General features: G+C 62.4%; 103 protein-coding genes and 1 pseudogene (2 of these 104 cut by a window edge). 68 read left to right on the top strand and 36 right to left on the bottom strand.

What is annotated here, in order from left to right:
• The 10 genes from IVA79_RS16615 to IVA79_RS16570 form a co-directional block, all read left to right on the top strand.
• Nucleotides 1-530, top strand: partial view of a class I SAM-dependent methyltransferase gene (locus IVA79_RS16615; RefSeq protein WP_247554483.1) — the end only. It extends 1,015 nt beyond the left edge of the window; the window shows 530 of its 1,545 coding nt (coding positions 1,016-1,545); its start codon lies off the left edge, out of view; its stop codon occupies nt 528-530.
• 68 nt (nt 531-598) lie between these two features.
• Nucleotides 599-1,780 (top strand): acyltransferase, encoded by a 1,182-nt coding sequence (locus IVA79_RS16610; RefSeq protein ID WP_247554481.1) that lies wholly within the window; start codon nt 599-601, stop codon nt 1,778-1,780.
• 83 nt (nt 1,781-1,863) lie between these two features.
• Entirely contained in the window at nt 1,864-2,868 is a 1,005-nt protein-coding gene (locus tag IVA79_RS16605) for a glycosyltransferase family 2 protein (RefSeq protein WP_247554479.1), read from the top strand.
• A complete protein-coding gene (locus IVA79_RS16600) occupies nt 2,865-3,860 on the top strand; it encodes a right-handed parallel beta-helix repeat-containing protein (protein ID WP_247554477.1) in 996 nt (331 codons plus the stop codon). Before IVA79_RS16605 ends, IVA79_RS16600 begins: the two co-directional genes overlap by 4 nt.
• A gap of 79 nt (nt 3,861-3,939) precedes the next feature.
• The gene (locus IVA79_RS16595; RefSeq protein WP_247554475.1) at nt 3,940-5,235 is read left to right on the top strand and encodes a hypothetical protein; all 1,296 of its coding nucleotides are present in this window, start codon (nt 3,940-3,942) and stop codon (nt 5,233-5,235) included.
• Entirely contained in the window at nt 5,222-5,989 is a 768-nt protein-coding gene (locus IVA79_RS16590; protein WP_247554473.1) for a methyltransferase domain-containing protein, read from the top strand. Before IVA79_RS16595 ends, IVA79_RS16590 begins: the two co-directional genes overlap by 14 nt.
• A gap of 620 nt (nt 5,990-6,609) precedes the next feature.
• Nucleotides 6,610-9,195 carry an Ig-like domain-containing protein gene (locus IVA79_RS16585; RefSeq protein WP_247554471.1) on the top strand — a complete coding sequence of 862 codons (2,586 nt, stop codon included), beginning with the start codon at nt 6,610-6,612 and terminating at the stop codon, nt 9,193-9,195.
• 242 nt (nt 9,196-9,437) lie between these two features.
• Nucleotides 9,438-11,225, top strand: a complete 1,788-nt coding sequence (locus IVA79_RS16580) for a type I secretion system permease/ATPase (RefSeq protein WP_247554470.1) — start codon at nt 9,438-9,440, stop codon at nt 11,223-11,225.
• Entirely contained in the window at nt 11,222-12,535 is a 1,314-nt protein-coding gene (locus tag IVA79_RS16575) for an HlyD family type I secretion periplasmic adaptor subunit (RefSeq protein WP_247554468.1), read from the top strand. The genes IVA79_RS16580 and IVA79_RS16575 overlap by 4 nt, the downstream gene beginning before the upstream one ends.
• Before the next feature lie 646 nt (nt 12,536-13,181).
• A complete protein-coding gene (locus tag IVA79_RS16570; RefSeq protein WP_247554755.1) occupies nt 13,182-13,796 on the top strand; it encodes a transglutaminase-like cysteine peptidase in 615 nt (204 codons plus the stop codon).
• Nucleotides 13,797-13,843: 47 nt separating this feature from the next.
• On the opposite strand, the gene IVA79_RS16565 is transcribed toward IVA79_RS16570, so the two are convergent.
• The 3 genes from IVA79_RS16565 to IVA79_RS16555 form a co-directional block, all read right to left on the bottom strand.
• Nucleotides 13,844-14,845 carry a methionyl-tRNA formyltransferase gene (locus IVA79_RS16565; RefSeq protein WP_247554466.1) on the bottom strand — a complete coding sequence of 334 codons (1,002 nt, stop codon included), beginning with the start codon at nt 14,843-14,845 and terminating at the stop codon, nt 13,844-13,846.
• Entirely contained in the window at nt 14,842-15,810 is a 969-nt protein-coding gene (locus IVA79_RS16560) for a hypothetical protein (protein ID WP_247554464.1), read from the bottom strand. Before IVA79_RS16560 ends, IVA79_RS16565 begins: the two co-directional genes overlap by 4 nt.
• A 140-nt stretch (nt 15,811-15,950) precedes the next feature.
• Nucleotides 15,951-16,790 (bottom strand): 2OG-Fe(II) oxygenase, encoded by an 840-nt coding sequence (locus tag IVA79_RS16555; RefSeq protein WP_247554461.1) that lies wholly within the window; start codon nt 16,788-16,790, stop codon nt 15,951-15,953.
• Nucleotides 16,791-17,072: 282 nt separating this feature from the next.
• Here IVA79_RS16555 and IVA79_RS16550 point away from each other — a divergent pair, with 282 nt between their 5' ends.
• The gene (locus IVA79_RS16550; protein WP_247554459.1) at nt 17,073-17,294 is read left to right on the top strand and encodes a hypothetical protein; all 222 of its coding nucleotides are present in this window, start codon (nt 17,073-17,075) and stop codon (nt 17,292-17,294) included.
• Nucleotides 17,295-17,333: 39 nt separating this feature from the next.
• Here IVA79_RS16550 and IVA79_RS16545 read toward each other — a convergent pair whose 3' ends face one another.
• Nucleotides 17,334-17,678, bottom strand: coding sequence for an H-NS histone family protein (locus tag IVA79_RS16545; protein ID WP_247554458.1), 345 nt, complete (start codon nt 17,676-17,678; stop codon nt 17,334-17,336).
• A gap of 955 nt (nt 17,679-18,633) precedes the next feature.
• Here IVA79_RS16545 and IVA79_RS16540 point away from each other — a divergent pair.
• Nucleotides 18,634-19,323, top strand: a complete 690-nt coding sequence (locus IVA79_RS16540; protein WP_247554455.1) for a response regulator transcription factor — start codon at nt 18,634-18,636, stop codon at nt 19,321-19,323.
• Between the two features lie 31 nt (nt 19,324-19,354).
• Here IVA79_RS16540 and IVA79_RS16535 read toward each other — a convergent pair whose 3' ends face one another.
• From IVA79_RS16535 to IVA79_RS16525, 3 genes are all read right to left on the bottom strand, one after another.
• Nucleotides 19,355-19,606 (bottom strand): hypothetical protein, encoded by a 252-nt coding sequence (locus IVA79_RS16535; protein ID WP_247554453.1) that lies wholly within the window; start codon nt 19,604-19,606, stop codon nt 19,355-19,357.
• A 1,277-nt stretch (nt 19,607-20,883) separates the two neighbouring features.
• Entirely contained in the window at nt 20,884-21,675 is a 792-nt protein-coding gene (locus IVA79_RS16530) for a Crp/Fnr family transcriptional regulator (protein WP_247554450.1), read from the bottom strand.
• Nucleotides 21,676-22,032: 357 nt separating this feature from the next.
• On the bottom strand, nt 22,033-22,371 hold the full coding sequence (locus IVA79_RS16525; RefSeq protein WP_247554448.1) for a nuclear transport factor 2 family protein: 339 nt from the start codon (nt 22,369-22,371) through the stop codon (nt 22,033-22,035).
• Nucleotides 22,372-22,486: 115 nt separating this feature from the next.
• Here IVA79_RS16525 and IVA79_RS16520 point away from each other — a divergent pair, with 115 nt between their 5' ends.
• Entirely contained in the window at nt 22,487-26,044 is a 3,558-nt protein-coding gene (locus IVA79_RS16520) for a LuxR C-terminal-related transcriptional regulator (protein WP_346658179.1), read from the top strand.
• 256 nt (nt 26,045-26,300) lie between these two features.
• Here the strand turns inward: IVA79_RS16520 and IVA79_RS16515 are convergent, their stop codons facing one another.
• Nucleotides 26,301-27,179, bottom strand: a complete 879-nt coding sequence (locus IVA79_RS16515) for a GNAT family N-acetyltransferase (RefSeq protein ID WP_247554444.1) — start codon at nt 27,177-27,179, stop codon at nt 26,301-26,303.
• A 246-nt stretch (nt 27,180-27,425) separates the two neighbouring features.
• Here IVA79_RS16515 and argE point away from each other — a divergent pair, with 246 nt between their 5' ends.
• From argE to IVA79_RS16485, 6 genes are all read left to right on the top strand, one after another.
• Nucleotides 27,426-28,550, top strand: coding sequence for an acetylornithine deacetylase (argE, locus tag IVA79_RS16510; protein ID WP_247554442.1), 1,125 nt, complete (start codon nt 27,426-27,428; stop codon nt 28,548-28,550).
• A gap of 18 nt (nt 28,551-28,568) precedes the next feature.
• Nucleotides 28,569-29,492, top strand: coding sequence for a glyoxylate/hydroxypyruvate reductase A (locus tag IVA79_RS16505; protein WP_247554440.1), 924 nt, complete (start codon nt 28,569-28,571; stop codon nt 29,490-29,492).
• 13 nt (nt 29,493-29,505) lie between these two features.
• On the top strand, nt 29,506-29,862 hold the full coding sequence (locus tag IVA79_RS16500) for a cupin domain-containing protein (protein ID WP_247554438.1): 357 nt from the start codon (nt 29,506-29,508) through the stop codon (nt 29,860-29,862).
• A 211-nt stretch (nt 29,863-30,073) separates the two neighbouring features.
• Nucleotides 30,074-31,531: an NAD-dependent succinate-semialdehyde dehydrogenase gene (locus tag IVA79_RS16495; protein WP_247554436.1), complete on the top strand. Its 1,458-nt coding sequence runs from the start codon at nt 30,074-30,076 to the stop codon at nt 31,529-31,531.
• Between the two features lie 242 nt (nt 31,532-31,773).
• Nucleotides 31,774-32,787 (top strand): phosphotransferase, encoded by a 1,014-nt coding sequence (locus tag IVA79_RS16490; protein ID WP_247554753.1) that lies wholly within the window; start codon nt 31,774-31,776, stop codon nt 32,785-32,787.
• Nucleotides 32,788-32,883: 96 nt separating this feature from the next.
• A complete protein-coding gene (locus tag IVA79_RS16485; protein ID WP_247554748.1) occupies nt 32,884-34,239 on the top strand; it encodes an aspartate aminotransferase family protein in 1,356 nt (451 codons plus the stop codon).
• Nucleotides 34,240-34,441: 202 nt separating this feature from the next.
• Here IVA79_RS16485 and IVA79_RS16480 read toward each other — a convergent pair whose 3' ends face one another.
• Nucleotides 34,442-35,131: a haloacid dehalogenase type II gene (locus IVA79_RS16480; RefSeq protein WP_247554434.1), complete on the bottom strand. Its 690-nt coding sequence runs from the start codon at nt 35,129-35,131 to the stop codon at nt 34,442-34,444.
• Nucleotides 35,132-35,486: 355 nt separating this feature from the next.
• Between IVA79_RS16480 and IVA79_RS16475 the strand changes: the two genes are divergently transcribed.
• Complete coding sequence (locus IVA79_RS16475) at nt 35,487-36,863, top strand: aspartate aminotransferase family protein (RefSeq protein WP_247554432.1); 1,377 nt, start codon at nt 35,487-35,489, stop codon at nt 36,861-36,863.
• 188 nt (nt 36,864-37,051) lie between these two features.
• Here the strand turns inward: IVA79_RS16475 and IVA79_RS16470 are convergent, their stop codons facing one another.
• Both IVA79_RS16470 and IVA79_RS16465 read right to left on the bottom strand, forming a co-directional pair.
• Nucleotides 37,052-37,528: an Lrp/AsnC family transcriptional regulator gene (locus IVA79_RS16470; protein ID WP_247554745.1), complete on the bottom strand. Its 477-nt coding sequence runs from the start codon at nt 37,526-37,528 to the stop codon at nt 37,052-37,054.
• Between the two features lie 115 nt (nt 37,529-37,643).
• Nucleotides 37,644-38,969, bottom strand: a complete 1,326-nt coding sequence (locus IVA79_RS16465; RefSeq protein ID WP_247554430.1) for an FAD-binding oxidoreductase — start codon at nt 38,967-38,969, stop codon at nt 37,644-37,646.
• A 647-nt stretch (nt 38,970-39,616) separates the two neighbouring features.
• On the opposite strand from IVA79_RS16465, the gene IVA79_RS16460 reads away from it, so the two are divergent.
• From IVA79_RS16460 to IVA79_RS16420, 9 genes are all read left to right on the top strand, one after another.
• A complete protein-coding gene (locus tag IVA79_RS16460) occupies nt 39,617-41,281 on the top strand; it encodes an ABC transporter ATP-binding protein (protein WP_247554742.1) in 1,665 nt (554 codons plus the stop codon).
• Between the two features lie 36 nt (nt 41,282-41,317).
• Nucleotides 41,318-42,976 carry a peptide ABC transporter substrate-binding protein gene (locus IVA79_RS16455; protein ID WP_247554427.1) on the top strand — a complete coding sequence of 553 codons (1,659 nt, stop codon included), beginning with the start codon at nt 41,318-41,320 and terminating at the stop codon, nt 42,974-42,976.
• A 66-nt stretch (nt 42,977-43,042) separates the two neighbouring features.
• Complete coding sequence (locus tag IVA79_RS16450; RefSeq protein ID WP_247554425.1) at nt 43,043-43,993, top strand: ABC transporter permease; 951 nt, start codon at nt 43,043-43,045, stop codon at nt 43,991-43,993.
• A gap of 38 nt (nt 43,994-44,031) precedes the next feature.
• Nucleotides 44,032-44,910: an ABC transporter permease gene (locus tag IVA79_RS16445; protein ID WP_247554423.1), complete on the top strand. Its 879-nt coding sequence runs from the start codon at nt 44,032-44,034 to the stop codon at nt 44,908-44,910.
• A gap of 67 nt (nt 44,911-44,977) precedes the next feature.
• Nucleotides 44,978-46,288, top strand: coding sequence for an FAD-binding oxidoreductase (locus IVA79_RS16440; RefSeq protein WP_247554421.1), 1,311 nt, complete (start codon nt 44,978-44,980; stop codon nt 46,286-46,288).
• Nucleotides 46,289-46,474: 186 nt separating this feature from the next.
• Nucleotides 46,475-47,347 (top strand): GNAT family N-acetyltransferase, encoded by an 873-nt coding sequence (locus IVA79_RS16435; protein ID WP_247554419.1) that lies wholly within the window; start codon nt 46,475-46,477, stop codon nt 47,345-47,347.
• Nucleotides 47,348-47,359: 12 nt separating this feature from the next.
• Nucleotides 47,360-48,544, top strand: coding sequence for an alanine racemase (locus IVA79_RS16430; protein WP_346658178.1), 1,185 nt, complete (start codon nt 47,360-47,362; stop codon nt 48,542-48,544).
• A gap of 83 nt (nt 48,545-48,627) precedes the next feature.
• Nucleotides 48,628-50,091 (top strand): aldehyde dehydrogenase family protein, encoded by a 1,464-nt coding sequence (locus IVA79_RS16425; protein WP_247554417.1) that lies wholly within the window; start codon nt 48,628-48,630, stop codon nt 50,089-50,091.
• Between the two features lie 166 nt (nt 50,092-50,257).
• Nucleotides 50,258-51,580 carry an FAD-binding oxidoreductase gene (locus IVA79_RS16420; protein WP_247554415.1) on the top strand — a complete coding sequence of 441 codons (1,323 nt, stop codon included), beginning with the start codon at nt 50,258-50,260 and terminating at the stop codon, nt 51,578-51,580.
• A gap of 171 nt (nt 51,581-51,751) precedes the next feature.
• Here the strand turns inward: IVA79_RS16420 and IVA79_RS16415 are convergent, their stop codons facing one another.
• Nucleotides 51,752-53,191 (bottom strand): FAD-binding oxidoreductase, encoded by a 1,440-nt coding sequence (locus IVA79_RS16415; protein ID WP_247554413.1) that lies wholly within the window; start codon nt 53,189-53,191, stop codon nt 51,752-51,754.
• Nucleotides 53,192-53,528: 337 nt separating this feature from the next.
• Here IVA79_RS16415 and dusA point away from each other — a divergent pair, with 337 nt between their 5' ends.
• On the top strand, nt 53,529-54,521 hold the full coding sequence (gene dusA, locus IVA79_RS16410) for a tRNA dihydrouridine(20/20a) synthase DusA (RefSeq protein ID WP_346658183.1): 993 nt from the start codon (nt 53,529-53,531) through the stop codon (nt 54,519-54,521).
• A 5-nt stretch (nt 54,522-54,526) separates the two neighbouring features.
• Here dusA and IVA79_RS16405 read toward each other — a convergent pair whose 3' ends face one another.
• From IVA79_RS16405 to IVA79_RS16385, 5 genes are all read right to left on the bottom strand, one after another.
• Complete coding sequence (locus IVA79_RS16405) at nt 54,527-55,081, bottom strand: TIGR02281 family clan AA aspartic protease (protein WP_247554410.1); 555 nt, start codon at nt 55,079-55,081, stop codon at nt 54,527-54,529.
• 28 nt (nt 55,082-55,109) lie between these two features.
• On the bottom strand, nt 55,110-55,313 hold the full coding sequence (locus tag IVA79_RS16400) for a DUF1289 domain-containing protein (protein WP_247554408.1): 204 nt from the start codon (nt 55,311-55,313) through the stop codon (nt 55,110-55,112).
• A 44-nt stretch (nt 55,314-55,357) separates the two neighbouring features.
• A complete protein-coding gene (locus IVA79_RS16395) occupies nt 55,358-56,953 on the bottom strand; it encodes a HAMP domain-containing sensor histidine kinase (RefSeq protein ID WP_247554407.1) in 1,596 nt (531 codons plus the stop codon).
• Between the two features lie 138 nt (nt 56,954-57,091).
• A complete protein-coding gene (gene nhaD, locus IVA79_RS16390; protein ID WP_247554404.1) occupies nt 57,092-58,372 on the bottom strand; it encodes a sodium:proton antiporter NhaD in 1,281 nt (426 codons plus the stop codon).
• Nucleotides 58,373-58,492: 120 nt separating this feature from the next.
• Entirely contained in the window at nt 58,493-59,365 is an 873-nt protein-coding gene (locus IVA79_RS16385; protein WP_247554402.1) for an NAD(P)-dependent oxidoreductase, read from the bottom strand.
• 199 nt (nt 59,366-59,564) lie between these two features.
• On the opposite strand from IVA79_RS16385, the gene IVA79_RS16380 reads away from it, so the two are divergent.
• The 7 genes from IVA79_RS16380 (at nt 59,565) to IVA79_RS16350 (ending at nt 66,582) form a co-directional block, all read left to right on the top strand.
• Nucleotides 59,565-60,002, top strand: coding sequence for a VOC family protein (locus IVA79_RS16380; protein ID WP_247554400.1), 438 nt, complete (start codon nt 59,565-59,567; stop codon nt 60,000-60,002).
• A 129-nt stretch (nt 60,003-60,131) separates the two neighbouring features.
• Nucleotides 60,132-61,274 (top strand): Mrp/NBP35 family ATP-binding protein, encoded by a 1,143-nt coding sequence (locus IVA79_RS16375; RefSeq protein WP_247554398.1) that lies wholly within the window; start codon nt 60,132-60,134, stop codon nt 61,272-61,274.
• Nucleotides 61,275-61,480: 206 nt separating this feature from the next.
• Complete coding sequence (locus tag IVA79_RS16370) at nt 61,481-62,569, top strand: TRAP transporter substrate-binding protein (RefSeq protein WP_247554396.1); 1,089 nt, start codon at nt 61,481-61,483, stop codon at nt 62,567-62,569.
• A gap of 167 nt (nt 62,570-62,736) precedes the next feature.
• Nucleotides 62,737-63,825, top strand: a complete 1,089-nt coding sequence (locus IVA79_RS16365) for a TRAP transporter substrate-binding protein (protein ID WP_247554394.1) — start codon at nt 62,737-62,739, stop codon at nt 63,823-63,825.
• A gap of 52 nt (nt 63,826-63,877) precedes the next feature.
• Nucleotides 63,878-64,153, top strand: coding sequence for a hypothetical protein (locus tag IVA79_RS16360; protein ID WP_247554392.1), 276 nt, complete (start codon nt 63,878-63,880; stop codon nt 64,151-64,153).
• A 319-nt stretch (nt 64,154-64,472) separates the two neighbouring features.
• Nucleotides 64,473-65,147, top strand: coding sequence for a response regulator transcription factor (locus IVA79_RS16355; protein WP_038946264.1), 675 nt, complete (start codon nt 64,473-64,475; stop codon nt 65,145-65,147).
• A gap of 1 nt (nt 65,148) precedes the next feature.
• Entirely contained in the window at nt 65,149-66,582 is a 1,434-nt protein-coding gene (locus IVA79_RS16350; RefSeq protein WP_247554390.1) for an ATP-binding protein, read from the top strand.
• Here IVA79_RS16350 and IVA79_RS16345 read toward each other — a convergent pair.
• The 5 genes from IVA79_RS16345 to IVA79_RS16325 form a co-directional block, all read right to left on the bottom strand.
• Complete coding sequence (locus IVA79_RS16345) at nt 66,551-67,840, bottom strand: M20/M25/M40 family metallo-hydrolase (RefSeq protein ID WP_247554388.1); 1,290 nt, start codon at nt 67,838-67,840, stop codon at nt 66,551-66,553. The genes IVA79_RS16350 and IVA79_RS16345 overlap by 32 nt on opposite strands.
• A 119-nt stretch (nt 67,841-67,959) precedes the next feature.
• Nucleotides 67,960-69,615 carry a TRAP transporter large permease subunit gene (locus IVA79_RS16340; protein WP_247554386.1) on the bottom strand — a complete coding sequence of 552 codons (1,656 nt, stop codon included), beginning with the start codon at nt 69,613-69,615 and terminating at the stop codon, nt 67,960-67,962.
• A 26-nt stretch (nt 69,616-69,641) separates the two neighbouring features.
• On the bottom strand, nt 69,642-70,223 hold the full coding sequence (locus tag IVA79_RS16335) for a TRAP transporter small permease subunit (protein WP_247554384.1): 582 nt from the start codon (nt 70,221-70,223) through the stop codon (nt 69,642-69,644).
• A 170-nt stretch (nt 70,224-70,393) separates the two neighbouring features.
• The gene (moaA, locus tag IVA79_RS16330; protein WP_247554382.1) at nt 70,394-71,413 is read right to left on the bottom strand and encodes a GTP 3',8-cyclase MoaA; all 1,020 of its coding nucleotides are present in this window, start codon (nt 71,411-71,413) and stop codon (nt 70,394-70,396) included.
• A 222-nt stretch (nt 71,414-71,635) separates the two neighbouring features.
• Nucleotides 71,636-72,310, bottom strand: coding sequence for an HAD family hydrolase (locus IVA79_RS16325; RefSeq protein ID WP_247554379.1), 675 nt, complete (start codon nt 72,308-72,310; stop codon nt 71,636-71,638).
• 169 nt (nt 72,311-72,479) lie between these two features.
• On the opposite strand from IVA79_RS16325, the gene rpiA reads away from it, so the two are divergent.
• From rpiA to gor, 3 genes are read left to right on the top strand one after another with little or no spacing between them, the layout of a single operon-like run.
• Nucleotides 72,480-73,199 carry a ribose-5-phosphate isomerase RpiA gene (rpiA, locus tag IVA79_RS16320; protein WP_247554378.1) on the top strand — a complete coding sequence of 240 codons (720 nt, stop codon included), beginning with the start codon at nt 72,480-72,482 and terminating at the stop codon, nt 73,197-73,199.
• Nucleotides 73,196-73,717: a DUF2059 domain-containing protein gene (locus tag IVA79_RS16315; RefSeq protein ID WP_247554376.1), complete on the top strand. Its 522-nt coding sequence runs from the start codon at nt 73,196-73,198 to the stop codon at nt 73,715-73,717. Before rpiA ends, IVA79_RS16315 begins: the two co-directional genes overlap by 4 nt.
• 42 nt (nt 73,718-73,759) lie before the next feature.
• The gene (gene gor, locus IVA79_RS16310) at nt 73,760-75,148 is read left to right on the top strand and encodes a glutathione-disulfide reductase (protein ID WP_247554374.1); all 1,389 of its coding nucleotides are present in this window, start codon (nt 73,760-73,762) and stop codon (nt 75,146-75,148) included.
• 8 nt (nt 75,149-75,156) lie between these two features.
• Here the strand turns inward: gor and IVA79_RS16305 are convergent.
• A pseudogene (locus tag IVA79_RS16305) lies at nt 75,157-76,282 on the bottom strand (hypothetical protein).
• Nucleotides 76,283-76,658: 376 nt separating this feature from the next.
• Between IVA79_RS16305 and IVA79_RS16295 the strand changes: the two are divergent.
• On the top strand, nt 76,659-76,961 hold the full coding sequence (locus IVA79_RS16295) for a hypothetical protein (protein ID WP_247554368.1): 303 nt from the start codon (nt 76,659-76,661) through the stop codon (nt 76,959-76,961).
• A gap of 13 nt (nt 76,962-76,974) precedes the next feature.
• Here the strand turns inward: IVA79_RS16295 and IVA79_RS16290 are convergent, their stop codons facing one another.
• From IVA79_RS16290 to IVA79_RS16280, 3 genes are all read right to left on the bottom strand, one after another.
• Nucleotides 76,975-77,160, bottom strand: coding sequence for a hypothetical protein (locus IVA79_RS16290; protein WP_247554366.1), 186 nt, complete (start codon nt 77,158-77,160; stop codon nt 76,975-76,977).
• Between the two features lie 64 nt (nt 77,161-77,224).
• A complete protein-coding gene (locus IVA79_RS16285; RefSeq protein ID WP_247554364.1) occupies nt 77,225-78,454 on the bottom strand; it encodes a carboxylate-amine ligase in 1,230 nt (409 codons plus the stop codon).
• An 18-nt stretch (nt 78,455-78,472) separates the two neighbouring features.
• Nucleotides 78,473-79,300 (bottom strand): class II glutamine amidotransferase, encoded by an 828-nt coding sequence (locus IVA79_RS16280; protein ID WP_247554362.1) that lies wholly within the window; start codon nt 79,298-79,300, stop codon nt 78,473-78,475.
• Nucleotides 79,301-79,508: 208 nt separating this feature from the next.
• On the opposite strand from IVA79_RS16280, the gene IVA79_RS16275 reads away from it, so the two are divergent.
• The 7 genes from IVA79_RS16275 to IVA79_RS16245 all read left to right on the top strand — a co-directional run bounded on the left by IVA79_RS16275 (nt 79,509) and on the right by IVA79_RS16245 (nt 83,519).
• Nucleotides 79,509-80,111, top strand: a complete 603-nt coding sequence (locus IVA79_RS16275; protein WP_247554360.1) for a hypothetical protein — start codon at nt 79,509-79,511, stop codon at nt 80,109-80,111.
• Entirely contained in the window at nt 80,108-80,590 is a 483-nt protein-coding gene (locus IVA79_RS16270) for a hypothetical protein (protein ID WP_247554358.1), read from the top strand. The genes IVA79_RS16275 and IVA79_RS16270 overlap by 4 nt, the downstream gene beginning before the upstream one ends.
• 377 nt (nt 80,591-80,967) lie before the next feature.
• Nucleotides 80,968-81,441: a TerB family tellurite resistance protein gene (locus tag IVA79_RS36960; RefSeq protein WP_346658182.1), complete on the top strand. Its 474-nt coding sequence runs from the start codon at nt 80,968-80,970 to the stop codon at nt 81,439-81,441.
• A 2-nt stretch (nt 81,442-81,443) separates the two neighbouring features.
• Entirely contained in the window at nt 81,444-81,797 is a 354-nt protein-coding gene (locus IVA79_RS16260; protein ID WP_247554354.1) for a hypothetical protein, read from the top strand.
• Nucleotides 81,798-81,803: 6 nt separating this feature from the next.
• Nucleotides 81,804-82,439, top strand: coding sequence for a TerC family protein (locus tag IVA79_RS16255; protein ID WP_247554352.1), 636 nt, complete (start codon nt 81,804-81,806; stop codon nt 82,437-82,439).
• A gap of 33 nt (nt 82,440-82,472) precedes the next feature.
• Entirely contained in the window at nt 82,473-83,051 is a 579-nt protein-coding gene (locus IVA79_RS16250; RefSeq protein WP_247554350.1) for a TIGR00645 family protein, read from the top strand.
• 204 nt (nt 83,052-83,255) lie between these two features.
• The gene (locus IVA79_RS16245) at nt 83,256-83,519 is read left to right on the top strand and encodes a hypothetical protein (protein WP_247554348.1); all 264 of its coding nucleotides are present in this window, start codon (nt 83,256-83,258) and stop codon (nt 83,517-83,519) included.
• A 638-nt stretch (nt 83,520-84,157) separates the two neighbouring features.
• Here IVA79_RS16245 and IVA79_RS16240 read toward each other — a convergent pair.
• Complete coding sequence (locus IVA79_RS16240) at nt 84,158-85,141, bottom strand: alpha/beta fold hydrolase (RefSeq protein ID WP_346658181.1); 984 nt, start codon at nt 85,139-85,141, stop codon at nt 84,158-84,160.
• Between the two features lie 92 nt (nt 85,142-85,233).
• On the opposite strand from IVA79_RS16240, the gene IVA79_RS16235 reads away from it, so the two are divergent.
• The 3 genes from IVA79_RS16235 to IVA79_RS16225 are packed head-to-tail and all read left to right on the top strand — an operon-like array spanning nt 85,234 to nt 88,773.
• Nucleotides 85,234-86,622: a 3-deoxy-7-phosphoheptulonate synthase class II gene (locus IVA79_RS16235; protein ID WP_247554344.1), complete on the top strand. Its 1,389-nt coding sequence runs from the start codon at nt 85,234-85,236 to the stop codon at nt 86,620-86,622.
• Nucleotides 86,623-86,626: 4 nt separating this feature from the next.
• Nucleotides 86,627-86,980: a diacylglycerol kinase gene (locus IVA79_RS16230; RefSeq protein ID WP_247554342.1), complete on the top strand. Its 354-nt coding sequence runs from the start codon at nt 86,627-86,629 to the stop codon at nt 86,978-86,980.
• A 35-nt stretch (nt 86,981-87,015) separates the two neighbouring features.
• Nucleotides 87,016-88,773 carry an NAD+ synthase gene (locus IVA79_RS16225; RefSeq protein ID WP_247554340.1) on the top strand — a complete coding sequence of 586 codons (1,758 nt, stop codon included), beginning with the start codon at nt 87,016-87,018 and terminating at the stop codon, nt 88,771-88,773.
• Nucleotides 88,774-88,822: 49 nt separating this feature from the next.
• On the opposite strand, the gene IVA79_RS16220 is transcribed toward IVA79_RS16225, so the two are convergent.
• The 5 genes from IVA79_RS16220 to IVA79_RS16200 all read right to left on the bottom strand — a co-directional run bounded on the left by IVA79_RS16220 (nt 88,823) and on the right by IVA79_RS16200 (nt 93,352).
• The gene (locus IVA79_RS16220; protein WP_247554339.1) at nt 88,823-89,215 is read right to left on the bottom strand and encodes a cytochrome C oxidase subunit IV family protein; all 393 of its coding nucleotides are present in this window, start codon (nt 89,213-89,215) and stop codon (nt 88,823-88,825) included.
• A 9-nt stretch (nt 89,216-89,224) separates the two neighbouring features.
• Entirely contained in the window at nt 89,225-89,947 is a 723-nt protein-coding gene (locus IVA79_RS16215; protein ID WP_247554336.1) for a heme-copper oxidase subunit III family protein, read from the bottom strand.
• Nucleotides 89,948-89,961: 14 nt separating this feature from the next.
• Nucleotides 89,962-90,666: a cytochrome c oxidase subunit 3 gene (locus IVA79_RS16210; RefSeq protein WP_247554334.1), complete on the bottom strand. Its 705-nt coding sequence runs from the start codon at nt 90,664-90,666 to the stop codon at nt 89,962-89,964.
• The gene (locus IVA79_RS16205; protein ID WP_247554332.1) at nt 90,663-92,441 is read right to left on the bottom strand and encodes a cbb3-type cytochrome c oxidase subunit I; all 1,779 of its coding nucleotides are present in this window, start codon (nt 92,439-92,441) and stop codon (nt 90,663-90,665) included. The genes IVA79_RS16210 and IVA79_RS16205 overlap by 4 nt, the downstream gene beginning before the upstream one ends.
• Nucleotides 92,442-92,518: 77 nt before the next feature.
• The gene (locus IVA79_RS16200) at nt 92,519-93,352 is read right to left on the bottom strand and encodes a cytochrome c oxidase subunit II (RefSeq protein WP_247554330.1); all 834 of its coding nucleotides are present in this window, start codon (nt 93,350-93,352) and stop codon (nt 92,519-92,521) included.
• A 540-nt stretch (nt 93,353-93,892) separates the two neighbouring features.
• On the opposite strand from IVA79_RS16200, the gene IVA79_RS16195 reads away from it, so the two are divergent.
• Complete coding sequence (locus IVA79_RS16195; protein WP_247554733.1) at nt 93,893-94,798, top strand: DUF2189 domain-containing protein; 906 nt, start codon at nt 93,893-93,895, stop codon at nt 94,796-94,798.
• A gap of 57 nt (nt 94,799-94,855) precedes the next feature.
• Here the strand turns inward: IVA79_RS16195 and IVA79_RS16190 are convergent, their stop codons facing one another.
• The gene (locus IVA79_RS16190) at nt 94,856-96,043 is read right to left on the bottom strand and encodes a DUF2865 domain-containing protein (RefSeq protein ID WP_247554327.1); all 1,188 of its coding nucleotides are present in this window, start codon (nt 96,041-96,043) and stop codon (nt 94,856-94,858) included.
• A gap of 131 nt (nt 96,044-96,174) precedes the next feature.
• Nucleotides 96,175-96,480 (bottom strand): hypothetical protein, encoded by a 306-nt coding sequence (locus IVA79_RS16185; RefSeq protein WP_247554324.1) that lies wholly within the window; start codon nt 96,478-96,480, stop codon nt 96,175-96,177.
• Between the two features lie 289 nt (nt 96,481-96,769).
• On the opposite strand from IVA79_RS16185, the gene cysS reads away from it, so the two are divergent.
• From cysS to IVA79_RS16165, 4 genes are all read left to right on the top strand, one after another.
• Nucleotides 96,770-98,152, top strand: a complete 1,383-nt coding sequence (gene cysS / locus IVA79_RS16180) for a cysteine--tRNA ligase (protein ID WP_247554322.1) — start codon at nt 96,770-96,772, stop codon at nt 98,150-98,152.
• A gap of 115 nt (nt 98,153-98,267) precedes the next feature.
• Complete coding sequence (locus IVA79_RS16175; RefSeq protein WP_247554320.1) at nt 98,268-98,759, top strand: GNAT family N-acetyltransferase; 492 nt, start codon at nt 98,268-98,270, stop codon at nt 98,757-98,759.
• A complete protein-coding gene (gene cimA, locus IVA79_RS16170; protein WP_247554318.1) occupies nt 98,756-100,354 on the top strand; it encodes a citramalate synthase in 1,599 nt (532 codons plus the stop codon). The genes IVA79_RS16175 and cimA overlap by 4 nt, the downstream gene beginning before the upstream one ends.
• 66 nt (nt 100,355-100,420) lie before the next feature.
• Nucleotides 100,421-100,798 carry a VOC family protein gene (locus tag IVA79_RS16165; protein ID WP_247554317.1) on the top strand — a complete coding sequence of 126 codons (378 nt, stop codon included), beginning with the start codon at nt 100,421-100,423 and terminating at the stop codon, nt 100,796-100,798.
• A 4-nt stretch (nt 100,799-100,802) separates the two neighbouring features.
• On the opposite strand, the gene IVA79_RS16160 is transcribed toward IVA79_RS16165, so the two are convergent.
• A complete protein-coding gene (locus tag IVA79_RS16160) occupies nt 100,803-101,408 on the bottom strand; it encodes a TIGR00730 family Rossman fold protein (protein ID WP_247554315.1) in 606 nt (201 codons plus the stop codon).
• A 201-nt stretch (nt 101,409-101,609) separates the two neighbouring features.
• Here IVA79_RS16160 and IVA79_RS16155 point away from each other — a divergent pair, with 201 nt between their 5' ends.
• The 4 genes from IVA79_RS16155 to IVA79_RS16140 all read left to right on the top strand — a co-directional run bounded on the left by IVA79_RS16155 (nt 101,610) and on the right by IVA79_RS16140 (nt 106,158).
• The gene (locus tag IVA79_RS16155; RefSeq protein ID WP_247554313.1) at nt 101,610-103,568 is read left to right on the top strand and encodes an ABC transporter ATP-binding protein/permease; all 1,959 of its coding nucleotides are present in this window, start codon (nt 101,610-101,612) and stop codon (nt 103,566-103,568) included.
• 54 nt (nt 103,569-103,622) lie between these two features.
• A complete protein-coding gene (locus IVA79_RS16150) occupies nt 103,623-104,345 on the top strand; it encodes a phosphatidylserine decarboxylase (RefSeq protein WP_346658180.1) in 723 nt (240 codons plus the stop codon).
• A gap of 87 nt (nt 104,346-104,432) precedes the next feature.
• A complete protein-coding gene (locus IVA79_RS16145) occupies nt 104,433-105,314 on the top strand; it encodes a phosphatidylcholine/phosphatidylserine synthase (protein WP_247554309.1) in 882 nt (293 codons plus the stop codon).
• 124 nt (nt 105,315-105,438) lie between these two features.
• Entirely contained in the window at nt 105,439-106,158 is a 720-nt protein-coding gene (locus tag IVA79_RS16140; protein ID WP_247554307.1) for an RraA family protein, read from the top strand.
• 14 nt (nt 106,159-106,172) lie between these two features.
• Here IVA79_RS16140 and IVA79_RS16135 read toward each other — a convergent pair whose 3' ends face one another.
• Nucleotides 106,173-106,466: a hypothetical protein gene (locus IVA79_RS16135; protein ID WP_247554304.1), complete on the bottom strand. Its 294-nt coding sequence runs from the start codon at nt 106,464-106,466 to the stop codon at nt 106,173-106,175.
• Nucleotides 106,467-106,566: 100 nt separating this feature from the next.
• Here IVA79_RS16135 and IVA79_RS16130 point away from each other — a divergent pair, with 100 nt between their 5' ends.
• The 8 genes from IVA79_RS16130 to IVA79_RS16095 all read left to right on the top strand — a co-directional run.
• On the top strand, nt 106,567-107,391 hold the full coding sequence (locus tag IVA79_RS16130) for an SDR family NAD(P)-dependent oxidoreductase (RefSeq protein ID WP_247554301.1): 825 nt from the start codon (nt 106,567-106,569) through the stop codon (nt 107,389-107,391).
• Nucleotides 107,392-107,602: 211 nt separating this feature from the next.
• Entirely contained in the window at nt 107,603-108,376 is a 774-nt protein-coding gene (locus IVA79_RS16125; RefSeq protein ID WP_247554298.1) for a MotA/TolQ/ExbB proton channel family protein, read from the top strand.
• A gap of 24 nt (nt 108,377-108,400) precedes the next feature.
• Entirely contained in the window at nt 108,401-109,228 is an 828-nt protein-coding gene (locus IVA79_RS16120; RefSeq protein WP_247554295.1) for a flagellar motor protein MotB, read from the top strand.
• A gap of 175 nt (nt 109,229-109,403) precedes the next feature.
• Nucleotides 109,404-111,305: a potassium transporter Kup gene (locus tag IVA79_RS16115; RefSeq protein WP_247554292.1), complete on the top strand. Its 1,902-nt coding sequence runs from the start codon at nt 109,404-109,406 to the stop codon at nt 111,303-111,305.
• Nucleotides 111,306-111,446: 141 nt separating this feature from the next.
• Complete coding sequence (locus tag IVA79_RS16110) at nt 111,447-113,375, top strand: potassium transporter Kup (protein WP_247554290.1); 1,929 nt, start codon at nt 111,447-111,449, stop codon at nt 113,373-113,375.
• A gap of 158 nt (nt 113,376-113,533) precedes the next feature.
• The gene (locus tag IVA79_RS16105; protein ID WP_247554287.1) at nt 113,534-113,860 is read left to right on the top strand and encodes a rhodanese-like domain-containing protein; all 327 of its coding nucleotides are present in this window, start codon (nt 113,534-113,536) and stop codon (nt 113,858-113,860) included.
• Between the two features lie 8 nt (nt 113,861-113,868).
• Nucleotides 113,869-115,047 carry an aminotransferase gene (locus tag IVA79_RS16100; protein WP_247554285.1) on the top strand — a complete coding sequence of 393 codons (1,179 nt, stop codon included), beginning with the start codon at nt 113,869-113,871 and terminating at the stop codon, nt 115,045-115,047.
• Nucleotides 115,048-115,343, top strand: partial view of a polyamine ABC transporter substrate-binding protein gene (locus IVA79_RS16095; protein ID WP_247554280.1) — the start only. 817 nt of this gene lie beyond the right edge of the window; the window shows 296 of its 1,113 coding nt (coding positions 1-296); its start codon is at nt 115,048-115,050; its stop codon lies off the right edge, out of view.

Raw genomic sequence — 115,343 nt, 5'->3', positions numbered from 1 at the left:
GGGATGGGATCGAGATGATCTACACCGATCTGGACGATATCGGCTCCAATCGCGCCGCCTACGACTGCGTTCTATGTCTCAACTTGTTGCACCTTGCTCCGGATCCGCGAAAGCTGCTTCTGAGGCTGCGATCGTTCATGCACGAGCGCTCGATAGCAGTGATCCAGATCCCCAACACGCTGTCCCCAAGGGGGGTCCGGTCCTATCTCAGGGCGAGTCTCCAGTCCGGGCGCTCCAGCGGCTACGAGGCTGCGGGCGTTCATTTCGCTTCGGCGCGCAAGCTGGCGAGCTGGTGCGTCGAGTCAGGCCTGCGAATCGAAACGATGCTCGGAATTCCGGCGGATCCTGGCGATGGACTGTTTGGCATGACCTCCTGGCTGAGCGAGTTCGCGCCGCGGTCTCTTTCGCTCGGGCTTTCGGCCTCGATCATCGCGACCGTCTCCGGAGGAAAGCCAAACGACGACAGGATAGCCGAATGGGCGGCCTCATCTGAACCAAATGGCTCGGCCGTCGAGGTGCGTTCCGATTAATATGCATGTCGTATTTAATTGCCTTGGCATTTTAATAATATATAATATTGAAACGGCGGAAAGATCATTTGCATGAGAAATCGATGATTTCAACCGGGACGACGATCGGCGATCGGCTCTCCGTCCTTTCAGCCAGAGGCCCCGGTTTTGATCAGATCCGGCTTGTGGCCGCACTCACGGTGGTCGGTCACCATGCATGGTGGGGAGTCAACGACATCCTCTACCGGTTCAGCGGCGGGTTCATCCAGCTCGGCCTGTTTGCAGTCATCATTTTCTTCTGTGTCAGCGGTTTCCTGCTGGCACCCGGCCTGGCCCGGTCCGGCGATCTCGTTCGGTTCGGCGTAAATAGAGCGTTGCGTATCCTGCCGGCGCTGTTCGTCGTGGTCATCGCGTCGATGTTCGTGTTGGGACCGGCCCTGACGACATATTCACTAGCAGACTATTTCGGCAGCGCCGAGCTTTACCTCTATCTGAAGAACGCCGTCACGCTGATGTCGCACTACCTCCCAGGCGTGGTGCGGCATGGATACGAAGTACAGGTCAATGGACCGCTATGGACGCTCAATATCGAAGTCTGGGCCTATGCGGTGCTGGCGGTGATGAGCGTGGCGGGCTTTCTCCGCCGACGTGTGCTGACGATAATCAGTTTCGCACTGGTCTACCTCGTCTATGTAGGGTTGGCGCTCTCGCCATCGCTGCATGCGGCCTGTCCGCAGCGGCTTTTGGATTTTATTGGTCTCTTCGTCTACTTCATCGCTGGCACGAGCCTCTACCTCTACCGTGAAAGTATACCGTTCTCCGGAATCGGGGCCGGCGTCGCCGTGGGGGTCGCGCTGATCGGTCTTGCGGGCGGGATTGGGGCGGTAGCGCTGCCGCTGTGTATACCCTACGTCGTGGTCTATCTCGGGCTCTCCGAGGCCGCCAGTCGAGTGCCTCTCAAGCACGATCTGTCCTATGGCGTATACCTGATCCATTCGCCGGTCATATTGGCATTTCTGACGCTGTTCGATCTCACGACCGGTTGGCCCTTGGCCTTGCTGGCGGGATCCGTAACTCTGGTTCTGGCGTACGCCTCCTGGCGATATGTCGAAGCGCCGGCGCTGAAGCAAAAGGCGTGGGTTTCGCGTTGGGTGTCGTCGCACTTTGCACGTCTAGGCAGCCGAGGGGGCGTTGAGAGTCAGGCCGTCGCGCGCTGTGATGAGTCGAGTAACAATCTGACAGGAACAATCGAGGCTGGTGCAGCGGAGTGAGACGACACCAGCATCTTAGCTAGGGTTCGAGGTTGATAGCGCGACGAGTGGGCCGCAGTGTCTTCGAATGGAGCAGAGTCGCTATGAGCAACGCGTACCATGATGACGAAGGTCCTGACTCGGATCGGCAGCTGGACCTCTCCATCATTGTTGTGAGCTACAATACCCGCGATATGACGCTCGACTGTTTGGCATCGATCGCCGCCGAGACGATGGGCACGAGATATGAGGTCATCGTCGTCGACAACAACTCCTCCGACCAGTCAGCTGCCGCAATTGCCCGCCAATTCCCTGACTTTAGGCTGATTGCCCTAAATGACAACATCGGCTTTGCACGCGCCAACAATTTGGCCGCAAAACAAGCGCGGGGCCGACGATTGCTTCTGCTCAATCCAGACACCATCATTCTCGACGGCGCGATTGATCGTCTGTCGGAGTTCGCCGACGCAAATTCGTCATTTCACGTCTGGGGCGGACGCACAGTGTTTCCGGACGGCAGCCTCAATCGCACCTCGTGCTTTCGAAGAATCAGTTTGTGGAACTTGTTGTGCTTCGCGCTGGGGCTCACCTATTTCGGTCGTCGGAATCCGATTTTCAATTCCGAGGCCTATGGCGGATGGGACCGAGATACCGCGCGGCATGTCGACATCGTTACCGGTTGCTTTCTGCTGATCGACCGACTGCTGTGGGAGAGGCTCGGCGGGTTCGACCCCACGTTCTTCATGTACGGAGAGGAAGCGGACCTTTGCCATCGCGCACGATCGCTTGGTGCGCGTCCCGCGGTCACGCCTGAGGCGACCATCGTCCACTATGGCGGGGCATCGGACGTCGTGCCTGTCGACAAGAGGGTGAAGGTATTTAAGGGAAGAATCACCTTGATCAACCGACATTTCGGCTGGCCGGCGCGAACGATCGGACAGGCGCTGCACCGGATCGTGCCGCTCACACGCTGGTGCGGGTACGGCACGGCAGCCGCCCTGGCTCGGAACGCCGAATGGCAAGAGAATGCGGCGTACTGGGAAGCTGTCTGGAAGCGCCGGCGAGAGTGGGTCGGCGGTTACGAGGCGCAGAGAGTCGGGCCGGCATGAGGCGTCGGGCTGTTTCCGGCGAGAAGAGAGCGATGAGATCAGACAACGTGGCGGGACGGGCGCGGAATTGGCGAAAAGCCGGCGGGCTTGCGCCGGGCTGCAAGCGCCGCTGGGGCGGAAGTCTGCTCGATGCTGTCCGTGTAGCGGCTGCGGTCGCAGCGCTCCAAATTCCGGCGGCTGTGGCGGCTGAACCGAACAGCCCGCCTAAGTCGGCGTTCGCCTCCCAATGGCCCGACGCAAGCAACACGGGGCCGCCTCGTGATCTCGTGTTGAAGCCGTCAGGACCGCTCACGATTGCCATTGCCGGCACGGCGATTTCGGGACTGGACATTCAGGGCGGAGTCGTCGTCAACGCCGACAACGTGACCATCGAGATGTCCCGCATCTCGGCCAGCGCTTGGGCCGTTATCAAGATCGATCCGCACCGGACAGGAGTTGTCGTCAGGGATTGCACGATCGACGGCCAGGGTGCTGGTCCCGACGGCAATGGCAACCAGGGGATCATGGGACAGGGCACGTTCCAGCGCAACAACATCTCGAACGTCGAAAACGGCATCGTGCTGACCGGGAAGGGCAATCTGATCGAAGATAATTTTATTCACGATCTCAACGCTGGGGGGGCGCCACACTACGATGGCATCCAGATCGATGGCGGCATCTCGGACACGGTCATCCGGCACAACACGATCATCAATTCTCACGGCGCGGCCGGCGCCATCATGATCGACAACGAGTTTGGCCCTGTCTCCAACATCGTCATCGAAGGCAATCTTCTCGCAGGCGGTAGCTATACGGTCTATTCGGACGCGAAGTTCAACGACAATCCGATCTCGGGAGTGTCGATCACCGACAACCACATCGGTTCCGGGCAGTATGGACCCACCCTGTTTCGGCGAAACCGGCCCACTTATCTCAGAAATGCGACCGACGGCTGGCGCCTGGTCCGCAATCTGAACTTTGGCGGCGTCGCGACGCAGGAGGCAATCAGATGAAGCCCCAGCGCGCTCCGCACCAACTGAAACGCTTGTCGGATCTAATGGCCCGGTCCGGCCTGTCCAGGGAGACCGCCTCATGAGCTATCCTGGCGGCGCTCTCCTCGCGGGGCAGCCGCGTATTCGCGGGACGGCGGCCGGATTCCAATCGACAATTCGCCAACGCGCCAGTCTGGCCGTCCCGCTCCTTCTGATGGGCATCGTGTTGCCGTCGAGCCTGCAGGTGCTGATCGCAGGGGCAAAGCTGACGCCGACCAGGATAAGCATCGTAGTCCTGCTGTTGCCGGCGGTTGCGCGGCTATTGCAGCCAAGCCGGCGGCTCTTGCTGTCGGACGGGCTCGCGGGGACGCTTGCGCTCGCCATGGTGGGAGCGGCCGGTTATGCCGCCGGACCGCAATCGGCGTTTTCCGCTGTTGCAGAGGCCCTCGATTTTGTCGGAGCATATTTTGTCGCGCGAGCCTTCGTTCTGCAGCCGTCAGCGGTCCAGCGGTTCATTCGTCTGATCAAGACATTCACGGCGATTGCGATATGCGTTGCGTTGGCGGACGTGTTGACGGGGCATTGGATCATCCGCGAGATCATGGCGGCACTCATGCCGCAGCCTGAGGCGTTCGTGGACGACGGCACGTCGAGCGCAGATGGAGTACGAGCAGGTTTGCGACGCGCAATATCGACATTCGATCATCCTATTCTCTATGGCGTGTTCTGTTCGCTGGCTGCTGCCATCGTGCTGTGCTCGGCGACAAGCGCCATCAAGCGGCTGTCGTGGGCCTGTCTGTGCTTCTTCGGCGGAATGCTGTCGCTATCTTCGGCAGCCGTCATGGGAATGGTCCTCGTCATGTCGAGCTGCGCCTACGACCGGTTGTTGTGTCGCTTCCCCTGGCGATGGCATCTCCTTTGGACCGGGGCGGGCACGTTCCTGGTGGCCATCACCATTATGACAAACAACCCTCTCAGCTGGCTGCTGTCACACGCAACCCTGGAGCCTCAAACGGGTTTCTATCGCCTCATGATCTGGGACGCCGTCTCGGCGCAGGTCTGGCAGTCGCCCCTCACGGGAGCCGGATTCGTGACGTTCGGCTATTATCTACTCGACCGGACCGTCGACAGCGTGTGGCTCGTCACGAGCCTTCATTACGGCGTACCGGTCACCATCCTGCTGATCGTTTTGAATCTCTCGGCGGTATTGCCAGTGCCCGGGTGCCGTCCAACTAAGATTCAGACGGGATTTACGATAGCCTGCATCGTCTTCCTGTTCACCGGTTTGACGGTGCATTTCTGGAACTACATGTGGACGTTTTGGGGCGTTTGCATCGGTGTGCGTGCTTCGCTCAGGGAATGGCAGATGTCGGGAGCGCAAGATGGGCAATTTTGACGTGGCATCATCGTCGATCGGCGGCATCAAGGGACGTTTGCGACCTTATGTCTGGTCACTACGCAGCGGGCTTCGGACGATCCGTTTCCTGTTCGGACGATTTGAGAGAACCTGCTCGGTATGTGGATATCGAGGCCGATTTTTCGCGTACGCAAATCCGCTAGCATTGGGAATCAACTTCGACTCGCTCTGTCCGAATTGTCTGTCGCACGAGCGGCACCGGTTGTTGGCGCTCTGCGACGCCGAGCAGAGCCTGTTTACGGGGAAGGACGTACTCCACTTCGCGCCTGAAAAGGGGCTCACGGGCTATATCAAGGCGAGAGCGCCGCGCAGTTACGTCACCTGCGAGTTCGGAGGAAAAGGCGCTGATCTCGACGTCAATATCGAAAAGATAGACCTCGAAAATGACAGGTTCGATCTGATCATCTGCTGTCATATCCTCGAGCACGTGAACGATCGCCTGGCCATGCCCGAGCTCTTTCGGATCTTGCGTAACGGCGGGACGCTGATCGCCATGATTCCGCTTATTGAGGGGTGGCAAGAAACGTTCGAGGATCGGTCGAGGCAAAAAACAGAAGAAGATCGCATACTGTATTTCAACCAGCATGATCACGTCCGCTTCTTCGGTCGTGATTTCCGGCGCCGGCTCGAACGTGCGGGCTTCGTCGTCGACGAGTATACGGCGGTCGAGCCGCAAGTTGCGCAATATGGCCTCATCCGCGGTGAAAAAGTATTTTTGTGCCGGAAGACTTAGATCAGGCGGTGCTTCGACGTTGCCTGGTGAAGTCAGGCCGCTCCGCTTTGTCACTCAAGCCCATTCACCAGTCATCCCGCATCGTGTCTGGCGCCGTCGGTAGGCGCGCATCTCAGCCAACGAAGCAGCACGGCAAATTCGAACCGACTGTCGCGCTGCAGTCTGCTGCAGAAGGCATTTGCGAGTCGAATTTAATAATGCGCAGTCTTCGATGATTATACATTCGTTGGTTTATTTAATGTGCATCAACGTTGAGCGGGAGTCGATCTCGGAGCCGCTCGACCGTTGCGATCGATGAACTTGAAAGAATTTTTCTGTGAAGTGTGGCGCACGCATATTTTTCCGTCGTTTGATCGCAGCTGAAACGAAATCGCGTTTAATTTCCGTAAGGTAGATTTCTTCGCTGTATTTCCGGAAACAGGAATCTGGCATCGCTTGCGGCGAAATGACCTTGGCGGAGCCGTGGTCTCGTCAAAAAAAGGCCGTCTGCAGACGACCACTAACGCCGCGCAAGCACGGCACCTGGCGCGACGCGATCGCGATTAAATCGAGAGCGCAAACTCGCAATATGCGCTGGTGTTAATTAACGGGGATAATACAGAGAAGACGGAGAAACTATTTTGGCAACGACAACGAACGCATGGCCTGACGCGACGAACACCGGGGTGCCGGCGGGGGTAACGCTCACTCCTTCTGGAGATGTGGTCATCACGCAGGCGGGAGCGGTGGTTTCCGGACTGAACATCACCGGCAGCGTCTACATCAAGGCGGACAATGTGACTCTTGAGAACTGCAAGATCACATCCGGCGGTTGGGCTGGGGTGACGATTGATTCCGGAGTCTCGGGAGCGGTGGTCCAGAATTGCACTATCGATGGCACCGGTCGCGCACCGGATGGCACTGGTAATCAGGGCATCATGGGAAGCGGCACGTTCATCGGCAACAACATCTTCAATGTCGAGAATGGTATCGTTCCGGGTAGCAACTCCGTCATCCAGGGCAACTACATTCACGATCTCCAGGCAGGCGGATCGCCTCACTATGACGGCATCCAGATCGACGGAGGCCTCTCCAACATTCAGATCAGCGGCAACTCGATCATCAACCAGTGGGGGTGGACCTCGGCGGTGATGATCGACAACGACTTCGGGCCGGTCTCGAATGTCACGGTCACCAATAACCTGCTGACCGGTGGCGCCTACACCGTATACGCCGACTCCAATCTGGGTACTGCCTCGATCACCGGTGTGTCGTTCACCAACAATCACATTGGCGGCGCGCAATACGGTGACGCGTTGATCCGCGGAAACAATTCGGTGTTCTCCGGGAATTACACGGACGGCGCGCAGTTGGCGTCGACGCTCAACACGTCGGCAAACAGCGGTACGACCACGACCTCACCGACGATGCCTCCCGCAACGCCCGAAGTCCCGGCAGCGCCGACGATCGCATCCTGGTCACCCGATACGGGCAAGACTGGCGACGGCATCACTGACGCCAGCCAGATCACCCTGCACGGCACCGCCGCGGCTGGCAGCACCGTGAAGGTCTATGACGGTTCGACGCAGATCGGTACCGCGACTGCGACGTCGACCGGAAGCTGGGACTACATCACCAAGGTCTTGACCGATGCGAAGCATACGCTGACGGCGACCGCGACCAACTCGTCGGGGCAGACCAGCGTGGCATCGGCTGCGGTGGCAGTCACCGTCGACACCAAGGCGCCAGCTGCACCGACGATTGCGAACGACACCGTCAACTCTGCCAATCAGGTCGTTCTGTCGGGGACCGCTGAAGCGAACAGCGCAATCAAGGTGTTTGACGGAACGACCCAGGTCGGGACGGCGACAACCAATTCGAGCGGCGCGTGGAGCGCTACGACATCCGCATTGTCGGTCGGTTCGCACGTCCTGACGGCAAAGGCGACTGACGTTGCCGGCAACGTCAGCGCTGCGTCGACGGCTGTCGATCCCGTCATTGGCTCTGGAACGACGACGGGCTCCACAGGTTCCGGCACGTCCGGTTCGGGTACATCGGGTACAGGTACCACCGGCACGGGCACATCGGGCACCGGCACCACTGCGCCTGCCGCGCCGAAGATCGCCTCGTTCTCCAACGATACCGGTATCGCCGGTGACCACATCACGAGCGACAAGACGGTGACCCTGGCGGGGACCGCAGCTGCCAACAGCATGGTCAAAGTACTCGACGGCACGACCCAGCTCGGCACCGTCACTGCGGATGCGAGCGGAGCGTGGCACTACACGACCGTCGCGCTGCCTGACGGCAAGCACAGCTTCACCGCAACCGACACGGTCTCTGGCGTCACCAGCAAGGCATCGACTGCGTTGGATGTCACGGTGGATGCCGCTGCCCCCGATGCTCCCGTCCTGTTGAGCGATCCCACCACACATAACCGCGCAACGGTATCCGGCACGGCGGAAGCGGGGAGCTCGATCAAGCTCTATGAGGGCACGACCCTGCTCGGCACGACGACCGTCGCAAGTGACGGCGACTGGAGCGTGACGACCCCGAATCTCAAGCACGGGTCCCACACCTTCACTGCCACGGCCACCGACGCGGCCGGCAACACCAGCGCCTTGTCGCAACCGATTGATCCGCCCATTGGCTCGCACAGCGGCAGCGGCACCTCAACGGTGGAAGTCACCAATGTGCGTCAGCATTGGGATCACACGGCAACGATCAAGGGCACTGCCGATCCGAACAGCGAGGTCAAGCTGCTTGACGGCACGACCTCGGTCGGTTCGGCCACGACGGGTGCCGACGGCAAGTGGAGCTTCCAGACCTCCGACCTGTCGGGCAAGAGCCACGCCTTTACCGCGGAGCAGGTCGACACCACAGGCCAAGTGGTCGGAACCAGCTCAGGCGAGGCGATCATCGGCACGGGCCGCAGCGACACGCTGACCGGCACCGCCGGCAACGATGTCATGGTTGGCAAAGCGGGGGCGGATACGTTCCAGTTTGCGTCGAACTTCGGGCAGGACGTCATCAAGGACTTCGCGGCCCGCGGACCGTCTCACGACACGATCGAGTTCAGCAAGAGCGTGTTCGACAGCTTTGCGAGCGTTCTCTCCCACGCGGCCCAGTCAGGCCACGACGTCGTTATCGCGACGGGGAGCGACACGCTCACGCTGAAGAATACGCAGCTCGACAAGCTGAACAGCCACGACTTCCACTTCGCGTAGGAGACGGGTCAGCTAGCACGAGCTGGTACTCAACAACTGCCTCGGGGGATCGCTTGGGGATCCCCCGACAAAGGCATCACTAAAGGGCAGGCGCCATGACTGATATTGGACGGCGGGGGGTGATCCCCCCGCCTGCGAATCTTTCTCGAATTCCCCTTGTGCATTTATCAGGACTATGGTCGTCCGGGCGCCAGCTGGCGAACGATGCCGAACGGCCGACGTCGCGGCTAGTCGGCTGGGCAATGCGCTGGGTTGACGCCCTGCGGCAGCGGATCTTCGTCGCTCGCTTCCGGCCGGCGGAGAACTATGAGGAGCCGCAGTCAGAGATGTCGGCTTTCCTGCGGTCTTGCCGCCGGATTTTCTGGGCGCTCGCGGCCTTCAGCGGGATGAGCAATCTCCTCATGCTCACCGGCTCCTTCTTCATGCTGCAAGTCTATGATCGGGTGCTGCCCGGGCGCAGCATACCGACGCTGATCGCCTTGATGGTCCTGGCCGCGGTCCTCTACCTGTTTCAGGGTGGGCTCGACTTCGTCAGAAGCAGGATCAGCGCGCGGGTCGGCCGCTATTTCGATGAAAGGCTCGGCATTCGCATATTCGACGCGCTCGTTCGTCTGCCTTTGAAGACCAGGGCCGATGGCGACGGCTTGCAGCCGGTGCGGGATCTTGATCAGGTCCGCAGCTTTCTATCGAGCGGGGGGCCGACGGCGCTCTTCGATCTACCGTGGATGCCGATCTATCTCGGCGTTTGCTTCCTCTTTCACTTCTGGATTGGCGTCACTGCGCTGGCTGGCGCGTTGGTGTTGATCGGCATTACCGTGCTTACAGAAACCCGGACGCGGGGGCCGGCCAAGGCGTCCTCCCGTCTTGCAGTGTCGCGAACGGCACTCGCGCTCGAGGGCCGACGAAATGCCGAGGTTCTGCAGGCCATGGGCATGCGGCAGCAGGCGGCGTTGCGGTGGCGCGATGTCAACGCGAAGTACCTCGCGGCTCATGAGAGGGCCAGCGATGTAGCAAACGGCCTCGGAGGCGCCTCCAAGATCTTCCGGGCAATCCTGCAGTCGCTGGTTCTTGCCGTTGGCGCAGTCCTTGTCATCAACCAGGAATCGACGGCCGGCATCATCATCGCCGGATCGATCCTCAGTGCGCGGGCCTTGGCGCCCGTCGAACTCGCCATTGCGAACTGGAAAGGGTTCGTCGCTGCGCGGCAGTCGGGACAACGACTCGATGCTTTGCTGAAGCTTCTCCCCAGCGAGGAAGAACGGCTGGCATTGCCTCCTCCTGTTGAAGCTCTCACCGTCGAGCATCTCTTTATCGGCGCCCCGAACTCGGAGCGGCCCACCGTCAACGACGTGTCGTTCCAATTGCGGCGCGGGCAGGCAGTTGGAATCATTGGGCCGAGCGGGTCCGGCAAATCGACGCTGGCACGTGCGCTGGTTGGGGTGTGGCCGGGCATTCGAGGCCGGATACGGCTGGACAACGCCGCACTCGATCAGTGGTCCTCTGACGCCCTCGGCAAGCACATCGGATACCTGCCTCAGGACGTGGAATTGTTCGACGGCAGCGTTGCGATGAACATTGCGCGGTTCGATCCGCAGGCGACGGCCGCCGCTGTTCTGGAGGCCGCACATGCCGCGGGCGCGCACGATCTTATCCTCTCGTTTCCGGATGGCTACGGCACGAAAATCGGCGAGGGAGGATTGGCGCTGTCGGCGGGGCAGCGGCAGCGCATCGGGCTCGCACGTGCCTTCTACGGAAAACCGTTCCTTGTCGTGCTCGATGAGCCGTCTTCCAATCTCGATGCTGAGGGGGAGGAGGCACTAACCGAGGCGATCCTGAACGTGCGCCGCCGCGGCGGGATTGTCGTCGTTGTTGCCCATCGTCCGAAGGCGCTTGAAGCCGTCGATCATGTCTTGTGCCTCGGGGAAGGCAGAGTTCAGTCCTTCGGCAAGAGAGAGGAAGTCCTGAAGAAAGTATTGCGAAGTCCCGTGCCACTCAAGGTGGTAGCGGAAGCTCAAGGAGGCAACCGATGAACGGCCAGGTGGCGCCGGCGATGCAGTCCATCCAGCGTTACATGATCGTGGGTATGATCATGTTCGGTCTGGTGACATTTGGGATCGGCGGTTGGGCGACAACGAGCCAGTTGTCGGGCGCGGTGATCGCCCAGGGCGTGGTCGTGGTGGACTCGAGCGTCAAGAAAGTTCAGCACGCCACGGGCGGGATCGTGGGCGAGTTGCGCGTGCGCCAGGGCGATCGGGTCAATGCAGGCGACGTTTTGATCCGCCTCGACGAGACTCAGACGCTCGCCAATGCGACCATCGTCACCAACAGCATCGATGAGCTGCTCGCGCGTCAGGCTCGTCTCGAGGCCGAGCGCGATGGTGCCGAGCAAGTGGTGTTTCCCAGGGTGCTGCTCGACCGAGCCAAGGAGAGCAACTCCGAGGCGAGCCGTGCAATCACTGCGGAGCGGAAGCTGTTCGACCTTCGTCGTCAGGCAAGGAGCGGCCAAAAAGCGCAGTTGCAAGAGAAAAGCGCGCAGCTGGAGAACGAAATCAAGGGCTATACGGGGCAGACCGAGGCCAAGCAGAAGGAAGTCGAATTCATCCGCCAGGAGCTGGAGGGCGTGCGCAGCCTCTGGCAGAAGAATCTGGTGCCGATCACCCGGCTTAATTCCCTCGAGCGCGACTCTGCGCGCATCGAAGGCGAGCGCAGCCAATTGGCCGGCATGATTGCGCAATCGAAAGGCAAGATCTCCGAAATCGGCCTCCAGATCATTCAGATCGACCAGGACCTGCGGACAGAAGTCGGCAAGGACCTGATCGAAACGCGCTCTAAACTCTCCGAACTGGGCGAGCGCAAGACTGCGGCGGTCGATCAATTGCATAGGATCGATATCAGGGCGCCACAGACCGGCCGCGTCCACGAGCTTAGCGTCCACACGGTCGGCGGGGTCATCTCACCCGGCGAGCAGATCATGCTGATCGTGCCTGACGCGGACTCGCTTGCCGTCGAGGTCAAGATTGCACCGCGCGACATCGACCAGGTCTATGTGGGGCAGACCGCGACAATGCGTTTCGCAGCGTTTAACCAGAAGACCACTCCGGAGATTGACGGAGAGGTCAGCATGGTCTCGGCAGATATCACGCAGGATCAGCGCGCGGGCACGAGTTACTACACGGGCCGCATCCTGCTGAAGCCGGAGGAGCTGGCGAAGCTCGGCTCGGCCAAGCTGCTGCCAGGAATGCCGGTCGAGGTCTTCATCAAGACGGCTGGCCGGACCGCGCTGTCTTACCTGCTCAAGCCGCTGCACGATCAGGCGGAGCGTGCATTCAAGGAGCGCTGAGTCTCGGTGCAAACTGTGAGCAGCGCTTGACGAAACGCGCGGGCTGGCGCCCTACACCTGGGCGTCAGCGTTGCTGCGCCCAACCCCGCAGTAGATCGCGCGCCCGTCGACCGATCGGCCGCAGTGAGTGTCTGTCGCGCCGTGCTGGGATTACGGGGCGTTCAAGCGACCGTCCGCTCAGCACGTCCATCCGCTTGGCGCGCAGGGTCATCGCGACGACGAAGCCGAGGATTGAAGCTTCAGCTCCCACAATGACGAGCAGCTCAATTGGCATATGAAGTCAGTCCTGCCTGCGAGGGCTTATTTGCGATTTGAGCATGATGGGTAATTAAATCAATAAAATAATCTGCGGCCGGACTATCTGTCCGTCTCGCTCTGGGTGGCCACGCCGGTTGCCTCAGATCGCGCTTCGCGGTGCCTGCAGGAAAAGGGCCAATCTCGCCCGGTTTTCTCGATCCATTCTCGCTTCCGGCTTGCGGGCGTCGCCGGCGCAGCCGTCCATCGCTTTTTTAATGCGATAATTAATATTGTTTTAATCGCGCAGATTAAATATAATTATATAAATTAAATAATGAGCGGTGATCTGGGCCGATCGGCGGCGTGGTGCCGAGGTCCGCGTCGATGGCATTCGCAGGAGGATCGGCAGATGCAACGAGCCTCAGGCTGGGTCATCGCGGCAGCCGTCGTGATCGTCTTCGGGGGCGTTCAATGGGCCGGTGCGGCATTGCTGGCTGCTCCAAGGGTCCCCCAAGCGGACCCTGCGCACATCGAGCTGGGGCGTCCGGCTCTTCCGCCCCTCACTTACACCGTGTTTTGCCTGCGCCATGAGGCCGAATGCCGCCCGCGGCGCTTCTTCCGCGGCGGGCCGATCCGGTTGACTGAGAAGCGATGGGCGGAATTGTGGGAGATCAATCGCGCAGTCAATCTGGCGATAGAGCCGGCCCGCAACGAGCTCGGTCTTGCGGGCGAGGCGTGGATCATCAACCCCGCTCGTGGCGATTGCAACGATTACGCTGTGAGCAAGCGCCACGAGCTGCTTCGGCGCGGCTGGCCGGCGCGCGTCCTGCTATTGAGCGAAGTCGTTGTCAGTTCCGGTGAACATCATCTGGTGCTGCTCGTACGTACCAGAAGCGGCGATCTCGTCCTCGACAATCTCACGCCACAGGTCAAGCCCTGGTCGCGCACGCCCTACCGCTGGGTTCGCGTGCAAAGCCCGGGCCGTGACGGGCTATGGCTCACGATTGGACGAGAAGGGGTGTGAGGCACTGGCGCGAAAGCCCTGAGCCTTCCTTGGCCAAGCGGTTGCGTCTACTCGTGAGAGCATTTGAGCTGCTCGAGCGAAGCGAGCCTGTCTTCAAGCGCGACGATCCGGCGAAGAAGATCAAGGCGCGACAGCCCGAGGGTAGCCCGTGTCGATCCGATGACAGAAGCGGCAGTACATGGTTGCTCGGAGTTGGGAGGAAGGACGTTGAAAATGCGCAGGACGCTGTCGCCGGTCAGCACGTCCACCCAGCCTTCGGAAGCTGACCGTCCTACGATCCGGCCTGGTACGCGGCCGATATAGCAGGGGGCATCAGGCCGCGGCGACGCGCTGGTGATGATGAGCCTCTGCCCGTCAAGGTGGGTGAAGGCACCGGGAAATGGCGGTGTTAAGCCACGGATCAGCCGATCGATGGTGTCGGTAGGCTGATGCCAGTCGATCTCTCCATCTTCCGGAACACGGGCGCAGCCATAGGAGGCATTGTCGGTCTCTTGAGAAGTGCCTTGGTAGCCGGTGATTGCTCGTACGACGACCTCGCCGAGCTCACGTTCCTGAACCGCGTTGAGGCGCTCGTAGAGCGAGGTGACCGTGTCATTCGCGCCGATCGGAATGGCCTGCTGAAACAGCAGATTGCCGCCATCAAGCTCTGGGATGACGAGATGGATGCTGATCCCGGCGGTCGTCTCGCCGTTGATGACTGCCCAATTGACGTTGGCGCGGCCGCGATAATGCGGCAGAAGCGAATAGTGCACGTTGACGAAGCGACACAATGCGAGAATCTGCGGCGGGATGATCCGATCGAACGAAGAGATCACAACGGCCGCCGGGCGCAGCTCTGCGATCACCTTCTGAAGCTGGTTCAAGTCCTGCATCGCCGCGACCGGGATGCCGCGGTTGTTGGCAAATGATCTCAACGCGCTCGCGTCGGGCTGGTCCGGTCTCCGGAAGATCTGGAGCACGCGGCAGCGCGCAGCCAACGAGCGAAGCGCCGCGAAGCCCGTCGGTCCGTCCGCAAGGAGTACGACATCGGGCTGCAGGCGCTCCGTCATGTCACCTCCGGCCATGGTACGAGCTGGGCGAAACCATCCTCTGTGACGGCACCACCTCGGCGGACCCACTCGGCCGCACGCAAGCCGCCGGTCTGCAATCGTATGATCGGCTCGGGGCCAATCTCCGACAGCAGAATGCCCATATGGCCCTGTCCGACCGATTGTGTGGGCCAGACCGCAAGACCATTGGCGGCCAGCACGGCTCGATCGATGTCGCCCCAGAACTGCACCACAACGGCGCCGTCGGGCGCGCATGCGGCCAGATGCGCAGCCTCCGCTTGGCCGACGCGCGGCGCCTCCGTTGGCTGCAAGGCGACAACGAAGGCGTCCCATGCGCCAGGATGGACTGCCGCAACGCTGTCGAAGGTCTTGACGTTCGCCCCCAGGCTTGCCAGCCCGGTGTGCAGCGGGGCAAGGAAGTCATTGTCGCAGAGCAGGCCGATGCTGTTGCCGAGGACCGCCAGCCCGCAATCGTGTAACTGCTTCACGGCGAGTGGGCCAAGGAATGAGAAGACGTCGATGGCGGGGTGTCGCTCGTTGACGCCGACCACCGGGATTTTGCGCCGTGCGCAGGCTTCGATATCCAGGTCCTCGCGACGAAACTCCCAGGCCTCGAACATCAAGGCAATCACGGTGTCGTCGCGCAGTTGGTCGATCAGCGCAGCTGTGAGGGGACGGAGGTGGCCACTGTTGGTCACGATGTCGGCGCTGTGAAGCACCTCGGGACTGACCTTTTCCAGAATCTCGATGCGGTCAACGACGCCTAAGGGGGCTGCGATCTCGAAAGTCGCCCGTTTGGCATCGGTCACAGTCCCATGACGGCCAGGTTTCGCGAACGCGTAGACGTGCTTGGCTCCGGCCATTGCAGCCAGGACGGGGGTGACTGCATACGCGCCAGTCGCAGCTTCGGTCAGCACGGTCAGTCCCGATAGGTCCAGTCCGGTCTCAGCGAGGGCGCGCTTCATCAGCATTCGTAGCCGAACAGGCGAGAAGCCTGGCCTGCAAAGAACTCTCGTATCCGCATCGCCAGATCGCAATTGCGCGACTGAGGTACCGGTCACGGTCATTGGTGGGTCCCGCTGTTGCCGCTGGAAGAACGCCGGCTTCATCGTGTTCTCGACCGGTGCGCTCTGGATACCCAATCGCGCGCCGCTCGGAGCACGTTGTAGAGCGGGTCGGGTATGAGCGCGCGCAAATGATCCTGCCAGCTCATTCGCTCGAGCCATTGATCCTCGCCGGGTCGCGCCGCCCAATACCGCACGCGGCGTTCACCCGATGCGGCGATGCGGCGCGTCGTCGTGTAGTAATAGGATGCGACGGAAAGGCGCATTCGACCAGGCGGGCAAGAGACCGGATCCGGAAGGCCGTGGAGAGTGGCACCGTGCGTCTCCCAGAGGACCATGGTGTTGAACCGCGGGAAGATGCGGCATCCGAGCGCTGACATGTCCGCAGGCCACAATTCGAGGTTGCCGCCGTAAGCTTCGGGCCAATCCCGATTGAGATAGATGAGTAGATTGACCCGGTGGAACAGCCCGGTCGTCGGGTGAACCTCGAAATCGCGGTGAATCTTCGTAAAGCCTCCTGGGGGCGTTCGATGAACTCCCGCAAATTTGTGCGTTGGATCGGAATGAAGATCGCGCACGCCAGTGACTTCCGAAATGAATTCTCGGAAGTGGGCGCTATCCACCAGGCTCAGCAGATGTTGGGTGGCCGGCCCCAATCCATCCGATACCTCCTGCTTCACCAGGCGATCGGTGGTCGTGGTAATCAGACGGGCTTCTTGGACGGCGGCGCATTCGGCCGCGACCATGTCCAATAGTTTCTCGGGAAAGGCGTCATTGACGACAATGTGCGGCCAAGGCTTTGCGGCTGCGTATTCGGCGCGCAGGGAGCTGGCTCGAGCAAAGAGGCCGCTCAACGAGTGAAGCTGGAAATCAACATACAATTCCGCAGACTCCGGCTGCAGTGTTTGGAGCTAGGCCCCCAAGTCCGTCAGCAAATTAAATAATATCATTATCGGGTGTGAATTAAATGTCAAAATAAAGCGACGAGCTTGCGCTTGAACGATGCACAGATATTTCAATCTGTCTCCAGAGGGCCTCCAGCCGATGCAAATCGTGATCGTCAGGCGCGAAATTAAAATTCACGCGATTAGCTTATTTAATTTGAAGGGACGGTAATTTTGGTCTACCGTCAGGATTGGGCTGGATTGTAGCAGGACGAGTCGATGACCCAACTTGATACGGAAGGCGATGATCGTCGTGAATTCTTGAAGGCCTGCGGAAAATTCGCCGCTGTTACCCCTCCGACAGTGACGCTGTTGCTCTCCACCTCTCTGACCTCGACCGCGATAGCCAGTTCAGGGGGCAATATTGTGCGTGGCAACAATGGCTTCGGCAATGGCGGCGGTGACGGCAGTCCTAACGGAAAACAGGACCGCGACCGGTAAATTCTGCGGTCCAATGCGCCGCCGCGGCCGCGCTGAGGCTCAGCCGGTCCGGCGGCGTCTTTGTGCGGATGAGCGGTTGATCAGGAGATCGTTCAGCTTCTTGCCGGCGCGCAGCTGCGCTTTCAGCCAGCGGGGCTGTTTGCCGCGACCGGACCAGGTTTCGGAGGGGTTCTTCGGATTCTGGTATTTCGGCAGCACCGGGGGGTAGGGGCGGCGCTGACGTTCCCCGTTCGGGGGCGAAACGGCGGTCCCCTCAATCTTGCGCAGCCGCGCTTCGAGCTTGGCCTTTTCCGCGGTCATCCTTCGACTGAGAATAGTCGTGACCCCATCGTAAAGCCGCCACAGCTCGGCTGTGGTCAAGTTGGCCCAGTCACCCTTCTCCATGGAAGCCGTCCCCAGCTACTTCCGAATCGAAACAGGCGGGGGGATTATCAGGTCATACAGGGTTGGGCAAGCGCGATCCGGGCGCGCGGCGGCGCTCGTGTGCAGCGCAGTATTCGGTGCTAGCGGTTGAGACTGTGTCCCCGACCGCGCGGTCGCTTCCCGAGCGCCCTCCGTCCGGCGGGCCGTCGCTTGGGCTCAACCAATCGCTGCTCTGCTTTCAACACGCGACTACGTAAGTTCTGCAATTCGGTGAATTGAACGATGAGGGCCTTATGGGTTTGACGCAAAACTGTCGAAGAATACATGTGACCACCTACTCATTGCCAACGACGCCCCGTGCCGATCAGTGAAATTGCTGAAGTAACGAAATTCAGCTTCAAGCGCGGTACTCGGACTTCATCGGTACTGTACGGGCTGCGAAGAACGCAGCCTTGTTCTGTCCTTGATTACCTGTCGTTGCTATTGATGAATAGTAATACTTTTCTCACCCTCCTCTTTCCGAGCGGGGCTTCACGAACGGCCTCGCTTCAGTGAAGCTTTGTCGAATGTTAGATTTGAATCGCGAATATCCATATATATCGTTCGTAATATCCGGCTCTAACCAAGTGAGTTGGATGTTGACCATAATAGTAAGGCCCTCGGACAGTCGGCTGACGACATTCTTGGAGTGAATGGTCAGATCGAGGCTATCAAAAATTGTAGATGAAATGGCCCTATTCCCGAGGAATTCGCCGTTTCGAGTTTTGCGTTGAGCACCGCATTCTTACGGTGCTGCACGCATTCTCTGGGCGAGTTACGGTAGCGGGGCCATCGAGCGTTGCCGCCAGGTGCTGTCTCAGACCTAGGATCCTGCGACGTTATGGACGGAGCTGATTGGGTTATACTCGCGCGTCTCAAAAGGAGGGTCGGATTAAACGGCTGCAAGCGGGGTTGTTTAGCAACAGGCAAGGGAAGCATGCGCCGTATCAGAATTGTCATCGCTGATCGACACCCGATCGTCTTGCAAGGGATTAGGAGCGTTCTTGCGGCGCAGCGTGATTTTGCGGTCGTTGCTTCTTGCAGCGATGCCGCAAGCTGTATCGAGGCAATTCGATTTCTTGCGCCGGACGTCGCGCTTGTCGATGCTGCACTGCCCGACTTCAGTCGACAGCAGATCCTCGCCCATGCAAACGATGTCGACCCACGTGCTCCGGTAATCTTCTTCACTGGGATTAGGGGCGATAGTGAGTTGCAAAGGCTGGCCTCGGACGGCGCCTGCATCGTCCTGTCGAAGGATTCGGATATGGAGGTGCTGGTCGCAACCCTGCGGAAAGCTGCCCAGAGCCAAACATCGGTCTCGCCGAGGAGCGGGCACGTCAGCGACGACCCCCGCGCCGGTGTGAAGCCGCTGACACAATTAACCGACCGGGAGCGGCAGATCATGCGGCTCGTATCGGAGGGGTTATCGAACAAGGAGATTGGGCGTCGGTTGAAGCTTGCCGACGGTACGATCAAGGTCCACCTTCATCATATCTTCCAGAAGCTGGATATCAGCAATCGTACGATTCTCGCGGCAATGGCAATTTCGCGAAGCGAGCTGCATGCAGCGCCGGGTGAGCTGGATTCCCTTGATCTGTCGCGTCAGGATCCGGCCAGCGCGAATTGACGGGCACGTCTGGCGCCTTCGGGGCGGCGGTTTATCGTGGTGCCAGGTGCTCGATCATGTCGCGGCAGGCCCCCTCGGCTTCGGTCAATGTTCGAAAGGGCGAGCCGCCGATCTTGATTGCGGCTTGGTTGTTGTGGAGCGGACGCCAGCTCGCCAGGTAGCCGGAGCGCCCGTGAAAGCCCGGACCTCCCGGGCTTCCGAAACTGATGACGAACGAGAAGCCGTGGCTGCTCGCACTCCAGATCTCCAGGTCCCGGACGGATCGATAGAATTGCAGTGGCATTGCAATGGTCCATTGTCGCCGAGCCCGCGCTCGGTTGGTTAATCTGAAATTAACTGAATTAAATACAGGAGCGCAACTCAAAAATTGCGCGTCGGCAAGGTCGGCCGAGAAAATCGGGGGAGATGGGGGGAATTGGCGGCGTTCTGACCGGGGCGCGCACGTTAAGCAACACGTTAAGCAGCCTCCCGCGACAAAGAAAAATTCTTGGTTGAAAATATATTTAATATATATAATGTAAATAGAGGGTTTGAAATGGAGGAGAGCGTCGTGACCCGAGACGGCAACGAAGACGACGATCGGCGGGCGTTTTTGAAAACCTGCGGAAGATTTGCAGCCGTGACGCCCCCCGTCATGACACTCCTTCTGTCCACCTCCCTGACCTCAAAAGCCATTGCAGCTTCGGGCGGCCTGCACGGGACAAGGCAAAGCGACAGCGGCCAGTCATTCTTCGACAATGATCGATCGTCCGTGGCAGGGCCAGGGGGCTCCAGCGGCGGATCATCCGGGGGTGGGGGAGCGCCTGGCGGTCGCCCTGCTGGATCTTCTCGTGCCCGAGCGACATCCGGAGGCGGATCCGGCGGTAGTGGTGGGTCCGGTGCTGGCGCCGGCAGCGGCAAGGGGCCCTTCGCGACCGGCGGCTCTGGAATTCCAAGCGCAGATGGTGGGCTCGATTGCGCAGAAGAGAACGAGGAAAAGCGCAAGGCCGATTGCCCCGGAGCTAATACTCGGATTACCACCGCAACCGATTCCAGCCGGTAGAAGCCTCTCAGCTGGGCGTGGGCCTGTGGGCCGCTATTCGGCTGGCCTTTGCTCCGGTGCGCTAAACGCTGGCCGAAAGCATATCTAAACAGCCGAGCGGCCTCCGTGCAGCGCCGCAGCTCGTTTGCGCACGCAACTTGCCAAATGTTGGTGCGCTTGTTTTGGAATTGCATAGTTTTCCCGACTCTCGAAAGTGGGCGAGGGCTCCCTAAGACCTCGATCAGGAGGCGCGTCATGAATAGCCACCTTCAAGCCGGTGATCCCGGAGCTCTGCTTCGAGAGCGTCTCGAAGCGCTCGTCTCCCAACTCGCGGAACTTGAGGAGCTCAGAGAGCGGGTAGGTCGAGAGGAGAATCGTCAGCGCGAGCCGCGCAAGGCGGCCAAGTCCCGTAGCCCGGCTCGGACCGAGAGCGGTCGTTGTGGCTTCGCAGAGGCAAAGCTTGCTCCTGCGCTGTTTGGTCCCAATAGGCCCGGTTGTTGTAACGAGCGCCGCGAGGCGATTGAATGAGCAAGCGGGCTTTATGAGCTTGTCCCGGCTCGTCGGCTGGCAGGCAAGTGGGAGGCGCCTCGCGGTGGCGCCCCGCTAACTAGCCCGATCGCGCCGTGAGAAACGATCCGATCGATTTCGCGGCTCATGACTTTGTAGCACTCGCATGCCAACGCTTCGAGCCGCGGCCGATCAATCTCGAGCTCGCCGCGCCGATTGGATTTCAGCGCCCTTGACGCGCGCATTGTGCTCACGACATGTGTGACTGTGGTGCGGCGGACGCCCAGCAATTCCGACAGCGTTTCCTGCGTCAGCGGAAGAAGATCGCCTCCATTCGCTCGATCGTGAATGTGAAGCAGCCAGCGCGCCAAGCGAGCTTCGACAGAATGCAGTGCATTGCAGGCCGCCACGTGCTGAAGGTGCGTTAACAACGATCTCGTGGAGACCTGCACCATGGATGTGATTGGAGGACTGCGATGTTGCGCCGCCAGAAAATGCACCGGCGAGATCTGTAGCGCGAACCCTGACAGGCGAACGATCGCCGTTGCAGGCGAGTGGCGTGCGCCAAGCGCTGACGTCAGACCCACAGCCCCCTCATGGCCGATTATCGCCGTGGCAACTGTCTGCCCGTTCGGCAGCTCCAAGATAGCGGCGATCGCGCCGCTCAAGGGAAAAAGAAGATGTTCGATCCGATCGCCCGATCGGACCAGGACGGAATCGCGTTCAATCTTGACTTTCCGCAGATGAGGCGCAAGCAAAGCAAAATCTGCTGGCGGCAACGCTGCTAACAACCGATTGCCTACTCTGGTTGTGTGGTCCATCATGGGATCGGCCCCGACGGATGCCCCGGCTCTAGAACACATGCCGGTTTGTCGAGCTGCTCTGCTGAGTGCCAGCTCAACAGCAAGCCAACCGGCCAACACACATATGGTTCCCCAAATGGTGAGCATGCGCAGGCCGACAACCGCACGCTGCGGCGGAGATCCAATGCCTCCGGCTCCAGCTGGCGCTCGGCAGTACCACCGCGGGCATCAAGCAGACGAGCAGCGCTGAATCGCGACGTCCGTCTTGCAGGTTAGATCGCACCTTCGTGTGGGCGGGATCTAAAGGCGGTTGTGACGCGTAGCAGACGTGACACTCTTGCACTGCAAGGCCAGCACGTGACCTACTGCGGGCTTGGATCACGCCGTGGGTTTGGTGTGAGGGATTGTAGCTGATTCCTTAATCCTCCCGGCCGCGTCAAACGCGATAAGCGCCCTCATGACACCATTGCTAGTGACATATGAGATAATGGTGCCGTCGTGCGACGGACCAAGATCGTCCAACTTGCCTGCCGGATATTCTCGGAGGTGATCGAGCCAATAGGCACGAAGTGCCTCGCGGCTGGTAATGGTTTTCACGCCTCCGCAGCCGCAGTGAACCACGGCATCTTCGGCATACATTTCCAAGATCGCTTCGATATCACCCGCGCGGTAGGCATCGAGCCAGTCAATCGCAGCAGCAAGCGGATCAAATGACATATTTATTCCCTATATGCCGTAAAAATTTGCTATTTTAGGTTGTATTTAAATATCGCAAAGCCTCTTCCCCCGCTCGATTAATTGTATTTTAATAATCCCGCCTGGCCTCGGCCATATGCCGAAGTACATAGATGGTCGGGCCGAGGCAGTGTCCATGTTAGACGTGTCTGTGAAGCAGGGGCGAATCCGACTTCTGATCGTAGATCGACAACCGATCGTTCTACACGGGCTGAAGTCGGTACTCGGGGCGCAGCAGGACTTCGACGTTGTCGCATCTTGCAGCGATGGGACAAGCTGCCTCGAAGCAATCCGGAATTTGACACCTGACGTCGCGCTTGTTGCTGACAATCTGCCGGATCTGACGGTACCCGAGATCCTCGCGATTGCGAAAGCTGAGAATCTCTCAACGCGCTTGGTGTTGTTTACCGAGTCCGAAGCAGGCCACGATCTAGCCGCAGCTATTGCTGCTGGCGCTTGCAGCGTAGTTTCGAAGCATGCCTCCTCCGACGCTATGCTGCGATTACTGCGACTGATGACAACGTGCAGTGTGTCTTCCGAGCAATCCGATCTCTTGCCAACCGGCGAGGGAGCTGACGGCGGCGGCAAAGTTGAAACGATGCTGGAGCTATTGACGCACCGGGAACGTCAAATTGTACGTCTAGTCTCAGAGGGAAAGTCGAACAAGGAGATCGCGCGCCAGCTAAACGTATCCCCGGGGACAGTCAAAGTACATTTGTACAACATATTTCAGAAGCTCGAGATCACCAACAGAACTGTGCTCGCTACCCTCGCGTTGTTGCAGCGCCCGTCCGGCTTCGGCACGCTTGCGCTGGCCTTTCTGGTGTCCGCAATTGCAGACGAACTCAAGGCGGCGGAAGCGAACGACGTCTATCTGGATGACGACAGCATCGGCCCCGCGGGCGAGCACGCTGAATATGAGCCCTGGAAAAAAGCGATCCTTCGGCAACTCATTGTCTGGGAATCCGCCGAGACGTCCCGGCTCATCCAGAGAGACTTCTTTGCCAAGGTGAGCCAGGTCACGAACCCGGCGGTGGCAACGGAAGCGCTTGGCACGGCTGAACAATCCGCGGGCTCGAAACCGGGGAAGGATTGCGGTTCTGTTGGATCGAGCTCACCTAATCTCGCCACGCCTTTCTTGCTTGGAATGAATGACAGACGGATTGGAGGCGACCTGCTCCCGGAGCATCTGCTCCCTCGGTTTACTTCCAATCCAACGTTGATTCACGCAGGGTATGGCACTTTCGCGACTCTGACCGGTGCGTTGATCTACACGCTGAATGACCCGCATCTGGCCGTGCAGTCGCATGACCCGGGCAAAGCGCCGATCGACAGCTTCGTGGTAGTCACCGCCGAGAATGCGGCCACAAAGCTGGCAGCGATCACCGATGCAGATACCAATCATAGAGACGGCTCGCTCCCGGCTTTCGCTCCGCACGATTTGCGCGTGCCCGACGCGCTTGTGATTACGGGAAGCGAACGCGTCGCTGGAGAAGGCGCTTCGAGCCAAATCAGTCATGGCGCCGCGGATGACAGCCGGCAAGAACTTCATGGCTGGGACTCTGGTCACGATGCCCGTGTCGGCGGAGAAGGCCGCGATCAGCTGATGCGCGGCAACGTTGGCGAAAATGTTGTTTATCGCTCCGCGACCGATTCCAATTCCAAGTCCTCCCACTCTGGCTTCGAGTTCGCATCGGGATCGAGCAGGATCAATCTTGCGGCTTTCGGAGCGCTTGCCTGGCTCCATATGACAGCAGCGAGCAAGTCTATACCGCCGCATACCCTCGCCTGGATCTATAATCCCGCAACCAACGAAACGATCGTCTACGTGAATCCGACCGATCGGATTCTTGATGTCGGGGACCGGGGTCTGCTGGAGATCCATCTGCAGGGGATTGTCTCTCTTGCGGAGTCGGACTTTGTCGGCCAGCCGGAAGGCGTGGCCATCGCGATCACCTTGGAGCAGCTCGAAGGAGCGCTGACATCGGCGACCGCAACCGAAGCTGTTCTGAATGCGGACATTACCCGTACAGTTATCGGGACGAGCGAGAGCGCACTCGCTGAAGTTTGGAACATTCTGGCCGACGACGGCTTGACGTTCGAATTCGGGCAGGCCCGGACCGGCTCAGTGGGGGCGACGAGGTTCAGAACCTTCATCAGCCATTCGGCAGGTACAGCGGATGAGAGCGATGATGGATCCGGTGGATCGGCTCATGTGTCACCGATAGTGCTTGCTCATAGCGCGACGGTCACCGCAGTTGAAAATCTCACATCGAAGAATGAGCCGATCAATGAGGGTTCTGGCTCTAGCCTCGCAGCAGGCGGTAACTCACAGAACGCTTCGGAGCCAGGGTCTGCAAAGGCGGCAGCGGAGTTGGCTGAAGCCGGCTTCATACCGGGAAATGGTGTCGGCAATGACAATGAGCATCATCCCCCCGCTTCGGATGCTTCGCGCGGATCAGCGAAGATGGCCGAGGCAGAGGGCGTAGAACACGGCAATTCGGGGCACTCAACCTCTGCAAACGCGCCGGAAGGAGCCAAGCCTGGTGAACCAGGCGTCGCAAAGGCCAGTGTCGCGGGCGGCGGTAACTCACAGAACGCTTCGGAGGCAGGGTCTGCGAAGGCGGCAGCGGAGTTGGCTGAAGCCGGCTTCATACCGGGAAATGGGGTCGGCAGTCACGACGAACACCATCCTCCCCCTTCGGATGCTTCACGCGGATCAGCGAAGACGGCCGAGGCAGAGGGCATACAACAGGGCAATTCGGGGCACTCAACCGCTGCAAACGCACCGGAAGCGGCCGAGCCTGCCGAGCCAGGCCTCCGTGGCGTGAGCGGCGGTAGCTCACCGCACGCTTCGGAGCCAAGGTCTGCAAAGGCGGCAGCGGAGCCGACTGGACCTAGCTTCATATCGGGAGATGGCGCCGGCAATGACAACGAGCATCATCCCCCGAGTTCGGGCGCTTCGCGAGGGACAGCGAAGACGGTAGAAGCAGATGGCGCGGAACAGGGCAATTCGGGGCACCCGACCTCCGCAAACGCGCCTGAAGCGGCTGAGATCGGCGACCCCAGCATCGCAACGGCCGGTAGCGTAGGCCGCGGTGACTCACGGGACGTTTCAGAGCCAGGGGGCCCAAAGGCGGCAGCAACAGAGTTGACTGGAGCTGGCTTCGAACCGCGCAATGGCGTCGAGCATCACGCTCGGATTTTGGATGGTGCGGCAGCGTTAACCGCGCAAGAATCGACCGTCGTGGAGCACGGCAATTCCGGGCACGATTCACACTGGTCTGAAGATGCGCCGGAGGCAGCTGAGCCGGTCGAACCTGGCGTCGCAAAGGGCAGTAACTTCGGAAACGGATCGCCGGCTGCGCAATCTGCTGCAACGGCGTCAGAAACCGCACAGCCGGCTAAAATTGCCTTCGAGACTGGCCGCGCGGAACTGGCGTTTCGCTTCGATGGCTATGCGACTCCTCCCACATTCGGCGCGGCAGTTGAGCCTAATGACCCGCTCGGTCTGCACGTTTCGCTCGGTCAGGAAGAGGCTCTCCACATCATCGGCAAATTGATCCCTAATGCACTGGACGAACACGCGATCGCCCCCGTTCATAACGTTCCGCATCACGCTATTGTACCCGCGCCCCATGACGTGCTGATTTGAAGCGTTTGCGAGGGCAGCCAGGGGTTCGGCCTGTAGATCAGCTATGGCATCCATCCAGTCCTTTGAACGGTCATTTGGCAACAACGAGGTTTTCGTCCTGCCGACGACGCCGATCCAAGCGCCGCTTCTCTCGTCGGTCGAGGAGGACGCGACATTCCACGAATCCAACGGGCTGGTTCTGCGCAATCCACGCGTCGCCAACTTGCTGGCCTGCCGGTGGATTTCGTTGCGCCAGTTGGGCTCCTGTTGTACGGCCTCAGCTCAGCGCGTGGCCGGCCAATCCGTACACCCACGGCTCGTTGTCCTTTCTGTTCAGGAATCGCTTCCCCTTGGACATGGTTGTGACGGTCTCGCTTAACCCGAGGCGACTCTGCTGAAGAAAGTCAGCAAATAGCCCCGTCTGCTCCCGCGTATCGACACGAGCGAACCGGCCGGTGAGATCCTTAAGATGCACGGCAGTGAGATGGATCGCGTCGCAATCATTGCTCGCGACGATGGGACCGATCACATGACCGCGCCCGAACTCGCGATTCATGGAGTAGCCGACGATTTTGCCGCCACGGCTTAGGGTGCAAATTGACGCGCCCTCCGAAAGCAGTGCAAGCAACTTCTGGCGGCTTGTTCCGAACGCGCGCTCATCAAGCGCTGCGATCTCCTCCAAATCTCCGGCTGACAGCGACCTCAATTCACCATCCAGAAGGGGTACCGCTGGAAGGGGCGATACGACCTCTCCCTGCCACAGATAAACGACCGCTTCCTTCCTGAAGCCCAGTGAGAGATAGAGATGGTAGGCCGCATCGGTCGAGTTCAGGGTCAAATTCCGGTCCCCACACCGCTCAAAAACCTGTTCCATGAGCCAGCGGCCAGTGCCCTGTGTCTGGGTGCGGGGCGATGTGATCACCAAGCCCACGGTGGCAAATTCGCGCCCGTGCGGAAACCACATCGCGCTGCCGAACACGCGCCCGATTCCGTCAACAGCGACGATGCCCTGACCGGCGCGGCGCAGGAAATCCCAGTCCTTGGGCCGATGCGGCCAGCCAACCGCGATCGAGAGAGCGTGGAGCAGCTTCACGTCAACTTCGCGAATGTCGCGCGCGATCAATTCGAAGGACTTCAGGCGTACCGACCGTCCCATTTCAGCTCATCCGTTTCTTTGCGGAATGCCAAGGTCTCTGGCATTACGTGCCTTTTGATCCTGCTGCCAATACGGCCGCAGACGTGCTTTGCCGCAGTATCGCACGGAAACCCAGCAGGTTTCGCCTGTTTGGGGGCGGGTATTTGCAATCTTCAACCTATAGCGCAACGCAATTCGGCAGGGAAAGCTCCTGCTTGCGGTTACCCTGTCGATATCCGGCGAATTGCGCAGGTAGGGTGGGCCGTCATGAATGTTGAAGAAATTCTTGCGAGGCTAATCGCATTCCCCAGCGTCGTCGGCACGCCAAACGAGGCAATTGTCAATTGGGTACGAGGGTATTGCCAGGCCGCAGGGGCCGAGGTGGCAATCATTCCTGGTCCTGAAGGCGATCGGTTCAACCTGTTTGTTACAATTGGGCCGCGCGAGGCCCGGGGGTACATTCTTTCCGGACATCTGGATGTTGTCCCGGCAAGCGAGCCGGAATGGAGCGGAGCCCCCTTTGTTCTGCGTCGAGATGGTGAAAGGCTTTTTGGTCGCGGCGCCAGTGATATGAAGGGCTTTCTTGCCAGCGCGTTGGCCGCCCTTCCGCAGCTTGCGGCGATGAATCTGCGGCAGCCGATACATCTTGCATTCTCCTACGACGAGGAAGCGGGTTGCCGCGGTGTCCATCATTTGATCGCCGCGTTGCCAAACCTATGTGAAAGGCCGCTCGGTGCGGTTATCGGCGAACCGAGCCGGATGCAGCCGGTGCAGGCACACAAGGGAAAGGCGGCTGTGCGGCTGGAGGTGATCGGGCGGTCCGGCCATTCGTCGCGCCCTGATTTGGGTCTCAATGCGGTTCATGCAATGGCCAGCGTGGTCACGCACGCTGTGGCTTACGCCCAAAGCCTGACGGACGGGCCGTTCGACGACAATTTCGTGCCTCCGTACTCCTCCTTGCAGGTTGGCCTCATCAACGGGGGGCAGGCCGTCAACATCATTCCCGACCGCTGCTCTGCTGATCTTGAGATCCGCGCCGTTCCAGGCGTTTCCCCATCGTCCCTGCTTGAGCCCCTCAAGGCCCAGCTTTTCGCGCTTCGCAGCAGCGGTTTCGAAGTGGCGTGGCATGAGTTGAGCGCCTATCCCGCCCTCGCTCCCGTCAAGGGGAGTGAACTGACAGCCGTTCTGGTCGAGTTGACAGGACAGAAGCCACTCGTTGCGGTGAGCTACGGCACGGAGGCCGGGCTTTATCAACAAGCCGGCATCGATGCGATCATTTGCGGCCCCGGAGATATCAGCCGTGCTCACCGCGCCGATGAATACATCGAGATCGGCGAACTCGCTGCGTGCCAAACAATGATTGAGGATCTCGGTGCGCGCCTCGCCGCGTGACACGAGAGGGGTGCATCGATGGCATTTCTTTTCAATTCCGATGCTGCCAGGGAGGCGGTTTTCCGCCAGGTCTTTGCGCGCGAGCTCCCCGATCTGGAATTCTACCATTGTAGCGAATCTATCGATCCGGAAACGGTACGGTACCTGTTGACCTGGAACGTGCCGGACGATGTCTTGCGCTTTCGTAATCTGGAACTGCTCTTTTCCCTCGGTGCTGGGGTTGATCAGTTCAAGCCGGGGATCATACCCGGCCACGTCAAGCTCGTGCGCATGGTCGAGGATGGCATCATACGCATGATGCAGGAATACGTCGTCCTTGGCGTGCTGACGCTCCATCGCGAGATGCTCGCATATCGGGAGCAGCAGAGAAGGGGCGTGTGGCAAGCTCTTGCCGCGTCGCAGGCAACAGATCGGCGTGTGGGCTTCCTGGGCCTTGGGATGCTGGCCCAAGCTGCAATCGATCGCTTGAAGCCGTTTCGATTTCCCCTTGCCGCATGGAGCCGCAGCAAAAAGGTGGTCGAGGGCGTCACCTGCTTTCATGGTGAGGATCAGCTCGGCAGTTTCCTGACGGGGACGGACATTCTCGTCTGTCTTCTCCCCCTGACGGAGCAAACAAGCGGCATCCTGAACGCAAGGCTTTTCTCGTCTTTGCCGATGGGAGCGAGGCTGCTGCATGTTGGCCGTGGCCCGCAGCTTGACCAAGGCGCACTCATCGAGGCGCTCGACAGCGGTCGCCTCGCAGCAGCTATGCTCGACGTCACGGATCCTGAGCCGCTGCCGGAAAGTCATGCGCTCTGGTCCCATCCGAAGGTGATCATAACGCCGCACATCGCCTCCGTGACGCAACCGCATACGGCAGCACAATCCGTCATTGATAACATCCGGCGCCACCGCGCTGGGCGAAATCCGATCGGCCTGGTCGATCGAACACTCGGCTACTAACGGGAAAGATGCCATGTCACTTCTGATCACCATCGACACCAATCCGGACTTCGCACCGAAGAATGCCCTGCCTGCTCCGGAACGGCTCATTGCGGGCAATCCATCCTTCAAGACCTGGGCGCAGGACGCCTCGAAAGGCGAGAAGGTGCTGACCGGCGTCTGGGAAGCAACGCCCGGCGAGACCCATTCCATCAAGGGCACCACCTTCGAGTTCTGCCACATCATTTCGGGTCTTATCGAAATTGAGGAAAAGGGCGGTGAGACGAAGAAATACCGCGCCGGCGACAGCTTCGTGATGAAACCGGGCTTTGTCGGCGTCTGGCGCACGATCGAGACCGTGCGAAAGATCTACGTCTGCCACTATGACTGAGCACCATGCTGAAGCGGCGCAAATACCCGGCCGGTCAGAACAATCGACTTTCCAGGTCGCGTCTGACCGGATTCAACGCGGTCAGGCACCTCATTCTCGATGAAAAATGCGGCGTGCGGTCCTGTATTGCTCGGATGAGATGGCTTTGTCTCGCCAATCGCAATTCCGGGCAATGATGGCGGGGTCGGACTCGAAGGCAAGGAACACGTAGATGATTGCATTGAAGGATAGGGATCTATTTCGCCAGCAGGCGCTGATCGGCGGCAACTGGCGCGATGCGAACGCGAAAGCGACCGTCGATGTCATCGATCCTGCCAGCCAAGACATTCTTGGCACGATCCCCGACATGGGGCGTGACGAGACCAGGGCAGCCATCAACGCTGCCGCCGATGCGTTCAAGCGTTGGAAGACAAAGGCTCATGCAGAGCGCGCCGCGCTATTGGAGCGTTGGTATGAGCTCATGCGGCGTCATGAGCAGGATTTGGCACTCCTGCTGACGCTGGAGCAGGGCAAGCCGCTTGCTGAATCGCTTGGAGAAATCCGCTATGGGGCCTCCTTCGTCAAATGGTTTGCGGAAGAGGCGCGGCGGATCAATGGATCGACCATCCCTTCACCGACTGTCGATCGCCGCATTCTGGTCCTGAAAGAGCCGGTCGGCGTCTGCGGGATTATCACGCCGTGGAATTTCCCCAACGCGATGATTACGCGCAAGGTGGCACCTGCGCTTGCCGCGGGCTGCACCGTGGTCATCAAGCCATCCGAATTTACGCCGTTCTCGGCACTCGCAATCGGCGTGCTGGCGGAGCGGGCAGGGATTCCGGCAGGCGTCATCAATATCGTGACGGGCATGCCGGCGGAAATCGGCGAGGAGCTGATGGCCAATGAAACCGTCCGCAAGATCTCCTTTACCGGATCGACTCGCGTCGGCGCTTTGCTGATGAAAGGCGCCGCCGACAACATCAAGAGGCTCAGCCTCGAGCTCGGCGGTAATGCACCCTTCATCGTCTTTGACGATGCCGATGTCGACCTGGCGGTTGAGGGGGCGATTGCGTCGAAGTTCCGCAACGGCGGGCAGACCTGTGTCTGCTGCAACCGCATTCTCGTACAATCAGGCATTTACGATGTCTTTGCCGAGAAACTCGCCAGCCGCGTCGTGAAAATGAAGGTCGGCGCCGGAACGGAAGAGGGGGTTGCAATCGGGCCGATGATCAACGGTGCAGCGATCGAGAAAATCAAGCGGCACATCGCAGACGCCCTGGAGAAGGGCGCAAAGATCATCTCGCAGAGTGAAACGAAGCCGGAAGGTCGGCAATATGCCCGCCCTGTCGTGCTGGGTGGCGCTACGACCGAGATGCTTTTGGCCTCGGAAGAGACCTTTGGGCCAGTCGCACCTCTATTCCGCTTCACGACCGAGGACGAAGCGATTGCGATCGCAAACGGCACACCATTCGGTCTTGCTGCCTATTTCTACACGGAAAACCTCAAGCGCTCATGGCGCGTCGCCGAGGCGTTGGAGTTCGGCATGGTGGGCCTGAACACCGGCCTGATCTCAACCGAGGTTGCGCCTTTCGGCGGTGTAAAGCAGTCGGGACTGGGACGTGAAGGATCTCAGCTCGGGATAGAGGAATATCTCGAGATCAAGACGCTCCATGTCGGTGGGCTGGAATAGGAGACCGTTTTCGAGTTTCCCGCGAGGGGCCGAATTGCTTTTCGGTCCTGGACTGAGCCCGAACTTGCGCGCGTTGCTTCGAGAATGGCGTGAGAACGGTCGAATATGGAAGCGTTGACTTGCAGAGGGCCAGAACATTGACCGCCTGTGATGACGAGCTCTCGAGGAACTGTGAGATACCTTCGTTGCACCAAGCACCCACGTCTGTGGCGAGCTCCGATGATGAGTACTTCCGCCACGCGATGGAATGTCTAAGGATAAAGCCACAGCGGGTTGAGACAAGCTCCCTGCACGACGTATTGCACCGCCACTACGGAGTACAAGGCTCGATTAGCGTCCTCAACTCGGAGGTTGAGCACACTGCGGAGGTTGAACTGCCTGCCGGCAACCGCTTGATCCTCAAGACATCATCGGAGCCTCAGGCTCTCGAGAGCTTCCGCTTTCAATCTTCCACAATTGCGAAGCTAGGGACAGGCCACGACTTCATTGTGCCTCAGATTCTCGCGACATCCAGCGGCACTCTGATGTTCGAAGAGCCCGGCATTTGCGGATACGTCCAAAGCCGATTGGACGGTAGCCCCGTGAGTGAGATGACCATCTCGCCCGACCTTCTCTACAAGGCTGGTCGCGCGCTTGGAAAATTGGATCTTGCGCTTCGCCAAATAGAGGTTCCCGGCATTCACCGCCCCATTTTATGGCACATCAAATGCTGGCCTCGACTTCAAGGGTTGGGGGCCTACTTGCCTTCAGGACCCATCGCGGATTCCGTGCGCCGGGCCATGAGGTCTTATACCGACTTTGTTCAACCTCGGCTTGGAGAAGTGGAGTGGCAAACGACACATAACGATCCCAGTCCATTCAACATGCTTGTCGCAAGCGACCGTATCGCATTCATTGACTTCGGCGATGGTTGTTGGGGTCCGCGTATCCAGGACTTGGCGATAGCAGCAAGCCACTTCGTCCGAGAGCCCACCATGGCTCTGGGCGGTGCTGAATATTTGATCGCAGGTTATACCGCAGTCATCCCACTGTCCCCGCTAGAGATAAGCTTGCTCGTTGAATTGATGCGAGCACGACAGAGTGCACTAATCCTGGTCAACTATTGGCGCTCCCATCTGTTTCCGACCGAGGCAGCATATATCAAGAAGAACGTCGCGCGAGCCGAGCACGGGCTCTCGATCCTGTCATCTTTAAGTCTTGCGGAGGCGGAAGCGGCGGTCGAACGCGTATCGTCCCATAACAACAAGAAATGGTGAGACGAAAAGGACCGGATGGGCAGTGATCAGAGACCCATCATGCAACCGCAACAGGATTTTTTACCTGTGAGCCCGCGCGAACAGAGGTGGAGACATATGTCAACAGATCTAATGCCGAATCGGTACAACGCAGGAGAGGTGGAGCTTCCCGAGCGAGAGGCTGATCTAATACAGCGGCGTGACAACGTATTGGGTGCCTCCTATCGGCTCCAATATCGTCGTCCAGTCCATTTTGTTCGCGCCGAAGGTATGTGGCTTTACGACCCTGACGGGCGGCCATATCTCGATTTTTACAACAACGTGCCGTGCTTGGGTCACTGCCATCCCGAAGTCAATGCAGCCATGGCTGAACAGGCGAGCCGTATCAGCGCCAATACCCGCTATCTTGAGCCGAAACTCGTGGACTATGCCGAACGCCTGATCGCGACATTTCCAGACGAGCTGAATCGCGTTGTGTTTACTTGCACGGGAAGTGAATCAAACGATTTGGCACTTCGGATCGCAAGGTTGGTGAGCGGAAATGAAGGAATAATTGTCTCAGCCTACGCATATCACGGCACCAGCGCCGCCACTTCGATGGTTTCTCCTAATCTCGGGGATGCGGTAAAGCTCAGTCCGAACGTCCGAATGGTATCTCTTCCAGGCCCTTCCGAAGTGTCTGCAGACAAAGCCGCGTCTTTTTTTGAGCTTCAGGTGCGGGAGGCGATCACAGACTTGAATAGGCGAGGCATTGGCGTTGCCGCGCTCCTAATTGACTCCATTTTCTCGAGCGACGGCGTCTGGGCTGATCCTCCCGGTTTCATCAATGGTGCGATCGCGGCAGTAAGAGAATGCGGTGGCTTGATGATTGCCGACGAGGTCCAACCCGGCTTTGGTCGGACCGGATCACACATGTGGGGCTTTGAACGTCACGGAACCACTCCCGATATTGTAACTCTCGGAAAGCCGATGGGTAATGGGTTTCCGATCGGTGCCGTGGTCGGCCGCAAAGGAGCTATGGACCGTTTTGGTGCGACAGCTCGATATTCGAATACATTTGCAGGAAATACAGTAGGGATTGCAACTGCCGACGCTGTCTTGACAGTTTTGCAGCGGGATAAGATTCCTCAGCATGCGCTGTTGATGAGCGAGCGCATGAAGGCGGGGCTTAAGAGGCTTGCAACAAGGTCACAAGGCATCCGAGACATCCGAAACGCAGGCCTTTTTTTTGGAGTCGACCTTGGGAGGCCCGGTGACGGGCCTGAAGGTCGACGGCAGTTGGCCTTGGATGTGGTCAACCTCACGCGCGATGATGGAGTTTTGATCAGCACGACCGGAGCCAACGAGGATACACTTAAGATCCGCCCACCGCTCATTTGCGGTCCTGAGCATGTCGACCAGTTCCTTAGCGCGATCGAGATCGGTTTAGAAAAAGCAGTTGGATTCAAAGTACCCAAGCAATTGCACCGGTAGGATTGCATCGAATTGATGGGCTCCACCGCAGTTGCCGTGACGATGATGCCTCGGCCGGGAAGACAAAGTGACTTTGTATCGGAGGAAGGTCTGCAATACGAAAAGGGGCGGTCGCACCGCCCCTTTCTTAGATGATGCCTGGATTCTTGCCGGTTTATCTACGTCTCGGCTCCCGCGAAGAAGCGCCAGAAAGGATGCGCATTCAGGCGCTTTTTCGGATGGGCTCCAAGCCCACCGCTGCAGCCAGTCCGCCGATGCCATCGACCTCGGTGTACTGATAATAGGGGTTCGCGGGCTCGTGGCCGCGGTTCACCCAGACTTTGCCCTTGATGCCCAGGTCGTAGGCGGTCATCAGGTCGTAGCGGAAGGAGGAGGAGACGTGGGTGATATCCTCCGGGCCGCAGCCCAGCTTGTCCAGCATATATTCGAAGCCTTTCATCTGCGGCTTATAGGCGCCGGTCTCCTCGGCCGTGATGACCATGTGGAAGGGAGCGCCGAGCTTCTCCACGTTCGACATGATGAGGTTCTTCATGGAGTTCGACAGGATGACCAGCGGGATCTCCTTTGCAACCCGGGCCAGGCCTGCCGGAACGTCGGGATGTGGACCCCATGTGGGAATCTCTTCATTGATGCGCTGGGCATCCTCCGGCCGAAATACGACACCGTTGCGCTTGCAGGCGCGCTCCACCGAATTGTGCACGACCTCGAAGTACGGCTTCCACGCGCCAAGGACCTCGTCCAGGCGATAGGCAGCAAAATCCTTGATGAAACTTGCCATCGCCGAGGCGGAAAGCTGGGAGCCATAGACTCTCCTTGCCGCACCGGCCATGTCGAAGTTTGTCAGCGTGCCGTAGCAATCGAAAGTGATGTATTTCGGTCGAAACTTCGTCATACGTGGAATCCTCCAATCCTCTCGGCAATGCGTGCCGGTACGACAAGCATCATAATGAGCATCCCGTAAGATAAAGCGCCGCTTTCGCTGGAGCGGGAAGCAGATTGTGTCGTATCGGACCGAGGCTTTGGCAGGGAGTTGCGCCAAGGCGCGTTTCGCGTTTGAGCGACAACGCCGTGCGTCGCTCTACGCCGGCATAAGGTGCCGCATCGATCGCCAATGAAAGTCAAATCCCCTTCATTTCCCTTCTGCTTGGGACGAACTGCTGTGGTCGATATCCTACCTTGGGTCCGACAACGTCAGCGTTCGAAGCGCACTGTGCCCGCTCAGGTGTCGGGTTGATCTGGAGGACAATATGCTGAGTAACTCGCTGGTTGAACTCGACCGGGCGCATCTGGTTCACCCGGTCTCTTCCTATCGCGGCCATGAGGCATTGGGTGTGCGCGTGCTGAAGTCAGCGAAAGGCGCGACGCTGACCGATATCTCGGGACATCAATTGCTCGACGGTTTTGCTGGTCTATGGTGCGTCAATGCCGGCTACGGTCAGGACAGTATCGTGGATGCCGCCACGAGGCAGCTGCGTGAACTGCCCTATGCGACCGGCTATTTCGGGTTAGGCTCCGATCCGGCCATCCGTCTGGCCGCCAGGCTGGCTGAGCTGGCGCCTGGCGATCTGAACCACGTCTACTTCACGCTGGGAGGCTCCGACGCCGTCGATAGCACGATCCGATTCATTCGGTACTACCATCATGCCAAGGGTACGCCGCAGAAGGACCAGTTCATTTCGGTCGAGTATGGCTACCATGGATCGTCCACGGCAGGGTCCGGCTTGACCGCGCTGTCCGCCTTTCATGCGGGCTTTGGGGTGCCATACAGCTGGCAGCACAAGATCCCATCGCACTATGCCTATCGCAATCCTGTCGGTCCTCATCCCCAGGCTATCATTGCCGCGTCGGTCGCGGCCCTGCGAGCCAAGATCGCCGAACTGGGCGCAGATCGCGTTGCCGCTTTTTATGTCGAGCCGATTCAGGGGTCAGGAGGCGTTCTCGTTCCACCGCCGTCTTGGCTGAAGGCCATGCATGCGGTCTGCAGGGAATACGATATTCTGCTCGTTGCCGATGAGGTCATCACCGGCTTTGGCCGTGTCGGGCCGCTCTTCGCCTGTGACGAGGACGACGTCGTGCCGGATCTGATGACCACGGCAAAGGGACTGACTTCGGGCTATGTGCCGATGGGCGCCGTTTTCATGTCCGACCGCGTTTACAACACGATCGCGGACGGAGCCGGCAAGACGGCTGTCGGCCATGGTTACACCTATTCCGCACATCCTGTCAGCGCAGCGGTCGGGCTCGCGTGCCTGGATCTTTACGAGAATGGCTTGCTGGACAACGGCCGGAAGGCCGGGCACCGGCTGATGCAGGGGCTACGCTCGCTTGCCGATCATCCGCTTGTCGGCGATGTCCGTGGTCGCGGCATGCTGGCGGCAATCGAGCTTGTCACGGACAAGGAGCGCAAGACGCCTTTGCCGGCGGAGGCCGACGCGGCGCGCCGCATCTTCGACCGCGCATGGGATAACGGCCTCGTCATCCGCGCCTTTGCGCAGGGCGTGCTTGGTTATGCCCCGCCCCTCTGCTGCACGAACGAGGAGATCGACGGGATCATCGAACGAACTCGGATGACGCTCGACCAAACGCTCGAAGACAGGGACGTCCGCGCGGTAATGAAGGGATAGCCACGAGAAGGGATGATGTGCCGACTAGATCAGATGCAAGCCGGTGCTAGTCCAGCGAGGGTGCGCATCATCCCAACCATCGCAACGTGCTCCTTCGATCTGATCGGCGGCGGGAAAAAGCCTTGGCAGTAGCAGAGTTGGTGCTGCCATCTGCTCAAACCCTGTCGCCAAGGGCCGAGGATTGCTCCTCAGCTACTGAATATGCTTTCGAGCGGCAGATGGGATTTCACGATGGGAGACTTAAGCACGACAAAACTGAAGTATTTGTCGATGCCGATATCCATTTCGACGAGACGTTCCATCAGCGCCTGGTATTCGCTGATTCCTGCCGTGATGAACTTCACGAGGTAATCATATCCACCTGAAACAAGATGGCATTCGACAACGGAATCGATCTTTTCAACGGTGGTGAGAAAGCGGGCGAAATCGATCTGTCGATGATTTTTCAGCGTGATCTCAGCGAAGACCGTTAGAGTTTGTCCGAGCTTGGAAACGTCGATCCGGGCGGAATAGCCGGTGATGAAGCCCTCGGTCTGGAGCCTCTTGACGCGCATCAGGCAGGGGCTCGGGGAGAGATTAATCAGCTCTGCGAGCTCGACGTTGGAAATTCGCCCGTTCTTCTGCAGTTCGCATAAAATCCTGAGGTCGATCTTATCGAGCTTCATAGCAACGCCATGAGATGGGGGCGACAGCGGCATCAAGGCCTCGAGGCTTCAGCGTCATGGACGCTGTCTTAGCATCAACTCGCATCTTTTCCCACCATCCGGTGAATTTGCCCTATCAGAACTCGGCCACCTTGCCCCAGGCTCCTGTTTTCAGCCGCTCCGGCCTATAGGCGCGCGGGTCAACGATCGGCGCACGACCAGTGATGATGTCGGCAATCATATGCCCAGCGCCGGGGCCGATCCCGAAGCCGTGGCCGCTGAACCCCGCCGCGAGGATGAAACCTGGAATCGCCTCAACTTCACCGATGGCCGGGACGCCGTCCGGCGTACTGTCGATATAGCCGGCCCAGACGTTGGAGATTGCGACGCGCCGAAGCTCCGGCAGCAATTCGCAGGCTCGTCGATGTGTCAGCCGAATCTGCCTCATGTCGGGACGGGGATTAAGTGTCCGGTTCAGCTCCATCGGGGTCACCTCATCAAGCGCCCACTTCGCGAGAGATTCATGACCCTGCCGCAAGCCCTCGAAGGCGCCAGGGGCAAGGCTTCGCCACCGCCGGACGAACATGGGTAGGAATTGGCGGCCGAACCTGAACTGCTGCGGCGTCGGATCGACGCGCGCGCGCCCGCTGATTGCCAGCGTGTATCCGCCGTTGCCACGTCGCGTGAGCGACACGGGCGCAGTATGCAGTGCGTCAGGCAGACCGGCCGCGCCGGGAGCGACGGCGAGAATGGACTGACGCACGGACGCTTGCGGGAAACGAATTCCAAGCTGGTTGCAGAACGAAGAGGCCCACGCGCCTCCTGCCATCACCACCGTCTTCGTCCGGATCGTGCCCGCTTCGGTCACCACTCCGCTGACGCGGCCGGCACTGAGTTCTAGGCCGCGCGCCGCGCAATGCTGGTGCACCGTGCCACCGGCCGCCATGATCGCGCGCGCGGCAACGGGCACAGCCTTCGACGGATCTGCCGTCCCATCGGTTGGCGAGAAGACGCCACCTTTCCACTTGCGGCCGGTCGCCTTGCCCCGCTCACTCGCCTCTTCCGCGCTGAGCATATGCGTGGTGACGCCGACGGTCCTGGCGAAATCGCGCCACTTCGCCCAGCCCGCCAGTTCAGCTTCGTCGTTCGACAGATACAGAAGGCCGCAACGGCGGAAGCCCGTGTCCTCACCGGTTTCCTCGGCAAATCTCTCCCAGAGGTCGAGGCTCTTGGTCGCGATCGGCAGCTCGCGCGCGTCGCGGTTCTGTTGGCGGCACCATCCCCAGTTGCGGCTGGACTGCTCGGCGCCGACGCGACCCTTTTCAAGCAAGGCGACCTTCACGCCGCGGCGGGCGAGATAATAGCTCGTGAACACGCCCACCACGCCGCCGCCAATGACCACGACATCGGCCTCGCCAGGCAGGAACGGACTGGATTCGATATGCAGGAGCGGCGCGCTCATCAGACAGGGTCTCCGGTGGCTGCCGTAACGTAATAGAGAAAAAGCGGCAGGCCTCGCGGACTTTCGTGATCAGACCGAATTTCCTGCGGTTCGCTGCCTTTGACACAGGCTATTATTGCGAAAATATTTGGCATGCTGCGCCTAGCAGGCGGCGAGACCGATGCACGCGCTCCGGCAATCGATCGGCTTGCCTTCTGGGCAGGCGCTCCTGCAGGCTTGGCGGCGCAGAGCGAAATGCCAAATCGGACTTCGTTTTCGCAAGTTCCTGCTGCCCGGATGCCCCCTTTCGGCGATTCCGGGGAGAGCGAAATCGTCAATATCGGGAGAACCACTCGATCGGTGGGGCGAAGTCCATAGAGGCAATCTGCATGAGTCCAGGAGCAGACCTTGGCGGAAGCAATCAAGCCATGACGTGGATGTCATCTGTGCTTCGCTTCGATCGAGTTGGCCGATTCGGTCGGCAGCGCGCGCTGAGCCACAGCTCTTGCTTGTTGCGCGAGGAGGCCTGAATCATGTCGCAGCCTCCAATGAAGGAATGGCAAGTTGAGCGGCAAATTGTCGATCTGTCGAAGGAGCGTGGCAACGCAAAGAGCCGAGGGCTCGGCCCGCAGCCGCATGACCTCACCAGCTTGAAAGGGGACTTTCCTATGGCCTCTGACGTGCAGGCTGCAGCCCCCGCCGATGTTGCGCTCTCGGTGCGCGACCTGAGCGTCAGTCTCCCTGAGGGAATGGAGCGCGCCTACGCCGTCGAGGACATCTCCTTCGATCTGAAGCGCGGTCAGATCCTGTGCATCATCGGCGAATCCGGATCTGGCAAATCGGTCACCGCCAACGCGATCATGGGGCTTCTGCCGAAGGCAATCCGGGTCTCCTCGGGTGCGATCCAGCTGAACGGGACGAACATCGTAGGCCTGTCGCTCGACAAGCTCCGCAGCCTGCGCGGCCGCGTCGTTTCAATGATCTTTCAGGATCCTCTCTCGGCGCTCAACCCGCTGATGACCGTGGGCGCGCAGATCGAGGAGGTGATGGCGGCGCACGATGTTGGCACGCCGAAATCCCGGCGCAGCCGGGCCATCGACCTGTTGATTGAGGTGGGGCTGCCCGAACCGCAGCTCATGTATCACCAGTATCCTTTCCGCCTTTCCGGCGGACAACGGCAGCGGGTGATGATCGCCATGGCGCTGGCCCTCGAGCCTGCGATCCTGATTGCGGACGAGCCGACCACGGCACTTGACGTGACGACCCAGGCGCAAATCCTTCAATTGATCCGCGACATTCAGCGCCGCAAGGGAATGAGCGTCATGTTCATCACCCATGACTTCGGCGTCGTGGCGGAGATTGCCGATTACGTCGTGGTGATGGAAAAGGGCCATTGCGTGGAGCAGGGCAGCGCCGAGCAGGTGCTGAAGTCGCCGAGCCACCTCTATACGCGCCGCCTGATCGCGGCCGTGCCACATCTCACCGGCAAGGACCGCATTGCTTTGCGACCCGCGGACAGAACGTCCATCCTCAAGGTGGAATGTCTCGCAAAGACCTATCGCAGCGGCAGCTCGCTTTTTGGCAGGCAGCGCATCGTTGCGGCAGTCAACGGCGTCACGTTCGATCTTGCGTCTGGGCGCACGCTGGGCGTTGTCGGGGAAAGCGGCTCGGGCAAATCATCGCTTGGTCGGCTGCTGATCAAGCTGCTGGACTGCGACAGCGGCTCGATCCTGTTCGAAGGCCGCGACATCGCCGCGCTTTCGGAAGCCGAATTTCGGCCCTTGCGGCCAAAGATCCAAATGATCTTCCAGGATCCTTTTGCCTCGCTCAATCCGCGATCGACGGTGGGCCAAATTCTCACAGTAGGTCCGGTCGCGCATGGGATGTCCTGCGGCGAGGCTGCCGAGCGGGCGCGAGAGCTTCTGTCCCATGTCGGCCTGGATTCAGGAGCTTTCGACCGCTATCCGCACGAGTTCTCCGGAGGACAGCGTCAGCGCATCGGCATCGCCCGGGCGCTGATGTTCAAACCAAAATTGCTGATTGCCGACGAAGCTGTCTCGGCCCTCGACGTGTCGATCCAGGCTCAGATCCTGAAGCTGCTGGACCAGATTCAGCGCGAGACGGGCGTCTCGATGATCTTCATCACGCATGATCTGCGGGTTGCAAGCCAGATTTGCGACGAAATCGCCGTCATGCATCGCGGACACATCGTGGAGCATGGACCGCCTTCGCAGATCTTCCTCGACCCGAAATCCACCTACACGCGAGAACTGGTGGCGGCGATCCCGGGGGAGCAGCCGGCGAATGCACCCCAACACGCAGCAAATCCATAAAGGCCACGGCGGACATCAAAAGCGAGGAGAGAGGTCATGAGCAAGATTCTAACGAGCTACTCGCGGCGCGATGCGTTGCGAATGGTCGCGGTCGGCGGAGCTGCCGGTCTGATCGCGCCCAATCTGCTGGGAAAGCCTGCCTTCGCTCGCACGCCTTCAAAACCAAGCGGTCGCGTGATCGTTGGACTCGGACAAGAGCCGACCGTCTTCAATCCGTTGATGGTGCACATTGAAGTCGATGATGGCGTGCATTTCTCGGTCTTCGATGCACTCTTCCGCATCGATCCTCAAGGCGTCATTCAGCCCAATCTGGCCGTGGAAGTGCCGAACCAGAAGAACGGCGGCATTTCGGAGGACGGTCTCAAATGGCGTATTCGCCTGCGAGACGATGTCCGCTGGCACGACGGCAAGCCTTTCAGCGCCGAGGACGTGAAGTTCACTCTCGAGCTGATCATGAATCCCAACTTCCGCAGCTGGCGCACGGCCGGCCATGCTCTCGTGCGCGACATCACGGTGGTCTCACCGACGGAAATCTCCTGGCGAATGGAAGAGGCCTTCGCACCGTATTTGTCGTTCCTGACCGAGACCTTCATCGTTCCCAAGCACATACTCGAGAAGGAAGCCAATCCGAACAACGCCGCCTTCAACCAGGCGCCGGTCGGTACCGGTCCATTCAAGTGGGACAAGCGAGTCGCCGGCGATCATCTCGAGCTCGTGGCCAATCTCGAGTACTTTGGTGAAGGCCCTCACATCGAGAGGCTGGTCTTCAAATACATTCCCGACCTCACCGTCCTCTACACTCAGTTCAAGAGCGGCGATGTGGATCTGGTTGGGCAGCCCTACATCACACCTGACCACTACGCGGAAGCCAAGGCGCTGCCGAATCGCGTGGTGACGCTCCTCCCAAGGACCTCGTTCGAATCCTTCTATCTGAACCTTGAGCGCCCGCAGTTCAAGGAGCTTGCCGTTCGCGAGGCGCTCTATGCGGCGATCGACAAGGAGGCGATCATTCAGGGGCTCTATTACGGGGTGCCGACCCCGACAGAGACTTTCATGCCGAGACAGTCTTTGTACTTCAACCCCAATCTGCCACTGCACCAGTTCGACGTGAACCGCGCACGCAAGATCCTCGATCAGGCCGGCTGGGCACCGGGGGCGGGCGGCATTCGTGCCAAGAACGGCGTTCGTTTGTCCTTTACCAATTCGACTACGTCAGGCGATCCCCTTCGCGAACAGGTGCAGCAGTTCCTGCAGCAGACGTTTGCGCAACTGGGCGTCGAGATGAAGATATCGAACCTGCCTGCCGCGGTGATGTGGGGCGAGTTCTGGCAGCAGTCAAAATTCGATTCCGTCATCGTCGGCAGCACGTATCTGATCGGCGCCGACCCGGATGTCACCAACCGCCTGCACTCGCGTTCGATCGCAGCGCAGGGCGGGCGCGGCTCGAACAATGCGCAGTATGCAAACCCGGAGGTTGACGCCTTGCTCGACAAGGGGGCGCGTACCTTCGATCCCGAAGCGAGGCGCGCGATCTACCATCGCGTCCAGGAACTTGTCCGTCGCGATTTGCCTTTCCTGCCGCTGTACCAGAGCAATGCCGTCGAAGGTCTCAAGAAAGGGATCAACGGTTTCGTGCCGAACGGCAATACGCGCACGGAATCATGGAACGCGCTGGCCTGGTATTGGGCGAGCTGAAGTCCTGCGGTCCGGGCCGGTGCGGACCACAGCGTACGGCATTGTTTACGCTAATGGAGGACTCGAATGTCCGCGTTCCTGCTCAACCGTTTCTCGCAGAGCATCGTGCTGCTGGTGATCGTCTCGATCATCGGCTTCACGGTTCTCAACTTCATGCCGGGCGGTCCTCTTGCGCAATTCGGGCTCGATCCGGGCATGACCCAGAAGGACATTGCGCGACTCGCAGAGCAGCTAGGGCTGAACCGGCCGCTGTGGCTCCAGTATCTCGACTGGGCCTGGCGGCTGATTCAGGGCGATTGGGGCCACTCCTTCCGCGACGGTTCGTCGGTGCTCGCGGTGATTGGCCGGCATCTCCTGGCGACGCTACTGCTGATGGGCACGTCGACCGCCTTGGCGATCGCGGTCGGCACCTGGATCGGAATCCGCGGTGCCACCCATCGCTATTCCCTGTTCGACTACTGCGCGACGATCTGTGCCATGGTCGCATTGTCGGTCCCGACGTTCTGGTTCGGCCTCATCGGCATCTACATCTTCACGCTGAAGCTCGGTTGGGTGCCCGCAGGCAACATGTACACGATCGGCGACGGCTCGGTCATGGATTACCTGCATCACCTGATCCTGCCGAGCCTCGTGCTGTCGCTGGTTCATGTCGCGATCTGGAGCCGCTACATGCGCACGGCGACACTCGATGCGTTAAGCCAGGATTTCGTCAAGACGGCCCGAGCCAAGGGCGTGAGCGAACGCCGCATCTTGCTGAAACATGTGGTCGGCAATGCGCTGTTACCGATGATCACGCTGGCCGGGATGCAGCTGCCCAGCATTCTGACCGGCGCGCTGGTCACGGAAACGGTGTTCACCTGGCCGGGAATGGGGCGGCTGTTTCTCGACAGCCTTGGTTACAGCGACTATCCGGTCGTTATGGGGCTGTTGATCTTCTCGGCCATTCTGGTCGTGTTGGGCAACCTGATCGCAGACATCGTCATCGCTATCGTCGACCCGCGCATTCGCCTGGGCTGAGCCCGCAGGCTCACGCCTGATAACAGGAGGCAGCAGATATGACCGCAATTGCCGCGCACCTACCTCCAACTCGCTGGTGGCACAGCCGTGCGGTGTACCGCTTCATGCGCCATCATCTGGCTCTCGTGGGGATCGCGATGATCACCCTGCTTGTTTTGGCATGCACAATCGGTCCATATGCGTTGCCTTACGACTCGCTCCACATCGATCTGCGCGCTCGTTTTGCCCCACCTCTGAGCGGTCATCACTACTTCGGCACCGATCCCCTCGGGCGTGATCTGGCTGCGCGGCTGCTGATGGCCGGGCGCGTCTCGCTCCTGGTGGGATTCTCTGCGATGCTGCTGTCAACGCTGATCGGCACGCTGGTCGGCGTAACGGCCGGCTATCGCGGCGGCTGGATCGGCGCGGCGCTGATGCGCGTTGTGGACGGGTTCCTTTCCTATCCCTCGATCTTCCTCGTGCTCGCGCTGGCCGCGACGTTGCGGCCGAGCCCGGTGATGATCACCGTCATCATTGCGGTCACGAGCTGGATGGAGACTGCCAGGATAGTTGAGGCAGAGGTCCGCTCGCTGCGTGAGCGTGAGTTTGTCCAAGCCGCACGTATGGTGGGACTGAGCCGGAGACATATCATGTTCCGCGAAGTCCTGCCCAATGCCATGGGTCCCATCATCGTCGCCGCAAGCCTGGCGGTCGCCCGCGCAATTTTGCTGGAAGCCTATATCAGCTTCCTCGGCTACGGAATTCAGCCGCCGCTGCCGAGCTGGGGCAACATGCTCAACGGCGCGCAGCAATATCTGGCCAGCGCTCCATGGCTCGCCATCATTCCCGGTGCTGCGATCACGATCGCGGTGACGAGCTTCAACTTCATCGGCGATGGGCTCCGAGATGCCCTCGACGTTCGAAACGACCACTTTTGACGGTCTGAGTTCGATGCGAGCCGAGGTGCAAGCCTGTGGCCGTCTGAACGTCTAGGAGCCATACGCCATGCACGCGCCGACAGTTGCGGAGAAAGCGACACCGTATTGGTGGGAAGCTGCCCCGCTGAAGCCGCTGCCGGAGCAGCCATTGCCCAAGAAGCTGGACGTGCTGATCGTGGGCGCAGGCTATGCGGGACTCGCGGCCGGGTTGGTGCTGGCGCGCGAGGGACGCTCGGTTGCTGCCTTTGACGCAATGAATCCGGGCGAGGGAGCTTCGACACGCAACGGGGGAATCACCAGCGGAAGCATTCGGCCGGACTACGATACGCTGGCGCGGCGTTTTGGCGAAGGGAAGGCGCTGGCGATCGAGGCGGAGGGCAACGCCGCGCGCGAATTCCTCTACGATTTCATCAAGACGGAGGGGCTCGCCTGCGATTTCCAGCTGGTCGGACAGTTCAAAGGCGCGTTTGGATACGAGCAATACGAAGCCATGGCGCGCAGCGCGGAGAGGCTCGCGAAGAAACTGGGAATCGAGGCTTATCCAGTTCCCTATGCCGAGCAGCGCAAGTACATCGGTACCGATGTCTACCGCGGCGGCACGGTTCGGATGGACATCGGCGGGCTGCACCCGGCGAAATTCCACGCAGAACTCCTGCGTGTCGCACTCGCTTCGGGGTTGGCCGTCCACGGCCGAACACCAGTCACCTCCATCGAGAGGAATGGCTCCGGATTCCGCGTCGTGACTGCAGCCGGCGCGGTAGAGGCGCGTCAGGTGCTGGTTTGTACCAATGGCTATACCGATGGCGTCGTCCCCTTCCTGCGCCGCAGGCTGGTCCCGGTTCGCAGCCGGATCATTGCGACCGAGGAGCTCGCGCCCGAAGTCATGGCGCGGCTGATGCCGAAACGCATGACGATCACCGAGAACCGAGAGGTCGGCTTCTACTATCGTCCATCGCCCGACGGCAAACGCATTCTGCTCGGTGGACGTGACAGCTCGCGTGTCGGCGATCCCCTGGCTCCGAAGCTGCTTCTGCGCAAGGGGCTGGTCAATCTGTTTCCTGAGCTCGAGACCGTTCGCCTCTCACACAGCTGGTTCGGCAATGTGGCGATGAACCGCGACATGCTACCCCGCATCTTCGAGAAGGACGGCATCGTCTATGCCACCGGCTTCTGCGGCTCGGGCGTGGTCTGGGCGCCATGGATCGGCATGCATGCGGCCCACAAGCTGATGGGACATGAGGAGCGGGCGCGCAGTGCATTTGACTTCCGGCCTCCGGCTTTCATCCCGTTCTATCGCGGCAATCCTTGGTTCATGCCTGCGTTCATTCAGGGCTATCGGATGCGTGACCGGATCGCGATGTGGCGCGCCAGCCGCTGACAGCAGATCAGCCCTTCTGTTGCATCACCAACGAAATACTGTGCCGAACTTTGCTCCAGTCCAATTGCGTAATGCTGTCGGGCCCAAGATACGCTGCAGACGATCAGAGGATCATCAGATAGCCGTCGTACCTGTCGGCCACTGGCGATTAGTCGGGCAACTCCGAGCAAGATACATCGACCCATCATGACAAGAGCAGCGTACCAGCCCGGAGATCATGTCGAAGAGAACGTGGTCCTGGTTCCCTTCGCCAGAGCGCATCTGGAAGGTGCCCTAGAGCTCTCTCAGGAGATGTCCTGGCCCTATCGGCTTGAGGATTGGGATGTCGCGCTGCAGTTGGGCCATGGCTTTGTGTTGCAGCGTGCCGGTGTGGTGATCGGGACCGCGGCTTGGTGGCCGTACGGCGAGGCCCATGCGTCCGCCGGGATGATCATCGTGGCGAAAGCCGCTCAGGGCCGCGGCTATGGGGCGCGGTTGATGGATGCGCTCCTGGCGTCCGCGCGTCCACGGACAGTCATGCTGAATTCGACGGCGGAAGGCATCATGCTCTACCGACGCCGTGGCTTCGTGCCTGTAGGGACCATCCACCAGCATCACGGCATCCCAAGAGGGCGTCTTGAGATTCCGCCGTCCGATCTCGTCCGGCCGATGGCTGTATCGGATTTTGAGGCCATCACGCGGCTCGATCAGGAAGCTACGGGTTCGGAGAGGCGGCGGATGCTGGATCGGCTCCTCCAGAGCGGTGACGGCTATGTCCTGCAACGTGACGGCACGCCGCGCGGCTACGCCATCTGTCGCCTCTTCGGCCGCGGCCATGTCATCGGCCCTGTCGTCGCCGAAAGCCCGGCCGATGCGCGCGCATTGATCGAGGCCGCGCTCGCGCCCCTCGGGCGTGCTTTCGTCCGCATCGACACCTCTGCCACATCGCAGCTCGAAGAGTGGCTCGAAGGCATCGGCCTGCAGCAGGTCAGCGATGCCACCACCATGATCCTGGGGACACCGGCGCCTTCGACCGGACCGGCGCGCCTGTTCGCGCTCGCTAACCAGTCGTTTGGCTAAGGAGACATCGACGTGGGAAGCTCGGATTTGCGCGAACTGGCTATCGAAAGCAGCGAGGCGGCCGAAACGGTGGGTGCGCTGGCAACACCGGCTCTCCTGCTCGACAAGGACCGGCTCGACCGCAATCTCGCCCGTCTGTCATCGCGTATGGAAGCGCGCGGCGTCGTACTGCGTCCGCATATGAAAACGGCGAAATCCATCGACGTCGCCCGACGCGTTCATCGGTCGGGTCCTGGGCCAATCACCGTCTCCACCTTGGCGGAGGCAGAGTACTTCGCCCAGCGCGGTTTCCGGGACATGACCTATGCCGTGGGACTGGCGCCGCACACCGCAGAGAGAGCAATGCGCCTGCGAAAAGCGGGCATCGATCTCAAGGTGCTGCTCGATTCCTCTGAACAGGCGACGATGCTGGGCGCGGCCGGTCGTGCCGCCGGCGTGACCCCGTCCGCCTTCATCGAGATCGACTGCGACGGTCACCGCGGCGGGCTGACCGCCACCGATCCCAAGCTCGGCATCGTCGCGGCTACCCTGGCCGAAGCCGGCGTCAAGCTCGCCGGCATTCTCACCCATGCCGGCGAGTCCTACAGCCTCTGCACGCGCGAGGCTCTTGAGGGCGCGGCTGAAAACGAAAGGGCCGTGGCTGTCGCCGCTGCGCAGGCGCTGCGGGCCGGGGGGCATGAATGCCCTGTCGTGAGCGTCGGCTCGACCCCGACCGCCCATTTCGCGAAAGACCTGACCGGCGTCACGGAAGTGCGGACCGGCGTCTACATGTTCTTCGACCTGGTGATGCACGGTGTCGGTGTCTGCACGACCGATGACATCGCGATCTCGGTGCTCGCCTCCGTGATCGGCACGAAGCCGGAGAAGGGCTGGATCTTGGTCGACGCAGGCTGGATGGCGCTGTCACGCGATCGCGGCACCGCAGCGCAGCGGGTCGATCAGGGTTACGGCCTCGTCTGCGATCTCTCCGGCAAGATCTATCCCGACCTCATCGTTGTGCAGGCGAGTCAGGAGCACGGCATCCTCGCCATCAGGCCCCGATCGGCTAAGGCTTTGCCGGATCTTTCGATCGGCGCGAAGGTCAGGATCCTCCCCAATCACGCCTGTGCGACAGCGTCGCAACACGAGGTCTACAACGTCGTCTCCGCCGGCAGCGACACGGTTCACGCCCGATGGCGCCGGATGCGCGGCTGGTAGGGCTGGCCGGCCATTCCCGGCCACCTCGGCCCCTGGTTCCTGCCGCTGATCGGCGCCTCTTACCGGATCAAGGATCGCTTCCAATGACCTCGCCCCTTCGACACCTGACGGAAGCCGGCTTCCTCGGAAAATTCTACATCGACGGAGAATGGCGGAAGCCGATCGGATCAGTCGCGGCAGCAGCAACCGTCGTCAATCCGGCGACGGAGCAGCCGATCGCCGACGTCGTGCTCGGCGATGACGATGATGTGGACTGCGCCATCGCAGCCGCCAGACGAGCCTTCGCCGGCTGGTCCATGACGCCGCCTGCTGATAGAGCGGCGCTGCTCGACCGGATTCATGCTTTGCTTCTGGAGCGGCTGGAGCTGTTCGCGCAGGCGCTTACGTGCGAGATGGGAGCTGCCATCACCTATGCGCGCCGAGCCCAGGTGCCGCTGGCCGCCGAACATATCCGTGTCGCACGCGACAATCTCGCGAACTATCCGTTCGTCACCCCACGCGGCAGCACCGCGATCATGCGCCAGGCGATCGGGGTCTGCGGTCTCATCACCCCCTGGAACTGGCCTCTCTACCAGATCACTGCGAAGGTTGGTCCGGCGCTCGCGGCGGGTTGCACGGTGGTGTTGAAGCCGAGCGAATTATCGCCGCTAAGCGCCTTGCTATTCGCTGAGGTAGTGGACGATGCCGGTTGTCCGCCCGGCGTCTTCAACCTCGTCAATGGGACAGGTCCGATCGTGGGCGCCGCTCTCGCATCGCATCCGCGGGTCGACATGATCTCGATCACCGGCTCGACCCGGGCCGGCGTTCTCGTGGCGCAGGCCGCGGCGCCCACCGTCAAGCGCGTCGCCCAGGAGCTCGGCGGCAAGTCGCCGAACATCATTTTGCCGGACGCCGATCTGAGCCGTGCTGTTCCGCTCGGCGTCAGCGCGGCCTTCCGCAATCTCGGCCAATCCTGCAGCGCACCGACGCGCATGCTTGTGTCCCGCTCACAGTTGGAGGAGGTCGAGATGCTGGCGGCGGCCGCCGCTTCTGAATTGGTGGTCGGCGATCCCCTTGCGGAAAGCACGACCCATGGCCCGATCGCCAACCGGGCGCAGTTCGAGCGCGTGCAGACCATGATCAGTGTCGGTCTGAAGGAAGGCGCGAAGCTCGTCGTCGGCGGGGCGGGGCGGCCTGACGATCTTCAGATTGGCCTCTATGCGCGGCCGACGATCTTCTCGAAGGTCCGCCGCGACATGAGGATCGCGCAGGAGGAGATTTTCGGCCCGGTGCTGTCGATCGTTCCCTACGACACCGTGGAGGAGGCGATCGAGATCGCCAACGACACGGTCTACGGTCTCGGCGCCCACGTACAAGGCACTGACATGGAGACGGTACGGGCGGTCGCCCATCAGATCCAATCGGGTCAAGTGCATCTCAACCACCCCGACTGGGACCCCAACGCACCTTTTGGCGGCTACAAGCGCTCCGGCAACGGCCGGGAATACGGCCTTGAGGGCATGGAGGAGTATCTTGAGACCAAGGCCGTCCTCGGATTTTACCGATGAAGGCCAGCGATCTACCGAGAGCAGCTTCGATCAATCAAGGGGCCAAAAACCCGAACATCTTGCGAAGTCCCGGATGATTTCAGCACGTTCTATCGAGCGCACCATGCGATGAAGGGCTGATCGGAACTTTGCTTCCGCATTCTTGGCAGCCGAGGTTCGTTGGACCATGTCGCCCCACGTTGAGCGCATTCACAGCGATGAGCGTCTCCCGACCGAGGCCGACGTCGTTATCGTCGGCGGCGGCATCCTCGGCTGTACGGCCGCCTATTACCTGGCGAAGCGCGGCCTCTCTGTGGCGCTGCTCGAGAAGGGCCACATCGCCTGTGAACAATCGAGCCGAAACTGGGGTTGGTGCCGCCAGCAGAACCGCGACCGGCGCGAACTGCCGCTCTCGGTGCTTTCCATGCGGCTCTGGGACGAGCTCACGCGCGATATCAATCGGGACCTCGGATTTCGACGCTGCGGTCTCGTCTATGCGACCCATGACGAGGCTGTGCTCGCCGGCTGGGAAAAGTGGCGCGAGGTCGCCAGGGAGTACGACGTCGACACCCGCGTGCTGAGCCGGGCGGAGGTGGCCGAGCGCGTCCCCGAAGCGCGCGACCAATGGGTCGGCGGGACCTATTCGGAACGGGACGGCAAGGCCGAACCTGCGCTCGCCGCGCCGGCTATCGCCGATGCGGCCAGAGTGCTGGGCGCCACAATCCATCAGGGATGCGCCGCGCGGGCGCTCGACTTGGCCAATGGCAAGATTGCGGGCGTGCACACGGAGAAGGGCTACATCAGGACCAGCGCGGTGCTGTGCGCCGCCGGCGCCTGGTCCTCGCGGTTCCTTCGGCCGCTCGGGATCAGCTTCCCCCAAGCGAGCATCCGGCAGACCGCGCTGCGTTCCACCCCGACGATCAACATAGGCGAGGCAGTCTCCACACCCTACTGCACGATCACGCGCCGACTGGACGGCAGCTATACGCTTGCGATCAGCGGCAAGGCGAACCTCGAAATCACGCCCCAGGCTATCCGGTATAGCCGGGAATTCATGCCGCAGTTCTTGCGTCGCCTGAAGAATGTCAGGCTCGGCATCGGCCAATCGTTCGTTTCAGGGCCGGATTCGATGCCGGCGCTGCTGACCAACGACGATCGGATCTTCGAACAGAATCGCGTGCTGGATCCTCCGCCCTTGAAATGGCTGGTGAGCCAAGTGGTGGAGAGTGTTCGGAAAACCTTCCCCCAACTCGGCGAAATAGAGATCGATAGCGCCTGGGGTGGCTTCGTCGATTGCACGCCGGACGCAGTGCCTGTGGTGTCGCAGGTGGACGGGGTGGAAGGCCTCGTCCTCGCGGCGGGCTGCTCGGGTCACGGCTTCGGTTTGGGCCCGGGGCTCGGCTATCTGGCCGCAGAGCTTGTCGTAAACGACACGCCTTGCGTCGATCCCACACCGTTCCGGCTGTCGCGTCTGGTCGACGGCTCGAAGCTGGACATTGCCGCTATCTGAAGATCGAGCCGGAACTCAGGCCTGACGCGTACCCTGGCGTTTCCTCCCCAACTTGAGCCACTCCTTCGGAGTGGCTCTTTCTTTATGGACAAGACGGTTTGGCTGATCGAGGTGCCTCAGCCGAAGACCCACCGTTTGAGCCTGGACGAAGCATCTTCGCCGGCCGATGGTTCAACAGGCAGACTTGTCTCCCAATGGGCGAACGATCGCGCCGGCGTTCATGATGTCCGCCGGATCAAACGCGGTCTTGATCCGGCGCATCGCCGCGATGCGTCCGAGATCGCCGTACCGCTCCAGAAGGTGCTTCTTGAATCGACCAACGCCGTGCTCCGCGCTGAACGTGCCGCCGAGCGCCGCGGCCGTGTCGTAGAGTTGCAGGGACAGGCTACTTTCGATCCGCTTGGTGAACTCCAGCCGGTCGACGCCAGCAGGAACGAGCACGTTGTAGTGCAGATTGCCATCGCCGACGTGTCCATAGACTGACAGCTCAAGGTTGGCGTCATGCGACCGCACCTGCGCGTCGGCTAAATCCAGGAAGCGCTGAATGGAGGAAAGCGGCACCGAAATGTCGTGCTTGACCGATCCGTTACGACGCTTCTCGCCTTCGGGGATGGCCTCGCGCAGCCGCCACATCGCGGTCCGCTGCGATCCGCTCTGCGCCAGGAGCGCGTCCTCGATCCATCCGGACTCGATCGCCTCGGCCAGAACGGCTTCCATCAGTTCGTCGAGATCGAGATGGCGTGAGGAAGAGGCGAACTCGACGAGGACGGCGCCTCCTGGTCCGTCTCGGAGGGAGGGCGGGTCGGTCATTGCTTCGGTCGCGAGCGCGATCGATCGGGCCGCCATGAACTCGAATGCGGTCAGCAGGTCCGCGGATTCACGACGGATCAGGGCGAGAAGCTCGGCGAGCGGCGCGCCCCGCGCGAGCTTCAGCCAGGCGGTCGCGCGGCGGGTCGGCAAGGGCGCGAGACGCAACACTGCGCCCGTGACGATGCCGAGAGTTCCCTCGCCTCCGATGAAGCACTGTTTGACGTCGTAGCCGGTATTGTTCTTCCGCAGCTTGCGCATGTCGGATATCACCGTGCCGTCCGACAGCACCACCTCGATCCCGAGCAGCAGATCGCGGGTCATTCCGTACCTGACGACGGACAGTCCGCCGGCGTTCGTGCCGATGTTGCCGCCGATCCGGCAACTGCCTTCAGCGCCTAGGCTGAGCGGCAACAGAAGTCCGGTGGCCGCCGCGGCGTCCTGTACGTTCTTCAGGATGGCGCCGGCGTCGACAGAGATGCTCATGGAGACGGGATCGACTTCGCGAATCCTGTCCATCCGCTCGAGGCTCACGATGATCTGGCGTCCGGAGGCGTCCGGCGTCGCGCCGCCGCAGTAGCTGGTGTTGCCGCCTTGCGGAACGATACCGAAGCCGTGGCGCGCCGCTAGCCGCACGATGTCGGCGACCTGCTTCGTGGTTGCCGGCATTAGCACTGCAAATGTGGACCCGGTGAAGAGCTGGCGTTGATCCGTTGTGTAGGCGGCAATCCGCTCGGGGTCTTCGACGATGTCCCCGCCCTCCAGAAGGTCGCGAAAGGCCTGAAGGTGTACTGACTGGGACATGCTTCAGCTCCCGATTGGCATCGGGTCATCTTTGCGCATTTGCGCGGCATTGCTTGCCGTTTGGTGCCGGTTCTGAAGACACCGATGCCGAAATGCCGCGATGTTCGGCAGTTGCGGCTCATTATCTTGCAGCCGAAGCGAACGGGATCGGTAGAAGGGTCCAAAGCAGCACGGTACTGCGGAAGCTCAGCCGGTAGGGGGGCCGTGTTCTAAAAGCGCTGGGGAAGCCTTCCAAATAAGCACTTGAAGTGAAAGGAAAATGCCTCGAATGTTAGATTGAAATCTTCTGTCGGCCCAAAAACAGCAACTACCTACCGAGAACGAAAAGCGAAATAACATCAATATGTTATCGCATCGATTTTGTATTGCCCCCATGATGGATTGGACCGACCGGCACTGCCGGGTGTTCCATCGTCACCTGACGCGGCGGGCGCTGCTCTATACCGAGATGCTGACCAGTGGCGCCGTCATTCATGGCGACCGGGAGCGGCTGCTTGGATTCGACGCGATCGAGCATCCGGTCGCGCTTCAGCTTGGTGGCTCGGATCCGCACGAGCTCGCGCAGGCCGCGGCGATCGGCGAGGCGTTCGGCTACGACGAGATCAATCTCAACGTCGGTTGCCCATCCGATCGCGTCAAGGACGGCCGCTTTGGCGCCTGCCTCATGGCGGAGCCGGAGCTGGTGGCGAGGTGCGTCGAAGCCATGAAGCGCGCAGTCGCCGTTCCCGTCACGGTGAAATGCCGCATCGGCATTGACGACCAGGATCCGGAAGTTGCGCTCGATGCGCTTGCGCGCGCTGTGGTCGCCTCCGGCTGTGATGCGCTGATCGTGCATGCCCGCAAGGCTTGGCTCAACGGTTTGTCTCCGAAGGAGAACCGCGATATCCCGCCGCTCGACTATGAGCGCGTCTATCGTCTCAAGCGCGCAATGCCCGGCGTGCCCGTCATCATCAATGGCGGCATTCCTGGAATCGACGAGGCGAGGGCGCATCTCGAACATGTCGACGGCGTGATGCTCGGCCGTGCCGCCTATCAGGAGCCATGGCGGCTGCTTTCCGTCGATTCCGACATCTTCGGCGAGGCGGTCCCGCATGGGTCCATGCAGGACGCGCTCGAGGCGATGATGCCCTATATCGAGCAGCAGCTCGCGCGCGGCACGCGGCTGCATGCGATCACGCGGCATTTCGTCGGGGCATTCCATGCCGTGCCCGGCGCACGGGCCTTCCGTCGCCATCTCGCAGAGCAGGGCGTGAAGCCGGGCGCCGACCTCGAGGTGCTGCGCGATGCGATCGCGCGCATCGGTGCACGCGCGCCGGCCGAAGCGGCGTAAGTCAGCTAATCAACCGCCGTGCGTGAGCGGCGGTGGCTGCTCTGGAGCTCAGGATAGCCCGTGAGCATCAGCTTGTCGGCGCGGACGCCCCAGCTCTCCAGGCGGTCAAGGAAGCTCATGCCGAGCAGATTGGTCCTCATCTGCCCGCGCTGGACGACGAGGGCCGGCACCGATTTTTCGACGAGATGGCCGACGGAGAGGCGGTCGAGCGTGAGGCGGGCCGCCTTGGTATGACCACCGGCGGTTTCGAGATCGACGTCGTATTCGAGCATCTCGAGCGGCAGCCCGATGGCTTTGGCGGTTTCCCAGGTCAGCACGACCGACGTCGCACCGGTATCGATCACCATTGGCGCTGCGACACCGTTGATCTTCGCACGCAGCGCAAATTCGCCGCCCTGGCCGCGTGGGATCTGCACCGCGGGGGCGGGCGTCGCCGGCTGTGCGCGAAAAATGTGCGAGACTTTATTGCTTGCGCGCGCGATCTGCTCGGGATCGCCATAGGCGACGACCGCGCCTGCCGTGCCGGCGAGCATGACGAGAACGAGGAGGAAGCGGATCATCGCGCGCCTCCGCAGGCGCGCAGGCCGGTCAGGTGCGTTTCGGGGATCCCGCGATCGGCACAAGTCCAGCTTCCGTCATGCGTGCCGGCAACAGGGCCATGACTGCGAGCCGCTCCGCACCTTCCATGGCGTGCCAGCGCGCGATCTCGGGCAAGGTCCGGCCGCAGCCGAAGCATAGCTTGGTCCTGGGATCGATCATGCAGACGGCGACGCACGGCGTTTCTTTGCTCATTCGGACATAGTGGAGGATGGTCGGGCATGTCGGCAAGCATTTGGTTAAGAGCCCGTGCCTGCGCTCATGATCGGCTTGTGGCGGGGCCGGCGCTTCTCGTCGGGCAGTACGGAACTCTCCGGCTGGAGCGGTGGAGAATCATCCGACAGCGGCGCAAGCGCGCTCATCACGCGCTCCGGCGGGAAGGTGACGATCACCTCGGTGCCGATGCGCAGCTTGGATTTCAGCGTGAACGTGCCGCCATGCAGGTCGATCAGATTCTTGGCGATCGGCAGGCCGAGGCCGGCGCCCTGTTCGGCCGATTTGATCGAGTTGGAGCCCTGGCCGAACGAGGCGAGCACGACCGGGATCTCGTCCTCGGGAATGCCGGAACCTGAATCCTTCACCGAGAGATATTGTCCGCCCGAAGCGGTCCAACCGGCCTTGAGCCAGATCTCGCCGCCCTGCGGGGTGAACTTGATCGAGTTGGAGAGCAGATTGAGCACGACCTGGCGGATCGCGCGCTCGTCGGCCCAGAGCCGTGGCATGGCCTGCTCGAACACCTCGTGGATGGTGATGCCGCGGCTCGAGGCACGCAGCTTCATCAGATGATGGCAGTCGGCGACGATGCCGACCAGCGACACCGCTTCCTCGTTCAGCTCGTAGCGGCCGGCCTCGATCCGCGACAGATCGAGGATCTCGTTGATGAGGTTGAGCAGGTGCACGCCGGAATTATGGATGTCCGCCGAGTACTCCTTGTAGACCGGCACCGCATGGACGCCGAAAATCTCGCTCTTCATCACCTCGGAGAAGCCGAGGATCGCATTCAGCGGCGTGCGCAGCTCGTGGCTCATCTGCGCGAGGAAGCGCGACTTGGCGACGTTGGCGGATTCGGCGCGGTGGCGTGCTTCATCCGAGATCGCCTTGGCCTGTTCGAGCTCGCCGATCAGCGCGTCCTTCTCGGCGCGCGCTTCCAGCGTGGCGAAGGTGGAGGAGTGCAGACGATGCGCCAGCAGCACGAAGTAGCCTTCGGCGGCGAGTGCGAGCGCAGCCAGGACGTAATTATCCAGCGAGCCGGTCATCGCGAAGCTCAGCGCCATCGCGACCGCAACCGGCGCGGTGGCGGCAAGGGCTGCGATCGGCAAATTGGCGGCGAGCATGCTCGATACTGCGATCACCAGCAGCATCAGGAACATCATCAGCGTTTCCGTGACCAGGTCGAGCACGGGATGGATCAGGATCGCCATCCAGCACAGGCCATAGAGCAGGTCGAGCACGACAAAGCGCGTCCGCCATGCGCGCGTCGCGGCCGGAGAGCTGGGCTCGGTCAGGAACCGCCGGCAACTGCGGATCAGGGCGCCGTGGATGCAGAGCATGCCCGCGGTCCAGGCCGCGGCCGGGATCGGCTGCATCCACAGCCCGAACAGCACGCCGGTCGCGACCACCAGCAGCATCACGACATAGGAAGCCGACAGCCGGGTCTGGGCATATTGGCGCAGCATTTCGGCGTCGAAGGCCGGCCGGGTTCCGCTGGTCGAAGTCAACTTGTCGCGCGCCTCGCGGACCCGCTGCGCCGCAGCCCTTCGGCTGCTCGCCGATGGAGCGCTCACCGGCTCGGCCGGAAGCTGCACAACCTCGGGCTTTTCAGCGGGGTTACTCATCAAGCAACACGATTCCTGCCCACGCCGGACGCGGGCCTTCTGCATTGTCTATCTCTGGCAACAAATCCTTAAGAGGTGACTTAAGGAGCTAAAGAATTACGTTAACCCGGCGTTAATTTTGGATCTCGCCCGCGCCGTTCAATGCAGCGCCGCGTGCTGCACGATGTACGCCACCGCTCCCGCCAGATAGCCCGCAAGTGCGGGAGGCGCGATGCGGCGGGCGTACCAGAGGAACTCGATCCGTTCGAGTCCCATGGCGGCAACGCCCGCGGCCGACCCGATGATCAGGATCGAGCCGCCAGTGCCGGCGCAATAGGCGATGAACTCCCAGATGAAGCTGTCGGGCGGGTACTGCACCAGATTGTACATGCCCATCGTCGCCGCGACGAGCGGCACGTTGTCGATGATGGCGCTCAAGAGACCGAGCAGGATGACGATGATGTCGAGGCGGCCAACGGTGGTGTCGAGCCATTTGGCCAGCAGCTCCAGCACGCGGGCATGCTCCAGGCACGCGACGGCCATGAGGATGCCGACGAAGAACACGATGGAGCTCATGTCGATGCGCGTCAGCGCATGGACGAGGGTGAGGGGGCGACGCGCATCCTCGTCCTTGTGGCGGTGAACGATCTCGCCGACCAGCCAGAGGATGCCGAGCCCGAACAGGATGCCCATGAAGGGGGCGAGGTGCGTCACGGCCTTGAACACCGGGACCGCGACCAGCGTACCGAGCCCGAGATAGAACATCAGATTGCGTTCGAACAGCTCGACCCTGAGGGCCTGCGCTTCCCGCTGCAGCGGAGGAGCGATGTCCTTCCCTCTGACGGAGTAGCCGATGATGAGCAGCGGTACGAGCAGATTGACCAGGGACGGCAGGAACACCGATTTCATGATGCTGACCGGCGTGATCTGTCCTCCGATCCAGAGCATCGTCGTCGTGACGTCCCCGATCACGGTCCAGGCACCGCCGGCATTGGCGGCGATGACGATCAGGGAGGCGAACAGCAGGCGATCGCTCTTGTTGCCGATCAGCTTCTGGATCAGCGAAACCATCACGATGGTGGTCGTCAGATTGTCGAGGATCGCGCTCAGGAAGAACGTCACGAAGCCGATGATCCACATCAGCGTGGTCTGCTTCGTGGTGCGGATGACCGAGGTGATGACTTCGAAGCCGTTATGGGCGTCGATCACCTCGACGATCGTCATGGCGCCGATCAGGAAGAAGACGATCTGCGCGGTCGAGGCGACGGATTCGTCGAGCTGGTGGCTGACGAGCGAGGCGTCGCCGACGGACATCGCATAGATGGTCCAGAGCAGGCCCGCTCCCAGCAGAGCCGAAGCGCTCTTGTTGACGCCGAGCGGGTGTTCGAGCGCGATGGCTGCATACGCAACGATGAAAACGGCGGCTATCACGCTCAGCAAATCGGTCCCCCGGAGTTCGTTCTTCGGCTCAATGGCGCTTGTCAGGCCTTGGCGCGGCGCCAGCGCTGCGTCAAGGCCGGTGACGGTCGCAGCTGCCCGGCCGCGACCGTCACGCGCTCCTCAGCGTTGCAGGCGCGCGAGCAGGCTCGATGTATCCCAGCGCTTGCCGCCCATCTTCTCGACCTCGGCGTAGAACTGGTCCACGAGCGCGGTCACCGGCAGGGTGGCGCCGTTGCGACGGGCTTCAGCCAGCGAGATCGAGAGGTCCTTGCGCATCCATTCGACCGCGAAGCCGAAATCGTATTTGTCGTCGTTCATGGTCTTGTAGCGATTTTCCATCTGCCAGGACTGCGCCGCGCCCTTGGAGATGGTCTCGATCACCGCGGCGACGTCGAGGCCGCTCTTCTTGGCGAAGTGGATACCCTCGGAGAGACCCTGCACCAGACCGGCGATGCAGATCTGGTTGACCATCTTCGTCAGCTGGCCGCTTCCGGCGGGCCCGAGCAGCTTGCACATCCGCGCATAGGCGCCCGTGATGATCGGCTCCGCGCCGGAATAGGCATCCTGCGCGCCGCCGCACATCACCGTCAGCACGCCGTTCTCGGCGCCGGCCTGGCCGCCGGAGACCGGCGCATCGACGAATTTGAAGCCGGCCTTGGTGGCGGCTGCGTCCAGCTCGCGTGCGACCTCGGCGGAGGCGGTGGTGTGATCGACGAAGGTCGCACCCTTCTTCATGCCGGCGAAGGCGCCGTCGGCGCCGATCGTGACCGCGCGCAGATCGTTGTCGTTGCCGACGCAGCACATCACGAAGTCCTGGCCCTCGGCGGCGGCCTTCGGGGTCGCTGCGGTCTTGCCGCCGAACTTGTCCGCCCACTCCTTCGCCTTGGCCGCGGTGCGGTTGTAGACGGTGACCTCATGGCCCCCTTTTTTGACGAGGTGTCCGGCCATGGGGAAGCCCATGACACCGAGACCGAGGAAAGCGACTTTAGCCATGTGTGGTACCTTGTCCGTAGCTTGAGTTTTACGGTTGCATCCGGGCGAGGGCGCCAGGCGGCGTCCTCGAGGTTCCGCTGCGAGGGCGGATCGGAGGCGCACCATAAACCGTTAAGCCGGGAGGGCAACGGCTTCGTTTGGCGGCCCCCTGTGCTAGGATTGAGGGACCTTAAGGACTTCAAAACAAGGGAGCGAGAGCATGGGCGGCGTGAGCGTTGGCGTCCTCGATCATTTCAACATCCGGACCCGGAATCTGGCCGAGACCGTCCGCTTCTACGAGGACGTGCTGGGCCTGGAAAAAGGCGCCCGGCCGAACTTCGCCTTCCCCGGCGCCTGGATGTACAGCGAGGGCAAGGCGGTGGTGCATCTTGTCGATATTTCTGCGACGGCTGAGCCACAAAAGCCGGATTCCGGCGTTGTCCACCACGTCGCCTTCGTCAGCCGCGGCTTTGACGGCATGAAGCAGCGGCTGACGTCCAAGGGGATGAAGTTCGACTCCCGCCAGGTGCCCGGCGGCGACCTCTGGCAGATCTTCGTTCACGACCCCAACGGGGTCATGATCGAGCTGAATTACGAGGCCACTAAGGAGCAGGGGGCAGCGCCCGCCGAGATGGCTGACGATATCGGCAGGCAGTAGCCTTTTGGGCGTTTCCGCTCTAATGGGGCATCCTAAAGTCTCGAGCATGACCTTGCCGGAAAGCCGCTCCACGCTCTGCGCTGGCGCGGCCCTCCAGGTCCGGATCAGGCTCCGTTCAGGAGATGCGCTTTGAGCGTGACGCAGCAACAGGTTCTCGACAGCCTCGCCAGGATCAAGTCGCCCCGCGGGGTCGCGCTCACCAATGCCAATGTGCTGAGCGCCATCAGCGCGTCCGACGGCAAGGTGTTCTTCTCGATCAATGTCGACGCCGCCGAGGCCAGGGCCTGGGAGTCCATCCGGGCCGAGGCCGAGGCCGCCGTGCGCACCATTCCCGGCGTCACCACCGTCATGGTGGCGCTGACCGCGGAGCGCAAGCCGGGCTCCGCGCCTCCACCGCCGCCGCAACCTAGCCGCGGCGCGCCGGGCGTGCAGCCGGTCCATGCCCACAAGCCGCCGCCGCAGGGCGGCGCCCAATCGCCCATGGCGCGGCAGTCGGAGATCCCGGGCGTCGCCGCCGTGATCGCGGTCGCCTCCGGCAAGGGCGGCGTCGGCAAGTCGACCACCGCGCTGAACCTGGCGCTGGGTCTGCGCGATCTCGGCCTCAAGGTCGGGTTGCTCGATGCCGACATCTACGGTCCCTCGGTGCCGCGGTTGACGGGCCTGCGCGACAAGCCAGAGCTGAACGACGCGCGCAAAATGATTCCGCTCCGGCGCTTCGGGCTCGCCATTATGTCGATCGGCTTCCTGGTCGAGGAAGAGACCGCGATGATCTGGCGCGGTCCCATGGTGATGTCGGCGGTGACGCAGATGCTGCGCGACGTCGAATGGGGCAAGCTCGACGTGCTGGTGGTCGACATGCCGCCGGGCACCGGCGATGCCCAGCTCACGTTGGCGCAGAACGTGCCGCTCAAGGGCGCGGTGATCGTCTCGACCCCGCAGGATCTGTCCCTGATCGACGCGCGGCGGGGACTTGCCATGTTCAAGAAGGTCAACGTGCCCGTGCTCGGCATCGTCGAGAACATGAGCTACTTCCAGTGCCCGCATTGCGGCACCAAGTCGGACATTTTCGGCCATGGCGGGGCGCGGCACGAGGCCGAGAAGCTCGAGGTACCGTTCCTCGGCGAGATCCCGCTACATATGGCGATTCGCGCCACCTCGGACGCCGGCAATCCCGTCGTCGACAGCGAGCCGGACGGTCCCCATGCGGCGATCTACCGCGCCATTGCAGGGCAAGTCCGCGACCAGCTCAAGGGCGTCATCGCGGCGGCCTGAACCGGTCACCGCGGCTAGCTCCGGGGACATGCGACTTTCGTAGAGCCCCGTCATGCCATTGTCGCGTTCCGCAAGCGGGGCTTCCGTGTTAAAGGCCCACGGCAGTCAAGCCCCTTCGGTTCGACGCGGTCCCAACGCGTCGCCGGAATGAGCGGCGGCAAGAAGAGAAGTCAAGGGGAAACGCCCCAGCAAGGAGAGACCTGAAGATGAAGCGTCGTGATTTTCTTAAAGTGTCGGCAGCAGGCGCGGCGGCGACCGCGGTGGCCTCGCCGGCGATCGCGCAGTCCTCGCCCGAGATCAAGTGGCGCCTGACTTCGAGCTTCCCGAAGTCGCTCGATACCATCTATGGCGGCGCCGAGCAGATGGCGAAATACGTCGCCGAGATGACCGACAACAAATTCCAGATCCAGGTGTTTGCTGGCGGCGAAATCGTCCCGGCCCTCCAGGCGCTCGATGCGACCTCCAACGGCACCGTCGAGATGTGCCACACCGTCTCGTACTACTATGTCGGCAAGGATCCGACCTTCGCGATCTACGCCTCGGTGCCGTTCGGCCTCAACGCACGCCAGCAGAACTCCTGGTGGTACCAGGGCGGCGGCATGGAGCTTGGCAACGAGTTCTTCAAGAAGTCGAACGTGATCGGCTTCCCCTGCGGCAACACCGGCACCCAGATGGGCGGCTGGTTCCGCAAGGAGATCAAGACCGTTGCCGATCTCTCCGGCCTCAAGATGCGCATCGGCGGCATCGCAGGCCAGGTGCTTCAGAAGGTCGGCGTGGTGCCGCAGCAGCTCGCCGGCGGCGACATCTATCCGGCGCTCGAAAAGGGCACCATCGACGCTGCCGAGTGGGTCGGCCCCTACGATGACGAGAAGCTCGGCTTCGCCAAGGTCGCCAAGTACTACTATTATCCAGGCTTCTGGGAAGGCGGGCCGACCGTCCACGCCTTCGCCAACCTGGAGAAGTTCAATGCGCTGCCCAAGAGCTACCAGGCGATCCTCACCAACGCGATGACCAATGCCAACACCTGGATGGCCGCGCGCTACGACATGCAGAACCCTGCAGCGCTGAAGCGCCTGGTTGCCGGCGGCACCCAGCTTCGTCCCTTCACCAACGAGGTGCTGGAAGCCTGCCTCAAGGCGACCAACGAGCTCTGGGCCGAGATCTCGGCCAAGAACGCCGACTTCAAGAAGTCGATCGACGCCATGCAGGCCTACCGCTCCGACGAATATCTGTGGTGGCAGGTCGCCGAATATACCTACGACAGCTTCATGATCCGCTCGCGCACGCGCGGCTGATCGCCTAGGCCTAAAGTCGCAAGACCGGAAAGCCCGGCCTCCCGTGGAGGCCGGGCTTTTTCTTTGCCGCAGTGCGATCGGGATGGCATTCGGTCTCGCATTGCGTCATGGTGGAGCCAAGCCTCGGAAAGAAGGTCCATCACCACGAACCATCAGGGCAGGAAATCATGAAGAGAAGAGACTTTATCAAGGTCACAGGACTTGGCGCGGCCGGCGCCGCCACGCTCGCGGCTCCCGCGATCGCGCAATCGATGCCGGAAATCAAATGGCGCATGCCGACGAGCTGGCCGAAATCGCTCGACACGCTGTTTGGCGGCGCCGAGATGATGTGCAAGATGGTCGCGGAGGCGACCGACAACAAATTCCAGATCCAGATCTTCGCAGCCGGCGAGATCGTGCCGGGCCTGCAGGTGCTCGACGCCGTGCAGAACGGCACCTGCGAAATCGGTCACACCGCCTCCTACTATTATTTCGGCAAGGATCCGACCTTCACCTTCGGCTCGGCCGTGCCGTTCGGTCCCAACATGCGCATCAACCAGGCCTGGTACATGCAGGGCGGCGGACGCGACGTGCTCAACGAGTTCTACAAGAGCTATAACGTCACCTCGCTGCTGGCCGGCAACACCGGTTGCCAGATGGGCGGCTGGTTCAGGAAAGAGGTCAACACGCCCGATGATCTCAAGGGCATGAAATTCCGCATCGGCGGCTTCACCGGCCGCGTGCTTCAGAAGCTCGGCGTGGTGCCACAGCAGCTCGCCGGCGGCGACATCTATCCGGCGCTGGAAAAGGGTACCATCGACGCCGCCGAATGGGTCGGTCCCTATGACGACGAGAAGCTCGGCTTCTACAAGATCGCGCCGCACTACTACTATCCTGGCTGGTGGGAAGGCGGGCCGATGCTGCTGGCTTTCGTCAATCTCGACAAGTGGAACGCGCTGCCGAAATATTACCAGAGCGTGCTGGAGCAGGCCGGCCACTACGCCAACAACTACATGATGGCGCGCTACGACACCGCCAATCCGCTGGCGCTGAAGAAGCTGCTCGCGGGCGGCACCAAGCTGCACGCTTTCTCGCCATCGATCATGGACGCCTGTTACAAGGCCGCCAAGGAGCTGCACACTGAAGTCGGCGCGACCAACGCCAACTTCAAGAAGGTGCATGACTCGCTCGCCAAGTTCACGAGCGACGGCTACTCCTGGTTCCAGGTCGCCGAAGTCGGTTACGACATCTTCATGGCGCGGCGCTCGCAGAGCTGATCACGTCTTCTGTTGCAGGCACGCCCCGGCGCGAAAGCTCCGGGGCGTTGTTATGTTCATTGGCAAGCGCCAGACTCAAAAAATGAAAAACAACGCCATGCACAGTAGCCAATGGCTTGATAAGTCATGGGAAAAAATTGGCGGTACAAGCGGCCTTCGCGGAGCCGGAACCAGCCATTTTTACGATCTGATCGAAGGCAAGAGGTGCGACTTCACGGCGAGCCAGTTTGAACGGCCGATCGCGTATATGGATTTGCCTGCGAGTCGGACCGAGGCGGAGCTCGGCGCAGCATGCGATCAACTGGCCGAACTCAGGGCCGCTTTTTAGAAGCGGCCATCCTGCGAGCTAGCCAATCTAGTCGCGAACATAGTCTCCGCCCGCTCCAGCAGTTTCATCGAGTGAACGATCGGCCAAAAGGACACGACGTTGCTGTGCGCTTATTTCGAGGGGCGCAGCTAGAATGGTCCAGCTGCTACGGGCGTCCGCCGTCTCGTCTTCCGAGCGCACAGCCGATTGTCTTACAGGAACCTGACAGGTGATCGGTCCCGCCCGCTGCTTTTTCGCTGGTCGCGAGGCCCGGAATGCTTGAAAAGAGCGAAGATGCCGCGCGAGCCGTGCGGCGACCTGAGTATCCGGCGGGACTGCGATGCGCCTTCTGATCGTCGAGGACAATGCCGAGCTGTCGCGACTCGTCGCGGGCGGGCTGGCGGCGGCCGGCTACCAGAGCGACATCGTCGGCAGCGCGGCCGAGGCGCGCGAGGCGGTGAGCAGCGTCAGCTATGCTGCGATGATCCTCGACCTCGGGCTGCCCGACGGCGACGGTCTGTCGGTGCTGCGCGAGCTGCGCCTCAAGATGGAACCGCTGCCCGTGCTGGTGCTGACCGCGCGCGGTGGCCTGCAGGATCGCGTCAGTGGCCTGCGCAGCGGCGCCGACGACTATCTCGCAAAGCCGTTCGCGATGGAGGAGCTGGTGGCGCGGCTGGAGGCGATCCTGCGCCGGCCCGGCCAGCTGCTCGGCCGTTCGCTCAGTCTCGCCAACCTCGTCTACGACACCGAGAGTCGCCAGATTTTCGTCGACGACCAGCCGCGGATCATCTCCGCGCGCGAGACCTCGGTGCTCGAGATCCTGCTGCGCCGGCAGGGGCGGGTGGTGCCGAAGAAGAACGTCGAGGACCACATCTTCGGACTGGACGGCGAGGTCGCTTCCAACGCGGTCGAGGTCTATGTCTCGCGGCTGCGCAAGCAGCTCGCTGAACACGGCGCCAAGGTCGTGATCCATACCATCCGCGGCGTCGGCTATCTCATGGATGTGGAGAAATAGCGTGGCCCGGGTCGGATCTCACGTCGGATCCCATGCCGGGTCCTATGGCAGATCGCCGACGTTCAAATCGCTGATCTGGCGCATCGTGTTCCTGCACATCCTGGCGGTGGCGGTGGTCGCGATCTTCCTGCCGCTGGTCTTGTTCTGGCTGCTCAATTCTGAGATCGACCAGCTGCATCGCGATGCCATGCGCGCCCAGGCCGAAGTGCTGGCGGAGCGCATCGTCGCGCAGCCGGACGGTGCGTTGACGTTCAATCTGCCGGACAGTCTCAAGGGCCTCTATTCGGATGCTTACGGCCGCTATCAGTACGACATTCGCGATGCCGAGGGCCGCTTGCTGTTCTCCTCGCACCGGCGCTTCGCCGCCACTGCACCGCGCTCGTCGGAGAGCATTTCCGGCGCCACGGTCACCCGGGACATCGACGGCAAGACGGTGCGCGTCCAGGTCGCCGAGGATCTCGCGCACCGCGACGTCATCATCGACGACATCGTCTCGAATTTCTTCCGGCGGGTGGGGTGGATCACCATCCCGATCCTCTTGGTCCTGCTAGCCACCGACATCATCATTTTCCGCCGTGCGATCGCGCCGCTGTGGAAGGCCTCCGAGGAGGCCAGCAATATCGGTCCGGCGCGCACCGATATCCGCTTGCCGACCGAACAGATCCCGCGCGAGATCCTGCCGCTCGTCACCGCCGTCAACCAGGCCCTCGACCGCCTCGAGGACGGCTTTCGGTTGCAACGGCAGTTCACGGCCGATGCCGCGCATCAATTGCGTACTCCCCTCGCGATCCTGCGCACACGGATCGAGACGCTTGACGATCGTGCGGCACGGCAAGCGCTGCATGCCGACATCGAAGCCATGAGCCGGCTCGTCGCCCAGCTCCTGGAGATCGCCGAGCTCGACACCCTGGTGCTCGATCCCGGCGAGACCGCGGATTTGCGTGCCGTCTGCGCCGATGTGGTCGCCTCGATCGCACCGTTCGCAATCAGTCAGCACAAGGACATTGCGCTGAGGGGGACCGACGCGCCGGTCAAGATCCACGGCAATTCGGAGATGCTTCAGCGCGCGATCTTCAACCTCGCCGAAAACGCCATCAAGTTCACGGCGAAGGACACCACCGTCGATGTCGAGGTGGGTGAGGACGGCTCGGTGCGCGTGCGCGATTGCGGCCCGGGGATCGCGGAGGCCGAGCGCGAGTTGATCTTCCAGCGCTTCTGGCGCGCCGACCGCCAGCGCAGTGACGGCGCGGGGCTGGGACTCTCGATCGTGCGCGCCGTGGCGGATGATCATGCGGCAACGATTGCCGTGGGGAACCTCCCCGGCGGCGGGGCGGAGTTCACGCTGCGGTTTCGGCTGGCGGACAAGACGCCACCTCCCACAAGGGGAGAAAGAAGGGACGCCGTTATTTCAGCTTGCCGCTCGACAGGTCCATGATCATGCGCGTCGCCAGATAGAGCCGCGGCACGATGCTGCCAAGCTGCACATATTCGGCATCATTGGAATGTGCACCGAAGCCTGACAGGCCCATGCCTTCCACCACCGCGCCCTTGGTCTTGAGCGCGGCAAACGCGGCGTCGGTGCCGCCGCCGGTCGCCTTCTCGTCGACCTTGAGGGACATTCCGATCTCCCCATAGATCGTCTTGCCGTGGGCCGCCACGCGGCGCGAGGCCTCGTTGGCTTCGAGCGGTGGGCGACGCACCTCGAACTTCAGGTCGACCTTGGAGTCGGGCAGCAGGCGATTCTTGATCTTGTCCTGCAGCTCCTTTTCCAGCTCCTCGAAATCGGAGACCTTGAGCGCACGCGCATCGGCCTGGGCCGTGGCGTCCGCCGGAATGACATTGCGGTTGGTCCCGGACTTGGAGACCGTCCAGTTCAGCTTCAGGCCCTGTTCGGGCTTGGACAGGTCCTTCATCTGCAGCACCTGGTGCGAGAGCTCGTACAGCGCATTGACGCCGCCCTCCGGCCTTGCGCCGGCATGTGACGACTTGCCCTGGACGCTGAGATAGGCCGAGCCGATACCGCTGGTGGCAAGGCGCAGCGTGCCGTCGGACCCGCCGCCTTCGAACGAGAACACGACGTCCTGATCCGAGGCGAGGCGGGTGATGGTGCTGCGCCAGCCGGGCGAGGAGATCTCCTCGTCGCCGTTCGTGAGGACCGTGAGCGTGCCGTAGTCTTTGAAGTTCAGCTTCTGGAGCAATGCCACGGTATGGAGAATGAGCGCGACGCCTTGCTTGTCGTCGGCGATACCAAGGCCGTAGGCCTTGTCGCCGTCGATACGGAACGGCTGATCCTTCAGCATGCCCTTCAGGTACACCGTGTCCATGTGGGCGATCAGCATGATTTTCTTAGCTCCGGTGCCCTTGAACACGGCGTGCACGGCCGGCCCGATCTTCTCGGGCGTGTCGTCGAGGCGATAGATGTCGGTGGGTTGCAGGATCTCCACCGTGCCGCCGAGCTGCTTGAGCTGGTCGGCAACGCGCCCGGCGATCTGGTTCAGGCCGTCGATGTCCTTGCTGCCGGATTCGATGTTGACGAGATCGCGCAGCGTGTCGAGCAGCGGCTGCTGCTCCTTTTGCGCCAGCGCATGGACATCGGCGACCGGTTCGGCGTGCACCATCGTTGCGGCGCAAGCCAGCCAGAGTGAGGCGACCAACGCGCCAACGAGCGATGGAACAGGGTGAGATCGGGGCATGAGCAGGCATCCGTGGGGCTGGGGATAGCCCGGTATGCCTGCGTTTCCGGTGCTTGTCACGCGTGCCGCCGCGCGTCATGCGCCGCTTGCGCGGAACATGACGGCGAGTGTGGTTCCCGCTACTTCGACGGCGGTCCAAGATCCAGCGGCGGCAGCTCGATCTGCGGCACCTCGATCTTGATCGTGCTGGGGTCGATGTTCGACTGGACGCCCTTGTAGTGCATCACCATCGACGGGAACGCGATCACAAGGCCGACCATGATGACCTGAATGACGACGAAAGGCACTGCACCCCAATAGATCTGACCCGTGGTGACGGGGTCCATCCGCTTGCCGGTGACGCGATCGGTGTAGCGTTCCTTCGGCGCGACCGACCGAAGATAGAACAACGCGAAGCCGAATGGCGGATGCATGAACGAGGTCTGCATGTTGACGCCGAGAATGACGCCGAACCAGATCAGGTCGATACCGAGATGCTCGGCGGCAGGTCCGAGCAGCGGGATCACGATGAAGGCCAGCTCGAAGAAGTCGAGGAAGAAGGCCAGCACGAACACGAATGCGTTGACGAAGATCAGGAAGCCGATCTGGCCGCCGGGCAGGGAGGTCAAGAGGTGCTCGACCCAGACGTGCCCGTTGACGCCGTAGAAGGTGAGCGAGAACACGCGGGCGCCGACCAGGATGAACACGACGAAAGCCGACAGCTTGGCGGTCGATTCCGTGGCTTGCCGGATCAGGTCCCAGCTCAGCCGCCGCTTCGCGGCACCGAGGATGAGGGCGCCGGCGGCACCCATCGCGCCGCCTTCGGTCGGGGTCGCGATGCCGATGAAGATCGTGCCGAGCACCAGGAAGATCAGGAACAGCGGCGGCACCATCACGAACGTGGTCTGCTGCGCCATCTTCGAGAGGAAGCGGAAGCCGGTCAGCTTGTCGATGACCCAGTTGAGCACGGCGACGACGAAGGCGAAGATGATGCCGTAGAACATGCTGAGCACGACGTAGTCGGCGCCATGAACGCTGGAATTGCGCATCATGAACCAGCCGAACACGCAGCTCGCGAGGAACAGCATACCGAGCGAGACCAGGCCGCGGTCGCCGTTCTCCTCGCGAAAGCCGATGGCCTCCTTGGGCAGGCCCGGGGTGGCCTTCGGGAAGATCATGCTGACGAGGAAGGCGTAGCCGGCATAGAGTCCTGCGAGCACGAGGCCCGGAATGAAGGCGCCCTCGTACATATCGCCGACGGATTTGCCGAGCTGGTCGGCCATCACGATCAGAACCAGCGAGGGCGGAATGATCTGCGCGAGCGTGCCGGACGCGGCGATGACGCCGGCTGCCACGCGGCGGTCATAGCCATAGCGCAGCATGATCGGCAGCGAGATCAGACCCATCGAGATCACGGATGCCGCGACCACGCCCGTCGTCGCGGCGAGCAGCGCGCCGACGAAGATCACTGCATAGGCAAGGCCGCCGCGGATGGTACCGAACAATTGGCCGATGGTGTCGAGCAGGTCCTCGGCCATGCCCGACCGCTCCAGCACGAGTCCCATGAAGGTGAAGAAGGGAATGGCCAGCAGCGTGTCGTTGTTCATCACGCCGTAGACCCGCTCCGGAAGCGCCTGGAGGAAGTCGGGATGGAATTGGCCGAGCTGGACGCCGACGATGGCGTAGAACAGGCCGACGGCGCCGAGCGAGAATGCCGCGGGATAGCCGAGCAGCAGCACGACGACCAGCGACGCGAACATTATGGGCGCCATATTGGCGATGATAAAAGCGGTCATAATTCCCCCTAAACCGTCGCCAACGGCTACTTCTTCTCGATCGCTTCGACGAGATGCTCGACTTCAGCCTCCAGCGCCGACACCTGCGAATCATGAGGATCCGGCATCAATCCGCGCATGACCGCAATTCGCTTGATCAGCTCGGAGATGCCTTGAACGAGCAGGAGAGCGAACCCGATCATGATCAGGGCTTTGGCGGGCCATTGCGGCAGGCCGCCGGCATTGCCGGATTGCTCGTTGATGTGGAACGAGCGCTGGAAGAACGGCACGCCGGTGATGATCATGACGATGCACAACGGAATCAGGAAGAACAGGTGGCCGACCACGTCGATCACGTTGCGGACCGTCTTCGGCAGCGCGTTGTTCACGATGTCGATGCGGATGTGCTCGTTGTCGAGCAGCGTCCAGGACGAGCAGAGCAGGAACACGATGCTGAAGAGCACCCATTGCAGCTCGAGCCACGAATTGGAGGACGTATCGAACGTCTTGCGGACGATCGCATTGACCGCCGAGATGATGACGGCGGCCACGATCAGCCACGCCAGGCGTTTGCCCGTCCAGCGTGTGAACGCGTCGATCCCTTGGCTCAGCTTTAGGAGCGCTTGCAACGATAGGTCCTCCCCGATGGTGTGCCCCGGCCGTCTTGACTGCGCCGAACGGGCGCGTGGCTTGTCTCGCCGCGCAGGCATGAGGCCGCCGCACCAAACCAGCGAGCGTGCCGCCAGTCAATCGGAAGTTTGTTGATAGTTAAGGGGAATAAGGCCGTAGTCCGACGGTGTCAGCCGCCGGTGACGCTCATGTGCCTGGACACGCTGGGACGGTCGTGGCGGCGATCGATGATGAAATCGTGGCCCTTGGGCTTGAGGCCGATGGCGCGGTCGATCGCATCTGCAAGCAGCATGTCGTCATCGGATGCACGCAGGGGTTTGCGTAAATCGGAGGCATCCTCGTGCCCGAGGCAGGTGTGCAGCGTTCCCGTGCAGGTAATGCGCACCCGGTTGCAGGATTCGCAGAAATTGTGGGTCATCGGCGTGATGAAGCCGAGCTTGCCGCCGGTCTCGGCGACGCTGACATAGCGCGCCGGACCGCCGGTGCTCTCGGCCAGGTCCGTCAGCGTGAATTGCTGGGCGAGGCGCGCGCGCACCAGCGACAGCGGCAGATACTGGTCGATCCGGCCCGAACCGATCTCGCCCATCGGCATGACCTCGATCAGCGTCAGGCCCATGCCCTTGCCGTGGGCCCAGCGCATCAGCGAAGGCAATTCGTCCTCGTTGAGGTTCTTCAGCGCCACTGCGTTGATCTTCACGGCAAGTCCTGCGGCGCGCGCGGCCTCGATGCCTTCCAGCACCTTGTCGATCTCGCCCCAGCGGGTGATCTCGCGAAACTTCCGGGGATCCAGCGTGTCGAGCGAGACGTTGATGCGGCGGACGCCGCAATCGGCGAGCTCCTGCGCGTGTTTCGCCAGCTGGGTGCCATTGGTGGTCAGCGTCAGCTCGTTCAGGGCGCCGCTCGACAGATGCCGCGACAGCGAGTGCACCAATGTCATCACGTTGCGCCGGACCAGCGGCTCGCCGCCGGTGAGGCGCAGCTTCTTGACGCCCTTGGCGATGAAAGCCGAGCAGAGCCGGTCGAGTTCCTCCAGCGTCAGCAGGTTCGCCTTGGGCAGGAACGTCATGTCTTCCGACATGCAGTAGAAGCAGCGCAGGTCGCAGCGGTCGGTGACGGACACGCGCAAATAGCTGATGGTCCGCCCGAACGGATCGGTCATCGGGGTCGACAGCGCGGCGGATCCGTTCATGCGGGAGACCTTGTCACTTGCGGCGACGGGCGCACCTTGCTTCAGAGGGTGCTCGGGACGCAATCTAAGCACCGGACGCGGCGAGGACAATCGGGTGGTATACTTAGTTCAGCGCATGCAGGCGCCGGCATCGGGGAAACGGCGAGGCGCCGGCCGGAGCGGCCTCGTCGGTTGGGGGGGGGCGATCGCTAAATACATAGAAATTTCAATGGCTTGTGAGTGTTATGCAGTCATCAGGCTGCTGGCGGCGGCCGGCAGGTCGCGCATGTGATGGATCAGCCGGTCCGGCTTCAGCTCGGCGATCGGCACGTCCGTGTAGCCAAAGCTGACCCCGATCACCGGTACCCCGGCCCGGCGAGCCACCCCGACATCGGTTCCGGCGTCGCCGACCATGATGCTGGCTTTGACCGCGCCGCCGGCGCGCGCCACGGTCTCCCGAAAGATGGTCGGATCGGGCTTCTGGACGCCAAACGTGTCCGCGCCGCAAATCGCGGCAAAGCGGCGGCTGAGATCGAGCTGGTCCAGCAGGCGCTTGGACAGCCATTCCAGCTTGTTGGTGCACACCGCGAGGCGATGGCCCTGGGCCGCAAAATGGTCGAGCGCAGCCTCGAGCCCCTCGAAGGGGCGGGATTCGACCGCGATATGATCGGCATAATAGGCGATGAAATCCGCGGTCATCCGGTCCATGTCGGCGGGGGTGACGGTGCGGCCCTCCGCTTCCAGCCCCCGTTCGATCAGCTTGCGGGCGCCGGCGCCGATCATGTTGCGGGCCGAGGCCATCGGCATGGGCGGCAGCCCTTCGCGGTCGAGCACGAAGTTCAGGGCGGTGATCAGGTCGGGCGCCGTATCCACAAGCGTGCCGTCGAGATCGAAGACGATGGTGTGAGGGGAGTTCATGATCCAAGCGCTACCGGCCCGGTCGTGTCCACGCAAGGGGCGGGTCCATAAGATCACCTTATAGGCCTGTTCCCAGACCCTGTTCTCCAGGGAAAAACGAGGCTACATAGGCCGCCGAAAGCGGCCACGATCGGCGGCACGTTCGAGACTTCCAAAGGCAGGCGCACACGTGAACATGGACCAGTTGAAGCGGCAGGCTGCGGCGCGCGCACTCGAGGAGGTGCGGGACGGCATGCAGCTCGGGCTCGGCACCGGCTCGACTGCCAAGCATTTCGTCGAGCTGCTCGGCGAGCGGGTGCGCGCCGGCCTCAAGGTGATCGGCGTGCCCACTTCGGAAGCGACGCGTGCCGACGCGGAGCGCTGTGGCGTGCCGCTCACCACGCTGGACGAGATCGACCACCTCGACATCACGATCGACGGCGCCGACGAGATCGATCCTGCGCTCAACCTGATCAAGGGCGGCGGCGGCGCGCTGCTGCGTGAGAAGATCGTGGCGGCCGCTTCGGATCGCATGATCGTGATTGCCGATGACACCAAATGGGTGCCGACGCTCGGCAAGTTTCCGCTGCCGGTCGAGGTGATCGCGTTCGGGCTTGGCGCGACGCGCCGCGCGATCGAGCAGGCATTTGCCGAATGCGGCGTTTCCGGGCAAATGGCGGTCCGCAAGGCCAAGGACGGCCACGTTTTCGTCACCGATGGCGGCCACTGGATCGTCGATGCCCAGCTCGGACATATTGTGGATCCACCCGGTCTCGCCAAGGCGTTGAGCGCCATCCCCGGCGTGGTCGAGCACGGCCTGTTCATCGGCCTGGCCAGCTCGGCCGTATTGGCGGGCGGCGAGGGAATCCGCGTGATTGAACGGCGTAAGCCGAAAGGAGACCAGGAATGAAGAGCGTTTTGAAGTTTTTGCCGGCGGCGATCCTCGCTGTGGGGTTGACCCTCTCGGCCGCGCCGGCCACGGCGCAACAGGCGGGAGCCCCGCCGAAAGCCTCGCCCGGGGCGATTGCGGCTGCCAAGGAAATCCTGGCCCTGAAGCATGCCAGCGCGATGTACACCAATGCGGTGCCCGGGATGGTGGAGAAGGTCAAGGGCACGCTGATCTCGCAGAATCTCAACTATCAAAAGGATCTCACCAGCGTGGCGCCGGTCGTGGTTCAGCAGTTCGCTGGCCGCGAGCAGGAGATCGGTGAGGGCATGGCCCAAGCCTATGCCCGCGAGTTCACCGAGCAGGAGCTCAAGGAGCTCGTGACGTTCTACAAGTCGCCGTTGGGACAGAAGCTGATCAACGCCGAGCCGAAGGCGATCGAGCAGAGCATGGCCTTCATGAATTCGTGGGCGCAGAGTTTCTCCGAGGTCGTGGCGACAGCCTTCCGCGCCGAAATGAAGAAGCGCGGCAAGGAGATGTAGAAGGCGCGCGATGACGGACACCTAGCGAGGTCGGAGTGGACAATGGCTGAATTCGACGTCGACCTCTTCGTCATCGGTGGCGGTTCGGGCGGCGTGCGTGCCGCCCGCATCGCGGCCGGATACGGCGCCCGCGTCACGATCGCGGAAGAGTACCGCATGGGCGGCACCTGCGTGATCCGCGGCTGCGTGCCGAAGAAGCTGTTCGTGATCGGCTCGCATGTTCGTCACGAGCTCGAGGACGCCGCCGGTTTCGGCTGGACCGTTCCGCCCGCCAGCTTCGACTGGGCGACGCTGATCGCCAACAAGGACAAAGAGATCGCGCGGCTGGAGGCGGCCTATACCGCCAATGTCGAGAAGTCGGGCGCGCAGATCGTCAAGAGCCGCGCGGTGATCGAAGACAAGCACACCGTCCGTCTGCTCGAAAACGACCGCAAGATCACCGCAAGATACATCCTGATCGCCACCGGTGGTGCGCCGAACCACGGCGCTTCGATCCCCGGCATCGAGCACGTGATCTCCTCCAACGAGGCGTTCCACCTGGAAAAGCTGCCGAGGCGGATCGTGATCCAGGGCGGCGGCTACATCGCGCTGGAATTCGCCGGCATCTTCGCCGGCTTCGGCTCCGACGTCACCGTGATCTATCGTGGCGACAACATCCTGCGCGGTTTCGACGAGGATGTTCGGGCCCATGTCCGAGCTGAGATGGAGAAGCAGGGCATCACCATTCTCACGGGATGCACGGTAGCCAAGGTCGATCGCCATGGCGAGGAATTCACCACGCATCTGTCGAACGGATCGAGCCTTGCCTCCGACCAGGTGATGTTCGCGATCGGCCGCCATCCGGCGGTGGCCAACCTCGGGTTGGAGAAAGCCGGTGTTGCCATCAACCCTGGGAATGGCGGCATCGCGGTCGACCATTTCTCCAGGAGCTCGGTCGACAGCATCTATGCGATCGGCGACGTCACCCATCGCTTCAACCTGACGCCGGTCGCGATCCGCGAGGGCCATGCCTTCGCCGACACCGTGTTCGGCAAGCGCGAGGTGACGGTTGATCACGCCAACATCCCGACCGCGGTGTTCTCGCAGCCCGAGGTCGGTACCGTTGGTCTCACCGAGACTGAGGCGTGCGCGCAATTTAGTCACGTCGACATCTACAAGACGACGTTTCGCCCGATCAAGGCGACGATGTCCGGCCGCGACACCCGCGTGCTGATGAAGCTCGTCGTCGACGGCGCGACCGATCGCGTGCTCGGCTGCCACATCGTCGGCGATGCCGCCGCCGAGATCACGCAAGCCGTGGCGATCGCGGTGAAGATGAAGGCGACCAAGGCCGATTTCGACGCGACGATCGCGCTGCATCCGACCGCGGCCGAGGAGCTCGTCACCATGCGCACCCCGACCGCGCGCCATGTGCGCCAGGCGGCGGAATAGGGCGTCTCCTAACCGTACAAATATCCGACCGGCTTGCCTTCGGTGCGCAGCGGACGAATGTCCCTCTGCGTGATGATCTGGCCGGCGAGACCGTCGATCTCGTCGCGCTGCGTCGGCGTCCAGCTCCGCAGCTCGTTCATGCCCTTGAGCAGGCCGAGCCTGAGCACCTGGGTGTTCTCGCCGACGCCTATGAGGCTGATCGAGCTCTTGCCTGAGGTCACCACGTCGCCCGCCGACAGCTCGAAGGCCTCGCCGGCCCTGGTCTTGAATTCGGCCGTGCCGCGAATGACGCGATAGATCACGACCTCGCCCTTGGCGAGCGAGGCGGTGTCCGCGGATGCCGATGCACTCTTCGGCAGCAGCGACTGGCCGCGCGGGTCGGTTGCGATGATGTGGCCGGTGACGAGCTGGCCGCTCGGGACCTCGATGCCGATGTCGCGCACGTAAACCGGCAGCGCCGATTTGATCGAGCCGTCCGCGAGCGGCTTGAACAGTGCATCCAGCGCCAGGGGGTCCTGCAGCCAGAAGCCGGCACCAGCCGGGCGATCGTGCAGCGGATGGCGCCAGGCTATGCGCGGGGTCTCGGCTTCGTCGATCTGGTCCGGACCTACGATGGTCGGGTTCGGAAAGGTGGTGGGATCGGTGATGAAGGCTTCGAGGAATTTGCCCGAATAGCCCATCGAGATCGGATCCGGCACCACGGTCTGCGGCGTCTTCAGATTCGCTTCGGTCGACAGGCCCGACCAGGTGTAGAACAGCTGGCGATGCACGATCGCGCTTTGCAGCATCACCGCGCCGGAAGCGCCCGTCATAGTCGAAGGTGAAAGCGCCCGAGGTGACCAGCACGAGCTGAAAGCCGCCCGGCGGAAGATGCAGATGGAAGTCGGTCGGACCGGTGTCGGGACGGTAGATCGGCAGATTGGTCGCGACTTCGTGGAGCAGGAAGGTTTCGTTATTGGCGTGAAAGCCCTCGTTGGCGCGATTGTAGAGGGCTTGCGGGCGATACGTCGGCTCGAACTTCGCATTCCGGTCGCGATCGATCGCGACGAAGTCCTGCGTGTTGAGGCGAAGCGGCGCGCCGTTCGGATGGGTGAGGCCGGTGGTCTTGAGATCGCCCGCAGCATGCACGTTCATGACGCTCTCCGCTCCGCCTCGTTGCTTCGCTTGCAACGTCATTGCGAATTCTGGGCCAGTTGGTTCTCGAAGCGGCAAGCGAGCCCGGAGCAGTGATGCGGGCGTACCCGTTCAGGAAAAATCCGGTGATTGCACGGGATGTTAGATCGACGACCGGTTCTGATCGACAGACGCCGTGCCGAGGGCGCCGCGTCCGGGGCCGCGGCGGACCTGTCTAATTTGTCAGCAAGTCTCGCCAGTGCAGGTGCAGCGGCGCTGGTGGCAGATCGACGCGGTGTCGTCCTCGGGATGAGTGATAATTCCGCGACCGGGCAGGGTGGCGATTGACAGATTGTTCATGTTTTGTTCTTGTGATGCGACCGAGATGGAGGCAGCCATGGACAACCGCATCAACGAAATCCGCACGACCATCAGAGCGCTCCGCGTCAGCATGCGCGAAGCTGAAGCGATCATGCATGAGCAGATCAACCGTGACGAGGACTGCAGCTTCGTGGCGCAGGAAGTCATCAAGATGCGCTCGGTCATGAGCCTGCTCGCGAAGGAGCGGATCGCGCTCGGCGATGAGGAGCCGATCCTCGTGAACAGCTTTTTCATCCCGCGGCGCCGCCCGACACGAAGGCCGGCCGCGGCGCTCACCGCCGAATCCGTGTTCCGTCCGCGCGTGCTGGCGCGGGTTTGACGCGGAGGGCGCCTCAATCAAAAGCGCGAGGCGCGGCCCGATCCGGCTTGCCGGCCGGGCTGTCCGCCCACTTCGCCATGTCCATGGTCCGCGCGTCGACGCCTTCGCACCAGAAGCAGTTCGGCCGCGTGCGGTCGTTCTCGGACAGGATCGGGACCAGGCTGTGGCCGCAACCGGCGCACCACGTGATGTCAGTCATGCTTTTCCTCTAGGGCGTACCAAATCCAGAAACAACGTTGTCGTTCGCGAAGCTTGCGCGGGCGCTATGACGGCGCTGGGGCACCGCGCCCGATGGGCGCGCTCGTTCCTGACATCGTTGATGTAGCGATCCATCGTGACACGGCTGCGATGTCGTCGCCGTTTTCGCGATAGGCGCGAAGCTGGAACTCCGCCGAGCTGCCGCGATCCACAATGATGCGGCAGTGCTCGATCTCGGCGGCGCAGCCGAGCGCGTCCGCGTCCTCGGCGGTGTCGTCGATGATTCGGGACAGCATCTCCGAAATCGTGACCGGTCCGTCTCTGGAGGCAAAGATGCAATCGGTGCCGTAGCGCTGGGCGCGCCATTTATTCTCCACCGCAATGGCGCGTTCGACCACCGTGATCTCCTTCGACAAATGAGGTCGCAGATGGAGGTGGCGCATCAGGCAGCGATAGAGCGAGGCAATCGCAACGGCATCGTCGACGAACGTGCAGGTGTCGGGCGCGCGAAGCTCGAGCGTCGGGTGCCGCATCGAAGGACGCATCGCCCACCAGATGTGGCTCTCGTCGGGAACGACGCCGGAGCGCTGCAAAGCGCCGACATATTCGTCGTAGTCCTGCCTGCTCTCGAACAATTCGGGCAGGCCGGTGCGCGGCAGCTCGGAATAGGCGGCGAGCCGGTAGCCCTTCAGTCCGGTCTTGTGCGAATTCCAGAACGGGGAGGATGCCGACAGCGCGATGAACAGCGGCAAATGCGGCAGCATCGCCCGCATCACCGCCATGCGCTTCTCGGGATCGGGCAACTGGACATGCACATGCATGCCGCACATCATGTTGCGATGGCCGATGCTGCGCAGATCTTCGATCATCTCCTCGTAGCGCGGCTTCGGGCTCGGCTGCGACATACGCCAGACCGCTGTCGGGTGCGTGCCGCAGGCCATGATCACGAATCCATATTGCGCGGCGACGTTCGCGACTTCGCGCCGCAGGAAGCGTAGCTCTTCGCGGGCGTCGTTGACGTCGACGTGAACGTTGGTCGCGACCTCGAGCTGGGATTGCAGCATCTCGCGCATGGCCTGGCCGCCGGTCGACCAGTTCGCCGACTCGAACAACTCGTTGGGCGTCTGGATTGCGACCTCGAAGCTGCGGCGGTCGGCCAGGAAGTACTCCTCCTCGATGCCGAAGGAATATTCAGCCGCCTTGCTGCCGCCGCCGGCCGAGCGAATGACGAGGTGCTGCTTGTCGTGCGAGGAATCAAGGCGCAGCAGTTTCAAAACGTCCGAAGCAAATGTCATGTCCCACCCGGCAAGGTATTACCTGCGGGCGATAATCCTTCTGACCGCAGCCGGTTCCGCGTCGCACTCGCTGGAAATTGCGAGGTCGAAGGGAACAATCTTCACGTTTTCGGATGCGCGCGCGATCAGCGCGTGATTTGGCGGCACTTCGGTCCGGTCCGATTCCTTGTCGAAGGGTTCGGATACGGCGATGACCTGGCCGCCGTCCTCGCGAAAATAAAGTGTGTTCGCGGCGTCGTTGACTGCAACACGGAAGGCGTAAAGATCCTGGCCATTGGCGATCGCACTGGTGAAGCGCAGCCGTTCGCGGAGCTGGCCTTCATTGACGAGGCCGACGAGGGCCTGCAGCACGCGCTGCGTTGCTTGGAGCGGATCGCTGTCGAGGCCGGCGCCCATCATGGCGAGGAACACGGCTTCCGAATCGGTCGTGCCCAGTCGCGAAGGGTAATAGGCATCGGGAATCAGCGCCTCGACCTTGCGCCGCAGCCGATTCCAGCTCCCGACGAATCCATTGTGCATGAACATCCAGTGGCCGCAGGCAAAAGGATGGCAATTCTGCCGCGTCACCGCGGTGCCGGTGGCGGCGCGCACATGGGCAAAGAACAGATGCGAGCGCAGATGCCGGCAGAGATAACGCAGATTCTCGTCCGACCACGCCGGGCGCGTCTCGCGATAAAGGCCCGGTTCCGGATGCTCGCCGTACCAGCCGAGACCAAAGCCGTCGCCATTCGAGCCCGCCGTCGACTGCAGCGAGCGGATGCTCTGCGCGACCAGCGAATGCTCGGGCTCGGTGACATAGGGCTCGAAAGACGTCGTCTCGCCCCGATATGCGATCCAGCGGCACATAAGGTTCCTGTCGGGGATGCCGTGACACGCAGTAACTGACCGGCCTGCATGATGGTTCCGGTGGCCGCTCTTCGACGTCTTCGGGAAATATCCGCGTTTCGCTATGGCACCCTTAGACGTTCATTTACCCTGCGGAACTGGAACCGGCGAATTAACACGTCCCTTAACTCGACACGGTTAGGTTGCACTCGCTATCTGGGTGCACATTATGGGCCGCTTCATTCTTTTCGCATGCATGGCGTTCGTCACGACCTTCGTAGGCGTCTCCTGGGCGATGCGTGGCTTTCCCACAACCGTCGCGTCCTCCTCGCCGGTCGGTCAGTTGAAGCCGACGCTCACCGCCACGTTCGGCGACGAAAATGCTGCCAAAGTTCGTGAACGCAAGGAATGGGAAGCCAAGCACACGCTGCAAAGCGACAAGGATCCGCAACTCGATGCGCTGCGGATGGACGCACTGCAGGCGAGCACCGCCTACGCGATGTCGCCGTGTGACGGGACCATGAAAGCAAATCTCATTGCGGCGACGTCGGCCTATGCGCGGGGCTACATGAAAATCTTCGACTGCCCAAATCCGGCACTGGCCATGTTCTGCAGCGAAAAGAAGCGCGATCAGGCCAACGCCGCATACTCGACGCCGCTGGACGTTCGCGTCCAGGCGCAGCTCGCCGAGGCGTTCGAGCAGAAAGGTATCGTCAAGGAGGATTTTCCGGAGGAGATTCGCCTCACGGTGCTCCAGTTTGCCGGGCCCGGCCTGTGGTCAGATCCGTCTCCCGTGTGTCTGCCGAAGCAACGCGGAACGAACGCGAAATGAGCCGTGCCTGGCTCATCCTCTGGGCCCTCGTCGTCTATCAGGTCGCCGCATGGGCCTTCGCGCCGCAAAAGGCCGCCCAGCCCGCAACTCCGGTTGACGGTCCGGGCTACGGGTCCAACGAAGCGATTTTCGTGGACGGGAGAGCACGCACGCGCAGTTCGGCAGCTCAGGCGTTCGATCTCCCCTATGGATCGCGCTGCGCAGGCGAGGGGCGGAAACAGTTCATCAGCTCGGTCGGTGGATATTACTACCGCCGTCAAAACGAGACGGAACGTTATCCCGAGACCTTTGGCAAGCCAGGCGCAGACTACATCGCGAAACAATGGGTGACGGGCGAGGACAAGCGCATCGAGCGCCTGACGCAAGAAGCTTACGCTCAAGGCTATCTTCAGCCGTCGGATTTCGACAACGTTGCGCGCAAGATGGTCGAAGCCATCGTCAGGAACGAGCGCATCACGGTTCGTTCCTGCGCGAGCTGATGTCGGCGGAGCGGCCCGCCGTCGATCACTAAACCGTCATCCTTCGAGGCTTCGGCTTGCGATGCGTTCGCATTGTTATCCTCACGCTCAGAGTGCCGTGTGATCGGGGCCGCTCCCTCAGATATGGAACCAATGCGGCGGCTGGTCGCAGTCGCGCCGCCTTGATTCCGACAGACCCACCTTTATCTCTGGAGCGAACAAGAATCCGGGCCCCTCTGGCGAGGACGCCGACGATGTCGGCCAACCTCGTGATGTCGGATGACCTGTCCCGCGCGAATGCGATGGATTGGCCGATCGTCGGGCCTCTGTTCGCTCTCTCCGACTATTCGTCACCATCGCAGCTCCGTGCGGTCATTTCGCAAGTTAAGGGAGCTACGATGTCTGCCGTCAAATCCTCAAATGCGATCGAGATCGAAATCACGGAACCGTCCAGCCTGAACGAGCAGGCTGCGGCCGCGCTGGTGATCGTGGGCGCGCTGGTTGCAGTTGCCGACCGGCGCGTTTCGGCGGTCGAGCGCGACGAGGTGATTCGTTTCATCAGGGATCGCAAGCTGGCGCCGCATATTCCGGATGAACGGCTCTATGCCATGTTCGATGAACTCGCCGAACGGCTCGAGGAACCGGATTTTGCCAATGTCGTGATCGACACGCTGCGGCCGGTTTCGAACTTGCCGCTCTCGTCCCATCTGATGGAGCTGTCGGAGCGCGTTGCTGCGGCGGATGAGGACGTTCATCCCCATGAAGTGCAGGCGATCAAGTTGTTGCGCTTGCTGACGCTGGTGCTGCCGCGCGCGAAGCCTGTCACGTCGGCCAAGAGGCACACCGAACGGCAGATGGCCACAGAGGAGTAAGCATGAGCGCAGCATCGAACGAGCGTACGAACGAGGCCGCAGGTCCCGCCAGCGAAATGGCGGGCGGTGACCCGCGCCTCGAAAGGCTCGTCGATCGGCTGCCGCCGCGGATGGGTGACACCATCACCTATCTGCTCAAACCGTCGAGCCGCTGGGTCAGAATTCCCTCGGGCGCTCTCCTCATTGTCGGCGGCGTGCTTTCCTTCCTGCCGATTCTCGGCGTCTGGATGCTGCCGCTCGGCCTCGCGCTGCTTGCCGAGGACGTGCCTGCACTGCGCTCCTCACGTTCGAAGGTCCTGGACTGGGTCGAGCGGAAGAAGCCGCATTGGCTCGATCCGTCTGCATCGAAAAAATGATCCCTCATGACTGAATTCATCACCTCCGATGCGCTGACCGCGCTGTTTCAGGTCATCCTGATCGATCTCGTGCTCGCCGGCGACAACGCAGTCGTTATCGGCCTCGCCGCGGCGGGCTTGCCGGCCGAGCAGCGTCGCCGCGCCATCATCGTCGGCATCGCCGCCGCCACTGCGCTCCGCATCGTCTTCGCGGGCGTCGCGACCCAGCTCCTGCAGGTGATCGGCCTGCTGCTCGCTGGCGGCGTGCTGCTGCTCTGGGTGTGCTGGAAGATGTGGCGGGAGCTGCGCGAACAGTCGGCGCATGCGAGGCATCTCGCGTTCAGCCATGGCGGCGCGGATGCTGCGCCCGTGCAGACAAAGACATTTGGCCAGGCCGCCGTCCAGATCGTCGCCGCCGACGTCTCGATGTCGCTCGACAACGTGCTCGCGGTCGCGGGCGCCGCGCGCGAGCATCCCTACATCCTCGCCTTCGGCCTGTTGCTGTCGGTCGCGATGATGGGCGTCGCCGCCGATCTGCTGGGCCGCGTGCTCCAGAAGCAGCGCTGGATCGCCTATGTCGGTCTCGCCATCATCATTTACGTCGCGTTCGAGATGATCTATCGGGGCTCGCTGGAACTCGCCCCCGTCGTCGCGAGTCTCTGACGCGACAACTCTTTCCGCAATCCGGAGTGATTCATGACGTCCGAACCCATAGCACCTTCGGCGCAGGCCGTGCCGCGGCTCGGCCTGTTCGCCCAGCTCATCTTCGGCTCGCGCTGGCTGCAAGTGCCGCTCTATGTCGGCCTGATCGTCGCGCAGGCCGTCTATGTGCTGCTGTTCCTGAAAGAGCTCTGGCACCTGGTTGCGCACTCGTTCGACGCCAGCGAGCAGCAGATCATGCTGGTCGTGCTCGGGCTGATCGACGTCGTCATGATCTCGAACCTTCTGATCATGGTGATCGTCGGCGGCTACGAGACCTTCGTCTCCCGGCTGAACCTGACCGGCCATCCCGACGAGCCGGAATGGCTCAGCCACGTCAATGCCAGCGTGCTCAAGATCAAGCTTGCGATGGCGATCATCGGCATTTCCTCGATCTCGCTGCTCAGGACCTTCATCGAGGCCGGCAATCTCGGCACGACGCGCAGCAATTTCACCGAGACCGGTGTGATGTGGCAGGTGCTGATCCACATCACCTTCATCGTCTCCGCGATCGGCATCGCCTGGGTCGACCGCCTCAGCGACGGCGGCCACCGCAAGGAGGCCGGCCACGGTTGACGAACCTGGCCGTCTGAGATCTCCCGAGCGGCCAAGCCTCGAGCCCGCCTGATCGTCCGGTCAGGCGGGCTCTCTTTTCGAGATCGATAAAATTGTCCGCAATCCGTTCAGTGGCGGCAAACCCTGCGGACAAGAAGTGCGGGCCGTTAAACCGGGACTTTGGAACCGGCGTGCATCCTGCCTGCAAAAGGCTGGGGCATCACAATGTCTGTTCTCAAGGAGGTCGTCGCTGCGGTGGTGGGAGTCTATGCGCTCCTGTTCGTCTGCGACGCATTGTTCGGGGTCGGCGAGGTACGCTTCGACGACAACTATTACCGCGCCAGCTACTATGCGCCGCGGCCCAAGGAATTCCGCTTCGCGAGCAACACGCCGCCGGCGGTGCGCGTCAGCGACGCGTTTGCGCAGTTCGCGCCGGGTGAAGCTAAGTCGAACAGGCGCTACTCGTCGCTGACGACGGTCATCCGTTAATTCAAGTCGTCCGGGCCGGCACTGATCTGGGGTACAAGGCCTTGTGTTGCCCGTCGAGGCAAAACACGCGACCAGTAGGTCAACGCGCGGCCGAGAAAATATTCCACTTTACCGAAATTCGGAAAGGGCGTATGTATCGCGGCAACCCGGCCCAAGGAAGAGGGGCGTATCGCGATCGTCACGAACGCGGGTCGGGCGGCGGTGGACGCTGATGGCATCGGCGCGAAGGGTTTTGCAGGGCAGGCAACTGTGAGCAAAACGCATCGCGCACACGACCGGTGTGTCGGCGTACGGCAAATCGTGTGGTCCTGACGCCCGGGGTCTGTGCGTCAAGTCTCAGCGGTGATGCGGCGGCCCAACCGGGCCCACGCATCATTCATCTGCAAGGCGACGGGGGCAATAGTGCAACGCTCCCCGGGGAGAGCACGACATAAGCCGTAAAGCCACTGCGCAGGGAAGGCCGGGATGTCTCCGGTTGCCCTGTTCTCCGCTATGCAGAAGCACACGCAGTCTGCTCTTGGCATGGCGGTCCATGGGAGCCAACCGGCTCCCGGCCTTCCCTGCGCCCTCTTTCAAAGAGGGCAAGGCGATGAAGCAAAGCTCGGGCGAGAAAAGCCGCGAGGACGCGAAGGTGTGTCTCATTCCCCCTGAATCCACTCCGCCACGCCACGCCACAGCGTGTCCCGACGATCGGGGCGGAAGAAGCCGAAATGGCCTATTCCCTTGGCGCCGACGTCGGACGGCTTGACCGTCAGCACCTCCGGCTTGATCGCAGTGAAGCCGCTGGTCAGCAGCTCGACCGCGGGCCGCGTCGCCCAGGGATCGTCGGAGAAGCACAGCGCCCGCAGCTCGCCCTTGTATTTCGCGAAATTATCCAACGCCGGCAGCTTTGAATCGAAGAGATAGCGGGGGTTCGAGACCCACTCGGCCCATTGCAGGAAGACGCCCTTGGGCAGATCCTCGCCGATGCCGGCCCAGCCGGGTGCGTAGCCGAGGGCGTGGACCAGCGGCACGCCGACAAAATTCATGAAGGCGAAGACGCGGTATTTTTCCGGCGAGGTCATCAGCCGCCAGGTCGCGGCCTGCGAGGCCACGAGCGCGGCGCGCGAGATCTCCGTGTTGTTCGCGATCAGCCCCAGCGCCTGGCCGCCGAAGGAATGGCCGATATAGGCTAGCTCCAGCCCATGATACCGCTCGCGCATCCAGCGCACTGCGGCAGTGACGTCGAGCGCGGCCCAGTCCGACATCGAGGCCTTGAAGCCGACCAGCGATTTCGGCTGGTTGTAGCCGACCATCGCCGGCAGCCTGCTATCGCCGATGCCGCGATAGTCGTAGGTCAGGACTGCACAGCCGCGATGGGCGAGATAGGAGGCAAAGCCGCGGTAGATTTTGCGCGGGACGGCGGTGGCGGAGTTGATCAGGACCGCATGGCGCTTGGTGCCGCGCGGCAGGAACAGGGTGCCGGTCAGCGCATACCCGTCGGTCGCCGGGAAGCTGATCTCGTCGATGAAAACGTCGTCCAGTGCCGCGTCCATGGGCGCAAGGTATCCTGCCAGTTTCCTCGCCTGCCCAGCAAATGCGAATTTGGCTTTTCTCGCAAGGGTTTGCGATGCGAAACGGATTTACAACTGGCGGGGCGGAGCGAGCCTGTGTATAAGGCGGCCCTCGCAACCCCTAGATCAGGTTGTGCTTTTTGCTTCACGGAGAGATTGCGATGTCCGAGCGGTGGACGCCCGAGTCCTGGCGCAGCAAGCCGGTGCTACAGGTGCCCGATTATCCCGACGCCAAGGCCCTGGCCGACGTCGAGGCGCAGCTTGCGACCTTTCCGCCGCTGGTGTTCGCGGGCGAGGCGCGCAATCTGAAGAAAGCGCTGGCGCGGGTTGCGGCGGGCGAAGCCTTCCTGCTCCAGGGCGGCGACTGCGCCGAGAGCTTTGCCGAGCACGGTGCCAACAACATCCGCGATTTCTTCCGCGTGCTGCTGCAGATGGCGGTGGTGTTGACCTATGCCGGCGCCGTCCCGGTGGTGAAGGTCGGCCGCGTCGCCGGCCAGTTCGCAAAGCCGCGGTCATCGCCGACCGAGAAGATTGATGGCGTCGAGCTGCCGAGCTATCGCGGCGACATCGTCAACGACATCGCCTTCACCAAGGAAGCGCGCGTGCCCGATCCGCAGCGCCAGCTGATGGCCTATCGCCAGTCGGCCGCGACGCTGAACCTGCTGCGTGCGTTTGCCACCGGCGGCTACGCCAATCTCGGCAGCGTGCATCAATGGATGCTCGGCTTCCTGAAGGATTCGCCGCAGTCCCGCCGCTACAAGGAATTGGCCGACCGCATCTCGGACGCGCTCAACTTCATGCGCGCCTGCGGCCTCGATCTCGAGGCCCATCCCGAGCTGCGCGCCACCGATTTCTACACCAGCCACGAGGCGCTGCTGCTCGGCTACGAGCAGGCCATGACCCGGGTCGATTCCACCACCGGCGACTGGTACGCGACCTCGGGCCACATGATCTGGATCGGCGACCGTACCCGCCAACTCGATCACGGCCATATCGAATATTTCCGCGGCATCAAGAATCCGATCGGGCTGAAGTGCGGCCCGTCGCTCAAGCCGGACGAATTGCTGAAGCTGATCGACGTGCTCAACCCCGACAACGAGCCGGGCCGGCTGACGCTGATCGGCCGCTTCGGCTCGGACAAGGTCGGCGAGCATCTGCCGAACATGATCCGCGCCGTGAAGCGCGAGGGCCGGGTGGTGGTCTGGTCCTGCGATCCCATGCACGGCAACACCATCACCTCGACGTCAGGCTACAAGACGCGGCCGTTCGACCGCATCCTGTCCGAAGTGAAGTCGTTCTTCGCGATCCACGCCGCCGAAGGCACCCATGCCGGCGGCGTGCATCTGGAGATGACCGGCCAGGACGTCACTGAATGCCTCGGCGGCGCCCGCGCGATCACGGACGAGGACCTCAACGACCGCTATCACACGGTCTGCGATCCCCGCCTCAACGCCGAGCAATCCATCGACATGGCTTTCCTGGTCGCGGAGCTCCTCAAGCAGGAGCGCGCCGGCAAGGCCCAGCCGATGCCGGCCGCAGCGGGGCTCTAAGATCTTGCTGCGGATCTGGAAGGCCACGATCAATTCCCGCAACGGTCTGGCCTTTGCGTTTCGGTCGGAGCAGGCCGTCCGCGAGGAGATCTTTGCGCTCCTGCTGTCGGTGCCGCTCGCCTGGTTCATCGGCGCGACCGCGATGCGTGCGGTCGAGCTGGTCTGTGCCGTCGCTTTCGTGCTGACGGTCGAGCTGCTCAACACCGCGATCGAAAAGCTCGCCGACCGGCTGACCATGGACCACGACAAGCAGATCGGTCGGGTCAAGGACATGGGCTCGGCCGCGGTCGGTGTGGCGCTGTTGATGGCCGGCGCGTTCTGGATCATCGCCATTATCGAACGGCTGGGATTCCTCTAGCCTGGGTTTTCCTCTAGCTTGGGGATCGGAGCGCCATGACCGAACGTCTCAACGCATTCGCGGTCACGCTCGCCCAGCTCAATCCGACCATGGGCGACGTCGAGGGCAACGCGGCCAAGGCACGCTCGGCGCGTGCGCAAGCTGCCGCCGACGCCGCCGATCTCGTGCTGTTTCCGGAATTGTTCATCGCCGGCTATCCGCCTGAAGACCTGGTGCAGAAGCCGGCCTTCCAGGCCGCCTGCCGCGCCGCGATCGAAGCGCTGGCGCGTGAGACTGCCGATGGCGGCCCGGCCATGCTGGTCGGCACCCCCTGGGTCGAGGAGGGCAAGCTGTACAATGCCTGCGCGCTGCTCGACGGCGGCCGCATCGCGAGCTTGCGCTTCAAGTGCAATCTGCCGAACTATGGCGTGTTCGACGAGAAGCGGCTTTTTGAGCGCGGGCCCGCTGCGGGACCAGTCACCGTGCGCGGCGTGCGCGTGGGCGTACCGATCTGCGAGGACATCTGGCTGGAGGAGTCCGAGGACTACGAGAACGTGGTCGAGACGCTGGCCGAGACCGGCGCCGAGATCATCCTCGTGCCGAACGGCTCGCCTTACGCCCGCGACAAGAACGACGTGCGCCTGTCGGTCGCGGTCGCGCGCGTCACCGGGAGCGGGCTGCCGCTGGTCTATCTGAACCAGGTCGGCGGCCAGGACGAGCTGGTGTTCGACGGTGCCTCCTTCGCACTCAACGGTGACCTCTCGCTGGCGGCGCAATTGCCGGCGTTTGAAGAGAGCATCGTCACACTGCGCTTCACCCGCAACGGCGACGATTGGCGCTGCGCGGGGCCGATTGCGGAGCAGGTCGAGGGCGACAAGGCCGATTACGCGGCTTGCGTGCTGGGTCTGCGCGACTATGTCGCCAAGAACGGTTTTCCCGGCGTGCTGCTCGGCATCTCCGGCGGCATCGATTCCGCGCTGTGCGCGGCAATCGCGGTCGATGCGCTCGGGGCCGACCAGGTACACGGCGTGATGCTGCCTTATCGCTACACGGCGGCACACTCGATTGCCGACGCCGGCGAGCTCGCCGGCCATCTCGGCATCCGCTACGAGGTGCTGCCGATCGCGGAAGCCGTGAACGGGTTCGAGACCATCCTCTCGGGCATCTTCAAGAACCTGCCGCCTGATGTCACCGAGGAAAACCTGCAGGCCCGAACCCGCGGCACGCTGCTGATGGCGATCTCCAACAAGACCGGCCTGATGGTGGTGACGACGGGCAACAAATCCGAGATGTCGGTCGGCTATGCCACGCTCTATGGCGACATGAACGGCGGCTTCAATCCGATCAAGGATATCTACAAGACGCAGGTGTTTCGCTTGGCGAGCTTGCGCAACGGTTGGAAGCCGGAGGGCGCGCTCGGGCCGGCGGGCGAAATCATTCCGCCCGACATCATCACGCGGCCGCCGACCGCAGAGCTGCGCGAGGATCAGCGTGATCAGGACTCGCTGCCGCCTTACGACGTGCTCGATGCCATCCTGGAGCGTCTTGTCGAGCGCGAGCAGTCGCTCGATCAGATCATTGCCGCCGGCTTCGATCGCGAGCTCGTCACCCGCATCGACCATCTGCTCAACGTCGCCGAATATAAGCGCCGCCAGGCCGCGCCCGGCGTGAAGGTGACCCCCAGGAATTTCGGCCGCGACCGCCGCTATCCCATCACCAACCGTTTTCGCGACAAGGGCGAGCCAATGCCGGCGGTGGACGAGACGCTGGTCTCGCCCGGCAGCAAGGCGTCGATCGACGCCTTTGAGGGGTGACTCTTCAAAGATGCCTTGTGCGGCCTGACGGTGAGAGCTCCGATTGCTGCTACGAGGGGCTTGCGAAGAACAGCACCCGAAGGAAGTGCGTGTATTCGGATTCGAGCACCATGATCGACACAAATACCAGCACCGCGATCGGCGGCAGCAGGATGGCATAGGCCAGGGCCAGTCGCTCCCAGGCCATGTGCATGAACACGGCGACGATCAAGCCGGCCTTCAAGATCATGAACAGCAGGATCAGCGACCACCTCAGATAGCCATGTAGGCCAAAGTAGTCGACAAGGTAGGAGCACGTGCTGAGGACGAACAACCAGCCCCAGACCACGAGGTAGAGTTTGATCGGGTGCTGTTGACCCTTGGTGTGAACGGCTGCCGTTGCGACTGCGCCATGCACCGGAGCGTGGAGCTGTCCTTCCATGTGTACCGCCGCGTTTGTCATGCGCCGACCTCACCAAAGATAGAAGAACGCAAAGATGAACACCCACACGAGATCGACGAAGTGCCAGTACAGGCCCGTGATCTCGACGATCTCGTAGTACCCCTTGCGGCTTGTGAAGAAGCCGCGCCTCTCGACGTCGAAGTCGCCGCGAAGGACCTTCCGCGCAATGGCGATCAGGAAGATCACACCGATCGTCACATGTGTGCCGTGGAAGCCGGTGATCATGAAGAAGCTTGCGCCAAACTGCGGGGCACCCCACGGATTGCCCCAGGGCCGGACGCCCTCCATGATCAGCTTGGTCCATTCGAAGGCCTGCATTCCGACGAAGGTCGCGCCGAAGGCTGCCGTGACCAGCATCAAGGCGGCAGTTCTGAATCGATCGCGGCGGTAGCCGAAATTGACGGCCATCGCCATCGTGCCGCTGCTGCTGATCAGGACAAACGTCATGATGGCAATCAGGATCAGCGGGATGTGGTTGCCGGCGATGTTGAGAGCGAAGACCTCGCTGGGATTGGGCCAGGGTACGGTCGTCGACATGCGCGCCGTCATGTAGGAGAGCAGGAAGCAGCTAAAGATGAAGGTGTCGCTGAGGAGGAAGATCCACATCATGGCCTTGCCCCAGGACACGTTCTTGAAGGCGCGCTGATCGGACGCCCAGTCGGTGGCGATGCCGCGCCAGCCGTCAAGCTGCGCAGGCGATTGGCCTGGATTTGTCAGCCCGGTCTCAGCCATCTGGTCTCGCCTCCCTAGCTCAGCAATTGGCGGCAGATGTTGACGAAATCGTCGGTCCAGCCCGTGAGAAGACCGAGCAGGACAAGCCAGACCAACAGCATGAAGTGCCAGTAGATGGCGCACAGCTCCACGCTCAAGCGCATGTCGGCGATCTCGGCGCCGCGCCACATCTTGGTTGAGGTTCGGCCCAAGGCCACCAGACCGCCCGCAAGATGCAGCCCGTGCACCGCGGTCAACAAGTAGAAGAAGGAATTGGCTGGATTGGACGTCACGTAATATCCGGCCGCGTCGAGCTGCTGCCAGGCCAGGAGCTGTCCGGCGAGGAAGATCACGGCAGATGCTCCGCCAGCGAGCAGACCGATCATGACGCCTTCAGTATCGTAGCGGCGCGCGGCCAGGTACGACCAGTGCAGCGCGACGCTGCTCAGGACCAGGACGCCCGTGTTGAGCCACAGCAGCCGCGGCACGGGCAGCGCGCGCCAGTCCATCAGGTTCATGCGCATCGAGTAGGCGCTGATGAAGAGCACGAACAATGCGCTCGCGACGGCGAGAAACACGCCAAGTCCGACCTTCGCTGCCGGCCAGCTCACGGCATCGCCGCCCGGGAAGTCACCGGCCGGGCCTTCCTCCAGCCACGGCTTGGCGGTCAGCCGCTGCTGCGACAGCCACCACCCGGCGATCACTGCAAGCACAGCCAGGAACAGGATGATGGCGCTCACGAAGCAGCTCCCTGAACGTGCTGCGTCGCGCGCGGCGGCTGGTTCTGCGGAATGAAGTCCTCGGCGGCGCCGGGGACGCTGTAGTCGTAGGCCCAGCGGTACACGACCGGGAGCTCCTTGCCCCAGTTGCCGTGGCCGGGGGGCGTCTCCGGCGTCTGCCACTCCAGCGTCGTGGCCCGCCACGGATTGCCGCCTGAGGCCTCACCTTTGAACAGGCTCCAGGCCAGATTGAACAGGAACACCAGCTGGCTAAAGCCGACGGTCAAGGCCACCACGGAGATGAAGGCGTTCAGCGAGTGGGCCGAGGACGGGATGAACGTCGTATCCCCGAGCTCGAAGTACCGGCGCGGAACTCCGAGCAGTCCCAGATAGTGCATGGGGAAGAAGATCAGATAGGCGCCGAGGAAGGTGACCCAGAAGTGAAACTTGCCGAGCGCGTCGTTCAGCATCCGACCCGTGACCTTGGGGTACCAATGGTAGATCGCGCCGAGCACGACCATGATCGGTGCCACGCCCATCACCATGTGGAAATGCGCGACAACGAACATGGTATCCGAGAGGGGCACATCCACGACGACGTTGCCGAGGAAGAGGCCGGTGAGCCCGCCGTTCACGAAGGTGATGATGAAGCCGAGTGCGAACAACATCGGAACCCTGAGATGAATGTCGCCGCGCCACAGGGTCAGCACCCAGTTGTAAACCTTGATCGCGGTGGGGATGGCGATGATGAGCGTCGTGGTGGCGAAGAAGTACCCGAATTGCGGGAACATGCCGCTCACATACATGTGGTGCGCCCATACGATGAAGCTCAGGGCACCGATGGCCACGATCGCCCAGACCATCATGCGGTAACCAAAGATGTTCTTGCGCGCATGTGTGCTGATCAGATCGGAGACGATGCCGAAGGCGGGCAGGGCGACGATGTAGACTTCGGGATGGCCGAAGAACCAGAACAGGTGCTGGAAGAGCAGCGGGCTGCCGCCGCCATATTTCGACAGCGTGCCCATCTCGACGAGCGCGGGCATGAAGAAGCTGGTTCCCAAGAGCCTGTCGAGCAGCAGCATGACCGAGGCAACGAACAGTGCAGGGAATGCCAGCAATGCCATCACGGTCGCCGTGAAGATGCCCCACACCGTCAGGGGCAGGCGCATCAATGTCATGCCGCGGGTGCGCGCCTGGAGCACCGTGACCACGTAATTCAGCCCGCCCATGGTGAAGCCGATGATGAACAGGATGAGGGACGACATCATGAGAATGATGCCCCAATCCTGCCCTGGCGTTCCCGAGAGGATGGCTTGCGGCGGGTATAGCGTCCAGCCGGCGCCGGTGGGGCCGCCGGGCACGAAGAATGTCGAGGCCAGCACCAGGACTGCGAGCAGGTAGACCCAGTAGCTCAGCATGTTCACATAAGGGAAGACCATGTCCCGGGCGCCGACCATCAGCGGGATCAGGTAGTTGCCGAAGCCGCCAAGGAACAACGCGGTGAGCAGATAGATCACCATGATCATGCCGTGCATGGTGATGAACTGGAGGTACTGGTTGGCATCGATGAACGAGAAGGTGCCGGGGAATCCCAGTTGCAGGCGCATCAGCCACGACAGCACCAGGGCCACCAGCCCGATGGCCGATGCCGTCAGCGAATACTGAATGGCGATCACCTTGGCGTCCTGCGAGAAGACATACCGTGTCCACCAGCTCCTCGGATGATAGAGCTCGACATCCGGTACTTCGGCAGGCGGGATGCCGCGGGTCCCTTCATATGGAATATCGACCATAGAAACCTCCTCGGTCGTTTCCATCGGGGTGAGGCGTTGGCCTCATGCACCCGATCAATCTTCGCGGCGGCAGCTTGCTACTTGTCGCCGGATCGGTACGTCGCCTTCACGATGGCTTTCGCCGGCGACAATTCCGCGAATGTTTTTTGTTGCTCCAGCCAAGCGTGATATTCACGCTCTTCGTCGACGATGACCTTGGCCCGCATCTGATAGTGCGCAGCGCCACAGAGTTCCGCACAGAGAACATCGAACGTGCCGGTTCGGATCGGCGTTATCCAGAAATAGGTCACCATGCCTGGGACCATGTCCATCTTGGCCCGGAATTCGGGCACGTAGAAATCGTGCAGGACATCGACGGAGCGGAGGAGAACCTTGACCGGCTTTCCCAATTGAAGGTGCAGGTCGCCGCTCTCGATCACGACGTCGTCCTGCGCGTGAGCGTCGTCAGGATTCAGCCCCATCGGATTGTCGGAAGCGATGTTGCGGACATCGGATGTGCCCAATTGTCCATCCTTGCCTGGAAGGCGGAAGCTCCATTGCCATTGTTGCCCCATGACCTCGACCTCGGTGGCATCCGCAGGCACCGTGACGAACTGGTGCCAGACCACAAGGCCCGGCGCCAGCATGGCCGCGACGCCGACTCCGGTCCCGACGCTCAGCCACCATTCGAGCCTTTTGTTTTCCGGATTGTAGTCGGCGCGTCGTCCCTCTTTGTGGTGAAAGCGGAAGACGCAATACGCCATGAAGGCGATGACCGCGACGAACACGAAGCCCGTGATCCAGAACGTGATGTTGATGGTGTGGTCGATATAGGCCCAGTTCGTGGCGATCGGCGTCCACCACCATGGGCTGTAGAGGTGAAACAGCACCGAGCCGATCGCGACCAGAAGCAATATCAGTGCGACAGCCATCCTGATCCATCCTTGCCACTGAGGGCTACGGATACGAATTCCAGGGCGGAGCTCATGTCTGTCGCGATGGCTGGCCTTTCTTAGTTGGCATTCATGCCATCGCCGGCCTCTTGCCTCGCCCATTCCACCTGGTCGCGGGACCAAAGAAAGTGCTCGCGACCAGCAATTCCATCGGAGTTAAGGGCGTCTGCGTCTAAAATGATACCGGCCTAGTCCGGCGTCAATAGAGCATATCGGCGTGCTGAGGTGCCGGGGGTGGCCGTCGCTCGGCAAGCCGACCCAGCATCCAGGTGTGCATTCAGCGTCCTGGGTGATGCCACGCACAAATCAGGTGCAGAGTTCACCGAACCGTGAGTGCAGCACTGTTCCGCTCGCGCTAAGCTTGGGAGGCAGGTCGCGACGGGTTCCGTCCGGCCAGGCTCGTTCGCTGAACCTGGGTTGCCGTACCCGACCCATCGCGTTTCTGCTCATCCGGCGGACACGCGTGACTGGAAAGCGCGTGTTGTCGAAACCGCGATTTTCAGCCCGGGAGGTCTGCTCATGGCCACTCTGTACTCCCACGACATCAGGCGGCACGTATTCGGCGAAGCGGCCTCCTATCCCATACGCAAGATCAGCTTGTCCGACCTGACCGAGGCGCTGCGCCTGGGTTGGGCGGATTTCCAGGCGATGCCGAGTCACGCGATCGTCGTGTGCGTGATTTATCCCGTCCTCGGCATCGTCCTGTTCAGGGCCGTTCTCGGCTATTCGGTGCTGCCGCTATTGTTTCCGCTGGCCGCCGGCTTTGCCTTGATCGGTCCCTTTGCCGCGATCGGTCTCTACGAACTTAGTCGTCGCCGCGAGCGCGGCGAGGAGGTCGATGCATGGGACGCGATCAAGGTGCTGCGCGCACCGGCGTTCGGCGCCATGATCGAGCTCGGCGTGCTCCTGCTTGTCCTGTTCGGGGCGTGGATCGGTGTCGCGAACGGAATCTACGTCAGCATCTTCGGTCACGCGCCGGCTGCAAGCATTCCCGACTTCGCAACGCGCGTGCTGACGACCCCGGAAGGCTGGTCTCTCATCATCATCGGTTGTGGTGTCGGCTTCCTGTTTGCGGTCGTGGCCCTGTGCATCAGCGTGGTGTCGTTTCCGTTGATGCTCGACAGGCATGCGACTGCGATCGATGCGATCCGTACGTCGCTTCGAGCGGTGGCGGCGAATCCGGTTGCGATGGCCGGGTGGGGCCTCATCGTGGCGGCGCTCCTCGTGATCGGCTCGCTGCCGATCTTCGTGGGTCTCGCTGTCGCTCTGCCGGTGCTCGGTCATGCCACCTGGCACCTCTATCGGCGGGTGGTCGAGCCGAACCCAAATCCACCGGACGAACTTCCACCGCGGCCGAAGGGAAGGCGCTACGCGGCGGACTTTCCGGCAAATCTCTTTCCGTGGAGTCGCGAGGGCGAGCAGTAACAGCGAAGCAGCCGCGCCTGGCGGCCGCCTCCGCGGGACATGACAAGGAAAAACGACCTATTTCTGCTGCTGCGGCAGGAAGGTCGGGCCGACCGAGCGGATCGGCTTGTTCTCGGAGTTGGCAGCGGGGCCCGTTTCCGCGGGCGGCGTTGCGGCCGGTGCCGTCGCGGTCGTCGGCGCCGGAGCTGCGCCCTTTTTGGCATTCGCAGGCGTGCCCTTGTTGAGCCGCTGCTGCTGCATTTTCTTGGCGCTTTCCTCGGTGACGATGATGTCGCCCTGCTGCTCGACGCTCGCCTTGTCGTCTGCCGATTTCAGGGCGTCCGCCCAGGTCTGTCCCGCGGCCTTGCAGGAGCAGGACGGGTTGAACTCGCTGCGGAATTTGAATGCGGTCGGCAGCGCCGTATAGGGCTGGCCGCCGATCGAGACCGCAGAGTTCATGTCCTCGCCCGGATTGCGATGGGTGTAGAGCACGGCTTCCGCGGCCGGGCAGAGCGCCTTGCAGGTCTTCTCGTCGTCGGGGAAGCGCGCCGGCACCGTCGCAAACGAGACCGGGAAATAAGCGCCGTCGCAGGTGCGCACGCACACGGTGCGGAAGGTGCCGGATTGCGGCCCGAGATCGGCAGGCGGCACGCCTTGCGGATTTCCCGCGTTGTTGCCCCCGAACAAATTGCTCAGGAAGTTGCCGCCGCCTTGCGACTGTGCGGCGTTGGCGTATTGCGGGCCGCAATTGTTTTGCGCCAGCGCCACCAGCACCGAGCGGCGCTGGTTGTCGCGTTCCGGGCTGAAGCCGCCGGGGCCACCGCCGCGCAGGCGCTCGAGATTGCCGGTGATCTGGTCCAGATTGGCGCGCATCTGCTGGATCTGGGTGTTGACCGGGCCGCATTGGGCCGACTGGCCGTTGAACAGCGAGAAGAAGCCGGAGGAATCGCAGCCCATGCGCTTGGCCTGCATGGTGACGCGGTCGAGCTCGGCCTGCTGCTTGGCCTGGGAATCCTGGTAGCGGCGGATCTGCTCTTCGCGCGTGGGATCACCTCCGCCGCCGCGATCGAGCGCGGCGAGCTGGCCTTCCAGTCGGACGCACATCGGGTTGGGGCCGAGCCCGTTCTGGCCGGGTTGAGGCGGCGGTCCGGGCGGGCCGGCCTGCGCGAAAGCGCCATAGGCGAGCACGACGGTGCTCAAAAGCACGGTGCAGGCAAGGAGGAAGCGGGCACGGGACAGGGACAAAAATTCAGGCATATCCGCCATTCTAGCGAGGTCACGGCCAAGCATGACTTGGAGGGCCGAAGCGCGCCCTCCCATAGCCGCTTCCTGCGGCATCGTCACGTCGTTTCGGGCGCCAAAGCCCCTGGCCTAAGCTACGCCAGCTCCGAGCGAATTCAGCGCTGGCAGATGATTGCGACATATTCGTCGCAATGGCCATGGGAGCAATTTGTGCCGGATTTGGGGACAGAGCCGGTAATTTCGTCCGGATCGACCCGACGATAGGCCGACGCTTGGGCAAAATCTCGTGACTGGCAGTAGGTGCGGGCGGCGGAGGCGCCGCATTTGTCGCCCTTGGCCAGGCACTGGTCGATGCCGTAGCCGTCCGGCTGGTTGGCGATGATGAAGACGCGGCTTTCGGCGAAGGCGCTGGAGGCCGCAAAGACGAAGGCGCCGAAAATGAGCGCGGGCAAGAATCGCATGAAAAGCACCGGTGGCAAAAAGGGGAACCGCGGGTTCCAAAATGGGCTCAAATGGTTAGGGGATCATGAACCATCATGACGGGCAGCGCGCCTGGCGACGAAAAAGCGGCGCTTTTCGCGGGTCTCTTGACGCGGGGGCGCCTGATAGCCCATATGTTCCGCATGAACGGTCTCCTCGCCATTTGCGCCATTTGCCGCGAGATTACGAGCTAGCGATTCGCTGGCTGGAGCCGTCTTTTCTCAAAACATTGAGAGCCTCGGACGCCCGGCCGCAAGGGATGGGTTTGTCATGGAATTGCGCCTTCACGATACGCTGAGCCGGGAAAAGCGCTCCTTTGTGCCGCTCGATGCGAAGAACGTCCGCATGTATGTCTGCGGACCGACCGTCTATGACTTCGCCCATATCGGCAATGCGCGGCCGGTGATCGTGTTCGACGTGCTGTTTCGGCTGCTGCGCCATCTCTATGGCGAAGCGCATGTCAAATATGTCCGCAACATCACCGACGTCGACGACAAGATCAACGACCGTGCCGCGCGCGATTTCCCCGGCCTGCCGCTGAACGAGGCGATCCGCAAGGTCACCGAGCAGACCGGCAAGCAGTTTCACGCCGACGTCGATGCGCTTGGCGCACTGCGGCCAAGTGTCGAGCCGCGCGCGACCGAGCATATCGGCGAGATGCGCGAGATCATCGAACGACTGGTCAAGGGCGGTTTCGCCTATGTCGCCGAGGACCACGTGCTGTTCTCGCCGCAGGCGATGAACGTGGCCAAGTCCGACCTGCCGCGTTACGGCGCACTGTCCAATCGTTCGCTCGACGAGATGGTTGCCGGTGCCCGCGTCGATGTCGCGCCCTATAAGAAGGGCAACACCGACTTCGTGCTGTGGAAGCCATCCAAGCCCGGCGAGCCGTCATGGCCGTCGCCGGCCGGCATCAAGGCTGAGGGGCGTCCGGGCTGGCACATCGAGTGCTCGGCGATGGCCTGGAAGCATCTCGGCGAGCATTTCGACATCCATGGCGGCGGCATCGATCTCGTGTTTCCGCATCACGAGAACGAGGTCGCGCAGACCTGCTGCGCCTTTCACCGTGAGCGCATGGCGAACTATTGGATGCACAACGGCTTCCTCCAGGTCGAGAGTGAGAAGATGTCGAAGAGCCTCGGCAACTTCATCACCATCCATGAGCTGCTCGCCGACTGGCCCGGCGAGGTGCTGCGCCTGAACATGCTCAAGACGCACTATCGCTCGCCGATCGACTGGACCATGAAGGGACTGGAGGAGAGCGCCAAGACGCTCGACGACTGGTATCGCGTCGCGGCCGACGTCGAACCCGGCAGGCCGGCCGCGTCCGTGGTCGAGCCGCTGCTCGACGACCTCAACACGCCGCTGGCGATCGCGGCGCTACACGGCCTGCGTGGTGGAGATGTCGGTGCTCTGGCGGGCTCGTTGCGGCTGCTCGGCTTCCTGTCCGACAGTGCCGGGCAGTGGGAAAGTCGCAAGCAGCAGGCTAGCGGCGTCGATACCAAGGAGGTCGAGCGCCTGATCGCGGAGCGGACGGCTGCGCGCGCGCGCAAGGACTTCAAAGAGTCCGACCGCATCCGCGATCAACTCGCCGCGATGGGCGTTGCGATCAAGGATTCCAAGGACGGAACGACGTGGGAGATTGCGCGATGAAGCGGCCCGACACGCCGTTCCCACGGCACTGGCTCTATTACATCGCGCTGAAGATCCTGCTGCTCGGCGCCGCCGTGGCGATCGCGCTCAAGCTGTATGGGATGTGGTGAGGACGATGGGACAGACTTTGCCGAAGCCCGGATTGCGGCCGTTCCTGCCCGATGACGTGCCGGTGCTCGCGGCGATCTTCACCGCGAGCATCGAGGAGCTGACCGGCGACGACTATAGCGAGGCCCAGCAGCAGGCCTGGATGGAGGCGGCCGAGGACGAGGAGTTCGGCAAGCGGCTCGCCGCCGACCTGACGCTGATCGCGACGCTGGAAGGATCACCCGTCGGCTTCGCCTCGCTGCGTGGCAATGACCACATTCGGATGCTCTATGTGCATCCGGCCGTAGCCAAGCAGGGCATCGCGACCATGCTGGTCGATGCGCTGGAGAAGCTCGCCGGCGGCCGCGGTGCGACAAGCCTTTCCGTCGATGCCAGCGACACCGCGCAGGGGTTTTTCGCCAAGCGCGGCTACACCGCCCAGCAGCGCAACAGCGTCACCATCAACGACGAATGGCTCGCCAACACCACCATGAAGAAGACGCTCGGAGCGGGGCAATGAGCAAGGAGCGCCTTTATCTGTTCGACACCACGCTGCGCGACGGCGCGCAGACCAATGGCGTCGACTTCACGCTGGCCGACAAGCAGGTCATCGCCGCGATGCTCGATGATCTCCGCATCGATTATGTCGAAGGCGGCTATCCCGGCGCCAATCCGACTGACACCGAGTTTTTCGCGGCCAAGCCCAAGCTGGCCCATGCACGGTTCACTGCCTTCGGCATGACGCGACGGGCAGGGCGATCGGTCTCCAACGATCCGGGCGTCGCCGGGCTCTTGGAAGCGAAAGCCGATGCGATCTGCTTCGTGGCAAAATCCTCGGCCTATCAGGTGCGCGTCGCGCTGGAGACGACGAAGGAGGAAAACCTCGCCTCGATCCGCGACAGCGTCGCGGCCGCAAAAGCTGCCGGCCGCGAGGTCATGCTCGACTGCGAGCATTTCTTCGACGGCTACAAGGAGGATGCCAGCTTCGCGCTCGCCTGCGCCAAGGCCGCTTATGACGCCGGCGCGCGCTGGGTGGTGCTGTGCGACACCAATGGCGGCACCATGCCTGACGAGGTCGAGGCCATCGTCACCGAGGTGACCAAGCACATCCCCGGCGATCACGTCGGCATCCACGCCCATAACGACACCGAGCAGGCCGTGGCCAATTCGCTCGCCGCGGTCCGTGCCGGCGCGCGGCAGATCCAGGGCACGCTGAACGGCCTTGGTGAGCGCTGTGGCAACGCCAATCTCTGCTCGCTGATCCCGACGCTGAAGCTGAAGAAGGGTTTTGCCGACGCCTTCGAGATCAGCGTCACCGCCGAGAAGCTCGCAACGCTCGTCAAAGTCTCGCGCACGCTCGACGACATGCTCAACCGCGTGCCGAACCGGCATGCGGCCTATGTCGGCGAGAGCGCCTTCGTCACCAAGACCGGCATTCATGCGTCCGCGGTGTTGAAGGACCCGCAGACCTACGAGCACGTGCTGCCAGAGACGGTCGGCAACCACCGCAAGGTCCTGGTCTCCGACCAGGCCGGCCGTTCCAACGTCATCGCCGAGCTCGACCGCGCCGGCATCCCTTACGAGAAGAGCGATCCGAAGCTGACGCGCCTCGTCGAGGAGTTGAAGGAGCGTGAGGCGGCCGGCTACGCCTATGAGTCCGCCAACGCTTCGTTCGAGCTGCTGGCGCGCCGCACGCTCGGCAAGGTGCCGCATTATTTCGAGGTCGAGCAGTTCGACGTCAATGTCGAGCAGCGCTACAACGCGCTCGGCGAGCGCGTCACCGTGGCGCTCGCGGTCGTCAAGGTCGACGTCGCCGGCGAGCACTTGATCTCGGCCGCCGAAGGCAACGGCCCCGTCAATGCGCTCGATGTTGCCTTGCGCAAGGATCTCGGCAAGTACCAGAAATACATCGAAGGCTTGACGCTGATCGACTACCGCGTGCGTATCCTCAACGGCGGCACCGGCGCGGTCACGCGCGTCCTGATCGAGAGCGAGGACGAGAACGGCGACAGCTGGACCACGGTCGGCGTCTCCCCGAACATCATCGACGCCTCGTTCCAGGCGCTGATGGATTCGGTGATCTACAAGCTGGTGAAGTCGGGGGCGCCGGCGTAAGGGACGGCGGCGCCACAAGCGCCGTCATTGCGAGCAATGACGTGGGGAGGGAGGAAAGCGCAGCGCATGATCGACCACATCTCCGTCGGCGTCAGCGATATCGAACGGGCCGCAAGATTTTACGAGGCCACGCTCGCGGCCCTCGGCCTCACGCGCCTCGTGACGCGGCCGCGGACGGTCGGCTTCGGCAAGGCCTATCCGGAGTTCTGGATCAATCTGCGCGAGAACATGGCGCGTGTGCCGGCGGAGAGCGGCGTCCACATCTGCCTGCGGGCGAAGACGATGAACGAGGTCGATACGTTTCATGCCGCCGCTGTCACGGCGGGCGGTGCCTCCGACGGCGCGCCCGGCATCCGCCCGCACGATCGCGTGCGTTACTACGCGGCCTTCGTCGTCGATCCCGACGGCAACCGCATCGAGGCGGTGACGTTTCCGGCAGAGTAGGGCGTTACAGCTTGCGCGCCATTTCCGGAGCGAGCTGCTTTTCCGATTCGGCCACCTGTGCCGCGGCCGCTTTCAGCTTCGGCAGAATATCCTCGACCCGATCGGCCTTGAGGATGTCGATCGACAGGCCGGCGCGGATGAACTCGGTCTGACGCATGTGCGACAGCAGCGAGAACAGCGGCTCCCAGAAATTGTCGATGTTGGCGAGCAGCACCGGCTTGGCGTGACGGCCCAGCTGCTTCCAGGTCATCTGTTCGACCAGCTCTTCCAGCGTTCCGACGCCGCCCGGCAGCGCCACGAAGGCATCGGAGCGTTCGAACATCAGGCGCTTGCGCTCGTGCATGTCGGGAGTGACGATCATCTCCTGCACGCGCGTCAGCGCGTTCTCGCGCGCCCTCAGGAAGTCGGGGATGATGCCGGTGACGGTGCCGCCGTGATCGAGCACGGAGGTCGCGACCGAACCCATCAGGCCAAGCGAGCCGCCGCCATAAACGAGACGGATGTTGTTCTCGGCGAGCGCCTTGCCGAACGCCTTGGCGCCTTCGGTGAAGCGGGGATTGGTTCCTGGGCCGGAGCCGCAATAGACACAGACGGTTTTGATTGTGCTCATTGTCACCATGATGCATTGCAGCGAAGAGGCGTCAAGCCCAATCGGTGATTCGGATCACCCGGAAATCTACCGGTGAATGGCGACAAACAATCGATGATTCGCCAACTGGCGGGGTGCGCGGACATCGGGAAGGCTCTATATGACAGGCGAAAATAGTTAATCGCAGTGACGCCCGCATCCGGCGGACTTTCAGGCTTTTTGATGGACCAACCTCAATCGTTCGACGGCGCCGACGTTCCTGATCCTCCTGCCGGGGGACCGCTGGAGCGAGCCACGCTGATGGGCACGCTGGCGCATCTGTGGCCCTATATCTGGCCGGGCGACCGCTTCGACCTGAAGATGCGCGTGGTGTGGTCGCTTGTGCTGCTGCTCGCTGCCAAGCTGATCACGTTGACGGTGCCGTTCAGCTTCAAATGGGCGACGGATGCGCTGACGGGGGCCAACACCGCGCCGGTGCAGGCGGACAATTGGCAGCTCTGGGTGATTGCCTCGCCGCTGCTGCTCACCGCGAGCTACGGGGTGATGCGCATCCTGATGGCGCTGCTGACACAGTGGCGCGACGGCATCTTTGCGCGCGTCGCCATGCACGCGGTGCGCAAGCTCGCCACCATCACCTTCGTCCACATGCACGAGCTGTCGCTGCGCTTTCATCTCGAGCGCAAGACCGGCGGCCTGACGCGCGTGCTCGAGCGCGGCCGCGAGGGCATCGAGGTCATCGTGCGCATGGTGATCCTGCAGCTGATCCCGACCATCGTCGAGGTCTCGCTGCTGATGGCCGTGCTGCTTTGGCAGTTCGACTGGCGCTACGTGGTCGCGACGCTGATCACGGTCGCGGTGTACATGTACTACACCTACATCGCGACCGAGTGGCGGATCGGAATCCGCCGCAAGATGAACGATTCCGATACCGAGGCGAACACCAAGGCGATCGACTCGCTGCTCAACTACGAGACCGTGAAGTATTTCGGCGCCGAGGCGCGCGAGGCGCAGCGTTACGACCGCTCAGTGGCGCGCTACGAGGAGTCAAGTATCCAAGCCTATACCTCGCTCGCCGTGCTCAACACCGGCCAGGCCGTGATCTTCACGCTCGGCCTGACCGTGACCATGCTGATGTGCGCGATCGGCGTGCGCAACGGCACCAACACGGTCGGCGATTTCGTGCTGGTCAACGCCATGATGATCCAGCTCTACCAACCCCTGAATTTCATGGGCATGGTCTATCGCGAGATCAAGCAGGCGATCATCGACATCGAGAAGATGTTCAATGTGCTGGGCCGCGAGGCCGAGATCAAGGACGCGCCGGATGCGCAGCCGCTGGTCATCTCCGCCGGCACCGTGCGCTTCGAGGACGTGCGCTTTGCCTACGAGCCGACGCGCCCGATCCTCAAGGGCATCAACTTCGAGGTGCCGGCCGGCAAGACCGTCGCGATCGTCGGCCCGTCCGGGGCGGGCAAGTCGACGATCTCGCGCCTCTTGTTCCGCCTCTACGACGTCTCAGGCGGCAAGATCCTGATCGACGGCCAGGACATCCGTGCGGTGACGCAGGATTCACTTCGCGCATCCATCGGCATGGTGCCGCAGGATACCGTGCTGTTCAACGACACCATCCGCTACAACATCCGCTATGGCCGCTGGGATGCGACCGACAGTGAGGTCGAAGAGGCGGCGCGGCTGGCGCAGATCGACCAGTTCATCCGCATGTCGCCGAAGGGCTACGAGACCCAGGTCGGCGAGCGCGGGCTCAAACTGTCCGGCGGCGAAAAGCAGCGCGTCGCGATCGCACGCACCGTTTTGAAGGCGCCGCCGATCCTGGTGCTGGACGAGGCGACCTCGGCGCTCGATACCCATACCGAGCACGAGATCCAGGGCGCGCTCGACCGGGTGGCGAAGAATCGCACCTCGCTGGTGATCGCGCACCGCCTTTCGACCATTGTTGGGGCCGACGAGATCATCGTGCTGGATCAGGGCCGCATCGCCGAGCGCGGCACCCACGCCAAGCTACTCGCGCACGGCGGCCTCTATGCCAGCATGTGGAACAGGCAGCGCGAGGCCGAGGCGGCGCGCGAGAAGCTGGCCAAGATGGCCGACACCGGCGAGGCCCCCAACCGGGAGCCGCCGCCGGTCAATGACGCCCTGACCGCGCCTGCAGCGGCGGAGTGACCTTGTCTCCGGTCCCAACTCTGGCCTAAACAAGCCCGCGCGGCGACCCGCGCCATTCACTCCGACCGGCAGATAGCGATGTCCATTCTCGATTCGATCCAGCGTCAGATCCCACCGATCCACAAGGAGGGCTACCCCTTCATCGGCGGCTTCGCGCTGGCAAGCCTGGTCCTGTTCTGGCTGTGGTCGCCGCTGGGCTGGATCGGCACGATCCTGACCGTGTGGTGCGCGCTGTTCTTCCGCGATCCCGTGCGCGTGACGCCGGTGCGCGAGGGGCTGGTGGTGTCCCCGGCCGACGGCCGCGTCTCGATGATCACCATGGCGTTGCCGCCGGCCGAGCTCGGGCTCGGCGACCGGCCGTTGCCGCGCATCTCGGTGTTCATGAGCGTCTTCAATTGCCACGTGAACCGCGCTCCCGTCGCGGGCAGGGTGGACCGCATCGCCTACCGCCCAGGTCTCTTCATCAACGCCGAGCTCGACAAGGCCAGCGAGGACAATGAGCGCAATTCGCTGGTGATCTCGACACCCACGGCGCGGATCGGCGTGGTCCAGATTGCGGGGCTTGTCGCCAAGCGCATCGTCTGCTTCGTCAGGGAGGGCCAGGCGATCGGCGCCGGCGAGCGGTTCGGCCTGATCCGCTTCGGCTCGCGGCTCGACGTCTATCTGCCCGTGGGCACCAAGACGCTGGTCTCGGAAGGGCAGACCGCCATCGCCGGCGAGACGATTTTGGCCGACCTTGCCGGCGAGGACCTCAGCCGCGCCTTCCGCGCCAATTAACCAATAAGTCGGCCCATGAGGGCCTTCCGCCGCAATGGCGGAGGGGGGCGCGGCTTGCTATATCTCGCCTTGAGGTGAGGACGAGCCATGACGCCCTATGATTTCAAAGACCCCGACACGCGCCGCCGGCGGTTCCGCCCGATCCCGGTGCGGATGTTGGTGCCGAACGTCATCACGCTGCTGGCGATCTGCGCCGGCCTGACCTCGATCCGGCTGTCGATCGAGGGGCGGATGTCGCTCGCCGTCTACGCCATCGTGTTCGCGGCCGCGCTCGACGGCATCGACGGCCGCATCGCGCGCATGATCAAGGGCCAGTCCAAATTCGGCGCCGAGCTCGACAGTCTCGCCGATTTCGTCAATTTCGGCGTCGCACCCGGCCTGATGCTGTATTTCTGGCAGCTGCACGAGCTCGGCAATGCCGGCTGGATCGCCGCCATGGTGTTCGCGATTTCCGGCGGCCTGCGTCTGGCGCGCTTCAACGCCACCATGGACGATCCCAACAAGCCGGCCTTTGCCGCCAATTTCTTCACCGGCGTGCCGGCGCCGGCTGGCGCGATCACGGTGCTGCTGCCGATCTACGTCGCGTTCCTCGATCTCGGCCGCACACCCGCGGCGGTGACGGCGGCCTATACGCTGCTGATCGCCTTCCTGATGGTGTCGCGCCTGCCGGTGTTCTCCGGCAAGACCAAGCGCATGCGCGTGCCGCCGGAGCTGGTGCTGCCGGCTTTCGTCGCCGTGATCGTTTTCATCGCACTGCTGATCGCCTATCCCTGGCACGTGCTGTCGATCGGCACGGTGCTGTATCTTCTCGCTTTGCCGCTCGGCTACAAATCCTATCGCGACCAGGCGCGCGCAATGGAAGCCACGGCGCCTGCGGGAGGCGAGGTCTCATCGCCGCCTTCGGCGCCGACGCTGGCGAATTTGTCGGAGCCGCCGCAGGATGACGACCGGCCCGGACGGCTGCACTGAACGGCGAGGGGCGGATATCTGCCATGATGGTGCGCTGAGTTGGGTCGAGGCCCGATCTCGGCTATATCGCCCTGATGCCGGCGGCAACGCGTAATCAACCGCCGCCAATCTGGGAGAGAACGCCGTGACCAATTCCGCGACCGGGCCGCTGCCCGCTTCCGTCCTCGAAGCGCTGGGCCGCTATGACACGCCGACGATCTGCAATGCCATGGAGATCGTGGCGCCCGAGCGCCGGCTGATCGGCTACACCACCAAGCAATTGGTCTGCCCGTTCCCTGACCTGCCGCCGATTGTCGGCTATGCCCGCACGGTTGCGATCCGCTCCGTGCTGAAATCCTCGCTTGCACCGGAAGAGCAGTCCAAGCGCCGCATCGAATATTACGAATATGTCGGCACCGGCCATGGCCCGCGCATCTCGGTGATCCAGGACATCGACGGTCCCGATGTCGGCTACGGCGCGTTCTGGGGCGAGGTGCAGAGCAATGTACACAAGGCGCTCGGCTGCCTCGGCGTCATTACCGACGGCTCGATCCGCGACATCCCGCAATGGGCACCTGGTTTCCAGGCGCTGGCCGGCTCGATCGGCCCCTCGCATGCCTGGGTGCATGCGGAAAGTTTTGGCGGCGAGGTGCGCGTTGCCGGCATGACCGTGAGGTCGGACGATCTGATTCACGCCGACCAGCATGGCGCCATCGTGATCCCGCTCGATGTCGCCGCAAAGCTGCCCGAGGCCGCCGAGCTCTGCGGCCGCCGCGAGACGCCGATCCTCGAGATCGCCCGCAGCCCCGACTTCTCGCTGGAGAAGCTGAAGGCCGCGCTGAGGCGCTCGGCGGAGATTCACTGACGCGACTGAACGGCCTACGGCCGCGACGACGGCCGTAGGCTACCCTGTTCCGTCAGAAAGAGCGCGGCCTGATCCGGCTCGCCAAACACCGCGGCGGCGCATCCGATCAGGGTGAAGCCGCCGGCGAAGTCCCACAGGGTGATGCCTTCCACATCGTCCGGGACGTGAAGCAGGCGCGCCAGGATGACGGCGAAGGCGGCCTCGACAAAGAGCAGGGCGCTGAACACCGGCAGGACGAGCTCGGGTTCAAGCAGATGGAGCGCCAGCACCGCGGGAAGCGCGGTGAGAAGACTGAACAACGTCAACATTGCAGATCGGCTCCTGCGATGGAGCATGCCGTACGGCGATAGAATACTGCATGATCCCTCGTCGCGGATGTGGCGCAGGGCCGCAGTCGGAGGGTGCATAATGAAGATGAATGACAAGACGGTGCTGATCACCGGCTCGACCGACGGTGTCGGCCGCTACGTCGCTCGCCGGCTGGCCGAAGCCGGTGCAACGGTCCTGATCCATGGCCGCGACGCCGCGCGCGCTAACACGCTGATCGACGAAATCGTGAAGGCCGGCCACGCCGCGCCGACCTTCTACCAGGCCGACCTGTCGTCGATGGCAGCGACGCGTGCGCTCGCCGAGGCGGTGAAGCGCGATCACCCGCGTCTCGACGTCTTCATCAGCAACGCCGGCATCGGTTCGCAGAACGACGGTCCGCAACGGCAGGTCAGCGGCGACGGTCACGAACTGCGCCTTGCCGTGAACTATCTCTCCGGCTTCCTGCTCGCTCATCTGTTGTTGCCGCTGCTGAAAACCGCGGCGCCGTCGCGCATCGTCAACGTCGCTTCGCTCGGCCAGCATCCGATCGATTTCGAAGATGTCATGATCACGAAGGGCTACAGCGGATCGCGCGCCTATGCGCAGAGCAAGCTCGCGCAGATCATGTTCACGGTCGATTTCGCTGAAGAGCTCAAGGACGCCGCCATCACCGTGAACTCCCTGCATCCGGCGACCTACATGAACACGACGATGGTGCGTGCCGGCGGCATCGCGCCGATCTCGACCGTGGAGCAGGGCGGCGCGGCGATCCTGCACCTGGTCGAGGGCGATGACGTCGCGGGCCGAAGCGGCCTGTTCTTCAACGGCATGAACGAGGCGCGCGCCAATCCGCAGGCCTATGATGCCGACGCGCGCAGGCGCATGCGTGCGCTGAGCCTGGCGTTGACGGGCCTGTCGTCCTAGCGCGCTTGTTATGGTTAGCAAAACGTTGAGATTCCTGCCGGCAGCCGGCCAAGCCGGTGGACTTTCGGCGCGCTGCGCCGGTCTCGTGCGCCGGCTCAACTTAACCTTTACGCGGCTTTAAGGGCGGCGCTCTAGGGTCTGCAAATGCGGTTCGGGTTGGGCCGCGCCAGCGGCCAGGATGGCCGTTGTTGCGTACGTGTTGGAGTCGGTTATGGATATCGCAACACTTGTCGGCTTGGCCGCGGGCGCCGTTGTTGTGTCGACCCTGATCTTGATGGGCGGCAGCTTCGGGATGTTTTACGATATCCACGCCGTCATCGTCATCTTCGGCGGTTCGTTCGCCGCAACGATGATCCGCTTTCCATTGTCTGCGATGATCCACGGCGTGCCGCTGGGGGCCAAGTTTGCCTTCACCCTGAGCCGCCTTTCGGCCCACGACCTCGTCGACGAACTCGCTCGCATCGCGGAGATCGCTCGCAAGCAGGGCCCGGTCGGGCTGGAAAAGGTCGAAACCGACGAGCCGTTCCTCGCCAAGGGCATCCGCTACGTCGCCGACGGCTACGACCTCGACTTCATTCGCGACAATCTGGAGCGCGACCGCGACAACTTCCTGATGCACCTCGACGAAGGCAGCAAGATCTATCGCGCCGTCGGCGACTGCGCCCCTGCGTTCGGGATGATCGGCACGCTGCTCGGCATGGTGCAGATGTTCTCCAACATGTCGGATCCTTCCAAGCTCGGTCCGTTCATGGCCACCGCGCTGCTGGCGACGCTGTACGGCGCCGTCGTCGCCAACCTGGTCTGCTTGCCGATTGCCGACAAGCTGCATGGCAAGCTGCTCGACGAAGAGACGAACCGCACCCTGATCATCGACGGCATCCTGATGATCCGCGACTCCAAGAGCCCGACCCTCGTGCGCGAGATGCTGCTGGCCTATCTGCCGGAGAAACACCGCCACGCCGAGGGAGAGCCGGTGCCGGCCTAAGGTCGCCCGCCGGGATTTTGAGAGATGGCCAAGAAGAAACGCGCGGGCGCACATGGAGGCCACGGCTGGTTCGTGACCTTTGCCGACCTGATGGCGCTGCTGCTGGCGTTCTTCGTGATGCTGGTCGCGTTCTCCACGCAGGATGCCAACAAGCTGAAGATCGTCGCGGGCTCGATGCGCGAGGCGTTCGGCGTGCAGAGCGAAGCGCGCTACTCCGGCATCGTCGAATCGGACGGTCTGCCGACCCGCCCGCGGCTCAAGAACGTCGACCACATCCAGCCCGAGGATGCCTCCAACACGCCGACCCCGGATCAGGAGGACCGCGACAAGACGTCCGGGGCGAAGATCAAGGTCGACCGCAATTTCGCGCTCGCCGCAGCCTCGCTGCGCCAGGCGTTGCAGGACATGCCGGAGCTGACCGAGATATCCAAGCATGTCATGTTCGAGGAGACCAAGCAGGGCCTCAACCTGGAGATCGTCGATCAGGACGGCCGCTCGATGTTCGCCGACGGCTCCAAGGTGCCTTATGACCGCACCCGCCGTCTGGTCGAGAAGCTCGCGGTCCCGCTCAAGGCGACGCCGCTCCGCGTCTCCATCGCCGGCCACACCGCGGCCGGCTTCGTGCCGTCCCGCAGCGACTACGGCGCCTTCGACCTGTCGGCCGACCGCGCCAATGCCGTGCGTCAGATCCTCGAACGCGAGGGCCTGCCGCCGTCGCACATCTTCGCCGTCTCCGGCAAGGCGGACACCCAGCCGCTGTTTCCGGACGATCCGTCGCTCGCGGCCAACCGGCGGGTGACCATCACCCTGATGCGCGAAGATCCGCCGCTGCCGCCGAATCTGAAGCCCTAAATTAGTCCTCTTGCGCTACCATCCTACCTGAGGCATGTCGTCGCGCGGACGCCGAGCGTGGCCGCACCGTCACAGCATCCTGCGCAGTGCCTGCTATGGTGTGCCGATTGACAGGCGCGCAGGAAGCGTCAAAAGGCGCCGGATCAATTCCAGGGAAGAAGCGTTTTCCATCTTCATGACGGCGAGCATCACACAGGCCGAGACCCAGGACGGGCAACCGGTCACTTCAGGTTTTTGGGCCCTTACGCTCGGGAGCATCGGCGTCGTCTTCGGCGATATCGGCACCTCGCCCCTGTACGCATTCCACGAGGCGGTCAAGGCCGCGGCCCATGGTACGCCGGTCTCGCGGGTCATCGTGCTCGGCGTGCTCTCGCTGATCCTGTGGGCGCTGCTGATCGTCGTCACCGCCAAATACGTGCTGCTGCTGCTGCGCGCCGACAATAACGGGGAGGGCGGCACGCTCTCCCTGATGGCACTCGGCCAGCGCGCGCTCGGGCGGCGAAGCTGGGTTCTGCTCGCGCTCGGCGTGGTCGGCGCCTCCATGTTCATCGGCGATTCCATGATCACGCCGGCGATCTCGGTGCTGTCGGCGGTGGAAGGCCTGAAGCTCGCAACCCCCGCGCTCGAGCACTATGTCGTGCCGCTCACCGTCCTCATCCTGGTGCTGCTGTTCGCGGTCCAGAGCAAGGGGACCGCGCTGGTGGCCTCGGCCTTCGGGCCGGTGATGGTGGTCTGGTTCACCGTCATCGCGGTGATGGGGGCCGTCCACATCGCCGACGATCCCTCGGTGCTGGCGGCGATCAATCCCTACTACGCGGTACAGTTCGTGCTGTCGCACGGCACGATTGGCCTCGTGACGCTCGGGGCCGTGTTCCTGGCGGTGACCGGGGGCGAGGCGCTCTATGCCGATCTCGGCCATTTCGGCCGCAAGCCGATCCAGTCGGCCTGGATGTTCTTCGTGCTGCCCGCGCTCCTGATCAACTATTTCGGGCAGGGGGCGCTGGTGCTGTCCGACCCCAGCGCGATCGAGCATTCATTCTACCGCATGGTGCCAGAGAGCCTAGTCCTGCCGCTGGTCGGGCTTGCGACCGCGGCGACCGTGATCGCGAGCCAGGCGGTGATCACCGGTGCCTATTCCCTGGTCTATCAGGCCGTCCAGCTCGGCCTGCTGCCGCGTTTCGAGGTCCGTTATACCTCCGAGACCCATGCCGGCCAGATCTATCTGCCGCGGGTGAACCGGCTGCTGCTGATCGGCGTGATGCTGCTGGTGCTGCTGTTTCACACCCCCAGCAATCTGGCCTCGGCCTACGGCATCGCGGTCTCCACCACCATGGTCGCCGACGGCATCATGGGCTTCGTCGTGATCTGGAAATTGTGGAACTGGCGCGCGGCCACCGCTGCAGCCGTGATCGTGCCCTTCGTCGTCGTCGACCTGAGCTTCTTCAGCGCCAATCTCTTGAAGCTGCTCGAGGGTGCCTGGGTGCCGCTGCTGTTCGGCGCGGCCATGGCGGGGACGATCTGGACCTGGCGGAAGGGCTCCGGGATTCTGACCCAGAAGACGCGCCGGATCGAGGTGCCGCTGGACGATCTGATCCGGAGCCTCGAGAAGCGGCCCCCGCATATCGTCAAGGGGACCGCGGTATTCCTGACCAGCGATCCCGCCTTCGTGCCGACCGCGCTGCTGCACAATCTCAAGCACAACAAGGTGCTGCACGAGCACAACGTGGTCCTGACCATCGAGACCGCGCATACGCCGCGGGTCGATCTGTCGGAGCGGTTCCGCATGGAGAAGATCAGCGACAAGTTCTCCAAGGTCCGTCTGCGCTTCGGCTTCATGGAGCAGCCGAACGTGCCCAAGGCGCTGGCGATCGCGCGCAAGCAGGGTTGGCAGTTCGACATCATGTCGACGTCGTTCTTCGTGTCACGAAGGTCGCTGAAGGCTTCGGCGCAGTCGGGCATGCCGCTGTGGCAGGATCATCTATTCATCGCGCTGAGCCGGTCCGCCAACGACGCCACCGACTATTTCCAGATCCCCACCGGCCGGGTGGTTGAAGTCGGAACCCAGGTCACCATCTAGAACGCAACCGTCATAGTCATGCGAATCTGCATGGCTAAGGCCCGGAATCGGGCTAGGCTATGCCGGTGGCGCAGGACTATAAGCCGCGCGCTCTTCCGCCGTTGTGCAGTGAAGCATTTTTAGAGGCCACCGGGCTCTCCCATGACAAGTGACGTAGCGATTTCCGCCCCGGAAACGGCGGCGGCCAATGGGCATGGCGACACTCACACCACCGCTGGTTTTGGTGCGCTGACGCTCGGCAGCATCGGGGTGGTCTATGGCGATATCGGCACCAGCCCGCTCTACGCGTTCCGCGAGGCGGTGATGGCGGCCTCGGGCGCAGAGGGGGTGCCGACGTCGGCAGCGGTGCTCGGTGTGCTCTCCCTGATCCTGTGGGCGTTGATTGTCGTGGTGACGCTCAAATACGTCGTGATCCTGCTCCGCGCCGACAATAACGGCGAGGGCGGCACGCTGGCACTGATGGCGCTGGCCCAGCGTGCGGTCGGCACCGGCGGGGCGACTATCGTCCTGCTCGGCATCATCTCGGGCGCGCTGTTTTACGGCGATGCCGTGATCACGCCGGCGCTCTCGGTGCTGTCGGCGATCGAAGGCATGAAGGACGTTACCCTGACGTTCGAGCCTTATATCGTGCCGCTGACCGTCGTGATCCTGGTCTGCCTGTTCGCCGTGCAGTCGCGCGGCACCGCCCGCGTCGCCGCGTTCTTCGGCCCGATCATGTGTGTCTGGTTCGCGGTCATCGCGGCGGCTGCAATTCATCCGATCATCCAGCAGCCGCAGGTGCTGCTCGCTCTGAACCCGCTCTACGCGGTGTCTTTCATGTTCCACCACGGCATCATCGGCTTTGTCACGCTGGGCGCCGTGTTCCTGGCGGTCACCGGCGCCGAGGCGCTCTATGCCGATCTCGGCCATTTCGGCAAGCGGCCGATCCAGTTCGCCTGGCTCTCCATCGTGCTGCCGTCGCTGGCGCTGAACTATCTGGGGCAGGGCGCGCTCGTCCTCAGCGACCCCGGCGCGATCGTCAGCCCGTTCTTCCAGCTGTTCCCGCAAGGCTTCGTCCGCGGCTGCATGGTGGTGCTCGCCACCATGGCGACCGTCATCGCCAGCCAGGCGGTGATCACCGGCGCCTATTCGCTGACGCGCCAGGCGATCCAACTCGGGCTGCTGCCGCGCTTCGAAATTCGCCATACGTCTGAAGCCCATTCCGGACAGATCTTCATCCCGCGTATCAACCAGCTCCTGCTGCTCGCCGTGGTGCTGCTGGTGCTGCTGTTCCGCTCGTCCAGCGCATTGGCCTCGGCCTATGGCATCTCCGTCACCGGGACCATGGTGGTCACGGCGATGATGGGCTTCGTCGTGATCTGGAAGGGCTGGCGGTGGAAGCCGCTTGCGGCCGCAGCGCTGATCGCCCCGTTCCTGTTCCTCGACCTGACCTTCCTGACCGCGAACCTGCTCAAGGTGTTCGAGGGTGGCTGGATGCCGCTGGCGCTCGGCGCGCTCATCATCATCCTGATGTACACGTGGCGGCGCGGCAGCCGGCTGCTGTTCGAGAAGTCGCGCAAGCTCGAGTTCCCGCTCGCTGACCTCGTGGCGATGCTGGAGAAGCGACCGCCGCAGCGGGTGCCCGGCACCGCCGTGTTCCTGACCTCGGACCCGCTCAGCGCGCCGACCGCACTGATGCACAGTCTGAAGCACTACAAAGTGCTGCACGAGAAGAATGTCATCCTCACCATCGAGACCGCGCAGACCCCGCGGATCGACCCGGCCGAGCGCGTGAAGCTGGAGCAGATCTCGCCGACCTTCTCCAAGGTGACGCTGAAATTCGGCTTCATGGAATCGCCCAACGTGCCGAAGGCGCTGGCGATCGCCCGCAAGCTCGGCTGGCAGTTCGACATCATGTCGACCTCGTTCTTCCTGTCGCGCCGGGCGCTCAAGCCCGCGGTGCATTCCGGCATGCCGCGCTGGCAGGATCGGCTGTTCATCTCGCTCAGCCGCTCCGCCAACGACGCTACGGACTATTTCCAGATCCCCTCCGGACGCGTGGTCGAGGTCGGAACGCAGGTGACGATCTAGGCCCAGGATTCAAGGCGCGCTTCACGTCGCTGCGATTTAGCTTTAACTTGCGCCGTGTGGCTCAAGCCTTTGTAGCGCTTGATTTTCGTGAGCCGAGAGGCGAGGTTGCCCGCCGGCCGGAACAGGTTCGGCTGGCAGGCGCGACGTTGGAGGATGATGTGGCAAACCAGGTACAGGATCTGACCCCGGACGAGGTCTCCAAAGGTGTCGCGGACGGGCGCTATCTGCTGGTCGACGTTCGCGAGCCGAACGAGGTGCAAGCCGAGGCCTATCCTTACGGCGTCGTGGTGCCGCTCTCGACCTTCGATCCCAAGGCGATCCCCGATCCCCAAGGCAAGGAGGTCGTGTTCGCTTGCCGCTCAGGCAAGCGCTCGGTGACGGCCTCGCTCGCGGCGCAGGCGGCGGGCCTGCCTTACGACAAGCATCTGGCCGGCGGCATGCTGGGCTGGAAGGCGGCCGGTCTTCCCAGCAAGGTCGGTGGCTGATCGGCCCGATGTCCAAGAGCGCTTCCCTGAACGAGGTCTTCGCCGACCTTCCCGTCACCATCTTCGAGGCGATGTCGCAGGCCGCGCGCGACAATGCCGCCATCAATCTCGGCCAGGGCTTTCCTGATGATCCCGGCCCCGAGGACATCCGCCGCGCCGCGGCCGATGCCTCGCTGAACGGCTATAACCAGTACCCCTCGATGATGGGCCTGCCGGAATTGCGGCAGGCGATCGCGACCCATTACGGCCATTGGCACGGCCTCAAGCTCGATCCGATGAGCGAGGTGATGGTCACCTCCGGCGGCACCGAGGCGCTGACCTCGGCCATCCTTGCGGTGGTGCAGCCCGGCGACGAGGTGGTGTGCTTCCAGCCGGTCTATGATTCCTATTTGCCGATCATCCGCCAGGCCGGCGGCATTCCGCGCCTGGTACGGCTCGAGCCGCCGCACTGGCGACTGAATGAAGACATGCTGAAAAGCGTCTTCAATTCAAAGACCAAGGCGGTGCTGTTCAACAATCCCTTGAATCCGTCCGCGGTGGTCTATCCGCGCGAGGATCTCGAGCTGCTGGCGCGCTACTGCCAGGAATTCGACGTCATCGCGATCTGCGACGAGGTCTGGGAGCATGTCACCTTCGACGAGCACAGGCACATCCCGCTGATCACCATGCCGGGCATGCGCGAGCGCACCATCAAGGTCGGCTCGGCCGGCAAGATCTTCTCGCTGACCGGATGGAAGATCGGCTTCGTTTGCGCCGCGCCGCCGCTGCTCCGCGTCGCCGCCAAGGTGCACCAGTTCCTGACCTTCACCACCGCGCCGAACCTGCAGGCCGCCGTCGCCTACGGCCTCGGCAAGCCCGACGAGTATTTCCTGTCGATGCGCAAGGATCTGAGCCGGAGCAGGGACCGCCTGACCAGGGGGCTGGAGAGCCTCGGCTTTCCCGTCCTGAAGTCGCAAGGCACCTACTTCCTCACCGTCGACCTGTCGCCGCTCGGGCTGAACGAGAGCGACACCGAGTTCTGCTGGCGGATCGTGAGGGATTACAAGGTCGCGGCGATTCCGGTCTCCGCCTTCTACGAGCAGGACCCGGTGACCTCGGTGGTCCGCTTCTGCTTTGCCAAGAAGGACGAGACCCTCGACACCGCGCTGGAGCGGCTGTCGGACGCGGTGCGCGGACGCAAGAGGTAGATGATGAACGTCAGCCGCTCCGGTTTCGGCCTTGGTCTCGCGATCGCCGCAGCGCTGACGTTCCTTTCGCAAGCGGCGACTGCCGAGGAGCGGGTCGTCAACTTCTACAACTGGTCCAACTACATGGCGCCGGATGTCCTGGAGGCCTTCACCAAGGAAACCGGCATCAAGGTGGTCTACGACACCTTCGATGCCAACGAGACGCTGGAGACGCGCCTGATGGCCGGCAAGTCCGGCTACGACGTCGTGGTGCCCACCGCCTATTTCCTGCAGCGCCAGATCAAGGCCAACATCTT

Origin of the sequence: Bradyrhizobium sp. 138 (genome assembly GCF_023074075.1) — a bacterium.
Lineage (GTDB): Bacteria > Pseudomonadota > Alphaproteobacteria > Rhizobiales > Xanthobacteraceae > Bradyrhizobium.
The sequence above is the reverse complement of the archived record's forward strand: the minus strand, read 5'-3'. Positions and strand labels throughout refer to the sequence as shown.

Coding starts and splice junctions, on each gene's coding strand:
- IVA79_RS16605 (WP_247554479.1), top strand. CDS start 1,864: ATGAGCAACGCGTACCATGATGACGAAGGTCCTGACTCGGATCGGCAG.
- IVA79_RS16600 (WP_247554477.1), top strand. CDS start 2,865: ATGAGGCGTCGGGCTGTTTCCGGCGAGAAGAGAGCGATGAGATCAGAC.
- IVA79_RS16595 (WP_247554475.1), top strand. CDS start 3,940: ATGAGCTATCCTGGCGGCGCTCTCCTCGCGGGGCAGCCGCGTATTCGC.
- IVA79_RS16590 (WP_247554473.1), top strand. CDS start 5,222: ATGGGCAATTTTGACGTGGCATCATCGTCGATCGGCGGCATCAAGGGA.
- IVA79_RS16580 (WP_247554470.1), top strand. CDS start 9,438: ATGCGCTGGGTTGACGCCCTGCGGCAGCGGATCTTCGTCGCTCGCTTC.
- IVA79_RS16575 (WP_247554468.1), top strand. CDS start 11,222: ATGAACGGCCAGGTGGCGCCGGCGATGCAGTCCATCCAGCGTTACATG.
- IVA79_RS16570 (WP_247554755.1), top strand. CDS start 13,182: ATGCAACGAGCCTCAGGCTGGGTCATCGCGGCAGCCGTCGTGATCGTC.
- IVA79_RS16565 (WP_247554466.1), bottom strand. CDS start 14,845: ATGACGGAGCGCCTGCAGCCCGATGTCGTACTCCTTGCGGACGGACCG.
- IVA79_RS16560 (WP_247554464.1), bottom strand. CDS start 15,810: ATGAAGCGCGCCCTCGCTGAGACCGGACTGGACCTATCGGGACTGACC.
- IVA79_RS16550 (WP_247554459.1), top strand. CDS start 17,073: ATGACCCAACTTGATACGGAAGGCGATGATCGTCGTGAATTCTTGAAG.
- IVA79_RS16545 (WP_247554458.1), bottom strand. CDS start 17,678: ATGGAGAAGGGTGACTGGGCCAACTTGACCACAGCCGAGCTGTGGCGG.
- IVA79_RS16540 (WP_247554455.1), top strand. CDS start 18,634: ATGCGCCGTATCAGAATTGTCATCGCTGATCGACACCCGATCGTCTTG.
- IVA79_RS16535 (WP_247554453.1), bottom strand. CDS start 19,606: ATGCCACTGCAATTCTATCGATCCGTCCGGGACCTGGAGATCTGGAGT.
- IVA79_RS16530 (WP_247554450.1), bottom strand. CDS start 21,675: ATGATGGACCACACAACCAGAGTAGGCAATCGGTTGTTAGCAGCGTTG.
- IVA79_RS16525 (WP_247554448.1), bottom strand. CDS start 22,371: ATGTCATTTGATCCGCTTGCTGCTGCGATTGACTGGCTCGATGCCTAC.
- IVA79_RS16520 (WP_346658179.1), top strand. CDS start 22,487: ATGCCGAAGTACATAGATGGTCGGGCCGAGGCAGTGTCCATGTTAGAC.
- IVA79_RS16515 (WP_247554444.1), bottom strand. CDS start 27,179: ATGGGACGGTCGGTACGCCTGAAGTCCTTCGAATTGATCGCGCGCGAC.
- argE (WP_247554442.1), top strand. CDS start 27,426: ATGAATGTTGAAGAAATTCTTGCGAGGCTAATCGCATTCCCCAGCGTC.
- IVA79_RS16505 (WP_247554440.1), top strand. CDS start 28,569: ATGGCATTTCTTTTCAATTCCGATGCTGCCAGGGAGGCGGTTTTCCGC.
- IVA79_RS16500 (WP_247554438.1), top strand. CDS start 29,506: ATGTCACTTCTGATCACCATCGACACCAATCCGGACTTCGCACCGAAG.
- IVA79_RS16495 (WP_247554436.1), top strand. CDS start 30,074: ATGATTGCATTGAAGGATAGGGATCTATTTCGCCAGCAGGCGCTGATC.
- IVA79_RS16490 (WP_247554753.1), top strand. CDS start 31,774: ATGGAATGTCTAAGGATAAAGCCACAGCGGGTTGAGACAAGCTCCCTG.
- IVA79_RS16485 (WP_247554748.1), top strand. CDS start 32,884: ATGTCAACAGATCTAATGCCGAATCGGTACAACGCAGGAGAGGTGGAG.
- IVA79_RS16480 (WP_247554434.1), bottom strand. CDS start 35,131: ATGACGAAGTTTCGACCGAAATACATCACTTTCGATTGCTACGGCACG.
- IVA79_RS16475 (WP_247554432.1), top strand. CDS start 35,487: ATGCTGAGTAACTCGCTGGTTGAACTCGACCGGGCGCATCTGGTTCAC.
- IVA79_RS16470 (WP_247554745.1), bottom strand. CDS start 37,528: ATGAAGCTCGATAAGATCGACCTCAGGATTTTATGCGAACTGCAGAAG.
- IVA79_RS16465 (WP_247554430.1), bottom strand. CDS start 38,969: ATGAGCGCGCCGCTCCTGCATATCGAATCCAGTCCGTTCCTGCCTGGC.
- IVA79_RS16460 (WP_247554742.1), top strand. CDS start 39,617: ATGGCCTCTGACGTGCAGGCTGCAGCCCCCGCCGATGTTGCGCTCTCG.
- IVA79_RS16455 (WP_247554427.1), top strand. CDS start 41,318: ATGAGCAAGATTCTAACGAGCTACTCGCGGCGCGATGCGTTGCGAATG.
- IVA79_RS16450 (WP_247554425.1), top strand. CDS start 43,043: ATGTCCGCGTTCCTGCTCAACCGTTTCTCGCAGAGCATCGTGCTGCTG.
- IVA79_RS16445 (WP_247554423.1), top strand. CDS start 44,032: ATGACCGCAATTGCCGCGCACCTACCTCCAACTCGCTGGTGGCACAGC.
- IVA79_RS16440 (WP_247554421.1), top strand. CDS start 44,978: ATGCACGCGCCGACAGTTGCGGAGAAAGCGACACCGTATTGGTGGGAA.
- IVA79_RS16435 (WP_247554419.1), top strand. CDS start 46,475: ATGACAAGAGCAGCGTACCAGCCCGGAGATCATGTCGAAGAGAACGTG.
- IVA79_RS16425 (WP_247554417.1), top strand. CDS start 48,628: ATGACCTCGCCCCTTCGACACCTGACGGAAGCCGGCTTCCTCGGAAAA.
- IVA79_RS16420 (WP_247554415.1), top strand. CDS start 50,258: ATGTCGCCCCACGTTGAGCGCATTCACAGCGATGAGCGTCTCCCGACC.
- IVA79_RS16415 (WP_247554413.1), bottom strand. CDS start 53,191: ATGTCCCAGTCAGTACACCTTCAGGCCTTTCGCGACCTTCTGGAGGGC.
- IVA79_RS16405 (WP_247554410.1), bottom strand. CDS start 55,081: ATGATCCGCTTCCTCCTCGTTCTCGTCATGCTCGCCGGCACGGCAGGC.
- IVA79_RS16400 (WP_247554408.1), bottom strand. CDS start 55,313: ATGAGCAAAGAAACGCCGTGCGTCGCCGTCTGCATGATCGATCCCAGG.
- IVA79_RS16395 (WP_247554407.1), bottom strand. CDS start 56,953: ATGAGTAACCCCGCTGAAAAGCCCGAGGTTGTGCAGCTTCCGGCCGAG.
- IVA79_RS16385 (WP_247554402.1), bottom strand. CDS start 59,365: ATGGCTAAAGTCGCTTTCCTCGGTCTCGGTGTCATGGGCTTCCCCATG.
- IVA79_RS16380 (WP_247554400.1), top strand. CDS start 59,565: ATGGGCGGCGTGAGCGTTGGCGTCCTCGATCATTTCAACATCCGGACC.
- IVA79_RS16370 (WP_247554396.1), top strand. CDS start 61,481: ATGAAGCGTCGTGATTTTCTTAAAGTGTCGGCAGCAGGCGCGGCGGCG.
- IVA79_RS16365 (WP_247554394.1), top strand. CDS start 62,737: ATGAAGAGAAGAGACTTTATCAAGGTCACAGGACTTGGCGCGGCCGGC.
- IVA79_RS16360 (WP_247554392.1), top strand. CDS start 63,878: ATGTTCATTGGCAAGCGCCAGACTCAAAAAATGAAAAACAACGCCATG.
- IVA79_RS16355 (WP_038946264.1), top strand. CDS start 64,473: ATGCGCCTTCTGATCGTCGAGGACAATGCCGAGCTGTCGCGACTCGTC.
- IVA79_RS16345 (WP_247554388.1), bottom strand. CDS start 67,840: ATGCCCCGATCTCACCCTGTTCCATCGCTCGTTGGCGCGTTGGTCGCC.
- IVA79_RS16340 (WP_247554386.1), bottom strand. CDS start 69,615: ATGACCGCTTTTATCATCGCCAATATGGCGCCCATAATGTTCGCGTCG.
- moaA (WP_247554382.1), bottom strand. CDS start 71,413: ATGAACGGATCCGCCGCGCTGTCGACCCCGATGACCGATCCGTTCGGG.
- IVA79_RS16325 (WP_247554379.1), bottom strand. CDS start 72,310: ATGAACTCCCCTCACACCATCGTCTTCGATCTCGACGGCACGCTTGTG.
- IVA79_RS16315 (WP_247554376.1), top strand. CDS start 73,196: ATGAAGAGCGTTTTGAAGTTTTTGCCGGCGGCGATCCTCGCTGTGGGG.
- gor (WP_247554374.1), top strand. CDS start 73,760: ATGGCTGAATTCGACGTCGACCTCTTCGTCATCGGTGGCGGTTCGGGC.
- IVA79_RS16295 (WP_247554368.1), top strand. CDS start 76,659: ATGGACAACCGCATCAACGAAATCCGCACGACCATCAGAGCGCTCCGC.
- IVA79_RS16290 (WP_247554366.1), bottom strand. CDS start 77,160: ATGACTGACATCACGTGGTGCGCCGGTTGCGGCCACAGCCTGGTCCCG.
- IVA79_RS16285 (WP_247554364.1), bottom strand. CDS start 78,454: ATGACATTTGCTTCGGACGTTTTGAAACTGCTGCGCCTTGATTCCTCG.
- IVA79_RS16280 (WP_247554362.1), bottom strand. CDS start 79,300: ATGTGCCGCTGGATCGCATATCGGGGCGAGACGACGTCTTTCGAGCCC.
- IVA79_RS16275 (WP_247554360.1), top strand. CDS start 79,509: ATGGGCCGCTTCATTCTTTTCGCATGCATGGCGTTCGTCACGACCTTC.
- IVA79_RS16270 (WP_247554358.1), top strand. CDS start 80,108: ATGAGCCGTGCCTGGCTCATCCTCTGGGCCCTCGTCGTCTATCAGGTC.
- IVA79_RS36960 (WP_346658182.1), top strand. CDS start 80,968: ATGTCTGCCGTCAAATCCTCAAATGCGATCGAGATCGAAATCACGGAA.
- IVA79_RS16260 (WP_247554354.1), top strand. CDS start 81,444: ATGAGCGCAGCATCGAACGAGCGTACGAACGAGGCCGCAGGTCCCGCC.
- IVA79_RS16255 (WP_247554352.1), top strand. CDS start 81,804: ATGACTGAATTCATCACCTCCGATGCGCTGACCGCGCTGTTTCAGGTC.
- IVA79_RS16250 (WP_247554350.1), top strand. CDS start 82,473: ATGACGTCCGAACCCATAGCACCTTCGGCGCAGGCCGTGCCGCGGCTC.
- IVA79_RS16245 (WP_247554348.1), top strand. CDS start 83,256: ATGTCTGTTCTCAAGGAGGTCGTCGCTGCGGTGGTGGGAGTCTATGCG.
- IVA79_RS16235 (WP_247554344.1), top strand. CDS start 85,234: ATGTCCGAGCGGTGGACGCCCGAGTCCTGGCGCAGCAAGCCGGTGCTA.
- IVA79_RS16225 (WP_247554340.1), top strand. CDS start 87,016: ATGACCGAACGTCTCAACGCATTCGCGGTCACGCTCGCCCAGCTCAAT.
- IVA79_RS16220 (WP_247554339.1), bottom strand. CDS start 89,215: ATGACAAACGCGGCGGTACACATGGAAGGACAGCTCCACGCTCCGGTG.
- IVA79_RS16215 (WP_247554336.1), bottom strand. CDS start 89,947: ATGGCTGAGACCGGGCTGACAAATCCAGGCCAATCGCCTGCGCAGCTT.
- IVA79_RS16205 (WP_247554332.1), bottom strand. CDS start 92,441: ATGGTCGATATTCCATATGAAGGGACCCGCGGCATCCCGCCTGCCGAA.
- IVA79_RS16200 (WP_247554330.1), bottom strand. CDS start 93,352: ATGGCTGTCGCACTGATATTGCTTCTGGTCGCGATCGGCTCGGTGCTG.
- IVA79_RS16195 (WP_247554733.1), top strand. CDS start 93,893: ATGGCCACTCTGTACTCCCACGACATCAGGCGGCACGTATTCGGCGAA.
- IVA79_RS16190 (WP_247554327.1), bottom strand. CDS start 96,043: ATGGCGGATATGCCTGAATTTTTGTCCCTGTCCCGTGCCCGCTTCCTC.
- IVA79_RS16185 (WP_247554324.1), bottom strand. CDS start 96,480: ATGCGATTCTTGCCCGCGCTCATTTTCGGCGCCTTCGTCTTTGCGGCC.
- cysS (WP_247554322.1), top strand. CDS start 96,770: ATGGAATTGCGCCTTCACGATACGCTGAGCCGGGAAAAGCGCTCCTTT.
- IVA79_RS16175 (WP_247554320.1), top strand. CDS start 98,268: ATGGGACAGACTTTGCCGAAGCCCGGATTGCGGCCGTTCCTGCCCGAT.
- cimA (WP_247554318.1), top strand. CDS start 98,756: ATGAGCAAGGAGCGCCTTTATCTGTTCGACACCACGCTGCGCGACGGC.
- IVA79_RS16165 (WP_247554317.1), top strand. CDS start 100,421: ATGATCGACCACATCTCCGTCGGCGTCAGCGATATCGAACGGGCCGCA.
- IVA79_RS16160 (WP_247554315.1), bottom strand. CDS start 101,408: ATGAGCACAATCAAAACCGTCTGTGTCTATTGCGGCTCCGGCCCAGGA.
- IVA79_RS16155 (WP_247554313.1), top strand. CDS start 101,610: ATGGACCAACCTCAATCGTTCGACGGCGCCGACGTTCCTGATCCTCCT.
- IVA79_RS16145 (WP_247554309.1), top strand. CDS start 104,433: ATGACGCCCTATGATTTCAAAGACCCCGACACGCGCCGCCGGCGGTTC.
- IVA79_RS16135 (WP_247554304.1), bottom strand. CDS start 106,466: ATGTTGACGTTGTTCAGTCTTCTCACCGCGCTTCCCGCGGTGCTGGCG.
- IVA79_RS16130 (WP_247554301.1), top strand. CDS start 106,567: ATGAAGATGAATGACAAGACGGTGCTGATCACCGGCTCGACCGACGGT.
- IVA79_RS16125 (WP_247554298.1), top strand. CDS start 107,603: ATGGATATCGCAACACTTGTCGGCTTGGCCGCGGGCGCCGTTGTTGTG.
- IVA79_RS16120 (WP_247554295.1), top strand. CDS start 108,401: ATGGCCAAGAAGAAACGCGCGGGCGCACATGGAGGCCACGGCTGGTTC.
- IVA79_RS16115 (WP_247554292.1), top strand. CDS start 109,404: ATGACGGCGAGCATCACACAGGCCGAGACCCAGGACGGGCAACCGGTC.
- IVA79_RS16110 (WP_247554290.1), top strand. CDS start 111,447: ATGACAAGTGACGTAGCGATTTCCGCCCCGGAAACGGCGGCGGCCAAT.
- IVA79_RS16100 (WP_247554285.1), top strand. CDS start 113,869: ATGTCCAAGAGCGCTTCCCTGAACGAGGTCTTCGCCGACCTTCCCGTC.